General features: G+C 72.5%; 99 protein-coding genes, 5 tRNA genes and 1 riboswitch (1 of these 105 only partly in view). Of the genes, 47 read left to right on the top strand and 57 right to left on the bottom strand.

What is annotated here, in order from left to right; translation table 11 throughout:
- Positions 1–11 precede the first annotated feature (11 nt).
- Positions 12–227 (top strand): hypothetical protein, encoded by a 216-nt coding sequence (locus ABZ783_RS09510; RefSeq protein ID WP_357435731.1) that lies wholly within the window; start codon positions 12–14, stop codon positions 225–227.
- An 18-nt stretch (positions 228–245) separates the two neighbouring features.
- Here ABZ783_RS09510 and nhaA read toward each other — a convergent pair whose 3' ends face one another.
- Both nhaA and ABZ783_RS09500 read right to left on the bottom strand, forming a co-directional pair.
- Positions 246–1,556, bottom strand: a complete 1,311-nt coding sequence (nhaA, locus tag ABZ783_RS09505; RefSeq protein WP_357435729.1) for a Na+/H+ antiporter NhaA — start codon at positions 1,554–1,556, stop codon at positions 246–248.
- 157 nt (positions 1,557–1,713) lie between these two features.
- Positions 1,714–3,567, bottom strand: coding sequence for a polysaccharide biosynthesis protein (locus tag ABZ783_RS09500; RefSeq protein ID WP_357435727.1), 1,854 nt, complete (start codon positions 3,565–3,567; stop codon positions 1,714–1,716).
- 187 nt (positions 3,568–3,754) lie between these two features.
- On the opposite strand from ABZ783_RS09500, the gene ABZ783_RS09495 reads away from it, so the two are divergent.
- A complete protein-coding gene (locus ABZ783_RS09495; protein WP_357435725.1) occupies positions 3,755–5,212 on the top strand; it encodes a polysaccharide biosynthesis tyrosine autokinase in 1,458 nt (485 codons plus the stop codon).
- Here ABZ783_RS09495 and ABZ783_RS09490 read toward each other — a convergent pair.
- Positions 5,193–5,768 carry a low molecular weight phosphatase family protein gene (locus ABZ783_RS09490; protein WP_357435724.1) on the bottom strand — a complete coding sequence of 192 codons (576 nt, stop codon included), beginning with the start codon at positions 5,766–5,768 and terminating at the stop codon, positions 5,193–5,195. The genes ABZ783_RS09495 and ABZ783_RS09490 overlap by 20 nt on opposite strands.
- Positions 5,769–5,891: 123 nt before the next feature.
- On the opposite strand from ABZ783_RS09490, the gene ABZ783_RS09485 reads away from it, so the two are divergent.
- The 4 genes from ABZ783_RS09485 (at position 5,892) to ABZ783_RS09470 (ending at position 10,220) form a co-directional block, all read left to right on the top strand.
- Complete coding sequence (locus tag ABZ783_RS09485) at positions 5,892–7,118, top strand: glycosyltransferase family 4 protein (RefSeq protein WP_357435722.1); 1,227 nt, start codon at positions 5,892–5,894, stop codon at positions 7,116–7,118.
- 143 nt (positions 7,119–7,261) lie between these two features.
- A complete protein-coding gene (locus tag ABZ783_RS09480; protein WP_357435720.1) occupies positions 7,262–9,031 on the top strand; it encodes a DUF4012 domain-containing protein in 1,770 nt (589 codons plus the stop codon).
- A gap of 12 nt (positions 9,032–9,043) precedes the next feature.
- Positions 9,044–9,676: a hypothetical protein gene (locus ABZ783_RS09475; protein WP_357435718.1), complete on the top strand. Its 633-nt coding sequence runs from the start codon at positions 9,044–9,046 to the stop codon at positions 9,674–9,676.
- 124 nt (positions 9,677–9,800) lie between these two features.
- On the top strand, positions 9,801–10,220 hold the full coding sequence (locus ABZ783_RS09470; RefSeq protein WP_357435716.1) for a protein-tyrosine phosphatase family protein: 420 nt from the start codon (positions 9,801–9,803) through the stop codon (positions 10,218–10,220).
- A gap of 37 nt (positions 10,221–10,257) precedes the next feature.
- On the opposite strand, the gene ABZ783_RS09465 is transcribed toward ABZ783_RS09470, so the two are convergent.
- Entirely contained in the window at positions 10,258–12,531 is a 2,274-nt protein-coding gene (locus ABZ783_RS09465; RefSeq protein WP_357435715.1) for an excinuclease ABC subunit UvrA, read from the bottom strand.
- 176 nt (positions 12,532–12,707) lie between these two features.
- On the opposite strand from ABZ783_RS09465, the gene ABZ783_RS09460 reads away from it, so the two are divergent.
- The 6 genes from ABZ783_RS09460 (at position 12,708) to ABZ783_RS09435 (ending at position 19,340) form a co-directional block, all read left to right on the top strand.
- Positions 12,708–13,430, top strand: coding sequence for a MerR family transcriptional regulator (locus ABZ783_RS09460; protein WP_357435714.1), 723 nt, complete (start codon positions 12,708–12,710; stop codon positions 13,428–13,430).
- Positions 13,431–13,604: 174 nt separating this feature from the next.
- The gene (locus tag ABZ783_RS09455; RefSeq protein WP_357435713.1) at positions 13,605–14,930 is read left to right on the top strand and encodes a D-alanyl-D-alanine carboxypeptidase; all 1,326 of its coding nucleotides are present in this window, start codon (positions 13,605–13,607) and stop codon (positions 14,928–14,930) included.
- Between the two features lie 154 nt (positions 14,931–15,084).
- Positions 15,085–16,845: a lysylphosphatidylglycerol synthase transmembrane domain-containing protein gene (locus tag ABZ783_RS09450; RefSeq protein ID WP_357435712.1), complete on the top strand. Its 1,761-nt coding sequence runs from the start codon at positions 15,085–15,087 to the stop codon at positions 16,843–16,845.
- Between the two features lie 10 nt (positions 16,846–16,855).
- The gene (locus ABZ783_RS09445; RefSeq protein WP_357435710.1) at positions 16,856–17,713 is read left to right on the top strand and encodes a UDP-N-acetylglucosamine--LPS N-acetylglucosamine transferase; all 858 of its coding nucleotides are present in this window, start codon (positions 16,856–16,858) and stop codon (positions 17,711–17,713) included.
- Positions 17,710–18,432 (top strand): polysaccharide deacetylase family protein, encoded by a 723-nt coding sequence (locus ABZ783_RS09440; protein ID WP_357435709.1) that lies wholly within the window; start codon positions 17,710–17,712, stop codon positions 18,430–18,432. The genes ABZ783_RS09445 and ABZ783_RS09440 overlap by 4 nt, the downstream gene beginning before the upstream one ends.
- Positions 18,433–18,542: 110 nt before the next feature.
- A complete protein-coding gene (locus tag ABZ783_RS09435) occupies positions 18,543–19,340 on the top strand; it encodes a M15 family metallopeptidase (protein WP_357435972.1) in 798 nt (265 codons plus the stop codon).
- A 37-nt stretch (positions 19,341–19,377) separates the two neighbouring features.
- Here ABZ783_RS09435 and ABZ783_RS09430 read toward each other — a convergent pair whose 3' ends face one another.
- Positions 19,378–20,415, bottom strand: a complete 1,038-nt coding sequence (locus ABZ783_RS09430; RefSeq protein ID WP_357435707.1) for a M36 family metallopeptidase — start codon at positions 20,413–20,415, stop codon at positions 19,378–19,380.
- 104 nt (positions 20,416–20,519) lie between these two features.
- Between ABZ783_RS09430 and ABZ783_RS09425 the strand changes: the two genes are divergently transcribed.
- The gene (locus tag ABZ783_RS09425; RefSeq protein WP_357435705.1) at positions 20,520–21,026 is read left to right on the top strand and encodes a DinB family protein; all 507 of its coding nucleotides are present in this window, start codon (positions 20,520–20,522) and stop codon (positions 21,024–21,026) included.
- Between the two features lie 48 nt (positions 21,027–21,074).
- Here the strand turns inward: ABZ783_RS09425 and ABZ783_RS09420 are convergent, their stop codons facing one another.
- Positions 21,075–21,860: an alpha/beta hydrolase family protein gene (locus tag ABZ783_RS09420; protein WP_357435703.1), complete on the bottom strand. Its 786-nt coding sequence runs from the start codon at positions 21,858–21,860 to the stop codon at positions 21,075–21,077.
- Positions 21,861–22,117: 257 nt separating this feature from the next.
- Between ABZ783_RS09420 and ABZ783_RS09415 the strand changes: the two genes are divergently transcribed.
- Positions 22,118–22,510: a hypothetical protein gene (locus tag ABZ783_RS09415; protein ID WP_357435701.1), complete on the top strand. Its 393-nt coding sequence runs from the start codon at positions 22,118–22,120 to the stop codon at positions 22,508–22,510.
- 27 nt (positions 22,511–22,537) lie between these two features.
- Here the strand turns inward: ABZ783_RS09415 and ABZ783_RS09410 are convergent, their stop codons facing one another.
- Together ABZ783_RS09410 and ABZ783_RS09405 are read right to left on the bottom strand one after the other, a co-directional pair.
- Positions 22,538–22,945 carry an SRPBCC domain-containing protein gene (locus tag ABZ783_RS09410; RefSeq protein ID WP_357435700.1) on the bottom strand — a complete coding sequence of 136 codons (408 nt, stop codon included), beginning with the start codon at positions 22,943–22,945 and terminating at the stop codon, positions 22,538–22,540.
- Positions 22,942–23,247, bottom strand: coding sequence for a metalloregulator ArsR/SmtB family transcription factor (locus ABZ783_RS09405; protein ID WP_357435699.1), 306 nt, complete (start codon positions 23,245–23,247; stop codon positions 22,942–22,944). Before ABZ783_RS09405 ends, ABZ783_RS09410 begins: the two co-directional genes overlap by 4 nt.
- A gap of 124 nt (positions 23,248–23,371) precedes the next feature.
- On the opposite strand from ABZ783_RS09405, the gene ABZ783_RS09400 reads away from it, so the two are divergent.
- From ABZ783_RS09400 to ABZ783_RS09390, 3 genes are all read left to right on the top strand, one after another.
- On the top strand, positions 23,372–23,725 hold the full coding sequence (locus tag ABZ783_RS09400; protein ID WP_357435697.1) for a hypothetical protein: 354 nt from the start codon (positions 23,372–23,374) through the stop codon (positions 23,723–23,725).
- Between the two features lie 176 nt (positions 23,726–23,901).
- Entirely contained in the window at positions 23,902–24,801 is a 900-nt protein-coding gene (locus tag ABZ783_RS09395) for a GTP-binding protein (protein WP_357435695.1), read from the top strand.
- Complete coding sequence (locus ABZ783_RS09390; RefSeq protein ID WP_357435693.1) at positions 24,798–25,907, top strand: hypothetical protein; 1,110 nt, start codon at positions 24,798–24,800, stop codon at positions 25,905–25,907. Before ABZ783_RS09395 ends, ABZ783_RS09390 begins: the two co-directional genes overlap by 4 nt.
- On the opposite strand, the gene ABZ783_RS09385 is transcribed toward ABZ783_RS09390, so the two are convergent.
- Positions 25,885–26,496: a DUF6058 family natural product biosynthesis protein gene (locus ABZ783_RS09385; protein ID WP_357435691.1), complete on the bottom strand. Its 612-nt coding sequence runs from the start codon at positions 26,494–26,496 to the stop codon at positions 25,885–25,887. The two genes, ABZ783_RS09390 and ABZ783_RS09385, sit on opposite strands and share 23 nt — an antisense overlap.
- A 266-nt stretch (positions 26,497–26,762) precedes the next feature.
- Here ABZ783_RS09385 and ABZ783_RS09380 point away from each other — a divergent pair, with 266 nt between their 5' ends.
- From ABZ783_RS09380 to ABZ783_RS09360, 5 genes are all read left to right on the top strand, one after another.
- The gene (locus tag ABZ783_RS09380; RefSeq protein ID WP_357435689.1) at positions 26,763–28,079 is read left to right on the top strand and encodes a hypothetical protein; all 1,317 of its coding nucleotides are present in this window, start codon (positions 26,763–26,765) and stop codon (positions 28,077–28,079) included.
- Positions 28,080–28,257: 178 nt separating this feature from the next.
- Positions 28,258–28,380 (top strand): hypothetical protein, encoded by a 123-nt coding sequence (locus ABZ783_RS09375; RefSeq protein WP_357435688.1) that lies wholly within the window; start codon positions 28,258–28,260, stop codon positions 28,378–28,380.
- A 73-nt stretch (positions 28,381–28,453) separates the two neighbouring features.
- A tRNA-Trp gene (locus tag ABZ783_RS09370) sits at positions 28,454–28,525 on the top strand.
- Positions 28,526–28,738: 213 nt separating this feature from the next.
- A tRNA-Glu gene (locus ABZ783_RS09365) sits at positions 28,739–28,811 on the top strand.
- 27 nt (positions 28,812–28,838) lie between these two features.
- A tRNA-Gly gene (locus ABZ783_RS09360) sits at positions 28,839–28,912 on the top strand.
- Positions 28,913–29,505: 593 nt separating this feature from the next.
- On the opposite strand, the gene ABZ783_RS09355 is transcribed toward ABZ783_RS09360, so the two are convergent.
- Positions 29,506–30,063, bottom strand: coding sequence for a dihydrofolate reductase family protein (locus ABZ783_RS09355; protein WP_357435686.1), 558 nt, complete (start codon positions 30,061–30,063; stop codon positions 29,506–29,508).
- A 445-nt stretch (positions 30,064–30,508) separates the two neighbouring features.
- Between ABZ783_RS09355 and ABZ783_RS09350 the strand changes: the two genes are divergently transcribed.
- The 3 genes from ABZ783_RS09350 (at position 30,509) to ABZ783_RS09340 (ending at position 31,916) form a co-directional block, all read left to right on the top strand.
- On the top strand, positions 30,509–31,708 hold the full coding sequence (locus ABZ783_RS09350; protein ID WP_357435684.1) for an RtcB family protein: 1,200 nt from the start codon (positions 30,509–30,511) through the stop codon (positions 31,706–31,708).
- 38 nt (positions 31,709–31,746) lie between these two features.
- Positions 31,747–31,819 (top strand) — tRNA-Arg (locus ABZ783_RS09345).
- 24 nt (positions 31,820–31,843) lie between these two features.
- Positions 31,844–31,916: transfer RNA gene (locus ABZ783_RS09340), tRNA-Gln, on the top strand.
- 70 nt (positions 31,917–31,986) lie between these two features.
- Here the strand turns inward: ABZ783_RS09340 and ABZ783_RS09335 are convergent.
- Both ABZ783_RS09335 and ABZ783_RS09330 read right to left on the bottom strand, forming a co-directional pair.
- Positions 31,987–32,355 carry a DUF3037 domain-containing protein gene (locus ABZ783_RS09335; RefSeq protein WP_357435682.1) on the bottom strand — a complete coding sequence of 123 codons (369 nt, stop codon included), beginning with the start codon at positions 32,353–32,355 and terminating at the stop codon, positions 31,987–31,989.
- The gene (locus ABZ783_RS09330) at positions 32,352–33,110 is read right to left on the bottom strand and encodes a HipA family kinase (protein WP_357435680.1); all 759 of its coding nucleotides are present in this window, start codon (positions 33,108–33,110) and stop codon (positions 32,352–32,354) included. The genes ABZ783_RS09335 and ABZ783_RS09330 overlap by 4 nt, the downstream gene beginning before the upstream one ends.
- Positions 33,111–33,272: 162 nt before the next feature.
- Here ABZ783_RS09330 and ABZ783_RS09325 point away from each other — a divergent pair, with 162 nt between their 5' ends.
- Positions 33,273–33,491, top strand: a complete 219-nt coding sequence (locus ABZ783_RS09325) for a hypothetical protein (RefSeq protein WP_357435678.1) — start codon at positions 33,273–33,275, stop codon at positions 33,489–33,491.
- 8 nt (positions 33,492–33,499) lie between these two features.
- Here the strand turns inward: ABZ783_RS09325 and ABZ783_RS09320 are convergent, their stop codons facing one another.
- The 4 genes from ABZ783_RS09320 to ABZ783_RS09305 all read right to left on the bottom strand — a co-directional run bounded on the left by ABZ783_RS09320 (position 33,500) and on the right by ABZ783_RS09305 (position 37,109).
- Positions 33,500–34,390 carry a Gmad2 immunoglobulin-like domain-containing protein gene (locus ABZ783_RS09320; protein WP_357435676.1) on the bottom strand — a complete coding sequence of 297 codons (891 nt, stop codon included), beginning with the start codon at positions 34,388–34,390 and terminating at the stop codon, positions 33,500–33,502.
- Positions 34,378–35,775, bottom strand: coding sequence for a HAMP domain-containing sensor histidine kinase (locus tag ABZ783_RS09315; protein WP_357435674.1), 1,398 nt, complete (start codon positions 35,773–35,775; stop codon positions 34,378–34,380). The genes ABZ783_RS09320 and ABZ783_RS09315 overlap by 13 nt, the downstream gene beginning before the upstream one ends.
- Positions 35,776–35,781: 6 nt before the next feature.
- On the bottom strand, positions 35,782–36,462 hold the full coding sequence (locus tag ABZ783_RS09310; protein ID WP_073833575.1) for a response regulator transcription factor: 681 nt from the start codon (positions 36,460–36,462) through the stop codon (positions 35,782–35,784).
- 92 nt (positions 36,463–36,554) lie between these two features.
- Positions 36,555–37,109 carry a hypothetical protein gene (locus ABZ783_RS09305; RefSeq protein ID WP_357435672.1) on the bottom strand — a complete coding sequence of 185 codons (555 nt, stop codon included), beginning with the start codon at positions 37,107–37,109 and terminating at the stop codon, positions 36,555–36,557.
- 239 nt (positions 37,110–37,348) lie between these two features.
- On the opposite strand from ABZ783_RS09305, the gene ABZ783_RS09300 reads away from it, so the two are divergent.
- Together ABZ783_RS09300 and ABZ783_RS09295 are read left to right on the top strand one after the other, a co-directional pair.
- Positions 37,349–37,768, top strand: coding sequence for an NUDIX domain-containing protein (locus ABZ783_RS09300; protein ID WP_357435670.1), 420 nt, complete (start codon positions 37,349–37,351; stop codon positions 37,766–37,768).
- Positions 37,769–37,791: 23 nt separating this feature from the next.
- Positions 37,792–37,965 carry a hypothetical protein gene (locus ABZ783_RS09295; RefSeq protein ID WP_357435669.1) on the top strand — a complete coding sequence of 58 codons (174 nt, stop codon included), beginning with the start codon at positions 37,792–37,794 and terminating at the stop codon, positions 37,963–37,965.
- Here ABZ783_RS09295 and ABZ783_RS09290 read toward each other — a convergent pair whose 3' ends face one another.
- The 3 genes from ABZ783_RS09290 to ABZ783_RS09280 form a co-directional block, all read right to left on the bottom strand.
- Complete coding sequence (locus ABZ783_RS09290; protein WP_357435667.1) at positions 37,966–38,538, bottom strand: hypothetical protein; 573 nt, start codon at positions 38,536–38,538, stop codon at positions 37,966–37,968. It lies immediately after the preceding gene.
- 98 nt (positions 38,539–38,636) lie between these two features.
- The gene (locus ABZ783_RS09285; RefSeq protein WP_357435665.1) at positions 38,637–38,957 is read right to left on the bottom strand and encodes a TraR/DksA family transcriptional regulator; all 321 of its coding nucleotides are present in this window, start codon (positions 38,955–38,957) and stop codon (positions 38,637–38,639) included.
- Between the two features lie 72 nt (positions 38,958–39,029).
- A complete protein-coding gene (locus ABZ783_RS09280; RefSeq protein WP_357435662.1) occupies positions 39,030–39,845 on the bottom strand; it encodes a rod shape-determining protein in 816 nt (271 codons plus the stop codon).
- Between the two features lie 540 nt (positions 39,846–40,385).
- On the opposite strand from ABZ783_RS09280, the gene ABZ783_RS09275 reads away from it, so the two are divergent.
- Entirely contained in the window at positions 40,386–40,589 is a 204-nt protein-coding gene (locus ABZ783_RS09275; RefSeq protein ID WP_357435660.1) for a hypothetical protein, read from the top strand.
- 142 nt (positions 40,590–40,731) lie between these two features.
- Positions 40,732–40,980, top strand: a complete 249-nt coding sequence (locus ABZ783_RS09270) for a potassium transporter TrkA (RefSeq protein ID WP_357435659.1) — start codon at positions 40,732–40,734, stop codon at positions 40,978–40,980.
- A gap of 9 nt (positions 40,981–40,989) precedes the next feature.
- Here the strand turns inward: ABZ783_RS09270 and ABZ783_RS09265 are convergent, their stop codons facing one another.
- A complete protein-coding gene (locus ABZ783_RS09265; RefSeq protein ID WP_357435658.1) occupies positions 40,990–42,234 on the bottom strand; it encodes a helix-turn-helix domain-containing protein in 1,245 nt (414 codons plus the stop codon).
- Positions 42,235–42,425: 191 nt separating this feature from the next.
- Between ABZ783_RS09265 and ABZ783_RS09260 the strand changes: the two genes are divergently transcribed.
- Complete coding sequence (locus ABZ783_RS09260; RefSeq protein WP_357435656.1) at positions 42,426–44,666, top strand: hypothetical protein; 2,241 nt, start codon at positions 42,426–42,428, stop codon at positions 44,664–44,666.
- A 149-nt stretch (positions 44,667–44,815) separates the two neighbouring features.
- Here ABZ783_RS09260 and ABZ783_RS09255 read toward each other — a convergent pair whose 3' ends face one another.
- The 10 genes from ABZ783_RS09255 to ABZ783_RS09210 all read right to left on the bottom strand — a co-directional run bounded on the left by ABZ783_RS09255 (position 44,816) and on the right by ABZ783_RS09210 (position 55,977).
- Entirely contained in the window at positions 44,816–45,964 is a 1,149-nt protein-coding gene (locus tag ABZ783_RS09255) for a glycosyltransferase family 4 protein (RefSeq protein ID WP_357435655.1), read from the bottom strand.
- On the bottom strand, positions 45,961–47,202 hold the full coding sequence (locus ABZ783_RS09250; protein WP_357435654.1) for an endonuclease/exonuclease/phosphatase family protein: 1,242 nt from the start codon (positions 47,200–47,202) through the stop codon (positions 45,961–45,963). Before ABZ783_RS09250 ends, ABZ783_RS09255 begins: the two co-directional genes overlap by 4 nt.
- The gene (locus ABZ783_RS09245; protein WP_357435653.1) at positions 47,199–48,152 is read right to left on the bottom strand and encodes a UbiA prenyltransferase family protein; all 954 of its coding nucleotides are present in this window, start codon (positions 48,150–48,152) and stop codon (positions 47,199–47,201) included. Before ABZ783_RS09245 ends, ABZ783_RS09250 begins: the two co-directional genes overlap by 4 nt.
- Entirely contained in the window at positions 48,152–49,195 is a 1,044-nt protein-coding gene (locus ABZ783_RS09240; protein WP_357435651.1) for an NAD(P)-dependent oxidoreductase, read from the bottom strand. Before ABZ783_RS09240 ends, ABZ783_RS09245 begins: the two co-directional genes overlap by 1 nt.
- Positions 49,189–50,511, bottom strand: a complete 1,323-nt coding sequence (locus ABZ783_RS09235) for an aminotransferase class III-fold pyridoxal phosphate-dependent enzyme (RefSeq protein ID WP_357435649.1) — start codon at positions 50,509–50,511, stop codon at positions 49,189–49,191. The genes ABZ783_RS09240 and ABZ783_RS09235 overlap by 7 nt, the downstream gene beginning before the upstream one ends.
- A 76-nt stretch (positions 50,512–50,587) precedes the next feature.
- Complete coding sequence (locus tag ABZ783_RS09230; RefSeq protein WP_357435648.1) at positions 50,588–51,625, bottom strand: lysylphosphatidylglycerol synthase domain-containing protein; 1,038 nt, start codon at positions 51,623–51,625, stop codon at positions 50,588–50,590.
- The gene (locus tag ABZ783_RS09225) at positions 51,622–52,746 is read right to left on the bottom strand and encodes a glycosyltransferase family A protein (protein WP_357435646.1); all 1,125 of its coding nucleotides are present in this window, start codon (positions 52,744–52,746) and stop codon (positions 51,622–51,624) included. Before ABZ783_RS09225 ends, ABZ783_RS09230 begins: the two co-directional genes overlap by 4 nt.
- Positions 52,743–53,747, bottom strand: a complete 1,005-nt coding sequence (locus ABZ783_RS09220; protein WP_357435644.1) for a glycosyltransferase family A protein — start codon at positions 53,745–53,747, stop codon at positions 52,743–52,745. The genes ABZ783_RS09225 and ABZ783_RS09220 overlap by 4 nt, the downstream gene beginning before the upstream one ends.
- Positions 53,747–54,982 carry a glycosyltransferase 87 family protein gene (locus ABZ783_RS09215; RefSeq protein WP_357435642.1) on the bottom strand — a complete coding sequence of 412 codons (1,236 nt, stop codon included), beginning with the start codon at positions 54,980–54,982 and terminating at the stop codon, positions 53,747–53,749. Before ABZ783_RS09215 ends, ABZ783_RS09220 begins: the two co-directional genes overlap by 1 nt.
- A complete protein-coding gene (locus tag ABZ783_RS09210) occupies positions 54,979–55,977 on the bottom strand; it encodes a glycosyltransferase family A protein (protein ID WP_357435640.1) in 999 nt (332 codons plus the stop codon). The genes ABZ783_RS09215 and ABZ783_RS09210 overlap by 4 nt, the downstream gene beginning before the upstream one ends.
- A gap of 322 nt (positions 55,978–56,299) precedes the next feature.
- Between ABZ783_RS09210 and ABZ783_RS09205 the strand changes: the two genes are divergently transcribed.
- Both ABZ783_RS09205 and ABZ783_RS09200 read left to right on the top strand, forming a co-directional pair.
- Positions 56,300–56,506, top strand: a complete 207-nt coding sequence (locus ABZ783_RS09205) for a hypothetical protein (RefSeq protein WP_357435638.1) — start codon at positions 56,300–56,302, stop codon at positions 56,504–56,506.
- 617 nt (positions 56,507–57,123) lie between these two features.
- Positions 57,124–57,954: a polysaccharide deacetylase family protein gene (locus ABZ783_RS09200; RefSeq protein WP_357435637.1), complete on the top strand. Its 831-nt coding sequence runs from the start codon at positions 57,124–57,126 to the stop codon at positions 57,952–57,954.
- A gap of 37 nt (positions 57,955–57,991) precedes the next feature.
- On the opposite strand, the gene ABZ783_RS09195 is transcribed toward ABZ783_RS09200, so the two are convergent.
- Together ABZ783_RS09195 and ABZ783_RS09190 are read right to left on the bottom strand one after the other, a co-directional pair.
- Entirely contained in the window at positions 57,992–58,681 is a 690-nt protein-coding gene (locus ABZ783_RS09195; RefSeq protein WP_357435635.1) for a class I SAM-dependent methyltransferase, read from the bottom strand.
- Positions 58,678–59,289: an XRE family transcriptional regulator gene (locus tag ABZ783_RS09190; RefSeq protein WP_357435633.1), complete on the bottom strand. Its 612-nt coding sequence runs from the start codon at positions 59,287–59,289 to the stop codon at positions 58,678–58,680. Before ABZ783_RS09190 ends, ABZ783_RS09195 begins: the two co-directional genes overlap by 4 nt.
- Positions 59,290–59,368: 79 nt before the next feature.
- On the opposite strand from ABZ783_RS09190, the gene ABZ783_RS09185 reads away from it, so the two are divergent.
- On the top strand, positions 59,369–60,388 hold the full coding sequence (locus ABZ783_RS09185) for an NAD(P)/FAD-dependent oxidoreductase (protein ID WP_357435632.1): 1,020 nt from the start codon (positions 59,369–59,371) through the stop codon (positions 60,386–60,388).
- A gap of 42 nt (positions 60,389–60,430) precedes the next feature.
- Here the strand turns inward: ABZ783_RS09185 and ABZ783_RS09180 are convergent, their stop codons facing one another.
- From ABZ783_RS09180 to ABZ783_RS09110, 15 genes are all read right to left on the bottom strand, one after another.
- On the bottom strand, positions 60,431–60,643 hold the full coding sequence (locus ABZ783_RS09180; protein ID WP_357435630.1) for a hypothetical protein: 213 nt from the start codon (positions 60,641–60,643) through the stop codon (positions 60,431–60,433).
- Complete coding sequence (locus tag ABZ783_RS09175; RefSeq protein ID WP_357435629.1) at positions 60,640–60,978, bottom strand: hypothetical protein; 339 nt, start codon at positions 60,976–60,978, stop codon at positions 60,640–60,642. The genes ABZ783_RS09180 and ABZ783_RS09175 overlap by 4 nt, the downstream gene beginning before the upstream one ends.
- A gap of 104 nt (positions 60,979–61,082) precedes the next feature.
- Positions 61,083–62,924, bottom strand: coding sequence for a hypothetical protein (locus tag ABZ783_RS09170; RefSeq protein WP_357435628.1), 1,842 nt, complete (start codon positions 62,922–62,924; stop codon positions 61,083–61,085).
- The gene (locus ABZ783_RS09165) at positions 62,921–64,264 is read right to left on the bottom strand and encodes a hypothetical protein (RefSeq protein WP_357435627.1); all 1,344 of its coding nucleotides are present in this window, start codon (positions 64,262–64,264) and stop codon (positions 62,921–62,923) included. Before ABZ783_RS09165 ends, ABZ783_RS09170 begins: the two co-directional genes overlap by 4 nt.
- 41 nt (positions 64,265–64,305) lie before the next feature.
- Positions 64,306–65,121 carry a polysaccharide deacetylase family protein gene (locus tag ABZ783_RS09160; RefSeq protein ID WP_357435625.1) on the bottom strand — a complete coding sequence of 272 codons (816 nt, stop codon included), beginning with the start codon at positions 65,119–65,121 and terminating at the stop codon, positions 64,306–64,308.
- A complete protein-coding gene (locus tag ABZ783_RS09155) occupies positions 65,118–67,481 on the bottom strand; it encodes a glycosyltransferase (protein ID WP_357435623.1) in 2,364 nt (787 codons plus the stop codon). The genes ABZ783_RS09160 and ABZ783_RS09155 overlap by 4 nt, the downstream gene beginning before the upstream one ends.
- Complete coding sequence (locus ABZ783_RS09150) at positions 67,426–68,469, bottom strand: aminoglycoside phosphotransferase family protein (RefSeq protein WP_357435621.1); 1,044 nt, start codon at positions 68,467–68,469, stop codon at positions 67,426–67,428. Before ABZ783_RS09150 ends, ABZ783_RS09155 begins: the two co-directional genes overlap by 56 nt.
- Entirely contained in the window at positions 68,466–69,785 is a 1,320-nt protein-coding gene (locus ABZ783_RS09145; protein ID WP_357435619.1) for a hypothetical protein, read from the bottom strand. Before ABZ783_RS09145 ends, ABZ783_RS09150 begins: the two co-directional genes overlap by 4 nt.
- Positions 69,782–70,831 (bottom strand): GNAT family N-acetyltransferase, encoded by a 1,050-nt coding sequence (locus tag ABZ783_RS09140; RefSeq protein ID WP_357435617.1) that lies wholly within the window; start codon positions 70,829–70,831, stop codon positions 69,782–69,784. The genes ABZ783_RS09145 and ABZ783_RS09140 overlap by 4 nt, the downstream gene beginning before the upstream one ends.
- Before the next feature lie 62 nt (positions 70,832–70,893).
- Positions 70,894–72,213 carry a hypothetical protein gene (locus ABZ783_RS09135; protein WP_357435616.1) on the bottom strand — a complete coding sequence of 440 codons (1,320 nt, stop codon included), beginning with the start codon at positions 72,211–72,213 and terminating at the stop codon, positions 70,894–70,896.
- Complete coding sequence (locus tag ABZ783_RS09130; RefSeq protein WP_357435614.1) at positions 72,210–73,142, bottom strand: glycosyltransferase family 2 protein; 933 nt, start codon at positions 73,140–73,142, stop codon at positions 72,210–72,212. Before ABZ783_RS09130 ends, ABZ783_RS09135 begins: the two co-directional genes overlap by 4 nt.
- A gap of 806 nt (positions 73,143–73,948) precedes the next feature.
- Positions 73,949–75,253 carry a M14 family zinc carboxypeptidase gene (locus tag ABZ783_RS09125; RefSeq protein WP_357435612.1) on the bottom strand — a complete coding sequence of 435 codons (1,305 nt, stop codon included), beginning with the start codon at positions 75,251–75,253 and terminating at the stop codon, positions 73,949–73,951.
- A 259-nt stretch (positions 75,254–75,512) separates the two neighbouring features.
- Positions 75,513–76,745 carry an SLC13 family permease gene (locus tag ABZ783_RS09120; RefSeq protein WP_357435611.1) on the bottom strand — a complete coding sequence of 411 codons (1,233 nt, stop codon included), beginning with the start codon at positions 76,743–76,745 and terminating at the stop codon, positions 75,513–75,515.
- 49 nt (positions 76,746–76,794) lie between these two features.
- Positions 76,795–78,027, bottom strand: a complete 1,233-nt coding sequence (locus ABZ783_RS09115) for a lectin (protein ID WP_357435609.1) — start codon at positions 78,025–78,027, stop codon at positions 76,795–76,797.
- A 408-nt stretch (positions 78,028–78,435) separates the two neighbouring features.
- On the bottom strand, positions 78,436–80,397 hold the full coding sequence (locus ABZ783_RS09110) for a M14 family zinc carboxypeptidase (RefSeq protein WP_357435607.1): 1,962 nt from the start codon (positions 80,395–80,397) through the stop codon (positions 78,436–78,438).
- A 223-nt stretch (positions 80,398–80,620) separates the two neighbouring features.
- Here ABZ783_RS09110 and ABZ783_RS09105 point away from each other — a divergent pair, with 223 nt between their 5' ends.
- Positions 80,621–90,286 (top strand): calcium-binding protein, encoded by a 9,666-nt coding sequence (locus tag ABZ783_RS09105; RefSeq protein ID WP_357435606.1) that lies wholly within the window; start codon positions 80,621–80,623, stop codon positions 90,284–90,286.
- 223 nt (positions 90,287–90,509) lie between these two features.
- Here ABZ783_RS09105 and smpB read toward each other — a convergent pair whose 3' ends face one another.
- The 3 genes from smpB to ABZ783_RS09090 form a co-directional block, all read right to left on the bottom strand.
- Positions 90,510–90,995 carry an SsrA-binding protein SmpB gene (gene smpB, locus ABZ783_RS09100; protein ID WP_357435605.1) on the bottom strand — a complete coding sequence of 162 codons (486 nt, stop codon included), beginning with the start codon at positions 90,993–90,995 and terminating at the stop codon, positions 90,510–90,512.
- Between the two features lie 129 nt (positions 90,996–91,124).
- Positions 91,125–91,802: a hypothetical protein gene (locus tag ABZ783_RS09095; RefSeq protein WP_357435603.1), complete on the bottom strand. Its 678-nt coding sequence runs from the start codon at positions 91,800–91,802 to the stop codon at positions 91,125–91,127.
- On the bottom strand, positions 91,799–92,167 hold the full coding sequence (locus ABZ783_RS09090; protein WP_357435601.1) for a hypothetical protein: 369 nt from the start codon (positions 92,165–92,167) through the stop codon (positions 91,799–91,801). Before ABZ783_RS09090 ends, ABZ783_RS09095 begins: the two co-directional genes overlap by 4 nt.
- Positions 92,168–92,327: 160 nt before the next feature.
- Between ABZ783_RS09090 and ABZ783_RS09085 the strand changes: the two genes are divergently transcribed.
- Both ABZ783_RS09085 and ABZ783_RS09080 read left to right on the top strand, forming a co-directional pair.
- Complete coding sequence (locus ABZ783_RS09085; protein WP_357435599.1) at positions 92,328–94,307, top strand: histidine kinase; 1,980 nt, start codon at positions 92,328–92,330, stop codon at positions 94,305–94,307.
- Positions 94,295–94,942 (top strand): response regulator transcription factor, encoded by a 648-nt coding sequence (locus ABZ783_RS09080; RefSeq protein ID WP_357435597.1) that lies wholly within the window; start codon positions 94,295–94,297, stop codon positions 94,940–94,942. Before ABZ783_RS09085 ends, ABZ783_RS09080 begins: the two co-directional genes overlap by 13 nt.
- Before the next feature lie 29 nt (positions 94,943–94,971).
- Here the strand turns inward: ABZ783_RS09080 and ABZ783_RS09075 are convergent, their stop codons facing one another.
- On the bottom strand, positions 94,972–95,505 hold the full coding sequence (locus ABZ783_RS09075) for a hypothetical protein (protein ID WP_357435595.1): 534 nt from the start codon (positions 95,503–95,505) through the stop codon (positions 94,972–94,974).
- 65 nt (positions 95,506–95,570) lie between these two features.
- On the opposite strand from ABZ783_RS09075, the gene ABZ783_RS09070 reads away from it, so the two are divergent.
- Together ABZ783_RS09070 and ABZ783_RS09065 are read left to right on the top strand one after the other, a co-directional pair.
- Positions 95,571–96,173: a TetR family transcriptional regulator C-terminal domain-containing protein gene (locus ABZ783_RS09070; protein WP_357435593.1), complete on the top strand. Its 603-nt coding sequence runs from the start codon at positions 95,571–95,573 to the stop codon at positions 96,171–96,173.
- Between the two features lie 97 nt (positions 96,174–96,270).
- The gene (locus ABZ783_RS09065) at positions 96,271–97,074 is read left to right on the top strand and encodes a DUF4253 domain-containing protein (RefSeq protein WP_357435591.1); all 804 of its coding nucleotides are present in this window, start codon (positions 96,271–96,273) and stop codon (positions 97,072–97,074) included.
- A gap of 99 nt (positions 97,075–97,173) precedes the next feature.
- On the opposite strand, the gene ABZ783_RS09060 is transcribed toward ABZ783_RS09065, so the two are convergent.
- The 3 genes from ABZ783_RS09060 to ABZ783_RS09050 are packed head-to-tail and all read right to left on the bottom strand — an operon-like array spanning position 97,174 to position 99,364.
- Positions 97,174–97,803, bottom strand: a complete 630-nt coding sequence (locus ABZ783_RS09060) for a lysoplasmalogenase family protein (protein ID WP_357435589.1) — start codon at positions 97,801–97,803, stop codon at positions 97,174–97,176.
- Positions 97,804–97,814: 11 nt separating this feature from the next.
- A complete protein-coding gene (locus ABZ783_RS09055) occupies positions 97,815–98,642 on the bottom strand; it encodes a sterol desaturase family protein (RefSeq protein WP_357435587.1) in 828 nt (275 codons plus the stop codon).
- Complete coding sequence (locus tag ABZ783_RS09050; protein ID WP_357435585.1) at positions 98,639–99,364, bottom strand: GntR family transcriptional regulator; 726 nt, start codon at positions 99,362–99,364, stop codon at positions 98,639–98,641. Before ABZ783_RS09050 ends, ABZ783_RS09055 begins: the two co-directional genes overlap by 4 nt.
- Positions 99,365–99,455: 91 nt before the next feature.
- On the opposite strand from ABZ783_RS09050, the gene ABZ783_RS09045 reads away from it, so the two are divergent.
- Positions 99,456–100,676, top strand: coding sequence for a DUF6236 family protein (locus tag ABZ783_RS09045; protein ID WP_357435583.1), 1,221 nt, complete (start codon positions 99,456–99,458; stop codon positions 100,674–100,676).
- 92 nt (positions 100,677–100,768) lie between these two features.
- Positions 100,769–102,661, top strand: a complete 1,893-nt coding sequence (htpG, locus tag ABZ783_RS09040; RefSeq protein ID WP_357435581.1) for a molecular chaperone HtpG — start codon at positions 100,769–100,771, stop codon at positions 102,659–102,661.
- A gap of 48 nt (positions 102,662–102,709) precedes the next feature.
- On the opposite strand, the gene ABZ783_RS09035 is transcribed toward htpG, so the two are convergent.
- The 3 genes from ABZ783_RS09035 to ABZ783_RS09025 all read right to left on the bottom strand — a co-directional run bounded on the left by ABZ783_RS09035 (position 102,710) and on the right by ABZ783_RS09025 (position 105,809).
- Positions 102,710–103,069, bottom strand: coding sequence for a hypothetical protein (locus ABZ783_RS09035; RefSeq protein WP_357435579.1), 360 nt, complete (start codon positions 103,067–103,069; stop codon positions 102,710–102,712).
- A 40-nt stretch (positions 103,070–103,109) separates the two neighbouring features.
- Positions 103,110–104,129: a hypothetical protein gene (locus ABZ783_RS09030; RefSeq protein ID WP_357435578.1), complete on the bottom strand. Its 1,020-nt coding sequence runs from the start codon at positions 104,127–104,129 to the stop codon at positions 103,110–103,112.
- Positions 104,130–104,240: 111 nt separating this feature from the next.
- Positions 104,241–105,809, bottom strand: a complete 1,569-nt coding sequence (locus tag ABZ783_RS09025) for an LLM class flavin-dependent oxidoreductase (RefSeq protein ID WP_357435576.1) — start codon at positions 105,807–105,809, stop codon at positions 104,241–104,243.
- 58 nt (positions 105,810–105,867) lie between these two features.
- Between ABZ783_RS09025 and ABZ783_RS09020 the strand changes: the two genes are divergently transcribed.
- Positions 105,868–106,245, top strand: a complete 378-nt coding sequence (locus ABZ783_RS09020) for a glycoside hydrolase family 3 C-terminal domain-containing protein (protein WP_357435575.1) — start codon at positions 105,868–105,870, stop codon at positions 106,243–106,245.
- A 142-nt stretch (positions 106,246–106,387) separates the two neighbouring features.
- Positions 106,388–106,562: riboswitch (cyclic di-AMP (ydaO/yuaA leader) on the top strand.
- Positions 106,561–107,214: a transglycosylase family protein gene (locus ABZ783_RS09015; protein ID WP_357435573.1), complete on the top strand. Its 654-nt coding sequence runs from the start codon at positions 106,561–106,563 to the stop codon at positions 107,212–107,214. Its footprint overlaps the riboswitch before it by 2 nt.
- 173 nt (positions 107,215–107,387) lie before the next feature.
- The gene (locus tag ABZ783_RS09010) at positions 107,388–107,849 is read left to right on the top strand and encodes a YbaB/EbfC family DNA-binding protein (RefSeq protein ID WP_357435572.1); all 462 of its coding nucleotides are present in this window, start codon (positions 107,388–107,390) and stop codon (positions 107,847–107,849) included.
- 1,095 nt (positions 107,850–108,944) lie between these two features.
- Positions 108,945–113,159, top strand: a complete 4,215-nt coding sequence (locus ABZ783_RS09005; RefSeq protein ID WP_357435571.1) for a family 16 glycoside hydrolase — start codon at positions 108,945–108,947, stop codon at positions 113,157–113,159.
- A 20-nt stretch (positions 113,160–113,179) separates the two neighbouring features.
- The gene (locus tag ABZ783_RS09000) at positions 113,180–114,145 is read left to right on the top strand and encodes a sugar phosphate isomerase/epimerase (protein WP_357435570.1); all 966 of its coding nucleotides are present in this window, start codon (positions 113,180–113,182) and stop codon (positions 114,143–114,145) included.
- On the top strand, positions 114,142–114,145 hold the beginning of the coding sequence (locus ABZ783_RS08995) for a multicopper oxidase domain-containing protein (protein WP_357435568.1). It continues 1,256 nt past the right edge of the window; the window shows 4 of its 1,260 coding nt (coding positions 1–4); its start codon is at positions 114,142–114,144; the stop codon falls past the right edge of the window. The genes ABZ783_RS09000 and ABZ783_RS08995 overlap by 4 nt, the downstream gene beginning before the upstream one ends.

Below are 114,145 nucleotides of genomic sequence, written 5' to 3'. Positions count from 1 at the left end.
GAGGTCAGCGCATGGCCAGGCACGACGAGCCCAACGAGTACGGCTTCGCCGGGGAGACCACCGCTCCCGAGCCGCCGCCCGGCGCGCGCCCCGACGAGCAGGACCTGGCCGAGGAGGTCGCGGTGCCGGCCGACGACCTCATGGAGCCGTACGCCGAGGCGGTCGAGGAGGAGACCGAGGAACGGGAGGAGCCGGAGGAGGAGCGCACGGCCGACCGCCGGCGCTGATCGGCCACGCCGCCCGCGCTACGTGGTCCGCTTCTGGTAGACGTCTGGGATGCCGTCGCCGTCGGCGTCCCGGCTTTCCCGCTCCGAGATCCGCCGGTACACCCGGTTGCGGCGCAGCAGCACGGTCGAGGCCAGCGTGGCCGCGATCAGCGAGCCGAGCAGCACGGCCGTCTTCACCCGGTCGTCCTCCGGGCTGCCGGCGCCGAAGGCCAGCTCACCGATGAGCAGCGAGACGGTGAAGCCGATGCCGGCCAGCAGCGCCAGCCCGAGCAGGTCCGCCCAGGTGATCTCCTCGTCGAGTTCGGCCCGAGTGAACCGCGCGAGCAGGAACGTCGAGCCGAATACGCCGACCGTCTTGCCGAGCACCAGACCGGCGGCGACCCCGAGCACGACCGGGTCGGTGAGCACCGCGCCCAGGTCGACGTCGACCAGCGACACGCCGGCGGCGAAGAACGCGAAGACCGGCACCGCCAAGCCCGCCGACACCGGCCGCCACCTGTGCTCCAGCCGCTCCGCCAGTCCCGGTCCGCCGGCCCGGGACGGCAGCACGGGCACGGTGAAGCCGAGCAGCACCCCGGCGACCGTGGCGTGCACCCCGGAGGCGTGCACCAGGGTCCAGGCGAGCCCGGCGAGCGGGATGAGCGCCCACCACCAGGTCCGCCGCCGCTGCACCAGCAGCGCGAAGACGGCGATCGGTGCCAGCGCCGCGAGCAGCGGCAACGGGCGGAAGTCGGCGGTGTAGAAGACGGCGATGATGATGATCGCGAAGAGGTCGTCGACCACCGCGAGGGTGAGCAGGAAGGCGCGCAGCCCCTGCGGCAGGTGTGAGCTGACCACTGCCAGCACGGCGAGGGCGAAGGCGATGTCGGTGGCGGTGGGGATGGCCCAGCCGCGCAGTCCCGCCCCGCCGGTGGAGAGGACCACCGCGACGTAGCAGAGGGCGGGCACCAGCATGCCCCCGATCGCGGCGACCACCGGCACGGTCGCCCGCCGCGGGTCCCGCAGGTCCCCGGCCACGAACTCGCGTTTGAGCTCCAGGCCCACCACGAAGAAGAAGATCGCCAACAGGCCGTCCGCGGCCCACGCGGCGAGGCCGAGGTCCAGGTGCAGCGCCCCGCCGCCGGGCCACGGCACCCAGCGGCCCAGTTCCGCGTACGCGGACCGCCAGGGGGAGTTGGCCCAGGCCAGCGCGATCACCGCACCGAGCAGCAGCAGCGCGCCGCCCACCGTCTCGGTACGCAGCACGTCGGCCAGGAAGCGTGCCTCCGGCCAGGAACGGCGGGAGAGGAGGCGTTCGGGCAGGCGGGTGCGCGGGGTGCGGTTGGTCATGCGGTGTCCAACTCCGGCTCGTCGACGGCAAGGAACTCGCCGACCAGACTTCCCGGCACACCGGTTTCGACCCTATCCCGGCGACGGCGGCAGTGCCGATCCGGGCCGGTGGGAAGCTTCGCTCAGCCGCCGGGCGGAAGCGCCCACCACGCCCGGCTCAGCGCTGCCCGGGCAGCACGGGCAGCGACGCGTGGACGTGGTCGCAGAGCGCCGCCAGCCGTTTGACCAACTCGTCCGGGTCGGCGTACGGGTCCAGCCCGCGTACCTCCTCCGGGGCGAGCGACGGCACCGCCACGTGCGAGATGAGCGGGTGCAGCGGCCGGCTGTCCGCCTCGTCGGCGCCGAACAGGTGCTCGTGCAGCTTCTCGCCCGGCCGCAGCCCGGTGTAGACGATGTCGACCGGGTGGTCCGCCTCGGCGGCGAGCCGGCGGGCGACGTCGGCGATGCGTACCGGCTCGCCCATGTCGAGCACCAGCGCCTCACCGCCGCGGCCGATGGTGGCCGCCTGGAGCACGAGGTGCACCGCCTCCTGCACGGTCATGAAGTAGCGGGTCACCTCCGGGTGCGTGACGGTGATCGGCACCCCGGCCCGGATCTGCGCCTGGAACGCGGTCAGCACGGAGCCGCGGCTGCTGAGCACGTTGCCGAAGCGGACGCTCAGGTACGCCCGGCCGAGCTGGTCGGCGAAGTGGGCGGTGAGCCGCTCGGTGATCCGCTTCGAGTAGCCGAGCACGCTTGTCGGGTTGGCCGCCTTGTCCGTGGAGATGTTGACGAACTCGGCGACGTCCCGGCACGCCTCCAGGACGTTGAGGGTGCCCAAGACGTTGGTCTTGATCGCCTCGCCGGGGTGCCGCTGGAGCATGGTGAGGTGCTTGAGGGCCGCCGCGTGGAAGACCACGTCCGGCTGCCGGTCGGCGATGATCCGGGCGATGCCCTCGGCGTCGCGGATGTCGGCCAGGATCAGCTCCGGGCCGTCGAGCAGCGCCCGGCCGTGCAGGGACATCTGCAGGGCGTGCAGGGCCGACTCGTCCCGGTCGAGCATCATCAGCTCACCCGGCTCGCAGCGGGCGATCTGCCGGCACAGCTCGGAGCCGATGGAGCCGCCGGCGCCGGTGACCAGGACCCGCCGCCCGGCCAGGCCGCTGCGTTCCACGGTCAGTTCGGCCACCCGCTGCGCCCGCCCGAGCAGGTCGGTGAGCTGCATGTCCCGGACGTCGGTGACCGCGACCGGACGGTCGAGCAGCTCGCGGACCGGGGGGAGCACCTTGAACGCGGCGCCGGCCTGGAGCGTGCCAGCGCGCACGTCCCGCAGCAGCGCCGCGTCCGAGCCGCTCATCGAGAAGATCACGGTGCCGGCCCGGGTCGCCCGCACCGCCGAGCCGATCTGCTCCCGACCGCCCAGCACTCGCAGCCCCTCCAGGCGCAGCCGCCGGTTGGCGGGGTCGTCGTCGAGCAGGCCCACCGGTTGGTACCGGCCCTGCGGATCGCCGAGGAGCACCCGGACCAGGCGCTCGCTGGCCGCGTCCACGCCGTAGACCAGGCACCGCTCCGCGGCGCGGACCGGCCGGCGGTGTCGTTCCTGCCGGGTCCGCCAGGCGGCGCGGCCGGCGGCCATCAGCACCAGGGCGACCGCGCCGCCGAGCAGCGGGGTGGTGGCCGGTGTCGGCCGTTCGGTCCACGGCAGCAGCAGCAGGCAGGCCAGGGTGGCCAGCGCGGCGGTCGCGGCCCGGCCGGCCAGCCCGCGGGCCTCGCCGGCGCTGCCGATCGGGTGCCGCCCGTACATCCGGAAGCGAAGCAGGGTGAGCACCGCGTACAGCGCGGCGCAGCCGAGCGCCACGGTCAGCACCCGGACGCCGCGGACGGCGGTCAGCTCGAACTCGTAACGGGTCCACGCCGCGCCGAGAAATCCGCCGCACCACGCGGCGGTGTCCAGCGTTAACAGAGACAGGGTGGCCGTGCGGCGGGTGACCCAGTCGCGGGGCCGGGCGGCGGCGGTTGCTTCGCGATCCATGGATGTCCTCTGCGTCCGAACCGGGAATGGAAGGATTTAGACCGTATGAGCGCTTCTAATCGTTTACATTCGTCCGGTCGCTTACTGTGATGTATATGCGCTTTCGATCCTGGCATGGCAACTGGGCGTTTTAGGGGGCTTTCGTGCAGTTTCATCGGCTGATCGGCGTGTCGCGAGGGGGAGCGTGATGGACGTTCTCAGCTACCTGCGGCTGGTCCGACGCCACTGGTGGATCGTTCTGGTCACCGTGATGGTCGCCGTGGGGGCGGCCGCTCTGATCACGGTCCGCACGCCACCCAGCTATCAGGGCTCGGTGACCTTCTTCGTCACCACGCCCAGCCAGGGGGTCACCGACGCCTACCAGGGCGGCCTCTTCCTCCAGCAGCGGGTGAAGTCCTACGCCGACCTGCTGACCAGCGACCGGCTGGCGCAGAGCGTGGTGACGGAGAGCCCGCTCGGCCTCACCGCCGACCAGGTGCAGCGCCGGATCAGCACCTCCACCGAGGCCGGCACGGTGCTGCTGAAGGCCACCTTCACCGACACCGACCAGACCCGGACGCTGCAGACCACCGAGGCGCTCTCCGCCAAGTTCGTGGAGCTGGTGCGCAAGGTGGAGACGCCCGCGGACGGCAAGTCGCCACCGGTCAAGATCGAGATCGTGAGCGGCCCCCGGGTCACCTCCAGCCCGGTGGCGCCGCAGCCGGTGCGCAACCTGGTCATCGGTGGACTGCTGGGCCTGCTGCTCGGCGCGGGGCTGGCCGTGCTGCGGGGCGTCGCCGACGTCCGGATGCGGGACGCGGCCGCGCTCCAGCGGGTGACCGGCAGCCCGCTGCTGGGCGAGATCCCGTTCGACTCCGGGGCCAAGGCGGCTCCGCTGATCGTGGGCGACGCGGCCAACTCGCCCCGCGCCGAGGCGGTCCGCAAGCTCCGCACCAACCTGCGCTTTGTGGACGTACACGAGCCGGCCCGGGTCATCGCGGTCACCAGCGCCCTGCAGGGCGAGGGAAAGACCACCATGGCCTGCAACACGGCGATCGCGCTGGCCGAGGCGGGCTGGCGGGTGCTGCTCATCGACGCCGACCTGCGCCGTCCCAAGGTCGCCGACTACCTCGGGGTCGACGGTGGGGTGGGCCTCACCGACGTGCTGGTGGGTGACGTCCAGGTGGGCGACGTGGTGCAGCGGTGGGGCGACAAGTCGTTGCTCGTGCTCCCCAGCGGCGCCACCCCGCCCAACCCGAGTGAGCTGCTCGGCTCCAAGGCGATGGCGGACCTGCTGGTCGCCCTGCGGGAGTCGGCGGACATCGTGGTCATCGACACCGCTCCGCTGCTCGCCGTCACCGACGGCGTGGTGGTGGCCGTGCAGGCGGACGGCGCGCTGCTGGTCACCCAGCAGGGGCGGACCTCGCGCAGCCAGGTGGCCGCGGCGTCCCGGGCACTGCACTCGGTGTCGGTGCGCCTGCTCGGCTGTGTGCTGAACATGGCCAAGGTGGCCCGGGCGGACGCCTACCAGTACGAGGCGTACAAGGTGGTCGTTCCGCCGGCCGCGTCGTCCGTACCCACCGACCGGGCGGGTGTCGCCCGGCGCGGCGAGCCCGGGGCGCCGCTGGGCGACCGCACCCAGGAACTCACCCGGCTGTCGCGATGAGTGCCAGCACGGGTCGGATCGACCGCTCGATCTCCTCCGCGCAGCGCCGGAAGTCGGCGGGTGAGCCACCGATCGGGTCGCCCAGGTCGTCCGCGTCGAGGGTGGCGGGTTGCAGCCGCCCCCGGGCGCGGGCGGCCGCCGCCACCGCCGCGCGGAGCGGGGTCCCGCTGGCCCCGGTGGAGGCCTCGGCCGCGGCGGCCAGCCGGGCGAACTGGCGAAGGGTGAAGGTCCGGTGCAGCGCGGCCGGGGCCAGCGCGGTGCAGACGGAACGCTGTCGCCGGGTGGCGGTCAGCACCAGCGTGGCCCGGGTCAGATGCTCCGGGCGTAGCCGCCGGGTGCGGAACGCCGCCGGATCCACGCCGGTCCCGGCCGCGACCGCGACCGCGTACGGGTGCATGGTCCCGCCGTCGACGGCGTCGGTGCCCGCACTGGTCACGGTGACCGGGAGATCGCGGAGCAGCCGCCGGGCGAGGAACTCGGCCATGGGGGACCGGCACAGGTTGGCGTGGCAGACGAAGAGCACCCCGTCGACCATCTGCACCCCTCTCGTCGGCACGGTGGCGCGGCTGATCGCCGCGACGGCGGAATTCCGGCGATCGCGGCCGGACGCAGAGGGGATGCGTGCATGGTACGGGGTGCGTCGGGTCGGGCGCCGGGATACCGCACCGGGAGCGCGGCCATGAAGATCGGCATTTTGTCCTACCACTTCCCGCCGGAGCCGGCGTTCATCCCGGGCAGCCTCGCCGAGGAGTTGGCCGCCCGGGGTCACGAGGTACGCGTGCTCACCGGTTTCCCGGACTACCCGGGTGGTCACGTCTATCCGGGCTGGCGGCAGCGGTGGCGGCACCAGACGCACAGCGAGCGGCTGACCGTCCGCCGGGTGCCCCGGTACGCCGGCGGCGACGGCTCGGCCGGAGCGCGGATGGCCAGTTGGCTCTCCTTCGCCGGCAGTGTGGCGCTGACCGGTCGCCGCTACCTCGGTGACGTCGACGCCCTGTACGTCTTCCAGCTGCCGGCGGCCACTTTCGCCGCGGCCGCCCTGGTCCGGCTGCTCGGCCGGGTACCGACCGTGCTGCACGTGCAGGACGTCTGGCCGGAGGAGGACTCGTCCCGGCCCGACGAGGGCCGCCGGTGGTCGGGGCGGCTCGGCGCCACCCTGCGCCGGATCTACCAGGAGGCCGGCGGCATCGCCGTCACCGCGCCGTCCATGCGGGACCTGGTCGTCTCCGCCGGCGCCGACCCGGACCGGGTGCGGGTGGTGCTCAACTGGACCGACGAACGGATCTTCCGGCCGACCGAGCCCAGCCCGGCCGCGCGGGAGCTGATCCGCCGCGACGGCCGGTGCGTGGTGATGCACGCGGGAACGATCGGCGTACGGCAGGGCCTGGAGACCGCGGTGCGCGCGGCGGCCGCGCTGGACGACCGGATGGATCTGGTCCTGGTGGGTTCCGGAGCGGAGGAGCGGCGGGTGCGGGGGCTCGCCGCCGAGCTCCGGGCGAACAATGTCCGCTTCGTGGAGCGACGCTCGCCGCTGGACATGCCGGCGCTGTACGCGGCGGCCGACTACCAGCTCGTCATGCTGCGCGACCTGCCCGAGCTGCGCGGGATGGTGCCCGGCAAGCTCCAGGCCGCCCTCTCCTGTGCCTCTCCGGTGGTGGCCTCGGCCGGTGGCGACACGGTGGCGCTCGTGGAGCGGGCCCGGGCCGGGTTGTCCTGCCCGCCGGAGGACTGGGCCGCGCTGGCGGACCGGTTCTGGCTGGCGTCGACGATCCCGCCGCCCGCCCGGGTCGACATGGGCCGCCGGGGGCGGGACGCCTACCTGCGGGAGATGTCGCTGCGGGCCGGCGTCGACCGGATCGAGCAGATGCTCCAGGACGTCTCGGCGCCGGCGCGCGCCCGCCGATAGAGGCGAGCCGATATCGCAAACCAGGACGCGAAGCAGCAAACTGTCTGATATCGGGCCGATGCTGTGCTGTTTCGTGCTAGAAAGCGATGCATCGACAAGTCTGTCCGATTCGGTCCTGGGAGAGTGGTGTGGGGGAGAGCGGTGTGTCGCGTGGTCGGCGGCCAAGGTCCCGACGGCGGACCCGGGCCCGGGTCCGGCGCGTCCTGCTCATCGGGCTGGTGGTCGTCTCGCTGCTGCTGACGCTGGGTGGTTGGGTCGGATTCCGGGGTTGGCAGGCCCGGGCCCACCTGCTCAACGCCGCCGGGTTGGCCAAGGAACTCAGCGCCCAGGTGGTGGGTGGGGATGCCGCCCGGGCCCAGCGGACCCTCGCCGCGCTCCAGGCGCAGGCGGCCGCCGCCAAGAGCGCCACCGGTGACCCGGGCTGGTGGCTCGGCCGGCAGACGCCGTACGCCGGGGACAACCTCTCCGCCGTACGCCGGATCGCGGTGGCGGTGGACGACCTCGCCCGGCTCGCCTTCCCGACCCTGCTGCGGATCGACCTCGCCTCGCTGGTGCCCAAGGAGGGGCGGCTCGACCTGGCCCGGCTGCGCGCCGTGTCCACCGAGGTGTCCGCGGCGGATCGAGCGGTGCGGGAGACGACCGAGCGGCTGCGGACGGTGCCGACCGACGACCTCGTCGGGCAGGTGCGCGACGCGTTGACCGGGCTGTGTGCCGAACTCGACCGGCTCGCCGGCCTGACCGCCGCGGCGGACCAGGGAGCCCGGCTGCTGCCGCCGTTGCTCGGCGCCGACGGCCCCCGCCGCTACCTGCTGGTGTCGCAGAACCCCGCGGAGTTGCGCGCCACCGGCGGGATGTTCGGCGCGTACGCCGTGATCAGCGCCGACGGCGGCAAGATCCGGATGACCGGGCAGGGCGCCTCCGCCAGCATGCAGTACTTCGACCCGCCGTTGCGGGTGGACGCGGAGATGCGCCGGCTCTGGTCCGACCTGCCGGGGACCTTTCCGGCGGACGTCAACCTCAGTCCCGACTTCCCGACCGCGGCGGCGCTCTACCGGGAGATGGTCCGCCGGCGTACCGGGACCACGGTGGACGGGGTGCTGGCGGTGGATCCGGTGGTGCTGTCGTACCTGCTCGGCGTCATCGGGCCGGTGGCGGTGCCCGGCCGCCCGTCCCTGGCGGCGAACACCGTGGTCCGGACGCTGCTCAGCGACTCCTACCGGGACCTGGACGTGCGCGCCCAGGACGCGTACTACGCGCAGGCGGCGTCGGCGGTGTTCGACACCCTCTTCGCCAAGGCGCCCAATCCCCGCGAAGTTTTGACCGTTTTCGCCCGGTCTGTCGCTGAGCGTCGGATATTGTTCTGGAGTGTCCATCCCGAGGAGCAGCGCGTCCTGGGCGACAGCCCGTTGACCGGGAGGCTCCCCGAGAAGGACACCGTGCCGACGGTCGGCGTCTTCCTCAACGACGGCAGCGGCGCGAAGCTCGGCTACTACCTGAGGTTCTCGGCCAACCTGACGGTCGGCGACTGCCAGTCCGACGGGCGCCGGGAGCTCCGGCTGCGCGTCACGGTGCACTCCACCGCGCCGCGGTCGGGCCTGGACAAGTCGGTCACCGGCGCCGCCCTCGCCGGCGACCCCTACACGGCCCGCACCTTCGTGTCGGTGTACAGCCCGACCGGCGGGGCCGTGCTCGGCGGCCGGCTCGACGGGCGGGACACCGCGATGGGCAGCGGGACCGACCGTCGCCGCCAGGTCACCGTGGCGAACGTCGAGGTCAAGCCCGGACAGACCCGGACCCTCGACGTCACGCTGCTCACCGGGCAGACCGGCGCCGGCAGGGCCGAACTGGTAGTCACCCCCACCGTCACCCCATGGACCACCCAAGTTGTTACCGCACCAAGCTGTGACCAGTAGGAGGGAATCCACATGCGGCTATCCCGCATCATCATGGCGCTCACGGTCGGCCTGGCCGTGGCGGCCGCGCCGACCGCGGCCGGGGCGGCGCAGCCGCAGCCACCGGTCTATCCGCCGCCCGTCACCAAGCTGACGGTCAACCCGCCCACCATCAGACTCGGCGAAACCTTCACGCTCAAAGGCACCGGCTTCGACCACAACGAGAGAGTGGACCTCCGCGTCGCCATCTCGGCGTTGCCGCAGGCCGCGCCCGCGCAGGGAACGACACGGCGCAGCGACGGCACCACCGTGGCGCTGGCGAACGTGTCCTACTCGCAGGCGCAGCCGCAGCCGGCACCGCTGGAGTTCACGGTGACCGCCGACGCCGCTGGCAACTTCACTGTCACCTACCGGCCGAACCGGCCGGGGCGGTACACCTTCACCGCCACCGGTGAGACCTCGGACCGGGTTGCCACCGCCACGGCCACGGTCCTCCCGCCGAAGCCGCATCGACCGCCGCACAAGGATGAGAACCTCCCGGTGACCGGTTCCAGCCTCAGCACACCGATGAAGCTCGGCGGCGGCATGGCCGGTGCGGGCGTCGTCCTGCTGCTGCTCTCCCTGGCCTGGCGTCGTCGCGGCCGCCTCGGAATGGGCTCGCGCTGACCGAGGCGCACCGGGCAGAGCCCGGACCTCGACTGGGTGCCCGCCGGACCACGTCCGGCGGGCACCCAGGTGTGCGGGGCCGACGGGCCGGCACGGGCCGGGCGGCGGCCGGCACAATGGCCGGATGAACGCGGGCGAGCGCTGGACCGACCGCGCCGGGCTGGTCGTGCTGCCCGGCGGCGCCACCGTACGCGGCCGTCGGATCGGCGTGCCCGCCTCGCCGGCCGACTTCGCCCTGCTGTTGGCCGACGGTCCGACGCCGGCCTGGCCGTACCGCCGGGTCCGCTGGCCCGACTTCTGGGTGCCGCTCGATGCCGCCGACGCGCGGGACGCGCTGCGGGAGGCGTGGCGCCGGGCGTACGCGGGGGAGCGGGTGGAGGTCGCCTGCCGGGGCGGCGTCGGGCGGACCGGCACCGCCCTCGCCGCGCTCGCCGTCCTCGACGGGCTCGCCCCCGCGCGGGCGGTGGCCTGGGTGCGCGCCCACCACCACCCTCGCGCCGTGGAGACCCCGTGGCAACGGTGGTGGCTGCACCGGCTGCCCTGAGCCGCCGGTCCCGAGCTGGTCCGGCCGGCCGCCCCGGTCAGCGGTTCACGTAGCCGCGCAGGTGGCGGGCGGTGAGGGTGGCGCCGTGCGCGACGAGGTCGGCGGGGGTGCCGGTGAACACCACCCGCCCGCCGTCGTGGCCGGCGCCCGGCCCCAGGTCCACGATCCAGTCGGCGTGCGCCATCACGGCTTGGTGGTGCTCGATGACGATGACCGTGTTGCCGGCGTCGACCAACCGGTCCAGCAGGGCCAGCAACTGGTCCACGTCGGCCAGGTGCAGCCCGGTGGTCGGCTCGTCCAGCACGTACGTGGCGGCGTCACCGGCGAGATGGGTGGCCAGCTTCAGCCGCTGCCGCTCGCCCCCGGACAGGGTGGTCAGCGGTTGGCCGAGACCTAGGTAGCCCAGGCCGACGTCCGTGAGGCGGTCGAGCACCGCCCGGGCGGTGCCGGTGGGAAAGAACTCGCGGGCCTCGGTGACCGACATGGCCAGCACCTCGCTGATGTTCCTGCCGCGCAGCCGGTAGGTCAGCACCTCGGCGGTGTAGCGGCGGCCCTCGCAGTCCTCGCAGACCGAGGCGACCCCGGCCATCATCGCCAGGTCCGTGTAGACCAGCCCGATCCCCTTGCAGGTGGGGCAGGCGCCCTCAGAGTTCGCGCTGAACAATGCCGCCTTCACCCCGTTGGCCTTGGCGAAGGCGGTGCGGATCGGGTCGAGCAGCCCGGTCCAGGTGGCGGGGTTGCTGCGCCGCGAGCCCCGGATGGCGGACTGGTCCACCACGATCACCCCGGCCCGCCCGGACAGCGAGCCGTGGATCAGTGAACTCTTGCCGGAGCCGGCCACGCCGGTCACCACGGTCAGCACGCCCAGCGGGAGGTCCACGTCCACGTCGCGCAGGTTGTGCAGGTCGGCACCGCGGACCGGCAGGTGGCCGGTGGGCCGGCGGACCCGCTCGCGCAGGGCGACCCGGTGGTCCAGGTGCCGGCCGGTGCGGGTGTCGGCGCGGCGCAGCCCGGCGACGTCACCGGCGTAGCAGATCCGCCCGCCGGCCGTCCCGGCGCCCGGGCCGAGATCGACCACGTGGTCCGCGATGGCGATGGTCTCCGGCTTGTGCTCGACCACCAGGACGGTGTTGCCCTTCTCCCGCAGCCGCAGCAGCAGGTCGTTCATCCGGGCGATGTCGTGCGGGTGCAGGCCGACGGTGGGCTCGTCGAAGACGTACGTGACGTCGGAGAGGCTGGAGCCGAGATGGCGCACCATCTTCACCCGTTGCGCCTCGCCGCCGGAGAGCGTGCCGGACTCCCGGTCCAGGCTGAGGTAGCCGAGCCCGATCTCGACCAGCGAGTCCACCGTCTCGCGTAGGTTGCCGACCAGCGGTGCCACCGCCGGATCGTCCAGCCCGTGAAGGAACTCGGCGAGGTCACTGATCTGCATCGCCGCGCACTCGACGATGGTCCGGCCGGCGACCCGCACCGAGCGGGCCGCGGCGTTGAGCCGGCTGCCGTCGCAGTCGCCGCAGGTGGTGAAGGCGACCGCCCGGTCGACGAAGGCCCGGATGTGCGGCTGCATCGACTCCCGGTCCTTGCTGAGGTAGAGCCGGCGCACCTTGACCGCGAGGCCCTCGTACGTCCAGTTGTTGCTGCCCATCTTGATCTTCGTGGCCGGCTTGTGCAGGAAGTCCTGCCACTGCTCCGGCGTGTAGTCCTGGAGCTTGACATCCGGGTCGAACAGGCCGGAGCCGACGATGGTCTGCCAGTACCAGGAGTCGACGGCGAAGTTGGGCACCAGGATCGCCCCGTCGTTGAGCGAGCGCTCCACGTCGACCATGGCGGACACGTCCAGGTCGGAGACCCGGCCCAGGCCCTCACAGGTGGGGCACATGCCCTCGGCCAGGTTGAAGCTGAACGCCCCCGGCCCGCCGATGTGCGGCGTGCCGAGTCGGCTGAACACGATCCGCAGCATCGCGTACGCGTCCGTCGCGGTGCCCACGGTGGAGCGGGAGTTCACCCCCATCCGCTCCTGGTCCACCACGATGGCGGGGGTGAGGTTGCGCAGCGAGTCGACGTCCGGCCGGGACAGGCTGGGCATGAACGACTGGAGGAAGGCGCTGTAGGTCTCGTTGATCAGGCGGCGGGACTCGGCGGCGATGGTGCCGAACACCAGGGAGGACTTGCCGGAGCCGGAGACCCCGGTGAAGACGGTGAGGCGTCGCTTGGGGATGTCGACCGAGACGTCGGCGAGGTTGTTCTCCCGGGCGCCGCGTACCTCGATCATGTCGTGACTGTCGGCGGTGGACGGTGCGGACGGTGGCATGGGGACCCTTCAGCGCTCGAGGGCAGGGCGGAGTCCTGCCCGGTTCCTGGGCGGCCTGGCCGTCTCAATTCTCCCATTAACGTCCTCCTGGAGGCTTTCGGCGCATGCCGGGCGCGAGCGGCGCCCGGCTTCCGCCAAAAAGTCTCAACCGAGGTGGAAGCGATAGGCTGCCGGCCGTGGCGACCCACCCGGAGCGGAGACTGCGCGCGGTCGACCTCGCGGCCGGGGCCGGCATCTCCGTGCAGCAGGTCCGCAACTACGTCGACCTCGGAGTGCTGCCGCCGGTCTCGCGTACCGAGAGCGGCTACCGGATTTTCACCGAGGCGCACGCGCGGGCGCTGGCGGTGGCGCGCCGGCTGGCCGAAGGGCACGGCTGGGCCCGTACCCGCCAGGCGATGGCCGCCGTCCACCGCGGCGACGTGCCGGCGGCGTTGGCGGCCGTGGACGCCGGGCACGCCGAGCTGGAGCGGGAGCGGGCCGAGATCGGCCGGGTCGTCGCCGCCTTCGACACGGTGGCCGGCAGCGCCGGCCCGGCGCCCCGGCGCCCGTTGCGCATCGGCGCGGTCGCCGAACTGGCCGGCGTCCGCACCTCCCGCCTGCGGCTGTGGGAGGAGCGCGGCCTGCTGCGCCCGGCGCGGCAGCGGGGCACCGGCTACCGGGTGTACGACGCCGCCGAGGTACGCGCGGCGCAGGTCGTGGCGTTGCTGCGCCGCGGCGGCTACCCCTACGAGATCGTCGAGGCGGTCCTCGGCGAGCTGCGTACCACGGGCAGCCCGCAGCGGGTCCGCGCCGAGCTGGCCCGGCGTGAGCAGGACCTGCACCGGCGCAGCCTGCGCCGGCTGCGCTCCACCGCCGCGCTCCACGGCTACCTGGCGGACCTGGGCCTGGCGTCCGGCTGACCGGGCGGCTGGATCCGACCCAACACAGGGTCGGCCGGCCGCCGCCGCGCCGGTCGGCGATGGCGGTCCGGTGGGCACGTGCGCCGGTAACCCGGCGCGACGGCGGCAGGACGTGGCGTGGCGGACCCCGACGGGTGTCACCGCGAAGCGATCTTGCGGTTAGTCTCCCTGGTCATGAGAGCTCGGGTCCTGGCCGCCCTCACCGCCTCCGTCCTCCTGGGCACCGGGACCTCCGTGCCCGCCGCGCACGCCGCGCCGCCGAGATCCGGCGGGCAGGCCGCGCCGGCCGGAGCGGCCGCGCAGCTCGGCCCCGCCGCGGCGGCCGCCCGGGCACCCGTGCCCTGCCCGAAGGCGCCCGCGCCGAAGGCGTCCCGCCCGCCCCGACCGGTGCCGCCGCCGAACGTGCCGGCGGACCGGGTGGTGGGTGGCGAGCGGTTGGACACACCCGGGCTGGTCGTGCCGGACGGGGCGGCCGCGCCCCCGGCGGTCACCGCCACCTCCTGGCTGGTCGCCGACCTGGACAGCGGCGCCGTGCTCGGCGCCTGCGGGCCGCACGAGTACGCCACCCCGGCCAGCACCCAGAAGCTGCTGCTCGCGGCCACCATGCTGCCGAAGCTCGACCCGAAGCAGGTGGTCACCGTGACCCGTGACGACCTGAAGATCGAACCGGGCAGCTCCGCCGTCGGCCTGCTCGTCGGCGGAAAGTACCTGGTCGAGACGGTGTGGCTCGGACTGCTGCTCAACTCCGGCAACGAGGCCGCCAACGTGCTCGCCCGGCTCGGCGGTGGCGACGACGGCGTACCCGGCGGGGTGCGGGCGATGAACGAGGAGGCCCACCGCCTCGGCGCCCGGCAGACCCACGCCGTCACCCCGTCCGGGCTGGACGGCAAGGGACAGTTCACCAGCGCGTACGACCTGGCACTCATCGCACGGGCCTGCTTCGCCAACCCGCTGTTCCGCCGGTACGCGCTCACCGAGCGCACCAAGATCCCAGCCCAGCCGGCCCTGAAGAAGGGCGGCTTCCAGATCCAGAACGAGAACCAGCTCATCTACCGCTACCCGGGCGCCCTCGGCGGCAAGACCGGCTTCACCCAGCTGGCCCGGCACAGCTACGTGGGCGCCGCCGAGCGCGACGGCCGGCGGCTGGTGGTCACCCTGCTCGGCGCCGAGGCCCGCCCGGTACGCGGCTGGCAGCAGGGGGCCCAGCTGCTCGACTGGGGATTCTCCCTGCCCCGGGACGCCTCGGTCGGCCGGCTGGTCGAACCCGGCGAGCTGGACGCGGCGGAGGCGGCCCCGAGCGGCTCCCCGGCCCCGTCGACCACGGTCACGCCAGCGCCCTGGCGGGGGCCGGCCGGGACCGCGCTGGCGCGGATGGCCGACGGTGACTGGCGGGTCATCGTGCCGGTCGCCGGCATCCTCGCGCTGACGATCGGCGGTCTCGTGGCCGCGCTGGTCGCCCGCCGGGGCCGGTCCCGCCGGGTCGGCCGCCGCCGCGCCTAGGACCCGGGCTTCGGGGCGGCCGGCGAGCAGGCCGAGAGCGAGCCCGACGACCTGCTGTACGAGGCTCCCCCGACCGAGCCGAGGCGCTGGCAGCCGCCGCACGGATCGGCGGCGTTGCCGCCCGACGTACGCGGCCGGGCCCTATGGTCGGAGCATGCGGGACAGCGGCGGGGCCGGCTCCGCCGCGCGGGTCCGCCAACTCCTCGCCGACCGGGGTGTCGCGGTGCGGGCCCTCGAGCCACTGCCCGGCGACCGCCGGGGCTCCCGCCCCTGGCGGGTCACCACCGACGACGGGCGCTGCCTCTTCGTGAAGCTGACCGCCGGCCGGCAGTGGGACGCGGGCCGCCTGCGTCGCTGGTACCGGCGGCTGCGGTACCGCCAGCTCCCTGACGGCCCGCCGTACAGCACCGCGGCGCAGAAGGCCGAGCACGAGGCGGAGCTGCTCCGCCGGGCTGCGCGCGCCGGGGTGCGGGTGCCGCGCCCGGTGGACGTGATCACCGGCCCGGCCGGGGAGGGCCTGCTGGTCGAGGAGTTCGCGCCGGGGCGGCCGCTGGACACGCTCCGCCCTGGCGAGCTGGGCGCGGACGCGCTCGCCGACGTCTGGCGCCAGGTGGCGCTGCTGCACCGCGCCGGGCTGGCCCACCAGGACCTGCGCGGGGGCTGCGTGCTGGTGACCGACTCCGCGGCCCGGCTGGTCGGGCTGGCCGCCGCCACCGACCGGGCCAGCCCCGAGCAGCGCGCCCGGGATCTGGTCGAGCCGCTGGTCACGCTCGCCGCCCTGGCCGGCGTACGCCCCACCGTCGCGGCCGCGACCACCCACCTGGGTGAAGCCGCGGTGGCCGACTGCCTGCCCTGGCTGCAACCCGTGCTGCTGTCCCCGGCCGGGCGACACGCGCTGGGCACGCAGCCCGGCCTGCTCGACGAACTCCGCGACGAGATCGTCCACCGCTGTGCGGGGCGCTCCCCCCGGCCGGCCCGGGTGGTCCGGTTCACCGGCCGGGGCCTGCTCCTGGTGGTCATGCTCGGCGTCCTGGGCTACCTCGTGTTCGCCCAGTCCGGCCAGGTGGCCATGGCGCTGGGGGCGCTGCGGCACGCGATCCCGTGGGCGGTGGCTAGCTCGCTGGTCGCCGCTGCCGCGACGTACCCGATCAGCGCCCTGGCGCTGCGCCTCGCCGCGCCCGGCCGGATTCCCTTCGGTGCCACCGTGGCGGTGCAGGTGGCGTCGGCGTTCGTCAACCGGGTCGCGCCGGGCGCCGTCGGCGGGGTCGCACTCAGCCTCCGCTACCTGCGGCGGCAGCGGCTGCCGCTGCCGGTCGCGGCCACCGCGATCGCCGTGGACCGGGCTGCGGGCGCGGTCGCCTTCGCGCTGATGCTGCCCGTCCTGGTGCCGTTCGTCCCGGGCTCCGCGCAGCACCTGGGCAGCGCGGCCGTCGGTCGAGGCCGGATCCTCCTGCTCGTGGTGCTCGCGCTGCTCGCGCTGGCCGTGGTGGCGTTCGGCGTACGCCGGTGGCGGGCCCGCGTGCGGCAGGCCCGGCGGCAGGCGCTCGAGGCCCTCCGCCTGCTCGTCCGCAGCGGGCGGATGCTGCGGCTACTGCCGGTCGGCGTGGCGCTCACCCTGGCCTACGGGGCCGCGCTCTGGCTCGCGTTGCTCGCCGTCGGGCTGCCCTCCGCTCCGGCGCTGATCGCGCCCGTGGTGCTGGTCTCCGCGCTCGGCGAGGGCGTGGCCTCCGTCGCGCCGACGCCCAGCGGGCTGGGCGCCACCGAGGCGGCCCTGGTCTCCGGGCTGCTGCTCTACGGGGTGCCGGTGCACACCGCGGTCGCCGGGGTGCTGATCTACCGGCTGGCCACCTTCTGGCTGCCGGTGCTGCCCGGGTACGTGGCCCTGCGCCTGTTGGTCCGGCGACGGGCCATCTGAGGGCGGACGCGTGGATGTCGTGGCCCCGGGTATGCGCGGCGACATGGAGAGCGCCGGACGGATCGTGGTGGTCTCCGCCGACATCGGCGCGGGCCACGACACGGCCGCCGTCGAGCTGACGCGGCGGCTGCGCCGCCGGGGCTTCGTGGTGGACCGGCTGAACTTCCTGGAGGCGCTGCCCCGCCCGGCGCGCTGGGTCGTCCGGGGGGCCTACCGGGGCACCCGGCGCTGGCTGCCGTGGGGTTACGACGCGCTCTTCGCCCTCACCAGCCGGTCGCGGCTGTCCGTTTCGGTGTTCCGCGGGCTGCTCCGGCCGCTCCGGGGCCGGATGCGCCGGTCGATCCCGCCGGACACCCGGGTGGTGGTGACGACCTACCCGTTCGCCAACCAGCTCCTCGGGCCGCTGCGCCGGCACGGGCGGCTGGCTGTCCCGCTCCTCACCTACGTGACCGATTTCGTTCATCCCAGTTGGCTGTGCGAGGGCGTGGACGTCTACTGCGCGGTACGGCCCGCCGAGCTGCAGCCCGCGGACGACGTCGACCTCACGCTGGTCCAGCCGCTCGTGTCGCGGGCCTTCGCCGCCTCGACCGCCGTCGGCCAGCGGCCGGCCCGGCAACGCTCCGGCCTGCCGCCGGACGACCGGCTGGCCCTGACCGTGGCGGACGCCTGGGGAGCGGGGGAGGTGGGGGGCACCAGGGCGGAGGGCGCCGCGGCCGAGCGGGACGATCCGGCGAGCCTGGTCGCCGAGGTGGCGAGCCGGGCCGGGAGCGCCGGAGTGGACGACCGCAGCCACCGGCTGGTCGACTCGGTCGGCGACGCGGTCGCCGTGGTGGCGGCGCTGCTGCAGTCCACCGGCGGTCTCCGGTGAGCGCCCGGCCCGTCGCCTGGGCCGCGGCGGCCGCGTTGCCGGCGGTGCAGGTGGCGCCGGTCGTGACCGCGCTGCCGGCCGTCCGGCGGCGGTTCCTGCCCGGCCTGCACGGGGTGGGTCCGCCGGACCGGGTGGCGCTGACCTTCGACGATGGTCCCGACCCGGAGTCGACCCCGCGGTTCCTGGAGGTGCTGGCCGCGCACGGGGTGCGGGCCACCTTCTTCCTGCTCGGCGTGATGCTCCAGCGAGCCCCCGAGCTCGGCCGGGAGATCGTCGCCGCGGGTCACGAGGTGGCGGTGCACGGGTGGGCGCACCACAACCTGCTGCTGCGCGGGCCGGCGGCGACCGTACGCGACCTGGCGCGCGCCCAGGCGCTGATTGCGGGCGTGACCGGCCGGACGCCCCGCTTCCTGCGCCCGCCGTACGGCGTGCTCACCGGCGCGACCCTGCTGGCGGCGCGCCGACTGCGGCTGGAGCCGGTGCTGTGGAGCTGCTGGGGCCGGGACTGGACCCGTAAGGCCACCGGCGACACCGTGTACGCCACCGTCCGGTCCGGACTCTCCGGCGGAGGCACGATCCTGCTGCACGACTCCTCGTGCTCCGCCGCGCCGGGTGCCTGGCGGGCCGCGCTGGCCGCCCTGCCCCGGTTACTGACGGAGTGCCACCGCCAGGGCTGGACGGTCGGGCCGCTGGGGGCACACCGGGACGGGGCGCGGTGACCCTGGCCACCCCTTCCGGGAATTCGCGCCCGGCTGCGGGCGGCGACGCTGGTAGACAGGGCGAGGTGGGGCGTGGGCGACGAGGGGGCGGCAGCGTCCGCGTGGGGGCGATCGCGGTCGTGCTGGTCGCCGCGCTCGCCGCCTGCCAGCGCCCCGCGCCGCGGCCCACCCCGGCACCCACCCCGTCGCCGACCCCGTCGGCCGGATCACGCGCGCCGGCCGACTTCGTCGACCTCGCCGCTGTAGACCCGGGCATCCGCACCGACATCCGGTACGCCACCGCGCACAACTTCGTCGGCCGGCCGATCACCGGCTATGCCGAACCGCTGTGCCTGCTCACCCGGACGGCTGCCGAGGCGCTGCACCGGGTCCAGGCCGCCGCCCTCGCCGAGGGCCGCAGCCTCAAGGTGTACGACTGCTACCGCCCGCAGCGGGCGGTGGACGACTTCGTCGCCTGGGCGAAGACCCCCGGCGAGCAGCAGATGAAGGCCGAGTTCTATCCCGACGTGCCCAAGACCAGGCTCTTCGCCGACGGCTACATCGGTGCGCCGACCGCGCACAGCCGGGGCAGCACCCTCGACCTGACCCTGGTCCCGGTGCCGACCCCGGACCAGCCGGCGTACGTGCCGGGGCAGCCGCTGCAACCCTGCACCGCGCCCGCGGGGCGCCGCTTCCCGGACAACTCGGTCGACATGGGCACCGGGTTCGACTGCTTCGACCCGCGCGCCCACACCGCCGACGCCCGGATCACCGGTCCGGCGCGGGCCGACCGGGAGCTGCTCAAGCGGCTGATGACCGCGCAGGGCTTCGAGAACTATCCCCGGGAGTGGTGGCACTACCGCTATCGCGCCGAGCCGTACCCGGACACGTACTTCGACTTCCCGGTGGCCCGGTCGTCGCTGCGGTGAGCGCCGCCCCGGCCGGAGGCGGCGCCCAACGCGGCGGTCACAGGATGCCGCGGGCGGCGAACGCGGCGCGGGTCGCGTTCGCGGCCTGGGCGCCGTAGAGCCGCTGCGCGGCGGCCACGGTCGCCACCGCCGCGTCCCGGAAGGTGGTGTCCTTGGCGAAGTCGAACTGCGCGTCCACGATCAGCGTGGTCGCCGTGCGGTCGCCGAGGGCGGTGCGGATGTCCCACAGCGCCCGCGACCAGATCTCCCCGTCGGCGTGCACCTCGCCCCGCAGGTCGGCGGGGTAGACCTTGGTGCCGTCGAGACGGCGCAGGCAGTGCGGGGCGGTCCGGGTGTACGAGACGGAGTCCCAGTCGGCCACGCAGGCCTCCGGCGTCCGGGTCGGCGCCCCGGTGGCCCAACTGGTCACCGCGACCGCCAGGTAGTCGCCGAACGCCTCGCCGATCGCGCCGGACTCGAGCGTGGTGCCGAAGCCGGGCACCTGGCCGTCCTGCACCGAGTGGCCGTACTCGTGGACGATCACCTCGGCGTCCTCGGCGTCGTCCACCCCGCCCTTGCCCAGGGTGATGTTGGCCTTGTCCTCACGGAAGAACGAGTTGTCGCCGCCGTACTGGCCGATGCGCAGCTCGATCTGCCGCTGGTTGACCGGGCGCAGCGTGCTGCCGAAACCGAGCGACTGCAGGTACGCCTGGGCGGTGTTCACCCAGTGGTAGCCCATGACCTGCTCGAACTGGTCGGCGTCGCGGTGCCACGCCGGGAACGCGCCGTCGGCCGCCCGGGCCGGCGTGCCGGTGCTGCTCTTGACCACGACGTACTGCCCGGTCAGCGTGCCGGAACCGTCCAGGTTGGTCAGCAGCACCGACCGGTACGCCCCGGCCAGCGCCGGGTAGTCCGCGTCCTTCTGGTCGGTCAGCGACTGGTCGCCGAGTTGCTGCACGGGGTTCGGGGCGAAGACCGTCGCGGTGGCGGTGTGGCCGTAGGGATCGGCGGCCGCCTGGACGGTCGTGCCGCCGGCAGCGAGCGCCGCGGTGACCGCCGAGGCGACCAGCGCGGAACGTCGGAGGTGGGGGTTCATCCCATGATCCCTTCGGAGGTGGACGGATGGGCTGAGACTAAGCTCGCCCGGTACCACTGCCAACCCTTGACGAGCAGGCCCGCCGCCTGCGCGGAAGGACCCTCGTGGAGACCGAACGGATCGGCCCGCCGCTGCTGGCCGGCGAGCGGGAGACGCTGCGCGCATTCCTCGACTTCCACCGGGCCACCCTGGCCATGAAGTGCGCGGGGCTCACCGACGAGGAGTTGCGCCGGCAGTCCTCGCCGCCGTCGACGCTGTCGCTGCTCGGTCTGGTCCGGCACATGGCCGAGGTGGAGCGCACCTGGTTCCGCCGGGTGATCAACGGCGAGGACATCCCGCTGGTCTGGTCGGAGACCGGCGACTTCCAGGAGGCGTACGACGCGAGCGCCGCCGACCGGTCGGAAGCGTTCGAGGCGTGGCAGCGGGAGGTCGAGCACGCCCGCCGCATCGAGCGGGAGGCGGAGTCCCTCGACGTCACCGCCTACAACGCACGCTGGGCAGAGGAGGTCTCGCTGCGCCTGGTGATGCTGCACATGATGCACGAGTACGCCCGGCACAACGGGCACGCAGACTTCCTCCGCGAGGCCATCGACGGCTCCGTCGGCGTCTGAGCCGCCGCCCGGCAGAGCCTCGGGTCCGACCGAGACGGTGGCTGCGGCTCAGCCGATGACCTCGCGGCGCAGCGGCAGCCAGGCCAGCACGTCCTGGATCTTCGCGTCCCAGTACGCCCAGTCGTGGTCGCCGGGGGAGAACTCCACGGTGACCGGCACCCCACGGCGCCGGGCCGCCTCGACGAAGCGGATGTTGTCCTCGTACAGGAAGTCCTCGGTGCCGCAGGCGACGTAGAGCGCGGGCAGGTCGGAGCCTACGCGCTCCAGTAGCGCCACCGTGTCGTCGTCGGTGCCCGGCACCTCCCGGTCGCCCCACACCGTGTGCCACACCGCCGGGTTGACGGGGCTGGTCGGGTGGTCCCGCCGCCGGGTGACGTCCAGCGCGCCGGAGAGGCTGGCCGCCGCCGCGAACCGGCCGGGGTCGCGCAGCGCCCACTTAATCGCACCGTAGCCGCCCATCGACAGGCCGGCGACGAAGGTGTCCGCCCGGCGGTCGGACAGGCGGAAGAACGAGTGGCAGATCTCGGGCAGTTCCTCGCTGAGGAAGGTCCAGTAGCGGTTGCCGTGCGCCTCGTCGGCGTAGAAGCTCCGCCCGGCCTGCGGCATCACCACGGCCAGCCCGAGCGGTGCCACGTACCGCTCGATCGCGGTGCGCCGGGTCCAGATGGTGTCGTCGTCGCTCAGCCCGTGCAGCAGATAGAGCACCGGCGGGTCACCGACGGCGGCGCTGCCGGCCATGCCGATCTGCGTGGCGGCCCGTTCCGGTAGCAGCACGGTCATCGACGTGCCCATGCCGAGCGCCTCGGAGAAGAAGTTACACCGGATCCGCGCCATGGGCCTGGATCGTACGCGGCGCCGCCGGCCGGCCGCCGGTGCGCGTGTCGCGGCGGCACCCGCCCTCGTCGCGCCAGGCGCTGGCCACTACGTCGGCGCGCTCGAGCCGGTGCAGCGATGTCACCCGGACAGGGGCCGAATCAACCGTTCCTATTGCCGTGGGGCCTCCAGGGGGGACAGGATGACCAAGGCACGCCGGAAACATTCCCGTAACCGCGTGCTGCTGGTCTCTGTCACGAGGAAGTGGGAGTCAGTTCATGAGCGACGTCTCGACGGCGCTGGGTGTGCGCCTCTACCCGGACCTGGTCGAGCGGGGCGGACTCGCCCCCGCGCTCGCCGACACGGCCGCCCAGCACCAGCTCGACCTCGGCCAGGTGAGCGCCCCCGACCACGGGCGGGCCCGGTTCACCTGCGCCGAGCTGACCTCCGACCGCGGCGTCGTCTGCGTCGGGCTCGGCGCCCAGGCCCGCTACTTCATGATCGACCTCCGGGTGTCCGGCGAGGTCCAGGCCCGCGGCGACGCCACCGACCTGCTCCAGGTGGCGCAGGTGGCCGACGCCTGGCGGGCCGGGACCACGCTCGCCGAACTCACCGCGCGGTTCCCCTTCATGGAGGAGATGAGGCGCCACCCGGTCGCCCAGGCCAGCTAGTGCGCCGCCGCCGGCTGCGGCAGCTCTCTAGGCGTACGCGGCTTCGGCTCTGAGAGCATGAAGGAAGCCCGCCCAGCCGGTGTAGGTGTTTTCGGCGAGGTTGTGCGGCACGCTGGTGTGGCGCAGGGTCAGCAGGGTGCCGCCGGCTTGCGCCGACAGGGTCACCTCGACCTGGGAAGAGCCGGGTGGCAGATCGGGCACGTCCGGCGTCGGCTCCCAGCCAAACGTGAAGGCGATCTTCTCGTACGGCCGAAGCTCGGTGAAGTGGCCGCGCACGACGAGTCCGGGGCCGTCGGTGAGCTGGAACGTCAGCTCGCCGCCCGGCATCGGGTCGAGATCGGCCGGGCCGAGCCAGCGGGCCATCCGCGCCGGATCGGTGAAGAAGCGCGAGACCACCTCTGGCGGGGCGTCGATCTGGATGGTGTGCTCGATCATCCTCGGTGTTCCTTCTCCACTTCATGCTTGAGGTGGTCGAGCCGGGCCGCCCACATCCTGTCAAGGAAGCCGGCCGCCTCGGCGAAGCCTTCGGCCCGCAGCCGATAGAGGCGGCGGCTGCCGTCGCGTCGCATGTGGAGCAGGCCGGCGTGGATCAGGACGCGCAGGTGCTGCGAGACGGCTGGTCGGCTGATCATCGGGAACTGCGCGGCGATCTCGCCGGCGGCGACCTCGCGGTCGCGGGTGAGCAGGAGGATGCCGCGGCGGGTGGAGTCGGCCACGGCCGTGAGTACCTCGTCCATCCACCGTCCTTCTGTTAAGCTTGTGCTTACGAGCTTACCTGAGTGCGGAAGGGCGATACCGGTGATCGAGCGGCTTGAACCCCTGGTCGGACGGTGGCGATCGAGCGGCCGCACGGTGGACGGCGTGCAGATCGCCGGCACGGACGCCTACGAGTGGTTTCCGGGTGGCGGGTTCCTGGTGCATCACGTCGACGTGCAGATGGGCGAAGACCGGGTGCAGGTGATCGAGATGATCGGCGACCCGGACCCGACTGACGGCGGCCGGCTGCGGATGCGGGCGTTCGACGACCAGGGCGGATACGGCGAGATGCGGGCAAGTGTCGACGACGCCGGCGTCTGGACGTTCGCCGGGGACACGATGCGCACGACGCTGACCATCGACCCCGACGGCAAGACGATGGCAGCGAAATGGGAGCGCTCGCCCGACGGCGCAACCTGGGTGGACTGGATGGACATGGGGTTCGCCCGCGAAGCGTGAGCGCCGGGACCCTAGCCAGTCGACCGTCACCCGTCCGGGTTAATCGCTTGCCCGCGTTGCGGCGCCGTTGTGCAATCCCACCACTACACCCGCAGAGCGAAGGAGCCACGAGATGCGAGCCGCGTCCATGTCCCACCAGAAGGGAATGACCGCCTACCCGGAGGACATGACGCTGCGTGAAAACCCTCAATCTCGGCATCCTCGCCCATGTCGACGCTGGTAAGACGAGTCTGACGGAACGGCTGCTGCACAGCGCCGGCGTCGTCGACGAACTCGGCAGCGTCGACGACGGCAGCACCCGTACCGACACCCTGACGCTGGAACGGCAGCGCGGCATCACCATCCGCTCCGCCGTCGTCTCCTTCCCCGTCGCCGGGGTCACCGTCAACCTGATCGACACCCCCGGCCACCCGGACTTCATCGCCGAGGTGGAACGCGCCCTCGGCGTGCTCGACGGGGCGGTGCTCGTCGTCTCCGCCGTGGAGGGCGTCCAGGCCCAGACCCGGGTGCTGGCCCGCACCCTGCACCGGCTCGGCATCCCCACCCTGATCTTCGTGAACAAGGTGGACCGGGCCGGCGCCGACCCGGACCGGGTGCTGCGGCAGATCGTCGACCGCCTCACCCCGGACGTGGTCGCCCTCGGCCAGGTCGACGCTCCCGGCACCCCCGCCGCACGATGGGTGCCCGTCCGGCCGGACGACCCCGGCCACACCACCCGGCTGGTCGACCTGCTCACCGCGCACGACGACGCGCTGCTCGCCGCGTACGTTGCCGACGAGCGGGCGGTGACCCCGGCCCGGCTGCGGGCGGCGCTCGCCGCCCAGACCGCGCGGGCCCGGGTGCATCCCGCGTACGCCGGCTCCGCCATCACCGGCGCCGGGGTCGACGACCTGATCGCCGGCCTCGCCGAGCTGCTGCCCGCCGCCGACGGCGACCACCAGGCCCCGCTCTCCGGCACCGTCTTCAAGGTCGAGCGCGGCCCGGCCGGCGAGAAGATCGCGTACGCCGGATCTTCGCCGGGACCGTACGGGTCCGCGACCGGATCCGCTACCGGCGGGACCGCGAAGCCAAGGTGACCGGCCTCGGGGTCTTCGCCGGTGGCGAGGCGACGCCCGCGGACTCGGTCGGCGCCGGCCGGATCGCCCGGCTGCACGGCCTGGCCGATGTCCAGGTCGGTGACCCGCTCGGTACCCCGCCCGACCGCCCGGCCGGCCGCCACCACTTCGCCCCGCCCACCCTGGAGACAGTGGTCCTACCCGTGCGGGCGGCCGACCGACCGGCCCTGCACGCCGCCCTCGCCCAGCTCGCCGAGCAGGACCCGCTGATCAACCTCCGCCAGGACGACCTGCGCCAGGAGATCGCGGTGTCCCTCTACGGCGAGGTGCAGAAGGAGGTCATCCAGGCCACCCTCGCCGACGAGTACGGCGTCCCGGTCAGTTTCCGGGAGACCACCACCGTCTGCGTGGAACAGCTGCTCGGGGTCGGCGCCGCGGTCGAGTGGATCGGCCGGGACCCGAACCCGTTCCTCGGCACCGTCGGGCTTCGGGTGGAGCCCGGCCCGCTCGACAGCGGCGTCGAGTTCCGACTCGGCATCGAACTCGGGTCGATGCCGCTGGCGTTCCTCAAGGCCATCGAGGAGACCGTCCGGGACACCCTGCGGCAGGGGCTGCACGGCTGGCAGGTGATCGACTGCGTGGTCACCCTCACCCACGGCGGCTACTGGGCCCGGCAGAGCCACTCGCACGGCGTGTTCGACAAGAGCATGTCCAGCACTGCGGGCGATTTCCGTAACCTGACGCCACTGGTGCTCATGGCCGCGCTCAGCCGCGCCGGCACCCGCGTCCACGAGCCGGTGCACCGGTTCCGCCTGGACCTGCCGGCCGACATGTTCGGCACGGTCCTGCCGGCGCTGACCGGCCTCGACGCGGTGCCCCGCACCGCCACCCCGCACGGCAGCGGATACCTCGTCGAGGGCGAGGTGCCGGCCGGGCGGGTGCACGCGCTGGAACAACGGCTGCCCGCGCTGACCCGGGGCGAGGGGACCCTCGAATCGGAGTTCGACCACTACCGACCGGTCCGCGGCCCCGCCCCCAGCCGGCCCCGCTGGGACCACGACCCCCTCCACCGCAAGGAGTACCTGCTCGCCGTGGCCCGCCGGGTCACCGCCCGCCCGGAGCGGTGACCCGGCGCGGATACCGGGCCCGCACCGCCTCGATGCAGGTGTCCCGCGAGGTCGGGCCGCCGAACCGGAGTCGGTCGTACCCGGTGAACTGCGGCTCCAGCGCGTCCAGCTCGTCGACCAACGCATGCAGTTGGTCCAGCCAGCCCGCCGACCCCGCGTCCGGCGCGGCCGGCGCCGCCTCGATCGCCGCGCACAGCTCATCCTTGCGCCGGATCTTCCCCGGCGTCACCGAGCGCAGGCACACGTACCGCCCGCTCAGGTAGGCATCCCACTCGGCCGCGCCCTGCGCCGGGTCGGTCCAGTGCCCGACGAACCACTCCGCCACCAGCTCCGTGCCGCCCGCCCGCTCCGCCAGCGCGAACAGGTCGGCCGGCACCATCTCCGCGCCGTCCGAGCGCAGATAGCCCGGCAACGGCAGCCGCCGGTCCAGCATCAACCGGCGTACGTCGTCCGGGTCCCGCCCGCTCGCCGCGCACAGCTCCGTCAGCACCACGAACTGACCGCTGACGTAGACGTCGTCCGCCGCCGTCATCGGGTGCTCCCCGTTGACCTCGCGAAACCGCTTCGCCACCCGACGCCGCAACTCCATTCCGGCCTTCCTTCCTCCGATGCCCGGCGACAGGCTAGGCGCCGCATTCTTCGGTGCCCGCCGAACCGTCTGCAGGAACACGCCGCGATGCCCCGCCGTGCAGCGGAGACCCGGGCACGGCTCAGCTAGGTCCCAGATCCCGGCGAACCCACGCTGTCGGACCCCAGCGGTAGCGTGGGCCCGCCCGGACGTGGGGAGGACGAATCATGGCAAAAGGCCGGGAGAAAGTCAGCGTCACTTGCGCCGACTGTGGCCAAACGCGATCCGTGCGTGCGGCACTCGTCCGCGGCTTCGACGCGTTGGTATGCGCCCGCCACCGCCTCCTCGACCCGCCGGCCTCACTGGTCGTGCCCGACGGCCACCTCGTGGCCGTCACCCCGAACATCGCTGGTTACTTCACCGGCTACACCGTCAGCGAACCGACCCCCGGCCAGGCACGCTCGATCTGGCGCGCCACGGCGCTCGCCGCCGCCGCGACCGGCCGCCCCGCCCCACCGCCGCCACCGGACGACGACGTGTCGGCCTGGCAGCCGGTCATCGACGCACTCACCGCCAAACTCGGCCCTGACGGCTGGGAACTCGCTGACGCCGACTCCGAGCGCGGCCGCCGCGGCCGGGTGTGGACAGTAAAGATCTACACCGACTTCGGCTGGGCCGGATTCCTCGAAGGGTCACCGCGGCAGATCGCCGCAGACCTGGCCACGATCCGCGACGACTACGCCCGACAGACCGCCGCTGCCGGACTGAACTGCCCCCGCTGCGACGCCGACCTGTCCCCAACCGCGCCCGCCAGTCGCTGCGACTGCGGCTCGATCGCCTGGCAGCCGGTCGCCTGGAGGGCCCACGACCCGGTCTCCGTGATTGCCGACGCGCTGGCCTACATCGACGACGTCCCACCGTATGAGGTCGCCGCCGAACAGGTGTTACTCACCTGCCTGCTCGAACCCCACATCGACTGGAAGCTCGGCGAGCAGCGGTGGCCAGCGGTCAATTTCGACGGCATCGCAGAGGCCCTGCGGGTGCTCGTCCCAGACGCGCGCTGGGCGACGATCGGGGAACGGTTGCGCGCCGTGCTGCCGGTCGGTGCCCGCTGGGAGGGCGGCCGAGCCGCGCAACTGCGCCAGGCAGCGAGCGCCCTGGGGTACGAGTTGGTCCGCACCCACCCGATCGACGACCTGCGCATCCCCTGCCTGGTGGCGGGCGACGACACCGCCTGCGGCCTACCGAAATGGTTCGACGTCACCGCTGCCGGCGAAGGCTGGCAGATCCAGATTGACGCTGACGCCGGGCGGCTGCGGCAGCGGTGCGTCGACGACCATCCGGACGTGGACGACGAAGACCTCGGCGAGGCCATCGACCAGGTGCTGGACGACCTCATGCTCTCCGACGGCGACGTCACGTGGGCGGTAGCCACCTATTGGTGGGAAGGCGCCCTCGCGATCGCGCGCCCGATCGACAACCCATGCGACGTCGCGGCGCTGTCCGCAGCACTGCACGAGGGCGTCGAGGCGGTAGCTGCCCTCCACGCCACCGTCACCACCCGCGTCACCGCCTTCTTGCGCGATGCCGACGAAACGCAATGAGCAGCCTGATGTTGAGGGATCTCGATGCCCCGGCTCGCCGACTCGTCGTCCTCACCCTGGCCGGCCTGCGCCGGCACCGGCTGACGGCGGGTGTACGAATATCCATTGCGGTCGGCCCGCCGGCACGCCTACCGTGAGCGGGCAACGTCAACCGGTACCACCACGCAGGGAGCACACCGTGTCGCAGCAGAACCGCACCCAGGCCGAGCGGCCCACGCCGCGTGGCGGTGCCCTGCTGGTCGAACTCGGCCTGGGCCCCTGCCGACGGCAGCGGTGGCAACCAGGGTGGTGGCGCGCCTAGCGCCAGCGCGAAAACCGCGCAGCCGCCCGCCCCACGACCAGGGACCGGGCGGCTTTTTCGTCACCCCGCTCCGAGGGGCGTAGCTCAACGGAAGAGCACCGGATTCCAAACCCGACGGTTGCAGGTTCGAATCCTGTCGCCCCTGCTTCACCCCGTCCCGGCTGCCCGCCGGCGACGTCGCATCTTCTCAACTCCACAGTGGACGAAATGAGTACTGTCCCGGCCCGGCGTCCCTCCCGACGCCGGCCGGGCCTCCGGGACGAGGGAGCTGGCTGACCCGCTCGCCTTGGGCGCGAGAGACACGCGGTTCGATTCCGCGGTCCCGGACTTTCGCGGACGGCAACCCGCCGTCCCGCACGGGCCGTTGGAGCAATTGGCAGCTCACCCGGTTCTCACCCGGGAGGTCACGGGTTCGAGTCCCGTACGGCCTACGCCGGTCCCACCTCCGGGACCACCTCGCGGTTGTAGCGCAGTCAGGCAGCGCGTCACCTTGCCATGGTGAAGATCGCCGGTTCGAATCCGGCCAGCCGCGACCCGCCTAAGTTCACGGGAACTGAAGTTGCTTCAAACGAACTTAGAACCCCTCCAACGCCTGGACCAGCACCTCGCCTTTATGTTCCGGATGAAGTTCAGCAGGCCTAGACCGGAGCGTCGTCAGACGGCGGCCTTTTCGGGCGTCCTGCGTAGTTCCCGGAGGAGTCCAGTCGTCGATGCCGTCGGGCCAGGGTGCGGGGCGTCCCTGGTCATCCCAGAAGCCGGTTTCGACGCCAGCGTCGACCAAGTCAGCGTTGAGGGCCGCCCGTTTGGCTTCGGTCGTGGAAACGGGGCCCAGATGGGCGTCCTTTCTGGGCCAAGGTCGGAGTATTTCTCGATGGGCAGTGTGCGCGAGTTTGGGTCCCGCGCTGGAGGCACCGGCGGGTGGGCGCAAGCATGTCGCTCACCCGCCGGGGCCGCCGGTGATGCTGGGCATGATGGACGGGCCATGATCCTCTGTCGCTGGCGACATCCACGGAGCCTCCGACCGGCTCTTCGGAGACGTACTCGCTTTCGAGAAGTCGTTCGGCGCGGCGAACGCGAGGAGGACGCCGCGCTGCCGGTGAGCTGGCGGCGATCGACTCCTGCGATTCAGCGCACGCGGCGGTAGTGCATGGCCACCACGCCGTTGCGGAGCGGCTCCGCCGAGACCAGCTCGAGCTGGCGCGTGCCGGGCAGCCCGCCCTGGTACAGCGTCGGGCCGTGGCCGGCGATCCTGGGATGGACGAGCAGCTTGTACTCGTCGATCAGGTCCAGCCGGTCGAGCTCGGTCGCGAGCTTGCCGCTTCCGAGGAGGACCCCGGACGGGGTCGCGTCCTTGAGCTTCTGCACGCCCTCGCGCAGATCGCCGGCGATGTGGTAGCTGTTGGTCCACGGGAAGTCCTTGCGCGTCGACGACACCACGTACTTGGGTTTGGCCTCCAGCTTGACCGCCCAATCGCGCATGGCCGGCGGCGCCGCCTCGTCGCCGCGGGCGACGGCCGGCCAGTAGCTCTCCATCATCTCGTAGGTGACGCGACCCCACAGCATGGCTCCGGCTTCGTCCATGAGGCGGGTGAAGAGGGCGTGCGTCTCGTCGTCGGCGATCCCCTCCTGATGGTCGACGCAACCGTCCAGGGTGAGGTTAAGGTTGAAGGTAAGGAGTCCCATGCCCGGCGACTCTAACGCCACTACGGCGTCGCATCAGCGAGCTCGAGTACAACACGCCCCGTCTCGTTGACGTCGTCGGTCTGACGAGCCTGCGCTCGCCTCCTCCATGCGGAGATCATGGCTCGCTCGCTGCCGACTGTTGCACGACCCATGGCGATAAGGCCAAGCACCCACGACCAGGGCGGGTCCTAGACTCACGCGCCATGAAACCCGCCAGAGGGCGCCGGGACCCAAACTTGCGCCCAGTCGGGACCGCTACTCGCGCTCAGAACCACCTGGTCATCCCAGATTTCAGAAATCCTGAAACTTTGTCAAGATCTCCTGCGTCTCGCATGTGGCCGGCGAGGTGCTGGTCAAGGCGTTGGAGGGGTTCTAAGCCCGTCCTGAAGCAACTTGAACCTGGGCGACATCCCACAATCCGACATCCCTCGACCAAGGAGACACGATGGGTTACACCCCACTGGCCGGCACCCGGGCGCCGGTCCGGGTCTGGACCGACCCCTACAGCATCGAGGCGCAGGCGGCCAAGCAGCTGCGCAACATCGGCGCACTGCCCTGGGTACAGGGTGTCGCCGTCATGCCGGACGTGCACTTCGGCAAGGGCGCCACCGTCGGCTCGGTCATCGCGATGCGCCAGGCCGTCTCGCCGGCGGCAGTCGGCGTCGACATCGGCTGCGGCATGTCGGCGGTACGTACCTCGCTCACCGCGGCCGACCTGCCCGACGACCTCGCCCCGCTGCGTGCGGCGATCGAGGCGGCCATCCCGGTCGGCTTCGCCATGCGGGACGACGCGGTCGACCCGCGCCGGGTTCGCGGCCTGGAGCAGGGCGGCTGGGACGACTTCTGGCGGCGCTTCGGCACCCTCGACCGGAAGGTGGCGCAGCTGGAGACCCGGGCCCAGCGCCAGCTGGGCACCCTCGGCGGCGGCAACCACTTCATCGAGGTCTGCCTGGAGCAGGGCGGCCCCGACGACGGCCAGGTCTGGCTGATGCTGCACTCCGGGTCCCGCAACATCGGCAAGGAACTCGCCGAGCGGCACATTTCGGTGGCCCGCGGGCTGCCGCACAACGTCGACCTGCCCGACCGCGACCTCGCGGTGTTCCTCGCCGGCACGCCGGAGATGGACGCCTACCGGCGGGACCTCTGGTGGGCGCAGGAGTACGCGCGCCGCAACCGGGCCGTCATGCTCGCCCTGCTCTGCGGGGTGGTGCGCGACGCGTTTCCGCACGTGACGTTCGGCGAGCCGACCAGCTGTCACCACAACTACGTGGCGGAGGAGACGTACGACGGGGTGGACGTGCTGGTGACCCGCAAGGGCGCCATCCGGGCCGGCAAGGGCGACCTCGGCATCATCCCGGGGTCGATGGGCACCGGCTCGTACATTGTGCGTGGCAAGGGCAACCTGGACGCGTACTGCTCGGCGTCGCACGGCGCCGGGCGCCGGATGTCGCGCGGTCAGGCGAAGCGGACCTACAGCACCGCGGACCTGGCGGCGCAGACGGCCGGTGTGGAGTGCCGCAAGGACGCCGGGGTGGTGGACGAGATCCCCGGCGCGTACAAGGACATCACCCAGGTGATGGCGCAGCAGGAGGACCTGGTCGAGGTGGTGGCGCACCTCAAGCAGGTGGTCTGCGTGAAGGGTTGACCAGACCGGCGTCCCTCGGGGGAGGGCGCCGGTCGCCCGCCCCGGTGGCGCAGCGGAGAGCGCGCCGAACTACGAATTCGGAGGGCCCAGGTTCGAATCCTGGTCGGGGCACGGTACGCCGCTCGGCGGACACCATGCGAGCTGGTGCAAGTCGGCAGCACATCCCTCTCTGGAAGGGAAGGTGGAGGTTCGAGTCCTCCGCTCGCAGCGCACATGGGTTCGAATCCCACCCGGGTCTCGACCTGCCGTCCACTGTGAAAGTGCGCTGCGCCGCCGGCTCAGCGCACCAGCGTCTCCAGCAGCCGGTCCAGCTCCGCCGCCGGGTCGGCGGTGAGGCCGGTGTGCACCGGCCCAGCCTGGATCATCGTGCTGCGCGGCGCGACCAGCCAGCGGAACCGCTCGCCGTGCCGCATCCCCGCCGACGGGCCGGCCCCCACGCAGGTCCGGTCCCACGAGTCCAGCGCCGCCGCGACCTCGGCCAGGTCCACGTCGGGCGCGAGCGCCCGGGCCCGGTCGGCGTCGAGGTGGGTACGCGCGCCGAGGAAGTCGAGGGCCTGGCAGTAGAGGATCACCCCGACGTTGATCTGCTCGCCGCGCTCGATCCGGGGCACCAGCCGGATCACCGCGTACTCGAAGGGCTGCCTCATGCGACGCTCTCCTGCGGCAACCAGTCGGCGGTGCGGGTGAGCCGCCGGGTGAGGTGGTTGGTGTACGCGGCCCGGGCCGCGTCGGCGGAGTCGAAGTCGGGGCCGGTCAGCCATTCGTCGGGGACCAGGGCCAGCACCTCGGTCAGCAGTGGGGGGGTGACCCGTGGTGCCAGGTCGGCGTCCGCCTCGGCGAGCCGGGTGGCGTACGGGGCGAGCACGTGGTCGTCGGCCCGGTACGGCCGGTGCACTGCCGCCTCGGCGCGCGGCCAGTTGTGGTGGAAGTAAAGGCAGGCACCGTGGTCGATCAGCCAGAGCTGCCGGTGCCAGATCAGCAGGTTGGGGTTGCGCCAGCTGCGGTCGACGTTCTCGGTGAACGCGTCGAACCAGAGCACCCGGGAGGCGAGGACCGGGTCGACGGGGTGCGCCATGGGGTCGTAGCCGAGCGCGCCGGGCAGGAAGTCCATCCCCAGGTTGGCGCCGCCGCTGCCGCGCAGCAGTTCCTGCACCTCCTCGTCCGGTTCGGCCCGGCCGATCACCGGGTCGATGTCGAGCACGACCAGGCGGGGCACCGCCAGCCCGAGCCGGCGGGCCAGTTCCCCGCAGATCACCTCGGCGACGAGGGCCTTCGGGCCCTGTCCCGCGCCGCGGAACTTCGCCACGTAGGTGCCGAGGTCGTCGGCCTCGACCACGCCGGGCAGCGAGCCGCCCTCGCGCAGCGGGGTGACGTATCGGATTCCGGTGACCTGGCGGAGCACGAGCCCACCCTAGCGCCGCGGCCTTCGGCGTTCGGCGGGTGTCCGGTGGGACGCGGCACGGTCCACCGTGCGTGATCGCCCGTCCCCGGGCGGTGGGCGGCGACCTGGGTCTCAGGCCGCTAACGCGCCCGCACGGCCCTCGGCTTCGCTACGGTGAGTAGCGTGGCGATCGTGAAGCTGCGCCTGCGGGGCGGGCCGTACGACGGGATGAGCGTGGACTGGGACGTGCCGGATGCGGATGATCCGCCGACGACGTACCAGCTCAAGCTGCACGGACCCCATGAAACGACGGAGACCGTCGAGTATCGCCGAGTGGAGCGGGTGCCGGAGGCCGCGGCCGAGTCGTGGATCTACGAGACGCCTGCGGCCGCCACCGGGTAGGACGAGCTCTACCCGCCGGCGGTCAGGACGACGGGAACCGTCACGACGTTGATCCGGGAACCGTCCCGGGCCGACACCTCGTACACCTCGATGGTGCCTGGTCCGGTGCGGTCGAGCCGGTAGCCGACCCGTACCCGGTAGTCGCCCCGGCAGCCGGAACCGCACGTCGCGGTGGTGAACGCGGTGCCCACCTCCCGGCCGGTGGCGTCCAGGACCCGGGCGCTCACCGTCGCCTCGAAGACGTCGGCGGTCCCGGTCACCGTCACGGGGCTGGTGATTCGGTCGCCGATCGCCGGTCCGGTCACCACGATCGGCGGCAGCAGGTCGGCGAAGTCGCCGCGGGCGCCCGGCGCGGTGTCGTTCGGGGCGAAAGCCACCCGGCGCACGGTGGGGAACTGGGTCAGCGTCCAGACCACCTGGGCCCGGCGTAGCCGGACGCTCGCCGCGTCGTCGCCGTCGAAGCCGGCCGACGGGACCAGTGTGGCCACCCCGCCGGCGATGCGGCTCACCTGCGTGCCGGCCGGGACCAGGGTGGTCATGCCGGTGGCCGTCTCGGCGAGGGACGGGCCGGCGGCCAGTTCGGTGAGTGCCAACCGGGAGGTGGCCGGGGTGGCGGGCAGCGTACGCCGAGTCGGCACGAGCTTGCCGCCTCGGGTGAACCAGAGCTGCAGGGTGACCGTCCCGTCTGGGCTGGGCTCCTCGACGCCGGTCGGGGCGGCGGGCGTCGACGGGCGGGTGGTGGGGGAGACGGTGGCGGGTGTGCGTCCCGCGCCCGTCGGCGTGGTGCCGGCGGTCCGGGAGGCTCCGGCGGGGGCCGGGCCGAGGGTGCCGGTGTTGGCCGGCGCGCAGCCGGCGGTGAGCAGGAGCAGCGCCGTGAGCGGGGCGATCAGGCGTCGCACGAGTCACCTCCTCCGGTGAGGGGCAGTTCGAGGCGGAAACGGGCGCCGTGGCCGATGTCGCTGTGTGCCGTCAGCTGTCCGCCGAGCAGTCGGGTGTTCTCCTGGGCGATGGCCAGGCCGAGGCCGCTGCCGGGTCCGGTGCGGGCCGGGTCGACCTTGTAGAAGCGGTCGAACAGGTGTGGCAGGTGCTCGGCGGGGATGCCGGGGCCCTGGTCGGTGACCTCGACGACGATCGTCTCGCCGGTGTGCCGTACCTCGGCCCGGACCTCGCCGCCGCCGTGCTCGACCGCGTTGGACACCAGGTTGGCCAGCACCCGTTCCAGCCGGCGCGGGTCGGTGCCGGTGGGGGGTGCCTCCCCGGCGACGGTCACCCGGTCTGTCCAGCCCCGCGCGTCGACGATCCCGCGGAGCACCGCGACGGTGTCCACCGGCCGGATCGACACGGGTTCCCGGCCGCCGTCGAGGCGGGAGATCTCCATCAGTTCCTCGACGAGCCGGCGGAGCCGGACCACGTCGGTGACGAGGAGTTCGGCGGCGCGCCGGGCGTCGGCGGGGAGCGCGTCGAGCTGGTCGGCGAGCAGCGACGCCGCGGCCACCAGGGCGGTGACCGGGGTACGCAGTTCGTGCGCCACGTCGGCGGTGAACCGCCGCTCCCGGGTCTGGGCCCGGGATAGCGCCTCGATCTTCGACTCCAGCGCCTCGGCCATCTCGTTGAACGACGCGGCCCACGCGGAGAACTCGTCGCGGCCGCGTACCGGCAGCCGGGTGTCCAGCAGCCCTTCGGCCACGGCGCGGGCGGCCCGGCTGGCCCGGCCCACCGGTTCCAGGGTGCGCCGGGCGAGGGTGTTGCCGACTGCGGCGGCGAGCAGCACCACCGCGATCCAGCCGACCGCCAGCGCGGTGCGGAGTTGGTTGAGGCCGTCGGCGAGGTCGTCCTCGACGGTCACCACGTACAGCTCGGCGGTGGAGCCGGGGATCCGGCCGCCAACCACGAGCAGGTGCGGCCGGGCGCTGCCGGGGGAGCGTTGGAAGCCGAGTTGCCCGGCGGCGACCGCGTCCCGCAGGGCCGGGCCGGGCGTCGGCGCGTACCGGGGGTTCGACGCCTGGGTGTCGCCGGCGACCAGCAGCACGTGCCGTCCGTTCTGCTCGAAGCTGGCCAGCAGGTCCGCCCGGCGGGTGTCGGTCAGCGGCAGGAACTGGGCGGCGAGGACGAGCTGGTAGCGGGCGTCGGCGGCGGCGCGTTGCAGCGAGCCGTCGAACCGGGCCTGCCGCAGCATCAGGTACGACCCGCCGGCGAGCGCGCCGGCGGAGACCCCGGCGACGAGCACGAACGCGATGACGAGCCGGCGCCGTAAGCGCCCGGGGGTGACCCTGCCCGCCGTCATCGCCCGTCACCCCGTCGACAGTTTGTAGCCAGCGCCGCGGACCGTCCTGATCAGCGTCGGGGCGCCGGGGTCGTCCTCCACCTTGGCGCGCAGCCGTTGCACCGCCACGTCCACGAGCCGGGAGTCACCGAGGTAGCTGTGCCCCCACACCCGGTCGAGCAGCAGTTCGCGGGTGAACACCTGCCCGGGCCGGCGGGCCAGCTCCAGCAGCAGCCGGAACTCGGTCGCGGTGAGGGTCAGTTCGCGGCCGGCCTTGCGGGCCACAAACCGGGCCGGGTCGATCTCCAGCGGCCCGGCCGTCACCGTGGTGTCGGTGACCGGGGCGACGGTGCGGCGCAGCACGGCGCGAACCCGGGCGACCAGTTCCGGGAGGTCGAACGGTTTGCGCAGGTAGTCGTCGGCGCCGCATTCCAGCCCGACCACCACGTCGATGGTGTCGGTGCGGGCGGTGAGCATCAGGATCGGCACCTGGCTGGTCCGCCGGATCTCCCGGCAGACCTCGAAGCCGTCGAGGCCGGGGAGCATCACGTCGAGCACGATCAGGTCCGCCGGCCGGGCCCGCCACGCGGCGAGGGCCGCCCGTCCGTCCGCTGCGGTCTCCACCCGGAATCCGGCCCGCCGCAGACCGAGGGCGGTGACCTCCCGGATGGAGGCATCGTCCTCGACGACCAGCACGCGGCCCTCCATGGCCACCGAGGGTAGCCGGGTGCGACGTTGTGGGGTGCTGGCGCAACGGTCGGTGATGGGGACCCGGTCGGCCCCCATCACCGCCGACGGGCTCAGGCCTGCCACCGGTGGGCCACGTCGAGGACGATCCGGCTGTGCGTACCGGGGCCGTCGAGCACGAAGACCCGGTACGGCAGCCGGGCGCGGACGCCCACGGCGAAGGTGGTGTAGCCCTCGAAGCTGCCGCCGAAGACCACGTCCCGCAGGGTTCGGTAGCCGAGCGGGTTCGCGGCGTGCTCACCGGTGCGGTACGGCACGGTGGCCACGCGGTTCCCGTCGTACGCCGGGGCCCGCAGCGAAACCCGCAGCAGCGCGCCACCCGCGGTGTACGGGGACAGCGCCAGCCCCTGCCCCTCGGTGTAGGTCTCCCCGTACGCGACCGACCAGCCGTCGGCCGGGCCGGCGAACTCGAAGACCACCCGGTCCCAGCAGCCGTGCTGGCCGGTGCGGACCTCGACCAGCGGGGCGGTGCTCAGCTTGCCGCCCGCCTTGGCCGTGCTGCCCCAGGTGATGCCGCAGTACGGCGTGGCCGCCGCGGCGCCGCCGACGCCGGCGACCAGCCCGCCGAGCACGACGACCAGGGCCAGAAGTGCACTCCTGAGTCTCATCGCTGTCCTCCTGTCGATGCCCGGGACGAGCACCGGACCGTCTCCGGTGGTCCCGTGCGCTCGACGGTCGACCCGCCGTGCCACGGTGGCTTCGCAGCGGCGTAACCACCAGGTAACAGCGCCGGCCGCCTGACCAGGGCGGGCCGTGCGGTTCCTGCGCTACGCCCGGACCAGCTCCGCCGAGGCGTTACTGGCCGGGGCCGGGCCGGCCGGGCAGACCGGTCGCGCAGAATGAGTTGATGTCCGCGCGTACCCCATCGGTGTCCTGCGTCTTCGTCTGCCACGACCGCGCCGGCCGGCTGCTGCTCGCCCGGCGCGGTGCCGGTGCCCGCGACGAGCCGGGCACCTGGGACACCGGCGCTGGCGCGCTCGAGTTCGGTGAGACGTTCGAGGCGGCCGTCACCCGCGAGGTCGGCGAGGAGTACGCCACGTCACCGCTGGCGATCACCCTGCTCGGGGTGCGCAACGTGCTGCGCGACGACCCGCGCTCGCACTGGGTGGCGGTGGTCTTCGCGGTCCTGGTGGACCCGGCCACGGTCGCCATCGGCGAGCCGCACAAGTTCGACCGGCTCGGCTGGTACACCCGCGACGCGCTGCCCACGCCGCTGCACTCGCAGCTCGCGCCCACCCTGGCGCTGCTGCCGGACCCCCTGACCTGACCTCGGGCGTCCAGGGTGGCCGCATGCCGGTCACCCGACGTCGACTGCTCCAGGCCCTCGGCGCCACCGCCGGCCTCGCCGGCTCCGGCGCGGGCGGCGTGGCTCTGCTCGACTCCGAGGTGCTGCCGGGTCGATCGGTGCTCAACCGCGCGCTGGGCCGCTCCACCGCCGCCGGCCCAGCTGACTGCACCCGCTGATCACGGCTTCGGGCAGGTCGGGTCGGCGTAGATGGTGAGATAGATGAGAGCCGGTGCGACGACGGACCACTGCGGGGATGCCGGCCGGTCCGCCGTGCTCGGTCGGACGTCCATGCGCTGTGCCGCCTGGGACCGGATGAGCAGCCGGCTGGGTACACCCCGGACCTCTCGGCAATAGGTGAGGGTCGACTCGCCGGGCACGTATGGCGGGACGTCGAGGTCCACCACGGGACGCCATCCGTCGCCGCTGGCCACGGGGTCGAAGGTGCGGTGCAGCGTCGCGTCGTCGTTGTCGCGCTCGGGCCGCCAGGTCAGGGTGACCGAGGTGTTCGACACGTCCTCCTTGTTCAGCTGGCGGCACCCTGTGCTGCGGACGACGTCGCCGCCGCGCTGGGCGCCCTCCGGCCGCACGGCGAGGACCGGGTCGTCCGCGTACGCGTCGAGCAGTTCGTCCTCGTCGTTCGGGACCGTGCAGCCCGGCACTCGGGCCCCGCCGGTCACGTCCGCCCACTCACACCCGCTCAGCGCCACCGTCAGCAGCATCACGACCGGCCAGAACCCCCGAGGTCTCATCGATCCAGGTTAGAGCCCTCAGGGTTGTCCGGCGGTCCCCTGGAGTACCGCCGCGGGCGCCGTCCTCCGGCGACGGCGCCCGCGGTGGAGGAGAATGCTCAGACCCGCTGTCGTTGCTGGCAGGGGACGCAGTGGCGGGCCCATGGCAGGATCTCCAGCCGGGCGACCGGAATCTCACCGCCGCAGCTCTCGCAGCTGCCGTAGCTGCCCTCCGCCATGCGCTTCAGCGCCGCCGCGGTGTCCGCAATGCCCTGACGCGCGGTGTCCATGAGCCCGCGCAGGGTGTCGGGGTCGTAACCACCGTGGTTGGGCTCCCGAGCGTGTGCGGTGAGCGCGGTGAGTTGACCGGTGTGCTCCTCGAACTGCCGCTCGAGAATGTCGCGCAGAGACTTCGCGCGGTCGCTCAGCGTGTCGGTCATGGCGTCGGTACCTTTCACTGGACGCACTGGCCAGGGACCAGCGCGAGGTTGGGGAGGGTGGGCGGACCAGGCTCAGTCCGCGGCCGGATGGCGGGCCGCAGCCGCCGCGGCCAGGCTCGCGCCGGTCAGCGCGGCCGTGCGGGGTCCCGCGGCGCGGTGCACCGGGATCCCGGTCAGCGCGGCGAGGCGGTCTCTCAGGTTGGGCCGGGTGGCGCCGTCCCCGACGATGACCATCCCGCGGGACAGCGCGGTGGCGGCCGACGGCACGGCCTTCGTACCCAGAGTCAGCTCCCGCACGAGGCGGGCGAGCGTGTCGGCGAGCATCTCGACCGTGGTGCCGTGGGCGAGGTCGCCGGTGCCGAGGTTCAGCCGCCGGCCGGCGACGACCTGGCTGTCCCGCAGGACCGCGACTTCGGTGAGCTGGGCGCCGATGTCGGCGACGAGCAGTGCGCCGGCGCCGGCTCCGGCGCCGATGGCGGCCGCACGCACGGTGTCGATGAACAGCAGCCGCGCGGGCGCGAACACCGCGTCGAGGACCCGCCGGGTGGTGTCGTGGTCGGCGGCGGTCGCGAGCAAGGGGCGACAGGCGACGATCAGCGGCCGGGCCGGCACCGTGACGTGGTGCTGTCGCAGCAGCTGGGTCAGCGCGGTGGCGCAGCCGGGACCGTCGACGATCTGGCCCCGCCGCACCAGCGGCCGGATCCGCCGGTCGCCGACCAGAGTGGTGAGCGTCGCGTGGCTGCCCACCCGGATGCGCAGCTGCCCGCTGCCGAGGTCGACGGCGATGGGGCTGGGGCGGGTGGTGGCGGGCCCGACGATGCCGCTGAGCACGGATCCGGCGCCAACGGTGTCCGGCTGGCGACCGGTGGGGGCTTGGACGACAGGCATGCCGACCTCTTTTTCAACGGTGGATGTGACGATGCCGCCGCCCGGCGTGGGCAGCGGCGGGAAAGCCAACGGAAGGGGCTGACCTCAGCGGTCGCGGCGGGTCGCGGCGATCAGCCGCTGACCGTGCCCGGAATCCCCAGCGCCCCCGCTCGGCGGAGCGCGGATCGGCGGCGGGGACGGCAGCGCCAGGGTGTCGCGGCGCCGTCGCGGCGGCCGGGAGACGTCGGCGGGGCAGCCGAGGCTCGACCGGCAGGCACGAATGGCAGCGCCACCATGCTGGTCGTCATCACCCACCTCCTCGCCGGTCAGGACCTGTCGGACCTCCAGCGTCGGCCGGAAGCGGCGGACTGACATGGCCTACGGCCGGCCAACATCCAGCGGCTTGCTTGCCGGCCACCGGCGAGGTACCGCCGGTGGCCGCGCAACCGATGCGCCAGTCGGCGAGTGTCGCGCCCGGAGCGGGTGGCGGGGTCCGCCCGCCGCCGCAGGCCCGCAACCGGGCGACACCGGCGGTGTGTTCCGGAGGGCTATGGTGACCGCATGCCACCCCACCGGCACCGGTCCGACGTCGCCCAGCGCAGCGCCTTGGCGATGCTCGTGCTGGTCGCTGTGCTCACCGCGTTCCGGCACGCCCGCCCGGCTGTGGGCCTGTGCATCGTGGTCAGGCTGGCGAAGGCGATCCCGGGATGCGTGCCCGCCTGGTCGGCCGACCGGGCGCCGCCGGGCCGGCTCGCCGTCAGCTGACGCCACCCGAACCTCACCCGCAGTCCCGGCCCGTACCCCCGCCCCTCGGCGGCGCGGCCACGCCGCGCGCCCCGCTCGTCGGCGTCGGCCGGCCACGGGATCGCGGTCACCCCCACCAGCCCTTCCCAGTACGGAGCACCCCATGAAGATCGAACGTACGCCGTTGCCGGGCATCGGAGTGCGGCACACATTCACGACCGAGCAGGGTCGCCGAATCGGTGTGGTCGAGTACCGGGGGCAGGATCGCCGGGACGTCATCCACGACGACCTGAACGATCCGGACAGCACCTGCGGCTTCCGCCTCACCCGCTCCGAGGCGGTGGCGCTGGCCGGCCTGCTGGGCCTGCTGGAGGTGGTCGAGGTGGCCGCCGGCGGCGACCGGTGCGGGTGAGGCCGCCGGCTACGCGGCGGGGCCGGGCAGCGGGTGACGTGGCCAGTCCAGCGCCCGCGCGCCGTACACGGCGGCCTGCAGGGTGAACCGGTCGCTGGGGTCGTTCGGGTCGTACCCGCTGAGCGTCCTGATCCGGCTCAGCCGGTAGGTGACCGTGCGGACCGACACGTGCAGCCGGCGGGCGGCCTCGGTGGCGACGCCGCCGGTGGCGAAGTACGCGTTGAGGGTGTCCAGCAACGGCTGGGCGCCACCGCGGGCGTGCCGCAGCGGGCTGAGCACCGCCTGCACCAGATCGACGATGGCCGGCTGGTCACGCAGCAGGACACGGTAGATGAGCAGGTCGTGGGCGTCGATGACGGGCGTGTCGGCGTTCAGCCGCTGCGCCATCGTCAGCGCCTCCCGGGCCTCCTCGTAGGAACGGGCGATGCCGTACAGGCCGGGGTGCGGGCGGCCGACCGCCACCTGCCACGGGCCGCCGCGCGGCAGCCGGTCGAGCTCGGCGTGCATCAGCCGCCCGAGGTCGCCGACCGCGCCCCGTCCGCGGCCACCCCGGTCGGGGGCCACCGCGTCGGCGGGGGCGATCACCACCAGCAGCCCCTCCTTGGTGGCCACCAGCACGTCACGGTCCCCGAGACGATCGAAGATGACCGCCTCCAGGGCACTGATCGCCGCGTCGGTGTCCGGCAGGCGCCGGCTCGGTGCGGCCAGCGCCACCTGGTGCACCCGGGCCAGGTCCAACCCGAACGGCTCGGCCCGCTCCACCAGGCCGCCCAGGTCGGAGTCGCCGCGCAGCAGGTCGTCCACGAGTTCCCGGCGCAGCGTCTCCTCCCGCCGGACCAGCTCCCGGCGGGCCGCGGCGTAGCCCTCGGCCAGGGTCGCCACCGCGCTGTCGACGACGTGCAGCACAGCCTCGGCGGACGCGCGTACCCCCGTGCTGTCGGTGGGCGTCGTCAGCTGCGGCAGCTGCTGCCACAGCCGGCGGGCCGCCGACAGGTACAGCTGGACCGCGCGCCCGGCCGACACGCCCTGCTCGGCGGCGCGCCGCCCGAGCACACCGACGGCGTCGAGCTCGGCCCGCCGTGGCCGGCGCCCGGTCACCGCGGCCTCCGCGAGCAGCCACAGGTAGTCGCCGAGCAGGTCCACGGGCACCCCACCGGCGTCGGCGCTGGCGGCCCGGGCCACCGCCGCCAGGCACGCGTCCCGGTCGGTCTCGACCGCGGGGCCCTGGCCGGACCGCCGGACGCCACCGGTCATCGCCGCCGCTCCTCCTGGCACGTTGCCGGTTCCCCACCGATCCGGACCCGGCCAGCTTAGCGAGGGGACGGCGGCGATCGCCGGAGCCGGCTTTGCCGGGCATAGCGCTTCCGGTCCGGGGTATGCGCGCGCGGCAGACTCGAGCGGGCCCGCGGCGGCCCGGGGCGACCCGACGGCGTGGTCAGGGGCAGATGTCGCGAGATGTGGTGGAGCTGCGCATACACGGGGTCACCGGGGTGCGGGCGGAGGAGTTGCTGGACCACCCGGTGGTGGTCCGGGTCGCCGGTGACCGCAACGCCGGCTTCTACCGCCCGCGCCCGGGCTTCGGCGACACGTCCGGGCCGGGCGGGGTGGTCATCGAGGCGTACCAGTGGCGGAACCTGACCGTGAGCACGGTGGCCCGGACGCTGTCGCTGATCTTCCTGCTGCCCTTCATGTTCAGCAACCTGGCGGCGTGGCTGCGGCCCCCGGGCGGCAACGGCGACACGGTGAAGGCCCTCTGCCGCGTGCTGGGCGCCACCATCACCGCCATCTTCGTGCTGTCGATCATTGGCGTCACCCTGGACCTTGTCGGCTGGCAGTGCGTGCAGTACCGGCCGTGCACCGCCGGGCGGGGGTACCTGGCCTGGCTCGACGAGTTACCGATCGGGCCGCGAATGGTCGTCCTCGCCGTGTTCCCGGCCGCCACCATCCGCGTCATCTGGTGGGTCGGTAAGCGCTCCGCGCGCTCCTACGAGGCGTTCCGGTCCAGCTACGGCAGCTCGGGCGCCCCGCCCGGGGACCGGCTCGACGCGCCCGGCTTCTGGAGCGGGGAGACCGTCGTCGGGCGGCTCCGGTCGATCCACGTGGCGATCGCCTACGGCACGCTCGACGTCAGCGCCCTCTTCGCCCTCATCACCCTGGACCACCGGCCGGTCGGCATGGCGCTGCTCGCTGCGGCGGCGCTGCTCGTGGCCGCCTGCGTGGTGCTGCTCTGCCTGCCCACGTTGAGCGCTCCGCACACCGGCTGGGACTGGACCAGGGTGGTCATCCGGCCGCTGCGGGTGGCGGTCATCGCGATCACCGTCCTCACCGCCGGGTACGCCCTCCTGCCGCGTCCTCCCGTACCCCGCGGAGGGGCGCTGCCCGGTTTCGCCCTCAGCGTCAATCTGGTGATCCTCGGACAGGCCGCGCTGCTGCTGGCGCTCGCGGTGATCACCGTGTGGCAGCAGCGGGCGGCCCCGCCCTCGGCCCGGGCGTTCTTCCGGGGCCTGGGGGCCCCGGTGTTCGGCGCGGTCGCGGCCGGTCTCGCGGCCACCATGACGGCGGGACTCGTCTACCGGGTGGCCGACATCCTCGACCGGGGTGACATCCCAGGTCCCGGGCATCCCCCGCCGCCCGGCTCCCCGCCGTTGGACCCGCCGATCGCCTACCGGTGGGAGGCGCTGGGTGCTCTGTTCACCGTGCTGCTGGTCACCGTGGTGGGCCTGTACGCGGGCCGGTTCAGCCGGCGCCGGCGGGACCGGCTGGCGGAGCGGATCAGCCGGGAGGACTTTCCCGATGCGCCCCCGCAGGCCGCCGGGCAGGTGCAGATGGTGCGTCGCGCGATCAGCCGGTCACGCCTCGCCGAGCAGTTCAGCCCGCTGCTCATTGTGTACTTCGTGCTTTCCCTGCTCAGCCTCGTGTTCACCGCGCTTGACCTGATCGAGATCGGGCCGACCCAGCTGGCGCAAAAGGTCAGCGGCAACCAGGGGACGTTCGTGGGGCTCGCGGCCTATCTCACCGACGCGGGGACGATCTCGCTCGGTCTGATCATCATCGGGCTCGTGCTGATCGGCCTCCTGGCGTACGTCTCGCCGGAGGTCCGGCGGGCGGCCGGGGTGCTGTGGGACCTGGGTACCTTCTTCCCCCGGACGACGCATCCGTTCGCGCCGCCCTGTTATGCCGAGCGGGCGGTGCCGGAGCTCGCCAGGCGGGTGAGCGCCCTGACCCGGGAGCACAAGGTGGTGCTGTCCGGGCACAGCCACGGCTCCGCGCTGGCGGCGGCGGCCATCCTGCAACTGCCGCCGGAGACCCTGCACCGGGTCGCCCTGCTCACCTACGGCTCACCGCTGCGCCGGCTCTACGGCCACCTGATGCCGGCCTACTTCGGCGCGGACGTCCTGCAGGAGGTCGGCGAACGGGTCGGGTGGCGGTGGCGCAACCTCTGGCGCAACACCGACCCGATCAGCGGGGCCATCTTCTCCACGCACCACCCGGGCCAGGCACCCGCCGTCGGCGGGCCGGCCGGGCAGGTGGACGTGCGCCTGCGCGACCCGCGCGCGGTCACCGTCCCACCCATGGACACCGTCCCGCCGCCGATCGAGGCACACTGGCCGTACCACACCGACCCGCGTTACACGGACGTCGTCATCGAACTCGCCGACTACCTCGACCGGGAGGAGCGCCTCTAGCGGCTGCCGGCCGGTCAGGGCCGGTCTGCCGTAGGACCGCGTCCACCGACGCGCCGGCAACCCGATACACTGCGGCCACCGCGGCGATCGGCAGGGATGCGGGAACAGCGGGGCCGGGCAGTGCCGCCGCCGCGCCGGCTCGCCGCCGGTCACCGTACCCGTCTGGCGGCCCGCTCCCGCACCAGCGTGAACAGCTCCTCGTGCTCGTCCAGGCTCCGTTCGGCCGCGAAGAGCTTCCGCGCCTCGCGGGCCTTCGTCTCCCGCCAGTCGGGCGGGGTGGCCGCCAGCTCCAGGATCGCCCGGTGCAGCGCCACAGGGTCCCGGGGCGGCACCAGCGTGCCGAACTGCGTTGCCAGCACGGGATAACGCCCGCCGGGCAGGTCGGTGGTCACCGACGGCACGCCGCACATCATCGCCTCGGCCTGCACGATGCCGAACGACTCCGCCACGGATGGCAGCGCGAACACGTCGATCGAGGCGTAGAAGTCGGCGATCTCCTGGCCGCGCAGCTCGCCGAGGAGCTCGATGCGGCTGTCCGCCCCAATCTCCGCGCGGATGTCCGCCAGGTTGTCGCCGCCCATCACGGTCCGGTAGTTGCCGCCGATGAGCAGCCGGGCGTCGGGGTCGGCGATCCGCCGGAAGGCCCGGACGAGGTAGGGGATCCCCTTGTCCTCGACGATGCGGCCCAGGAAGCCGACGTGCAGCCCGTTCGTTCGGCGGTAGTGTGGCCGGCCGCCGCGATGGTCGAGGCACGGCGCGGGAATGGGGCGGAACTCCCGTTTCTCCACGAGCGGCCAGAATTTCGACGCGTGGGCCTGGTCCTCGCTGTTGGTGACCACGGCCGCGGAGCGGCGCAGCGCGGCCCGGGACGTGACGTCGGACGCGGCGACCGCGATCCGGTTGAGCAGGCCGGGCGGCAGGTAGAGGTCGATGTGCAGCATGCTGACGATCGGGGTGGGCCGGGCGAGCCGGGCCAGCAGCGCCGCCTCGGCCATCGGCAGGTTGAGGTAGAGCAGGTCCGACCGGCGGGCGATCCGGGCCGCCTCGATCGGGTAGGCCGGGCTGATCTGCGCCCGGGTGATCTGGCCGAGCACGGGCGACCGGTAGACCTCCACCCCGTTGAGGGTCTCGCGGCGCGGGGTGGACCGGTCGTGCTGGCTGGCCACCACCGCCACCCGCCAGCCGCGTGCCGCCATCCCCTCGGCGACGGTACGGGCCGTGTGGGTCACCCCGCTCATGTACGGGGTGTAGTAGGTCAGGGCGACGGTGAGGTCGTACCGCTGGTCCGGGTGGTTCATCGACACGACGTCCTTTCTCGACAGTCTTGGAGCGACACGACGACGAGCTGCCCGCTGTGGTCCGACAGGCCGCCCGCCGGCACCATCCGGTAGCGGTGCACGTCGACGTCGGCAGTCGTGAACACCCAGTCGAGCCGCCAGAGCGGCAGCCCGTAGCGGGCCCACGAGGTCGGATAGAGCGAGTCGAGTGCGGGGGTGGCGTCGACCAGCCGGTCCGGCAGCGTACGCAGCTGCCGCATGGCCGGCGAGGTGTTGAGGTCGCCGGCCAGCACGACCGGGTGCGGGTTGTCGGCGACGTCGGCGGCCACCGCCAGGTAGTTGGCCTCCCGCAGGTCCTGGCGGGCCAGGCCGTCCTCGGCGGTGCCGCCGCCGCGCGTGGGCAGCCCGACGACCGGTACGTAGAGGTGGGCGTTGTAGAAGGAGAGCACACTGCCGAACACCAGCAGGTCCGTGCGCAGTGTCTTGACCGTGTGGTAGTCGGGCAGCCGGGAGTCGGCCGGCGGGAGGGCGGGCCAATGCCGGGCCAGCCAGGGGCGCAGGTCGACCGGGCGGTCCAGGACGATCGGGAAGCGGGACAGCGTCACGAGCTCCCCGGAGACGGCGACGTGGAAGCCGGGGAACTCCCGGCGTACCCGCTCCGGGTCGGCCACCGGCAGCGGGGACCAGTCTTGCCCGTCGAGGTAAAGGTGCTCCTGCAGAAGGTAGACGTCGGCGGCCTGGGCTCGCAGGAAGCGGTAGAAGCGGTCCGGATCGCGGATCGGTTCGCCCCGGGGACCGGTCCGGACCAGCTGATCCCAGTACCAGGTGTTCCAGGAGAAGACGGTGATCGCGTCCGCCGGTGCCGGCGGGGGCCGGTGCCACAGGGCGGCGATGTTCACCCCCGCGCACGGCCAGCCAAGCACGAGCGCCGCGACGGCCGGCATCGCGCCGACCCGCCGCGCCGGTCGGGCCAGCGGCAGCGCGGCGAGCAGCAGGACCGGGACGGCGAGGAAAAGCAGCGGTGGCGCCAGGTCCGGCAGGTTCCACCACCAGACCCGGCCGGACAGGCCCCGGTGCGCCGCCACGAACACCAGCCACGACCCGGACGCGCCCAGCATCACCCAGGTGATCCACCGCCGTCGCCGCGACCCGGGAGCGCCCCCGCCCTCGGCCGTACGCGTCGGAGCCTCGACGGCGCCGGAGTTGTGCACCACCTCCGGCGGGGTGCCATCGGCCACCGCCGACCGGTCGGCCGTCACCACTGCCCCCGCGCGGCGAGCAGGAGCCCGCCGGACAGGGCGGCCCACAGGATGGTGTTGGCCACCAGGGCGGGGTCACGGACGAGCACCCGGACCGGGTGCCCGCCGGCGTTGTGCACCAGCACGAGTTGCAGGTAGCGGAACAGCCCGAAGACGGCCATCGGGGTCAGCAGGACCACCGCGGTCGATGCGTAGGCGCCAAGCGGCGCCTCGTCCCGTAGGTAGAGCAGGTAGCTGCCGGCCGTGAGGGTGGCGGAGAGCTGCATGAGTTGGTCGGCGAGGGCGACGGTGTAGCCGCGCAGGGCGGGCCGGTGGTCGGCGCCGGTGCTGTGCAGTTCCTGGCGGCGTTTGCCGAGGGTGAGCAGCAGGCACAGGGTGAACACGGCGGTGAGCAGCCAGCCGGGGATCGCGGCCCCGGTGGCGAGGTAGCCGTGGACGAGCCGGAGCACGAAGCCGGTGGCGACGAGGAAGACGTCCAGCAGCGGCACGTGCTTGAGGCCCAGCGAGTAGGCGACGTTGAGCAGGAGATACCCGGCTATCGGCCACACGGTGGCCGCCGGTTGGAGGGTGAGCACGCCGACGAGCAGCACCGCCAGGGCGGAGGCGAACAGGACGGCGGTCCGCGGGGAGAGCCGTCCGGAGGCGAGCGGACGGTGCCACCGGTCCGGGTTGTGGGCGTCGCGGCGCCGGTCGACGAGGTCGTTGAGGACGTAGACGAGCACGGACGCGAGGGTGAACGCGACGACCGCCCCAACCAGGTTGACCAGCGCGCCGCGGTTCCAGGACAGCGGGTCGAGCAACGGTAGGCAGATGACCAGGACGTTCTTCGGCCACTGCCCGGGGCGGGCCAGCCGCAGCAGGGTGCCGGCCAGCGTGCCGACCCGGCTGGCGTCGGTGGACTGCGGGCCGGCGGTCCGGACCGCAGGGCTGGTGTGAAGGGCCGGGTTCATCAGAAGAACACCTTCGCGACGCGGAGCGCGCCCTGCGACCACGGTTCGCGGCTGGTGCGGCCGGCCTGGTGGGCCTCGCCGCGGGACCGCTGGGCCTGCCACCACCGGAACGTGCGCAGGAGGGCGTCCTGGTTGGAGTGCCGGGGGGTGAACCCGAGCCGTTGCCGTGCCTTGTCGGTGCTGACGTAGGAGTCGGCGAGGAGTTTGTGCAGGAGCCGGTCGTAGACGGGGGACAGCCGAGCGCGGCCGAGCAACTGGAGGGCGAGCAGGGCGGGCTGGGCCGGGACGGAGATGACCCGCCGGCCGTGGCCGGCGGCGTCGAGGACCGACTGGAAGTCCTCGCGTAGGGTGCCGAACCGGGTGGCGGCCACGTTGAAGGTGTCGTTGGCCCGTTCCGGGTCGGCCCGCAGGGCGATGAGCACGCACTCGGTGAGGTCCTCGACGGCGCACATCTGGATGCGGACGTCGCCCCGGCCGAGGATGGGGAAGTGGCGCCCCTCGTGCGCCCACTCGAACAGCATGGCGAAAAGGCCCATGCGCCCGGGGCCCAGGAACGTCTTCGGCCGCAGCATCGGTACGCAGAGTCCGCGCTCACGGAACTCCTCGGCGACCTGTTCCGCGGCGGCCTTGGCCCGGCCGTAGCTGTCCACCGGCTCGCGGGGGTGGGTTTCGGGGGTGGGCACCACCGGGGGCAGCCCGTACACGGCGGTCGTCGAGATGTGCACCACTCGGGGCACGTCCGCGTCCCGGGCGGCGGCCAGCACGCTGCGGGTGCCGTCCACGATCACCGAGTGGATCTCGTCCGGCGCGTAGCTGGGCAGCGCGGCGGCGCAGTGCACGACCGCGCCGGCCCCGGCGAAGGCGGCCGTCATGGCGACCCGGTCCCGCACGTCGGCCACCGTGGCGTCCAGCCCGGCCTCGACCGGGGCGCGCAGGTCCACCCCGTGCACGGGTACGCCCTCGTCGCGCAACCGGCGGACGACGAAGCCGCCGAGCATGCCGCTTGCTCCGGTCACCACGATCCGGCGGCCGTCGCCTACCACGCGGCACCGACCTTCTCCCGGACGAACCCGGTGAGCAGTCGGCGCAGCCCGAGCGCCAGCGTGGCGTCCAGCGCCCGCAGGAAGTGCTCCAGGTCGGTCGGTTCGACCATCAGGGTGGGGGCGACCATGAGCGGGTTCTCGACGTTCGGGCTGTAGTAGGTCATGATCTTGTGTTCGCGGTAGAGGTGCGCGATCACCGACAGGGTGATCAGCTTCGTGCCGAACTGGGGGTCGTGGGTGAACCCGGGCACCAGCTTGCCGGCCAGTTCGAGCAGCTTCGGGCCGCTGTTGAGGAACACGCCGTACAGTGATCCCACCCCCGCGACCCGGTCCACCGCGTCCGGATGATTCGCGCGGACGCGCTCCAGGCCCGGGCCGAGGATCGCCTCCACCTGCCGGGCCCGGCCGGGGAAGTCCTCGTCCACCACCACGTTCACCGCCTCGATGGCGGTGGCGGTCTCCTCCCCGAACCCGTAGTAGGTGGTGCTGTGCAGGATCACGTCGGAGAGCCGGTCGTACGCCTTGCGGAACAACCGCTCCCGCGCCGTGTACCCGGAGATCGACGCCTTGCCGCCGCCCAGCGATTTCGAATAGGTGAGGATGTCGGGCAGCAGGCCGTCGTGGCGCATGAAGTAGAACAGGCTGCCGGTCTTGCCCCAGCCGGTGTAGACCTCATCGAAGATCAACACGATGTCCTCGTCGGTGCACAGTTGCCGCAGCTCGCGCAGCGCCGACTCGGACCAGCAGCGCAGGCTCGATGCGCTGAACGGCTCCACCATCAGCGCGTACACGTCGCAACCGCCGTCCGGCCGGCGGGTGGCCTCCACCGCCGCTCGCACCGCCGCCACGTCGCCGTACGGGTACACCACCGCGTTGGGCAGGCCCGGAAACCGGAAGTGGTTCTCCGCCGACCCGGTCAGGCTGCCCGCCCCGAGCGTCTTGCCGTGGAAGCTGATGTCGGCCCGCAGAATGGTCCCGCGCCGGCCACCGTGGTACTTGTACGCCATCTTGATGGCGCCCTCGTTCGCCTCCGCACCCGAGTTGGGGAAGTAGGAGATCGACAGGTCTCCGGGCAGCAGTTCGGCCACGTTGTGGCTCAGCGCCGCCAGGTACGGCGAGAAGAATGCCTTGTGCACCTCCATCCGCCGCTGCTCGGCGAACCGGGCCCGCGCCGCGAGAACGCGCGGGTGGTTGTGGCCGTGGTTGAGCACGCCGACGCCGCCGGAGAGGTCCAGCACCCGGCTGCCGTCGCGCATGTGGACCCAGGCGCCCTCTGCCCGGTCCACCAGCTCCCGACCGAAGCCGAAGGTCGTCATCAAGGACACCTGCGACCGGCTGACGTACCGGCGGTAGAGATCATGCACCTCCCGCGTCGTCAGCTGTTCGCACTCCTCAAGCCCGATCAACCTGCGCATCACCGCTCATCTCCCTCACGAACGCCGCATCCGATGCGGACGACCTTCGATGGACCACCTCCACCGCCCCCAGCGCGGCCCCGCCGAGCACCACCTCGCCCACCGTGGTCACCAACCGGCTCGCCACGGCCACCGCCACCGCCGAGGGCACCGGCAGCACCAGTGCCAGGGCTCCGGAGAGCACGGCCTCGCGCACCCCGAGCCCGTCCGGTACGACGACGGCCAGCACGCCGACGACGGTCGCCAGTCCGAACGCCCCGACGCACAGCGGCAGCGCGCGCCCGGGGGCGGCTCCCATCGCCACCGCCAGCAGCCACAAATGCAGGCCGCTGACCAGCCACGAGAGGGTCTGCCACGCCACCGCTACCCGTACCGCCCGGCCGGACACCGCCGCCGCCGGCTCGGGCCGGCGCAGCAGCCGTAGCACCAGGCGGGTGACGTGGCCGAGCACGTCCGGCCAGCACACCACCACCAGCACCGGCAGGGCAGGCAGCACCAGCCACACCGCCCGGCCGCCGAGCACCTGTGCGCCGGTGAGCAGCCCGACGGTCAGCCCGGTCGAGTGCACCAGGAGCATGCTGAGCGTCCCCGCCACCAGCGTCCGGGACAGCGTCACCCCGTTGGCCGTGGCCACCTTGACGGCGGCGACCACGCCCGGCACCTTGCCGGGGACGTACTTGGCGAGGAACCCGACGAAGAAGATTCGTACGACGCGCGTCAGGCTGACCGGCGGACCGAGTTCCAGCAGGACGGTCCGCCAGGAGAGCATTCCCAGCAACGGCCCCACCGTCGCCGCCAGCAGGGCGGCGGCCAGCAGCAGGCCGATCTGGACGCCGTCGCGCCGGCTCAGCAGGACGGCCACGACCGACCAGTCCTGGTCGGCCAACGCCCGCCCGACGGCGACTGTGACGACCAGGCCGAACACCGCCGTGACCAGCCGCCACAGCCGGGGCCGCCACCGCCTCCCGGATCGCTCGGCGGCGGGTTCCGGGCCGAGCGGGGGGTCCAGGATCATCGCCGCGCCCCCGCCCCCGCCCCCGCCCCCGCCCCCGCCCCCGCCCCCGCCCCCGCCCCCGCCTCCGCCGGGCGCGACCGCGCCCCGCGGGTCCGCTCCCGCAGCAGCAGGTACGCGGCCCGCGGCACTCCGGCGGCGAGCCCGGCGACGAGCGTGGCGTGGGCCAGCAGGTGCATCCCGGCCGCGAACACGGTGAACCGGGGCCCCCGCAACCGGTAGGCGAACCGTAAAAACCCGTGGTTGGCCGCGACGACGACCACGCCGAACGCCGGCCAGGTCAGCGGCAGCCAGGGCACGGCCACGGTCAACGGCACCGTCAACAACGCCAGCCCCGACGCGACCAGGGTGATCCGCGCGGACCAGTCGAGGTGCCGGAACCGGTCCGGTGACATCATCCCCACCCGGACGCCCGTCGCACCGGCCCGCTGCCGCCGCCACGTCCGCACCATCAGCAGGGGCTTTGTGGCGGCCCGCACGAACTGCTCGCGCAGCAGCGGAAGCAGCCGGTCGACGTCGTCGTGCCGGGTGACCACGGTATCGGTCGCCACCAGCCGGTACCGGTCGGGCGGCCGGGTGCCGAACTCGTCGTCCTCGCCGTCGCGTAGCCGCTCGTCGAACCCGCCGGCCTCGGTGAACACCGCGCGGGGGAGGAGAGCCGCGGCCAGCAGCGCCCCGGTGTCTCGTCCGACGCTGCGTTTGCGCCAGTGGTGTTCGAAGGCGACGCGGTATGCCTCGATGGGGCCGTCGTCGTAGAGGGGGTGGGGGGCGTAGATGCCTTGGACCATGCCGGCGTGGGGGGTGGTGTGGAGGGTGTGGATGGCGTTGGCGATGGCGTCGGGGGCGAGGGCGGTGTCGGAGTCGACGAAGAAGAGGAGGGGGGCGGTGCTGGCGGCTGCGCCGGTGTTGCGGGCGGCGGCTGGTCCTTGGTTGGTGGGGGTGTGGATGAGGGTGCAGGGGAAGTCGCGGGCGATGGTGGGGGAGTTGTCGGTGCTGTGGTCGTCGACGACGATGACTTCGGTGGGTTGGTGGGTTTGGGCGTAGATGGATTCGAGGCAGGCGCGCAGGGTCTTGGCCTTGTTGAAGTTCGGCACGATCACCGCGACCGCGTCGGGCCCGGTCACCGCGCCCACCCCCGGGCCAGGACGTAGGCGACCCGCAGGGCGCCCACCCCGGTGCCGACCACCGCCAGGGCGTAGAACAGCGTGTGCATGCCCGTCGCGTACGCGGCGAAGCCGGCGCCGCGCAGCCGGTAGGTGAAGCGGAGGAAGTCGTGGCTCATCGCGGTGGACGCCACCAGCAGGGCGAGCCACAGCGGCAGCAGCCACGGCAGGACGAGCAGGAACGGCAGCGTCAGCAGGCTCAGCCCGGACAGCACCAGCCCCGTCGGCGACACCGCGTTCACCCGCATCCCGGTGCCGGCGTTGCGGCGCCGTCCGGCACGGAGCATGACCAGCGGGGTGGCGGTCGCGAAGCTGAACTGCTCCCGCACGAACGGTAGGAAGCGATCCACGTCGTCGTGCCGGGTCACCACCGTGTCGGTGACCACCAGCCGGTACCGGTCGGGCATCCGGGTGCCGAACTCGGCGTCCTCCCCGGTGCGTAGCCGCTCGTCGAACCCACCGACCTCGGTGAACACCGTACGGGGGATCAGGCTGGCCGCGAAGAGCGTCGCCGCCCGGGCCCGTCCGACGCTGCGTTTGCGCCAGTGGTGTTCGAAGGCGACGCGGTATGCCTCGATGGGGCCGTCGTCGTAGAGGGGGTGGGGGGCGTAGATGCCTTGGACCATGCCGGCGTGGGGGGTGGTGTGGAGGGTGTGGATGGCGTTGGCGATGGCGTCGGGGGCGAGGGCGGTGTCGGAGTCGACGAAGAAGAGGAGGGGGGCGGTGCTGGCGGCTGCGCCGGTGTTGCGGGCGGCGGCTGGTCCTTGGTTGGTGGGGGTGTGGATGAGGGTGCAGGGGAAGTCGCGGGCGATGGTGGGGGAGTTGTCGGTGCTGTGGTCGTCGACGACGATGACTTCGGTGGGTTGGTGGGTTTGGGCGTAGATGGATTCGAGGCAGGCGCGCAGGGTCTTGGCCTTGTTGAAGTTCGGCACGATCACCGCGACCGCGTCGGGCGCCCGCATCAGCGCCTCCCGCCAACCGTCGCATGGCCCGGCCGCTCCGGGTCGGTGCGGCGCAGCCACGCCACGGCCAGGACCAGCAGCCCCGCGCCGGTGAGGGTGTAGAGCAGCTCGACCGGCGCCACCCAGGCCCGTTCCGGGACCGGCGCCCAGCCGACGACGTACGCGACCCACCACGGCAGCGGCAGGGCGAACACGAGCCACAGGCCACCGACGAGCAGCCGCGCGCGGCGAGGCCGGTGCCAGGTACGCGCGGCCAGCAGCGCCAGCAGCGGCACGCACCAGACCCAGTGGGCGTACCAGGTGACCGGCGAGATGAGCAGGCCCGTCACCGCGCACGCCAGGATCCCGGTCAGTTCCTCGCCCCGCCGGCTCGCCCACACCGCGACGGTCAACCCCACCACGCCCACCATGACGCTCGCCGGTAGCCAGGCAGGCTGTGTGGGCCCCGGCAGGAGGGTCAGCACGGCACCCCGGACGGAGCTGCCGAACGCCTCCTCGCCCGGCGGTCTGGTCCGCGAACTGTCCAGGAAGGCGCCGCCCCAGTAGGTGGCGGAGGCGGCGGGCAGGAGCAGGAAGCCGATCGCCGCGGTGCCGAGGAAGCTGGCCAGGGCGGTCACGCCGGCCCGGGTGCGGCCGGTCAGCAGGAGGTAGCCGACGAAGACGAGCGGCGTCAGCTTGATCCCGGCGGCGACCCCGAGCAGGATCCCCTGGTGCCGTCCCGTGATCAGCAGCAGGTCGACCAGGACCAGCGCCAGCAGGATGGTGTTGACGTTGCCCAGCAGCAGCGTTCCCGCGATCGGTGAGAGCGGCAGCACGGCCAGGGTGCCGACCGCCAGCAGGGTCGGCCGCCGCCGGTCCCCGACGGGGGTGAGGTGGGCGACCAGGAGCCACACCACGGCCGGCACGGCGAGTGCCGACAGCACAGTCCAGCCCCAGAACCCGGCCGTCGGGCTGAGCCAGGCCAGCGGAGTCAGGGCCAGCGCGGCGAACGGCGGGTAGACGAACCCGTATCCGGCGCGGCTGACCTCGTACGGCGAACGGCGCGCGAGGATCGCCTCGGCGGCGTCCCGGTAGACCGCCAGGTCGCCACCGGGCGACCAGGCGCTCCCGGTCCGCGCCGCGACCCAGTGCACGACCGCGATGGCCGCGACCGTCGTGCCGACGGTGGCCAGGAGTACGGTGCCCGCGACCGTGGCCCGCGCGGAGCACGTGCGATCCCGGAGGAGAACGGTCACCGGGGGACCTCGACCGAGGGGGTGGCCCGCCAAGTGGCGCGGCGCAGCAGTCGCTCTGCCGTCCCGATCGCCGCTCCGGCCGCCGAGGTGAGCTGGTAGAGCAGGTGGACCGCGGCGAACCGCAGTCCGAAGCGGAATCCCCGGCTGGCAACCACCCGGCGGTAGGTGTCTGCCTCCAGCGCGCTGGCCACGGCGACGAGCACCAGCGGCACCGCCACGCCGCCGGGCCAGCCGACCAGCGGTACGGGCAGCGTGAGCGCGGCGGCAAGGACCAGGCCGCTGGCCAGCACGCGTGACGCGGCGCCGCCGAGCACCTCGCCGCGCCGCACCTCGGCCGCGCTGGCGCGGGCCCGCAGGAACACCTTCGGGAGCAGCACCCGCAGGGTGGTGTCGTGGTCGTGGACGCCGGCGATCGCGGCGGTGCTGTGCACGTCGTAGCGCTGGCGGATCCGGTGCCCGTACTCCGGCGCCTCGGTGTGCCGCAGGTCGGGATTGAACGGTCCGATCTCGCGGAACACCTCGGCACGCATCGCGCACAGGGCCGTGTGCAGCCCTTCCATGGGGCCTTCCCGGGCCAGCCACCAGTGGTACATCTGCAGGGCCCGGTACTCGGCGACGAGGTTGTCGGACAGCAGCGACTCCGGTCGCAGTACCCCGCAGATCGCACCCAGCCGCGGCGTGGACCGCAGCTTCGCGACCGCCGCGGCGACACTTCCCGGTTCGAGTGCGACGTCCGCGTCGAGGAAGAACAGGATCTCGCCGCGAGCCCGCTCGGCGCCCAGATTCCGGGCGGCCCCGGGGCCGCTGTTGGTCGGCAGGCGCAGGACGGTGGCACCGGCCGACTCGGCCACGCCGGCGGAGCCGTCGCTGCTCGCGTCGTCGACCACGATGATCTCAATGGCCGGATACGTCTGCTGCCGCACCGACCGTACGCACAACTCGACCGTGCGCGCCCGGTTGTAGCAGGGTATGACGACTGAGACCAGCGGGTTCACTGCGTCTCTCCTTCACGCGTCAGGCGGCCCATGTGCCGGCCGTCCCGGCACATTTCCTTGCCCCCCGTGAACAATTGCGTCAGGTGTTGCCGCAAGCTTTCGATGGCGAGCGTAAGAAGCGTCCTTGCCTCTTTCCCCGTGCTCGCAGGTCGGGCGAATGGATAGCCGTGGGGCCATCCATCAAGCGATGACCGCCTATATCTTGCGGGCGGGTGGAGAGTCCGTCAAGGACTTGACGGACATCGATTGAACTTGCCGGATGAATGTCGGACGCTCGGGTGGAATGCCCGAAAGATTGGTTGTGCGGCAAAGATGCTCATCGATGTACTCGATAACGGTCAATATGGGCGCATTGGGGTCGGGTGCGCGTATCCCGATCGTCGGGATCATCGGTCTGACCTGCTGTTTCGTGTGCTCCGAGGTCGGCTCGGCGTCGGCGGGCGCGGCGGGGCGTGTCGCCGGGGCGCTGCGCCGCGCCGAGGTCGGTCGTTGGGTTTCCGGACGGTCGATGGTCGGCAGTCCCGGATGAATCAGCGTGGAGCGTGAAGGATCGGGAGGTGTCGAACGCTGCGCGTGGAGGGATTCGATCGGCTGCCGATTTCTTTTCTTCGGCGGCGGTACCTGGCGCCTCGACCCGGGCTGGGCCGATGGTGCGGAAAACGGTTTCAGGAGCCTGGGAATTTTGGTCGGCGAACGCGGCTGGCTGGTGTTTCGTCCCGACCGGACGCAATCACGACCGCCGGCGGCGGCGGAACCTGCGAACTGCTGCCGGGCGGCGAAGTCGCGCCGTCGTGCGCACGAGGTCGACCTGTGCCCGGCTGCGGCGTGTCCACCTGCGCGGCGGACCAGCCCCCGGCTGCGTCCACTGGCGAATATCGTCCGGCCCGACCGATCCGGGTTCGGTGTCGAGAAGGGGCTCAAGGTCGGGTCGTGCCCGGACTCCGGCCAGAGTCGCATTCGTATTTCGCCTCGCCGGCCGTGCTCACGTAGCTGGGTGCCGAAATTCCAGGAATGAGGTGATTTTGTTCGTATAAGCGACCCGGGATTGTTTGGCGGCTAACGTGGCGACTGTCGGATCGGGAGAGAGAGGGCGACAGTGACCAGCCATGACATGCCTGCGGCGGCAGACAGCCGAAGGACAACCTGATGCGCCGGTCTCCGGCGCTGCGCGCCGCCGTCCTGACCCTGGTGCTGGCGGTGCTGGTCGGCGGCGTCTATCTGATCAGCCGGTCCCTGCTGCCGCACGCGTCATCGTCGGCCGAAGCGCCGTCCGCCACCGAATCGCCCGTTCCCACCGGTGTCCAGCTGACCACCGGCACGGCGCAGGTGGCGCTGACCTTCAATGACGGGCCCGATCCCACCTGGACACCGCTCGTCCTGAAGACACTGCGCCAGTACCACGTCAAGGCGACGTTCTGCCTGCTGGGCAAGAACGCGGCGGCGTATCCGGCACTCGTGCGGGCCATCGTGGCCGACGGTCACACCTTGTGCAACCACACCTGGAACGAGGATCTCGACCTCGGCAGCCGGCCACGTCTGGACATTGAGGGCAATCTGCTCCGGACCAGCCAGGCCATCCACGCCGCCGCACCGCAGGCCCCGATCAAGTACTTCCGGCAGCCGGGCGGGAACTGGACCCCACAGCTTGTCGACGTCGCCGAGGACCTGGGCATGACCGGTCTGCACTGGGCGGTGGACCCCCGCGACTGGGAGGAACCGGCAGCAGCCGCCATCATCGCCACCGTCACAGAGGGCACCAGGGCCGGCTCCATCGTGCTCCTGCACGACGGCGGCGGCGACCGGCAGAACACCGCCACCGCCCTCGCGACGTTCCTGCCCGACCTGCTGAGCCGCTTCCAGCTCGAGGCGTTGCCCGTCGACGCACCTGGGGCCGGCCAGTCCAGGTTGCCGTCACCATCTCGGCAACCAGGCGGGCGACCGCAGGGTGCCGCCGCCGGATCAGCCAAGGGCAGCTGACCGCCACCCGGCTACCCCGTGCGGCAGCGGGGTCTGGTTATGGGGTGACCAGCTCCGCCGGGCGTCGCCAGATGGCCTCCCACTGCGTCCACTGCCCGGTGCCGGGGGTGTCCCGCTCGGTGCGCTGCGGCCGGGCCGGAAGTACCGGTGTCCACCCCGCGAAGAGCTGGTCCAGCTCCGCCGCACTGAAGAAGTGGATTTCCAGCCCGCGCTTCGGCCCCGCCGTGTAGCGCACGGTGAATCCGCCGTCGGGTGCCCGCTCGACCACGTCGTGCGCCGGCCACACGTCCGTGCCGACCGCGTTGACGCGTACGCAGATCAAACCGCCCGCAGCGACCCGCCGCTGTGCCGCGCGGACCTGCCGGTGTGCCTGCCCGCGGTCGCCGTGCTGGAAGACCTGGATGCCGATCACCAACGGCCAGGTCGCCCCGGGCGGCAACGAGTCCAGGTCGCCGTGGCGCAGCCGCCCGGCCCGGTCCGGTCGCCGGTCGGCGAGCTGGCACACCGCCTCGGCGGAGATGTCCAGGCCGAGCAGGTCGAGCCCGCCGTCCACCAACGGCAGCAGATTGCGGCCGTTGCCGCAGCCGACGTAGAGCCCGTCGGTCGCGCCCTTTCGACGGGCGGCGGCCAGGATGTCGGCGACGAACGCGACCGGCGGTTCGTCCTGGTACCTGCCGCGCCGGTACTCCTCGTCCCAGGCCTGGGCGGCGGACCGGGTTGCGCTCATCCGGCAACTCGGTCGGAGCGCGGGGAGCCGGTGGTGGGGCGGGCACGCAGGTGCAGGCGTTCGCCCTGCCGGCCGAAGAGGCTGAGGAACTCGACCGGTTCGGCGTCGGCGGCTCCGAACCAGTGCGGTACGCGGGTGTCGAACTCGGCCGCCTCGCCGGGGGAGAGCACCAGGTCGTGGTCGCCGAGGACGAGCCGCAGCCGCCCGTTGAGGACGTAGAGCCATTCGTAGCCCTCGTGGGTCTGCGGGTCGGGTTCGTTCCGCCGGCCGTTGGCGGGGATCACCAGCTTGTACGCCTGGATGCCGCCGGCCCGGCGGGTCAGCGGCAGCATGGTCATGCCGTGGCGGGTGACCGGGCGCAGGTGGATGCGCGGGTCTCCGGTGGGCGGGGCGCCGACGAGTTCGTCGAGCGTGACGTCGTGGGCCCGGGCCAGGGGGAGCAGGAGTTCCAGGGTGGGCCGGCGGGTGCCGGACTCCAGCCGGGACAGGGTGCTCACCGAGATGCCGGTGGCGGCCGACAGTTCGGCGAGCGTGGTGTCGCGCTGCCGCCGCAGCGCGCGCAGCCGGGGGCCGACCGCGTCGAGCGCCTGGTCGAGGTCATCGTCCATGCCATCAGCTTGCCATAACAGCAACAAAGCTTGCCACTTTCGCAGGCGGCCCGGATGGTTGCCCTGGGAGGTGGTCAGGATGACCGAGCAGCTCAGGGAGAGCTATGACGTGGTGGTGATCGGCGGGGGTGCCGCGGGGTTGAGCGGGGCGCTGATGCTGGCCCGGGCACGCCGATCGGTACTGGTGATCGACTCGGGTGCCCCGCGCAACGCCCCGGCCGACGGGGTGCACGGGCTGCTGGCCCGCGACGGGATGTCCCCGGCCGAGCTGCTGGAGCGCGGCCGGGCGGAGGTCCGTGACTACGGCGGCCAGGTGGTGCCCGGCGAGGTCGGCGCCGCGACGCGCGCGGACGACGGGTTCGGGGTGGCGCTGACCGACGGCCGGGCCGTCCGGGCGCGCCGGTTGCTGGTGGCCACCGGGCTGGTGGACGAGCTGCCGGAGCTGCCGGGACTGCGGGCCCGGTGGGGCCGGGACGTGATCCACTGCCCGTACTGCCACGGCTGGGAGGTCCGGGACCGGGCGATCGGGGTGCTGGCCACCGGGCCGCTGTCGGTGCACCAGGCGTTGCTGTTCCGCCAGTGGAGCGCCGATGTCACGTTCTTCCCCCACACCATGCCGCCGCCCACGGATGAGCAGGCGGAGCAGTTGGCCGCCCGCGGCGTCCGTGTGGTGGCCGGCGAGGTGGCGTCCCTGGAGGTCATCCAGGACCGTCTCGTGGGCGTGCGCCTCGGCGACGGCCGGCTGGTCCACCGCGACGCCCTGGTGGTCGCGCCGCGGATGGTGGCCCGGGCCGGGTTCCTGGCGGCGCTCGGGCTGCGGCCGGCGGCGCACCCCGCCGGGGTCGGGGAGCACATCCCGGCCGACGCGACCGGCCGTACCGAGGTGTCCGGAGTGTGGGTCGCGGGCAACGTCACCGACCCGGCCGCCCAGGTCGGCGCCGCCGCTGCGGCCGGCGCGGGCGCGGGCGCCCAGATCAACGCCGATCTGGTGGCCGAGGAGACCCGGCAGGCGGTCGCCGCCCACCGGGATCCGTTCTCGGCCCGGTCCGAGGCACGGATCACCGAGCTGGTGGCGGGCGACCGCCGCCACGGCCTGTGAAGGCGCGACGGGCGGGGGTGAGCTGGGCTGCACCGGCCACGGTCAGCTCAGCTCAGCGAACCGCTGCAGGATGATGACGACGAACGCGACGAGCAGCGGTGCGGCCACCATGTCGAGGGTCCGGAGGACCTCCAGCCGCGCCGGTCGCGCGGCGAGCTGCGCCACGATTCGGGCGATGAGCGCCACCACGAGCAGGGTGAGCACGGTCACCTGGACGGGCCCGGAACGTGCCACGCTGAGGACGATGTCAGTCATGCCGGCTCCATCCGTCGCCTCCGGTGGTGGTGCAGCACGTCCCGGGCCAGCTCGATCAGGGCGGCCAGCGACGCGATTACGGTGAGGGTGACGATCCCGAGCAGCGGCGACCACAGGTGCAGCTGGAGCATCCCCTGCGCGACCAGGACGCCGAGGGCGAGGCTGAGCGCGACGCCGACGACGAACCGGGTGAGGCCGTCCGGGATCCGGATCAGCCTCGCGCAGGCCAGCCCCGGCGCCACGGCGAGGTAGGCGAGGACGCTGACGGTCCGCAGGATGCCCGGCACGTCCCAGAGGACGAGGGCGAGCACGGCGTCACCGGCGACCAGCGTCACCAACGCTGACCACGGGACACCCGACGGGAGGTCCGTCAGCGAGGGCGGGGCCGGCTGGCTCGGAGAACCTGGACTGGCATCGATGCCGGGATCGGCGATCTGGGTCACCGGCCGCCCCCTTCGCTGCTGCCGAGGACGTAGACCCTCGCCTCGGGATTCTGGTAGACGAGCCGGAACCGTCCTGAGTCGACGACCTGGCGTTCCAGGTCCTCGCCCCAGCCTCGCGGCTTGCCCAGGAACGACTGCGCGAAAACGAACTGGCCCTTCGTCATGACCAGGTAGGCGCCCTTCGGGTTGGCCCGCATCTCCTCCTCGATGGCGGGCACCGTTGTCGGCCCGAGATCCTGGCCGAGGGGTCGGTACTGGTACCGTTCGACGCCCTTCGCCCGCCAGGGGACGTTCGAGGTCACCGAGACGAACGTGGCGTCCGCCGGGGCGTGCGCGTAGAGCCATTCCACGGCCCGGTGGTCACCCGGGCGGACCTGCTCGAAGGCGTCGTTGCCGCATCGGGCGACGAAGAACGCGCCGATGAGGACGGCGCTCAGCGCGCCCGCCGCGAGGGCCGCGGGGACGCGACGCCGCGCCGGCCACGCCGGGACCAGCAGCGCGGCCAGCAGGATCGCCATGAACGGCAGGGCGAAGGCGTATACCCGGAGGAAGATCTCCCCGCCGTAGCTCTGCATCCCCAGCAGGAGGAACGGTGCACCGGAGAGCGCCAGCAGGCCCAGGACAGCCTGGCCCCGGCGCATTCGTCGCCACGCGCCGATGGCCGCCAGCCCCCAGACCGCCATCGCGAGAAGGACCCGCAGCAGCACCACCATCTGGTGCCCCGCGTCGCCGCGTACCCGTTGGACCGCCCCGTCGTTGATGGTGCCGCCGACATTGCCGAAGGAGCCGAACATGTCGTCCAGGTGCCCCACCCAGTACGCGACGGCGCCGTAGCTGATGTAGGCAATCAGCATGACGGCCAGCAGGACCGGCAGCGTACGGAGCGTGCAACGGCGGACCAGCACCAGCGCACCGACACTGACCACGATCGCGATCGGGGTGAGCTGGTGGCTCACCGTGCTGGCCGCGAAGATCACGAGGACCACCGCGACCAGCCCGACCAGCGACGCCGGGCTGGCCCGATCGCCCCCCGGTTCGAGCAGCAGCGGCCGCGGCGGGATCCGGAGCAGGCGTCGCAGCAACGCCGTCGGGCTCCGCCAGGTCCGCTCGCCCTGCCGGCTGTCGTGCGGGACCGGGCGGAACCAGCGGAGCAGCACCATCAGCAGGACCAGGTAGAAGAGGTAGTTCATCGCCTGGGGGCCGAAGTAGTCCTGCCCCACCCAGTTGGCGGGGAAGAACAGCCAGAGGGCGAGCCACGCCGTCCGCGCGTCCGTCGACAGCAACCGGGCGAGCCGGAACACCGCGACGCCGTAGAGCAGGTTGAACACCACCGGCGCCCAGGCGAGCAGCGGCATGGCGTCCGGCAGCCCGCCCAGCCGCGTCGCCATGGCCGTCAGCGCGAAGAATCCGGGCCAGCTGAAGCGGGCGTCCATCTCCGGCAGGGTCTCCCCGGTACGGGCGATGTAGTCGGCGAAGCCGACGTGCAGCCAACCCGAGATCACCCGCGGCAGGGGCTCGATGATCGGCGCCGCGCCGAAGAGCAGGATGACGAGCACCACCACGTGCGCGGCGAGCAGGGCATCGGAAGCCGGGCGGGGGCGGAAGACGCCGCGGAGGAAGCTCGCGGTCAGCAGCGCCAGTGCGACGTACAGTTCGGGGCGGAGCGCGGTGACCAGGCCGAGCGACCCGATGTCGGCGGCGTCCCCCCGCTGCAGGGCCCAGACCCCGAGCGCGAGCGCCACCGTCGGTGCAGCCCACTCGGCACCGGCGAGCAGGCCGTGTCGGATCCGCCGGCCGGCTGAGGCCGGGGCGGCCAGCAGGGCCGCGGCGCCGCTCACGACGCGGCCCGCAGCAGCCGCACCAGCGACGGCAGCACGGCCGCCGCCACCACGAGCTGTCCGGCGAGATAGGCGACGCCGACCCCGGCGACCCCGATCTCCGCCATCGCGACCACCGCCAGCGAGACGACCAGGACACTCGTGGATGCGTGCACGGCGATGATGCGCCCCACCCGGCGCTGCACCCGCGACGCCGCGACGAAGACGGTCAGCAGCAACTTGGGCAGCACCGCGACGGCGAAGAGCCGCAGGGTGTCCGAGCCGGGCTCGGCGTAGTCGCTGCCGAACAGGGCCAGCAGCAGCGGCGCCGACGCGCAGAGCAGGACGACCGCCGGTACGAAGAGGAGCAGGCCCCGGCGCAGCACCTGCCGCGCGTACGCCGCGAGCCGCGATTCGTCGGCGGCGGCCTCCACGGTCAGCGAGGTGCCGAAGTGGTACGCCACCAGCTCCAGCGAGCCGCCGAGCAGCCAGGCCACGTAGAAGACGCCGTTGGCCTCCGCGCCCAACCGGGCGGTCACGAGCAGCGGCAGAGCATTCGTACCGGCCTGCATGAACAGGTATCCGACGTAGTCCAGCGCCACGAACCGGGCGAGACCCCGACGGCCCGGCAGCGCCGATTCGGTGCGCAGTGCCCGCTGTCGGGGCAGCAGCCGGCGGAAGACCAGCATGTTGACGGGGATGAGCGCCGCGACGACCGCCAGGTTCCACGAGACGAAGATGCCCAGGCTCGGCACGACGCCGGCGAACAGCACCAGCAGCCCGATCTTGGCGAGCCCGAAGGCGGTGTTCTCGATCGGGACCCAGACGACACCGCGCAGGGCGGTCAGCACGCTGTCCTGCAGGGTGAAGACGCCCCAGCAGGCGACGGCGACGGCGAACGCCACGGCGAACAGGGGGGTGCGGTGCAGGAAATCGAGCCGGTCGGTGACCAGGGGAGCGAGCAGCAGGAAACCGCCGCTCAGGGCGAGCGCCGCGAGACAGGTGACCGCGTACGCGTACCCGACGAGCCGGCCGCTCTGCCCCGCCGCGGCCGGCAGGAAGCGGGCGAGGGCCCCGTTCAGGTTGAGCTGGGCGAGGTTGCTGAGAAACGTCATCGTGGACACCGTCGCCGCCCCGATGCCGAGCTCGGTCGGCGAGTAGAGGCGCGCGGCGAGAGCCCAGTACGCGATGCCGAGCAGCGAGCTCACCACCGTGTTGAGCATCAGCGCGTAGACGTTGCCGTTCAGCGGGTCGCGCAGGTGCTGCCGCAGGCGTAACGCGATCGGCGCGGCGACGATGCTGCCACCGGGAGCCGTGCGGCCGACCGGCGCGTCCGCGGTCCCGGCACGTTGGGCGCTCACGACGCCATCCCTCCTCCCGTTCCTGGTGCTCTCCGCTGCCGTCACGAGGTCGGCTGGTGCAGTCGGGGACGCGCCGTGTGCACCAGGTGGCGCGCCCGTCGGTACGCGCGCCAACCCCGGGTGCGCAGCCGCTCGCCGCGCCAGGCCAGCGGCCAGCCGGTGCCGTGCAGCAGGGCTCCGATTCCGGCGACGCCGGTGTCCCGCTCGATCAGCACCCGGGCGATGGCGAAGACGTCGTCATCCGGGTGGCTCAGGGCGTTCTTGACTGCGCAGGCGGAGGAGTAGCCGGCGGCGCGCACCGCGCTCCGGACGGCACTGCTGTGGTAGCCGTACGGATAGGCGAACGACCGGACCGACGTCCCCGTACCGTCCTCCAGCACCTGCCGACTCCCCGCGATCTCCTGGTGCAGCTCGGTCGGGCGTAGACAGTCGAGCGCGGGGTGGCTCCGGCTGTGCGACCCGATCTCCACCCCGTGAGCGTGCAGTTCGCGGAGCTGGTCCCAGTCGAGTGACGGATCCCGGTCCGGTGCCGGCGCCGTGCCCACCCGCGCGGCGATGACGTACGCGGTGGCGGTGAGCCGGTGCCGGCGCAGCACCGGCAGTGCGGTGTCGGCGAGGTCGGGGAAGCCGTCGTCGAAGGTGATCAGCACTGGTCGCGGCGGCAGCGGAGCCAGCCCGCGCAGCACGGCCGCGTAGCCGCTCACCGTCATCGGCGTACGCCCTCGTTCCCGGATCAGCGCCATCTGCTCGTCGAAGTCGCCCGGTGACACCGACCAGCGCAGCGTGCTGTCTCGGGGTACGTCGCCGATGCTGTGGTAGCAGAGGACGGGGACGACCGTCTTCGGTTGACGGTTCACATGCGGCTCCTTCCTGATCGGGCCGCGGCGGCGGCGTAGTAGACCGGCCCGAGCGCCAGCCCGCAGAGCTCGAGAACGGTCAGCGAGGCGGGATAGCCCTCCTGCTTCCGGTTGTTCTTCGCCGACCCCGGCCGCAGGGCGTAGGCGATGCCGCGGGGTAGCCGCCGCAGCAGCTCGCGTCGGGCGGTGGGGTCGCTCGTCAGGCACTTCGTCAGTACGGTGCCGAGGCCGACCCCGTACTGGTACATGGTCCGGCGCAGCGCCCGCAGCTCACGTCGGTGCGTGTGCCAGGTGATGGCGCCCGGCTCGTAGGTCAGCGCGTGTCCGGCGAGCACCGTACGCAGCAGCAGGTCGATGTCCTCCCCGCTGCGCAGCCGCGGATCGAAGGCGCCCAACCGGCGCAGGGCATCGGTGCGGAACGCCATGTTGGCGCCGGAGCCGTACGATCCGGGCAGGTACGGGTGGAGCGAGCGCGGTGGCAGGTCGACGCGGCGTGCGTCTCCCGCATCGAGCGTGGTGACCCCGGACCGGTCGAACCTCCGCCGCTGGCAGCCCTTGCCGTAACCGCCGTACTGCTCCAGCCAGATCTGTGCCGGCGTGTCGAGTTCCCGGGCGAGGATGTGACCGGTCACCCCGACCACGTCGTCGTCGGTGAAGCCGTCGACGAGGTTGCGCAGCCACCCTCGGTCGATGACGAGGTCATCGTCGGCGAAGGCCACGATCTCGCCCCGCGCCTCGGCCAGCCCCCGGTTACGGGCCTGCGCGACGCCGGGTCGCCGTTCACTCGTGTAGCGGAATCGCGGATCGGCGGCGGAGCGGCTGGCGATGGTCCGCGCCGTGTCGCTCACCTGCGGCGCGTTGTCCACCACGACGATCTCGAAGTGGGGGTAGTCGAGCGCGGCGAGCGAGTCCAGGGTGGATTCGAAGAGCGGCGTGCGTCCACACGTCGGCAGGATCACGGTGACGAACGGGGCGTGCGCCGCCGCAGGCCGGCGGGACGGACACGACCCGGTGCCGACGGTTTCTCCGACCGGGCGGGTGTCGAGCCGGTCGAGCGTGGGCAGGCCGTCGTGGTGCAGGTGCCCGTCGATCGCCGTGGCGAGGCGGTCCCGGATCGTGGCGGTGAGCGCCGGCGCGGTCAGCCCGCCGGCCGGCAGCGCGACGTCCACCAGCCCGAGCGGCTCCCCGTGCAGCCGGACCAGTACCTGCGCCGCGGCGTACCGGGCGCCGTCCGGGCCGCCCGTGTCGGGGATGTCGGGCACGCCCTCGGAGAGCTCGACGGCGAGCACCCGTACCGGCGCCGGGCCCGCCCGCCGGGGGTCCGGCTTGCCGACCGCCTGCGAGGCGCGCATGGCCTGGGCCGAGACATAGCCTGCGGCGGTCACCAGTAGGCCGGCGACGATCGCGCCGGATCGCAGCAGGCCGGCGCGGTCGCCGGCGCGGACCTGGCGCAGCCCGCGGCGCACCCCGGCGGGCAGGGTGTGGCGGGTGTACGTGCGCTCGGTGGCGAGCCCGGCGTCGCTACCGACCAGCCGGGCGACGACCGCTTTGGACCGTCCCTCGGAGAAGCAGCGCTGGCGGAAGTAGCGCCACGTCGTCCGATCGACGGTCACCCGGTGCCGGACCCGGGCCGCGGGCTCGTAGAGCACCACGCCGTCCGGTTCGAGCTGCCGGATCCGGATGCAGAGCTCCGTCTCCTCGCAGCCGACCGGTGTCCGGCCGACCCGGCCGAGCGCCGGGTCGAAGCCGGCGGTGCGGTTCAGCACCGACCGGCGGAAGGACATGTTGCAGCCGATGACGTTCCGCACGGGGGTGACCTCGGTGGGCTGGCCGGTGAAGCTGCACCCGACCACCCAGTCGAACTCGGGGGGCAGCCAGCGCGGCCGCTTCTCCTCCCACGCCGGTACGGCGTGGCCGCCGACCGCGAGCACCTGCTGGTCCCGGTAGTGCGGCAGCAGCCGGGCCAGCCAGTCGGGCTCCGCCTCCGCGTCGTCGTCGAGGAAGGCGACGATCTCGCCGGTCGCCCGGGCCACCCCGGTGTTGCGGGCCGCCGACAGGCCGCGCGGGCCGGCGTTCGGCACGACGGTCAGCTCGGGGAACGTGGCGCACACCCGCTCCAGCAGCGCCGGGTTGTGGTCGACGACCACGACGACCTGGTCCGCCGGTACGTCCTGCGCCAGCACCGAGTGGACCGCCCGGACGATCTGAGGCCACCGCCGCTCGGTGTAGACGCAGACGACCACGGTCACGGTCGGGGCCGAGCCGAGCCGGGCCGGTGCCGCCGGATCGAGGACGGCGACCGGCTCAGACGTTGGCGAGGACGCGTTCGACGTTTCCGCGGATCCAGCGTGGATCGTCATGGTCACCTTCCGAATCGATGAAGAGCAGGATGTGGCGTAGCCAGTAGAGGAGCAGGGCCGGTCGGGGCGGGATGCCGTCCAGCCATGCGGCCGCCTCGTCGGCGGGGACGTCGAGCGCCCGGTCGATCCCATGCCGTAGCGCCTGGACGACGATCTCGCCGAGTTCGTCGCCGCGGGCCAGCCGGCGGGCGAGGACGTGCAGGTGCAGCAGGTCGTGCAGGGGGAGTTGGTGTGCCGCGGCCCGGTCCCAGTCGACAATCCCGGTCACCTGGCCGTCCGGTGAGGTGGCCAGCAGGTTGCCGGGCCAGAAGTCGCCGTGGATCCAGGAGGTGTGCACGGTGCGGCCGACGAGGGCGACGACGAGTTCCTCGCGTAGTCGCCAGACCGTGTCCAGGAACCGGCCACGGCGCGGGTGGGTGGCGGCGAACTCCCTCAGCCGCCGGAGCGGGACGTCCACCCACTCCTCCAGGGCGGCCCGGTCGAGCAGGGTCCGTTCGCGGGTGCGCTGGTGGAGGTCGTGGATGACCCGGCCGGCGGAGGCGAGCAGCGCGGCCCGCCGGCTACGCCGCAGCATCATCCCGCTCGCCGGAGCGCCGCGCAGCGCCCCTTCCACGCAGTAGTAGCGCCCGTCGACCTCACCCCGCGCCACGCAGTACGGCAGGAGCGAGCGCAGGCCGGGCAGGCGTGGGTTCGTCCACAGCAGGTCGAGCACGTCGGCCTGGCGCCGCAGCCCCTCGGCGGCCTGATGCGTCCAGGGCACCTTGACCATGTAGCGTTCGCCCGCCCCGCGGCTGCCAACCGTGGCCACGGCGACGGACGTGCTGGTGAAGGCGACGGACTCGGTCCGCCACCGGGTATCGTCGGTGGTGGTGGCCCGGGCGACCAGGCGGGGTGCGACGGTGGCGGTCCAGCTCCGTTCGGGCCGGTGCAGCCAGCAGGCGAGCCGGTCCCGCAGGACCGGCTGCGCCCACTGTACGGCGCCCCTCACCGGGCCGTCCGCTCGACGTAGTGCCGCCAGATCCGGCCGAGCGCGTCGGCGAGCACCAGCTCCGGCGCCCGGTCGGCGTCGACCCGCTCCAGGTGCGGAACTCGCCGGCGCAGCCGCCGGTACTGCTCGCGTTCCCGCTCGAGGTGCTCGGGGTCGTACTCCCCGGAGCGGCGGTGCATGACCGGCCCCGGGACGTCCAGCAGCAGCACCACGTCGGGTGCCGGGCAGAGTCGGCTCAGCAACTGGAAGTACGGTCGCTTGAGCCAGACCAGCGGCCCGCGCGGCGGCAGCAGGGCGTCGTAGACGTAGCGGTCGAAGACCACCAGCCGGCCCAGCGCCCGGTGGCGGACCGCCGCCAGGTAGCGGCGCCACACGGTGAACGGGCGTAGCAGGATGCGTATGCCCTGTTCAGCGGTGCTGCGCGGCGCCTCGTTCGACGGCCAGAGCCCCATGTAGACGCGGCGGACCGGAAAGTAGAACGTCGACTCGATCGCCTGGGCCAGGGTGGACTTCCCCGATCCGTCGGGACCGATCAGGGCAACGCCGGCACCCCGACGGCTCCACGCCTGCAACGGCCGCTCGACGGAGTGCAGGGCGGTCGAGCCGACGAGGCGGCGGGCCGCGCTGGCCGGGTGGGCCCGCCACCAGGTGCTGAGCAGTCGCCGACGGACGGCCGGCAGCGCCGCCGGGCAATCGACCCGCCAGTAGGCCAGCAGCATCCGGGCCGCCCGGTCCGGCAGCGCCCGGGCGAGTGGACCGTCGAGCGTGGCGTGGCCCGCCAGTTGTCGAAGACGACGCAGGTGGTGCTCGGCGAACCTGCCCTTGTCGAGCACGCAGTGCAGCAGCAGCGCCCAGAACTCGTCTCCGGGCGCGAGTACCCACCCGTCGGCCTGGCGTGCCCGACGGCCCAGGCACTGGTCGGCGGCCCGGGTGCGCACCTCGAAGTGCCGGCCGTAGGCGAGCTCCGTCACCAGGTCGAGTTCGACCCACGATCCGGTGGCCGCGTCGAGCCCGAGGAAGAACCGGTGACTGGCCCGGCCGTGACTGGCCAGGCGGATCAGCCCGTGGGCCGTGATGACGGCCACGGCCCGCGCGAGATCGGCCGGCGCGACCAGGAGGTCCAGGTCCCCGGGGGCGACGAGCGCCTCCGGACCGCCGCGGAGCAGGCACCAGCGCACGCCGGCCTCGTCGAGGCCGGCCAGCACCGACCGGGCGAGCCCGGGCGCGGCCGTCGCCGCCTCCACCCGCCGTCGCGGTTCCGGATGCCCCGCCACCGCCGTCGGCGGGCCCGGCAAGCCAGGCGGTGTACGGATCATGCACTACTCCGTACCGGCCGGAGGGCCAGGATCCGCCGTACGCCGCCCCGGGCGCGCTCGACCAGCGGGGTGATCGGCAGCCGCTCGATCCGGTAGCAGGCGTAGTCCTGGCTGACAGCGCCGAAGCGGCTCTTGAACAGCTCCAACGAGGACACCCGCGCCGAGTCGCCCATGTTGTAGACCGTGCATCCGGCCTCGACCGCGTCCGCGATCGCCGTCTTGTGCAGCAGGTAGTTGGCGTAGACGGGGCCGGCGAACTGCTCCAGCATCGCGCCGCGCCAGTACATCGCCGTCGTCGCGGCGAACAGCACGACGATCGCGGCGACCGGTCGTCCCTCGTGGTGGGCGGCGTATATCCGGCACCGGGACCCGAGCATCTCCGCGACGGTGCGCAGTTTCCGGTGCGGCTCCCGTCGGGCGGCCAACCGCCGGGCGAGCGGGAGCGGGAGCCGATCCCGCCGCGCCCAGCGGTCGACGGACTCGCCGTAGAGCTGATGGAAGACCGGGACCAGGCGGCCCGTGTCGTCGCACTCGACGACGACGCCGGCCCGCTCCGCGCGGCGGATCCGGTTGCGGGTGTCGCTGCGGAACCGCTTGCGCCAGACCTCGTCGAAGCCGCCGTCGAGGAAGACCGTCTGCGTCATCCGCTTCTCGCGCAGCACGCTCGCCGGCACCACGGCCTCCCACGTCCCGGCCGCCGCCGGGTCGGGGCGGACCAGGGTGCTCAGCACGTGCCGCCGTGCCAGGTCGGCGACCACCATCCGGACGTCCTCCGGGCGGAGATCGCCGTCCTCGCAGACCAGCCCGCCCGGTCCCCAGCCGACGGGGAGTCCGAAGTCGGTCGCGAGGATCGGACCGAGCCCCGTTCGTCGGACCAGCGGCAGGATGAGACGCCTGCCGTCGACGGTCTCGTAGAGCCGCGACACGTCCTCGTAGCCTTTGACTCTGCACACGCAGCGGAGCCAGGTCGGCGTCTGGCTGGGCAGGGCGTTCGGCGCGGAGGCGAGCACCTGCTCCCACACGTCGGCCGGGGCCGGACTGGTCACGCGCAGCGGCCGCGGGTCGCCAGGTGCCGGCCCGAGGCGGGGCTCGAGGGTGGTCCCGGCGCTCACGACGAGCCCAGCGGGAGGTCGGCGTGCCAGTAGCGCTGGGTGACGTCGTTGCTGGCCAGGATCACCATGCCGGTGGCGCTGGTGACGCTCTGCTTGGTGCTCGTCACATTGTTCATGTTGGGCGAGAGGGCGTCCCTGATGACCGGGGTGCCGCGGCCGTCGGGGAAGTTGATGCTGCCCATTGGGGAGCTCTTCATGAAGATCGTTCCCGGGTAACCCGTGTAGGGGCACCCGCTGTCCGGCGCGGTCATGAAGACGTACAGCATCTGATGTTCGGAGTCGAGCAGCAGGACCGGCCGGGTGTGGCAGTCCTTGATCCGCCCGACCTTGTAGCTGGACCAGTCGTGGGTCGACGGGTCCAGGGCGAGGAGCATGATCAAGGGCGCCGAGCTCGTGGCGCCGGCGTCGTCGAGGCTGGTCTTGATGACCGCGAAGACCCGTCCGGCGGCGTCGGCCTCGAGCGCCTTGAGGTTGATGTGGTCGTCAGCGCTGTTCGGACCCTGGACCGCCGTACGCGTGACGTCCCAGGTGGAGCGCGACGCGCCGTCGACGCGCTCGGCGAAGTAGACCGCGGACTTCACCTGGTTGCTCCACATCACGCCGATCCGGGAGCCCCCGAAGCTCACCAACGACGAGATGTCGTCGCTGTCCAGGTTGCTGGCGGCGGTGACCGGAAGCACGAACGGGGTGCCCCAGACCGCGTCCCCGCCCGTCGTGTTGTTCACGTAGACCTTCGAACCCTGTGTCCAGGTCGCCCAGAGCACGCCCGTCGAGTCCTTGTCGATGGTCAGGGCCTCGCTGGAGTAGTTGCTGATCTGTGCCGGGAAGCCGGTGTCGCGGGTGTAGGTCTTCGTCGCGGCGTTGTAGCTGAACCGGTAGAGCCGGGCCGGGTTGCCGGCGGTCGCGTCCGCGGACGAACTGGCCCGGACGTGCGAGGAGATGTAGAGCCGGGTGCCGTCCCACAGCGCGTCGGAACGGGTTTTCGGCCGGTTGTCGACGACGGTTCCGGTGTCGATCCACTGCTGGGTGGAGCGGTTCAGCCGGAAGATGTGGTGGGTCTGGCTGCCGGTGTGGAAGAGCACCGCCCACCAGGCGCCGTCGTTCCACCACAGTTTGCTCTCCGGCTTCTCACCGGTCGCCGCCGAGCCGTCGCCCGAGGTGGACGGACCGACGTAGCCGATGTCACCGGCGGCCGCCCTGGCCGGTGTGGCGAGCCCGCCGGGCAGGGGCGCGGCGCCGACCAGCACGCCCAGCAGCAGGGCGAGGGCGAAGCCGCCGCGCGCCACCCGGACACGCCGGAGGGAATGCGTCCTCATCGGGGCACCTCGCTCAGGGTCGGGCTGGTCGACTCGGCGGGCGGGGGCTGCCACCGTTGCAGCACGCGGTGGTCGATCGGGTCCACCACCGGTCGAGGGCGCCGTACGAACCGCTCCCGGAGCAGGGTCCGGAGCACCCGCTGACCGTCCCGGAAGGTGCGCAGGTTGGAGATGCCGCAGCGGCGGGGGAGTTCGTTGCTCGGCACCTCGGCGATACGCAGGTTCGCCTTCAGCGCGTGGACCACGAGCTCGGTCTCGATCTCGAAACCGTGCGCGGTCAGGGCGAGCGCCGGCAGGCAGGCGCGGCGGAATGACACGAAGCCGTAGCAGAGGTCGGTGAAGTGGACGAGGAAGAAGCTGTTCGTCAGTCGCACCAGCACCTGGTTGCCGCTCCGGCGCAGCGCAGTCAGGTCGGTCGATCCGCCGCCGGTCAGGAAGCGCGAGCCCTTGACGAAGTCGTAGCCGTTCATGAGCGGGGTGACGTAGCGGTGGATCTCGCGGGGATCCATGCTGCCGTCGGCGTCGATCATCACGATCAGGTCGCCGGTGGCCGCGGCGAACGCCACCCGGGCCGCGTCACCCTTCCCGCGGCAGTTCTGCGTCAGCACCACGATGTCCGGCCGGATGGCGCGGGCGACCTCGACCGTACGGTCCGACGAGTGCCCGTCGACGAGGACCACCTCGTCGACGATCGGCGGCATGCGCTCGAGCACCCACGCGATGTTCTTCTCCTCGTTGAGCGTCGGGATGACCACGCTCACGGTCTGCCGCTCGGGACCAGCGTCGACCGCTCCGGCCTCGTCCGCGGGCCGTTCCCGCATCCGCAGGATGCTCAGTGCCCGGTCACCCTGCCCGGACGATGCGGTGAGCGGTGGTTCCTCGGTCAGCTGACTGGGGACGTGCGTGTCGATGTCCCGGTTCAAGGTCACCGGATCCCCTCCCTGACGGACGCCGTGCGGCCGGTCCGCCGTGCAAAGCCGGCCTCCCCCGCGCTGCCGCCGGCGGCGGCAGTCCACGTACCTTTCATCAGCTCTTTCCCCCGTCATTTGCGGGCACAATCCACCCTTTTGTGCCTGATGTCCGAATTGTCCTGATTCGGCCCGGTTTGGGCCGAGGTGAATTGGAGGAAAAGCTAACACGACGCAAAGGGGAACACGCCGGAACTATGTGATGGATCAGGTCGATTCTGCACAACGCGTCAGGAGGGCTGTCCGCCCGGCCGACCCGTTCGGACAGTCGGCTGATGTCCGCTCATGTTGTTGCCGACACGAGCCGCGGTCGTGCACGCGAGGCTGCCAACGGGAATGCTGTGCGATGCGACACCCGTGAAGGTGTCGGCGGCGCTGAGCCCGCGAGCGGGCGGGCGGCTGCTGGTCAACGACGTGCTGAGTGGGCAGTCGGCGCCCACCGCCAGCTTGAACTGTCCTGAATGCTGCCGCTCTGACCTGCGGTTTTACATTTTTCTGCCCAGCCGCGCTGAAGGTGTCCTTCGATTCGAGCACGCGCGGCCAGCATTCAATGGCATTCGATATTGCCTGGTGAGGCCCTATTCCCTGGGCGGCGAGGTAATGGGCTTGCGGCGGTGGCAGCCCTTCTCGGCAGCGTGCCGAGCGGCGGGACCGGGTGGGGCTGCGGGATCCCGCCGAGGGTCGGCGACCCGCTGCCGTTCTTGTCCAGCGCGTGCCGGCCGGCTACGACGGAGGTCGGAGCCGGCCGGCACCGCGTCCAGCGGGTGTTACTTCAGGTCCTTCTTGTGGAAGTTGCGGGTGCACTGCTGCAGGTCGACCGTGACCGTCTGGCCCAGGTCGACGTTCACGGGCGTCCGCTGCAGGACCGTGCCGTCCGGTCGCTCGCACGTCAGGATCCACGGCTCGGTGTGGAATCCGGTCTGGTTCGGGTGCACGCCGTCGGCCTGATACGGCGGCACCGGCCGGTACGACGGGTTGACCGACCAGTGGAACTTGCCGTTCGGCTGGGTGATGTCCAGGTCGGACGTCAGCGTCGTGGGGAACCCGCTCGGTCGCGTCGTACCGTCCGGCTGCGGGTAGGGCTGGGTGTACATGTCGAAGGACTTGCTGATCCGCAGCACCGCGTCCTTGGGTGCCTTGCCTTCGATGACCGCGTGCTGTGCCGGGTCGGCGGTGTTCTCCAACGCCTCGAACATGGCGAGGCGGTGGGCCGGGTAGGTGTCCGTCACCTGGGTCTGGAAGGTCCGCGGGACGCCGCGGTCGGGGCAGGTCTCGGCCGTGAAGGCCAGCCCCCGCGTCGCGAAGTAGGCCCAGTCGATCGCCTCACCGGTGGTCTCGTAGTCGTGGGCGGAGTCGCGCGGGATGTAGTTCGCGCCGTAGCGCTTGGCCATCCTGGTCGCCAGATCCTCGTACCGCGCCACGTCCTGGGTCGGCCCGACCGCCAGCTGCAGGGGCGGGTAGAGGACCACCTGGATGCACGTGTGCTGGGTGACGAAGGTGGTGGCCTGTCGGGTGGACAGCAGCCACTCGATGTTCCTCGCCTCCGGCTCGGACCACGGCGCCGCGCCGCCCGTCGAGATCGGCAGCCAGCCGAACCCGTAGTTGCGGTTCATGTCGACGTTGGTGTCGGTCTGCCGGCGGTTGCGTACGAACCCGTCCACGTTGACGACCGGCACGACCACGAGCCGGGCGCGGTCCAGCAGGGCGGACACGTAGGGATCGCCGGCGGACGCGGCGTTCACCAGGTCGACCGCGTACTCCATGACGAGTTCCCCGCTGGGCCACTCGTTGCCGTGGTGCATCCCGACCGTGACGAAGACGGGCTTGCCGTCGTTGGCCTGCACGTTCCGGGTGATCTCGAGGCCGCGGACCAGCCGGCCCGACGAGGTCGGGTACGGAAGCGTCAGCGGCTTGACCAGATCGGCGTGCTCACGCGCCAACGTCTCCATGTCGCGCTCGTAGTCGGCCAACGTCCGGTAGGTGGTGTTGCCGCTCGGCAGCCCCGACTCGACCGTGGCGGCGGCCGCGGGTGCCGCGAGGCCGGTGATGGCGAGGCAGGCAGCGGCTGCCATCGACAGTCCTGCGCGCCAGGGGAGGCGGCTATGTCTGCTGATCCACATTCGATTCATCCCTTTGCTGTCGTTGCATGGACAGGAGCGGGCGAGCGAGAGCGGCTCACCTCCGTCCTTTCGGTGGCCGTGCTCGGTGCCGCGGCCCGGATTCCTGTCACGAGGGCAAGATCAAGCGACCGTATCGATACCCGTAACGGCTGGTCAAGGGTGTGCGGGCGGCGACCTGCCGTCCCGGCCGGTCGGCTCCGGTGATCGCCGGTCAGCCGGTCGGGGCGATCAGCAGGGCGGCGACGGTGGCGGTGGTGGCCAGCGCGGCGAGCGCGGCGCTGGTGGCCACGAACCGGCCCAGCGGGACGGCCACCCCGGCGGCCCGGCAGCGCTCGTACCAGATCAGGGTGGCCAGCGAGGCCCACGGGGTGGCCAGCGGGCCGACGTTGGTGCCCACCAGCAGGGCCAGCAGCTGGGTGTGGTGGTCGGCGGCGATGACCGCCTCACCGGCCACGTACGCGGGCAGGTTGTTGACCACGTTGGCGAAGAGCGCGCCGACGCCGCCGGCCCGCAACGCGCCCTCGGCGCCCGGGTCGCCGCCGATCAGCGCCCCCATGACGGTGTCCAGGCCGTGCCGTCCGATGGTCTGCACCACCAGGAACAGCCCGGTGACGAAGACCAGCAGCCGCCAGGGGACGAGGTGGAACGTCAGGCTGCGCCGGGCGCGTACGGCGAAGCCGGCGAACAGGATCGCCGCGGCCAACCCGGACGCGAGTCCGATCGCTACCCCGGCGAGGATCCCGGCGACGAACAGCAGGCACGCGCCCAGCGCGGTGCGGTACAGCACCGGGTCGGGCGGCACGTGCGGCGGCGGTGGGGTGAACGGATCGGCAGCGGCCCGCGCCGGCCGCCAGTACCACCACCAGAGCAGCAACATGGTGATCGCGATGGCGACCAGCTGCGGCCACCACATCCGGGCCGCCCACGGCACCGGCGCCAGCCCGATCCGGTCGCTGGCCAGGATGTTGGTCAGATTGGACACCGGCAGCAGCAGGCTTGCCGTGTTGGCCAGCCAGACCGTGGTCATCGCCAGCGGCGTCGGCGGCACGCCGAGCTTGCGGGCCAGGGCGATCATCACCGGGGTGAGCAGGACGGCGGTGGTGTCCAGGTTGAACGCGATGGTGGTGACCGAGGCGAAGCCGACGCAGAGCCAGAACAGGGCCCGGTAGCTGCCCCGTGCGGTGATCGCCACCCGGGCGGCGAGCGTGTCGAAGACCCCGGCCACCGCGGTCAGCTCGGCCAGCACCACCACGGTGCCGAGGAAGATCAGGATGGGGAGGATCCGGTGTACGGTGGCCTCGGCGTCCGCATGGGGGAGCAGTCCGGTGAGGACGCAGAGGACGCCGCCGGCGGCGAGCCCGATCGCGATCCAGTCCAGCACGTGCAGCCGGCCCCAGCGGGACCGGTCCGGTGCGGCGGACGGCGGGTCGCCGACGGTCTCCACGACCAGTGATCCTCGCAGAGTCGCCGGGCCAGGCCCGGTCCGGCTCCGCTCAGCGTCGCCACTTCTGGTTGGCCCCACCCGTGCAGGCCCAGATCTGCAGCGGAGTGCCGTCGGCGGAGCTGACCCCGGTGGCGTCCAGGCACTTGTTCGACTGGGGGTTGACGATGTCCCCGGCGGAGCTGAACACCCACCGCTGCGCGCCGGTGCCGTTGCAGTCGTAGAGCTGCACCCGGGCGCCGTTGGCGGTCGACCCGCCGGCGACGTCGAGGCACTTGCCCAGGGCGCGTACCGAGCCGTCGGCGTTCCAGGTCCAGCGCTGGGCGGCGGTGCCGTTGCAGGTCCAGAGCTGGACGGCGGTGCCGTTGGCGGAGTTCGCGCCGGCGACGTCCACGCACTTGTTGCCGTAGCCGATGATCGGGCCGCCGGTGCCGCCGCCGCTGTCCCAGGCCTGGACTCGGACGTAGTCGACGACCATCGTCTGCGGGAAGACGGTGCTGCCGTCCGGGTAGCCGGGCCAGTTGCCGCCGACCGCCACGTTCATGATCATGAAGAACGGGTGGTCGAAGACCCACCGGTTGCCGCCCGCGTCCGCCGGGGTCTTCCGGGAGTACGCCACGCCGTCGAGGTACCACGTGATGGAGTCGGGCGCCCAGTCGACGGTGTAGGTGTGGAAGGCGTCGGCGAGCGCCTGGCCGCCGGGCAGCGAGGTCTGGCCGGTCAGCGCGTTGCCGGCGGAGTAGCCCGGCCCGTGCAGGCTGCCGTGCACGGTCGACGGCTCGCGCCCGATGTTCTCCATGATGTCGATCTCGCCGTTGTTCGGCCATGGGTTGGTGGCGATGTCGTTGCCCAGCATCCAGAACGCGGGCCAGATCCCCTGCCCCCGGGGGATCTTGATCCGCGCCTCGAACCGGCCGTACGTCTGGGTGAACGTGGCGGCGGTGAGCAGCCGGGCCGAGGTGTACTGGCAGCTGCCGTACCAGCACGAGTAGCCGGCCGGATTCTCCCGGCGGGCGGTGATCACCAGGTTCCCGTTGCCGTCGAGGGCGGCGTTGCGGGTGCTCGAGGTGTAGTACTGCAGCTCGCTGTTGCCCCAGCCGCCGCCGCCGATGTCGTAGCGCCACTTGCTGGCGTCCGGCGGCGCGCCGGCCGCCCCGTTGAACTCGTCGGACCAGGTGATCGCGCCGGGTGCCGCCGCGGCGGGTGCGCTCGTGGTCGCCGTGAGGGCGACCGTGAGGCCCGCGACGGCGAGGGCGACGGCGGCGACGGTGCGGATGCTGCGCACGGATGCCTCCCCTCGGTCGGTCAGCTGTGGCCGGGTCGGCCGGCCGAACAGTTAACAAACCTATAAATAGACATCGTTAAACCTATGAATGAAGGGGGGAAGTGTCAAGAGAGCGCTCCCCAGGGCGGTTCCGGAACCTGTCCGACATATTGACGCCAGACGAAGCGATTTGGAAGGATCCCGCTCCGGGACACGCACGGCGTCAGCGCCGGTGACGCGACCACCGGCCTCGTTCGGCCCGGGCCCGCGCACCGACCAGGCGCGGGACCGGCTGGTACCGGTCGCCGCGGACCGATCGCCGGTACGGTGGCGGCCGACTGGCCCGGGGGCGCCCACCCGGCGGCTGCGCCCGCCTGCGTCCCGGTCGGACCGCCCGCCGTCGTCACCGACGAAGGTGGCTCGCCCGGGTCAGAGCGCGAGCCGCCAACCGGTGAGGGTGCCGGTGTCGGTGACCGCGGCGTCGTACACCTTCAGCTGCCAGGTGCCGTTGGCGACCTCGCCGGACAGATCGACCGGGAAGGTCTGGTCGATGTTGTCCGCGCTCCCGCCCACCCGGTCCCGGAGCACGTACTCGCTGCCGTCCGGCGCGATCAGGGTCAGCATCAGGTCACCGACGTACGGGTGGGTCACGTGCACCTCGACGCTGCTGGCCGCGCCGGCGTTGCCGGGGCAGGTGCCGATCGTGATCGGGCTCTGCACCGGGGTCAGGTCGGGAATCGCCACGTCCGTGTCGTTGCTGCCCGTGCAGCCGGCCCGCCCGTCGACCCCGAGACCGTAGGAGGTCGACCGGGTGACGCCGGTGCCGGTGCCGGTGACGGTCACCGCGTAGCTCGCCGGCAGGGTGCCGGCCGGCACGGTGACGGTCATGGTCGCCGAGCCGCCGGAGGCCACCGTGGGCGGGAGGAAGACCGCGCTCGCCCCCGCCGGCAGGCCGCTGGCGCTCAGCGTGACCTGCTGCGGGTTGCCGGCCGTGGTCGTGGTGGTGACCGTGGTGGTGACCGAGCCGCCCGAGCTCACCGTGCCGCCGGCCGGGCTGGTGCTCATGGCGAAGTCGTCGGCCGCCGCGCAGTAGGTCGCCGCCTTGCCGATCGCCCGGTACGGGCAGTCGGCGTACTCGCCGAACATCAGGACAGCCTCGCGGTTGCGCGCGGTCGCGGTCGCGATGTCCGAGGCGGGCAGGTAGAAGCCGGGGTCCGGGTCGACCGGGGACAGCTCGAAGGTGTACGTGAAGATCCGCTCCTGGCCCCACAGCCAGTCGTCGACCGAGCCGTCGGTGATGTAGAGGTCGCTCGCCTGCTCCGGCGTGTACCCGTTCGTGGCCGCCATCTGCTGGCCGATGGCCTGGTACGTCGCGTACTCGTCGGCGCTCATCCCGCTCACCACCGTGGACTTGGTGTAGCCGAAGGGCCACAGCACCAGCTCACCGTACGAGTGGAAGTCGATCGCGGCTTTGATCCGCTGCTTGCCGGTGCCCGGGTCGCGCCGGCTCACCACGAAGTCGCGGACGGCAGCGGTCTCGGGCGCGGAGAAGGCCGACTTGCCGCGGTAGGTGGGCGAGGACGGCGACGTCGAGGAGCCGCCGCAGCAGCCCCACTTGTAGCCCCAGTTGCGGTTCAGGTCGGTGCCGATGGCGCTGCTGCCGGTGTTGGGCTGCCGGTTCTTGCGCCAGTCCCGGTAAACGCCGGTGGCGATGTCGTACTCGGCGCCGTCCGGATTGACCATCGGCACGATCCAGAACACCCGCCCGTCGACCAGTCGGGTGATCCGCGGGTCGGTGCCGTACTGGCCGGTGAGCAGGTCGGCGAGGTAGAGCGCCTGCTCGACGGTGAGGTGCTCGCGGGCGTGCTGGTTGGCGGTGAAGAGCACCTCCGGCTCGGCCTCGTCGGCGCCGACGTTGTCGGAGATCTTGAGCGCCACGATGTCCCGGCCCTCATAGGACTTCCCGATCACCTGCCGGCTGGCGATCGTCGGGTGGGCGGCGACGATCGCGTCCACCGCGGCCAGCGTCTCGGCATGGTCGTGGTACGCGGCGTCCGGGGCGGGGAAAGCCATCGCCGAGGCGCCCGACGTGGACACCGCCACCGTACGCAGGCCGAGGCGCTGGATGGCGCGTACCTCGGCGGGGGTGGCCGTGACGGTCAGTTCGGCGTGCTCGATGTGCTCGATCGCGGCGCCGGTGCGGGCGACCGCGTCCACGTCGGCCTTCGACTTGAGGTGGGTGACCCGGTACGGCGCGGCGTGGTCCCGGTCGGCGTGGGCACCGGCATCCACGCCCGGCCCCACGGGTGCTCCGGCCGCGGGCGCCGCCGTGGCCAGCAGCGCGACGCCGGCGAGCAGGGTGGTGCGCAGGGCACTGGTCCGTAGCGGCACGGGGCCTCCCGACGGGCTGGTGGGGCGGGGGTTGGCGCGGTGCGGCGGGCACGATCCGACCGCGAGCACAGTCTCTTCGGGCCGGCCGTATCGACGGTCTCGACCGAATGGCTTGACGCTGTGTCACCATCCCGACACAGTCGTTGTGAGCAACTTCCGCGATCGATGTGCTGTCGCCGACCAGCGCCGTCGGTGACGGCCATCGACCAGGACGAGGTGGCTCATGGTGGCTCTACGGCGGCTGCTGGCCGCGGCGATCGCGGCGGTGCTGACGGCCGCGCTGGCACTGGTGTGGACGGCTGCGCCGGCCCACGCCGACGAGGCCTGGGAGACCGCGTTCAAGTCCCTGATGTCCCGTACCGCCACGTGGGCCGACGGTGGACTCTCCCAGGTCGGGCTGCTCGGCCAGCCGCTGCCCCTGCTCGGGGTCAGCCCCGGCGCGCTGGTCGACGCGGACAAGCTCGCCAAGACGGCGTCCGACGCGCTGGCCAGCGGCCTGACCAAGGACGACGTGGACCTGGGCGGCGGGACCCGGCTCACCAGCTCGGTGACCACCAGCGGCGGCGACCACCTGCTCGACGTGCTGCTGACCACGAAGCGCGAGGTGGCCGACAAGGAGTTGACCGTCAACGGGGTCACCCTCGCCAAGGCGGTCAGCGTCACCGGCTGGGCCACCCTGCATTTGCGGGCCCGGCACACCGCCGCCGGCGAGACCTACCTGGTGCGCGACGGCGACACTCCGCGGATCGACATCGACGCGGCGGCACGGCTGCGCGCCGACCTCGACAAGGCCACCGCCTCGGTCGGCATCCTCGGCGTCACGCTCACCGCCGGCAGCACCCTCACCGCCCGCACCCACCTCAAGGTCACCGTCACCGATCCCAACGGCGACGGCCGGCTGGCCTTCGACACGCCCGCCGGGACCGGCACGGGTGAACTCGGCGCGGCCGGCTCCCTGGCCGGCCTCGCGCAGGTGGCGCTGGACGGCTCCGGGGGCGGCCGGATCTCCGACACCGAGACCGAGCCCGGCCCCGGTTCCGTGCACGGCGTGATCAAGCTCGGCGCGGCCACCGCCGGGGCGCCCTTCGCCCTGCCCGCGGTGGCGGCAACCGTGAACGTGGACTGGAACGACATCTCGGTCGGCAGCCCGACGGTGACCACCACCGGACTGGACGAGACCATCGCCAAGTTCCGCAACATGAGCCCGCTCGACCTCGCCTCCGGCCTCGCCCAGCTCGCCACCCTGCTCACTGGGGTGCAACAGAGCGGGCCGGCGGGCAACCTCAACCTGCCGTTCCTGCGCGGCACCTTCGCCGACGCGGTCAAGGTCAACGAGAAGCTCACCGACTTCCTCAAGAAGTACGTCCACCCGCGGCCGGACGACCCGCAGTTCGACCCCGCCACCGACGACCCGGCCCTGGCCGGGCAGCCGAAGTTCAGCTCCCTCCAGGAACTTCTCGCGCTGCTCGCCGCCGAGGGACTGCCCGTGGACAACCTCTCCTTCGCCGGCGACAAGCTGGTGTTCCGGGTCAAGCTGGAACGGGAGTCCACGGTGGAGGTGCCGCTCGACCCGGGTGCGGCCTCGCTCTCCGGCCGCGGCGCCACGTACACCGCGAACGGCTTCAGCGTCAGCGGCAACCGCTTCACGCCCGGTGAGCTGATCGGGCAGCGGGTGGTGGCCGGCACCTCCGCCGGCACCATCTCGGCCAACACCGCCAACTCCGTCACCCTGGCGCAGAACTGGATCGGCGGCCAACCGGCCAACGACAGCGTCTGGGTGATCAGCGGATCCAGCCCGAACATCGGCGCCGTCGAGCTGGCCGGCACGCTCACCGACCCGGTCGACGACGACAAGAAGGTCGGCCTGCGGGCGGCGAACGCCCAGGCCAGCTTCGCGAAGGTGAAGCCGCGCTACAGCGCCGCCATCACCCTCGTCCTCGACCTGCGCGACGACCTGGGCAGCCCGACGGCCAACGCGGACCGGGTGCTGCTGCGTACCGACCCGGCGGTGCCGCTGTTCAGCGCGGACTTCCCGATCACCACCGGCGTCGACTTCTACGCCACCGCGGGCTTCCTCAAGGTCAAGCTCGGCGGCGACCTCTCCGTCGGACCGGCCGCCGCCGGCCAGCGGATGCTGGAGGTGAAGTTCAAGCAGGCCCAGGACATCAGCCTGGGCACCTTCTTCCACCGGCTGCAGTCCGAGCCGGCCACGCTGCTCGCCGCGTCCGCGTCGGTGAAGACCACCGGCCGGGTCAAGGTCAGCGTTCCGGGCGACACCGGTGCCCTCGGGCAGGGCATCGGCGTGGACGTGAGCTGGAAGGCCGGGGAGGAGCCGGTGGTGAACACCTCCGGGCTGACCGGGCTCTTCGCCGTGGACTTCGACCCGAACGATCCCAAGGCGCTGTTCGCGGTCGTCGTCGAGGCACTCCGGCTGGTCAACGCCGCGCTCTCCCAGGCGGACGCCGGCAGCGGACCGCTGGACAAGAAGATCCCGCTGCTCGGCCGCTCCGCCCGGCAACTCCTTGGCGCCGACGAGAGCGGCGTCGGCAAGGACGTCACCTTCGCCGCCGACGGGGCGAACTTCCTGCTCAAGGACGGCAGCCGGAAGGATGACGCCGGTTTCGACGCCCGGCTCGAGGGCCGGACCGTGGTGATCGGCAGCCAGGCGTACCGGGTGCTGAAGCAGGTGGACGCGCAGACGCTGCGGATCGACGCGGCGGGCACCCCGAAGCCGGCGGACGGCACCGCGTACGCGCTGCGACCGGAACTCGCCGACGCGCTGGACCGGCTCCTCGCCGCGCCCCCGGACAACCTCCAGGACGCCCTCGACGTGCTCAACAACGCCATCGGCGCGGGCAGCGGGGTCAGCTTCACCGTGGATCAGCGCGAGGGCGGCCCGTTCCTGCGGATCGGGCTGGACTGGAAGCGGAACTTCCACACCGGCGGGCCGCTCGCCTTCGGCTGGGGCGGCGGCAAGGACCTGATCAGCCTGGACAGCTCCGGCACCTTCGCCCTCGACGTCTCGGCGAACGCCAAGCTCGGGCTGCTGCTGCCGCTGCGCCTGGACGCCGCGCCGATCCTCGACCACACCTCCTCGGCCAGCGTCACCGTCTCCGGCGGGATCACCAAGGGTGCCATCGCCGCCCGGGTCGGCCCGCTCGCCCTCGACCTCGGCAAGGATCCCGACTTCGCCACCGTCAAGGCCAACCTCAGCGTCGGCCTCGGCGGGTTGACCGAGGACGGACCGATCAGCGGCCTGCTCGGGCTGACCCCGCAGTTCAGCACCGCGGGCGTCGACTGCGGCGGTGGGGTCGGCGGCGCCACCGTGCCGATCTGCGCCCGCACCCCGCTCTTCGTCAACAACTGCGAGCCGGCCGACGCCACCAACCTGCTCACCTTCACCATGGGCCTGGATCTCACGCCCACGGCGAACACCCCGAACCTGGACTCCTGCTTCGCCAACCTGACCATGAAGCTCACCGACTTCAACGTCGGCATCGACGGCTACCTGGCGAAGGTGGAGGAGGCGCTCAGGCTGGCCAGCTTCGACGGCAAGCTGCCCCTGGTCGGCGACGACCTGCAGCAGGGCCAGCGGTTCGTGGCGCAACTCCGCGAGCAGATCAAGGCGGCGATCGGCCCGGTGCTGGCCAACGCCACGCTGGACAGCGCCGGCCTGAACGCCGCGCTCAAGGAGGCGCTCAAGCCGGTCGACGAGAACGTCACCGCCGAGGTCAGCTGCCGCACCGGGGTGGCCACTCCCTGCCAGCCGGAAGACTTCCAGGCGGTCCGGATCAAGCTCACCTCGGCCAAGGGCGACCCGTCCGCCAGCGGCGGCTGCCAGACCGGCTGCGCCGAGGCCAACGTGCCGCTCGACCTGGGCATCCCCGGCCTGTCGCTGAAGGCGAAGAAGGGCGCCGCTGACGGCATCAAGGCCAAGCTGGGCTGGAAGCTGCACCTGGACCTGGTCCTCGACCGGGACGAGGGCTTCTACATCCCCACCCACGACGGGGACGCGACGCCCGAGGTGCAGATCGGCGGCAGCTTCGACACCACCGGCGACCTGGCCGCGCAACTCGCGTTCATCCAGGTCAACGCCACCAAGCAGGGCACCGACCCGCTGGTGCGGGCGTACTTCGGCATCGACCTCAAGGGCTCGCCGGGGGAGAAGAGCTGCTTCGACCCGACGGTCACCGCAGACTGCACGGCGGACCCGGACGCCAAGCTGACCCTCGCCGAGTTCGGTGACCTGAGCTCGCTGCTCGCGACCGACCTCACCGCCAAGGTCGACATCGACTGGAAGCTGGCGGCGGTGGTGAACACCGGCGACGAGGTCGGCTCCGCCCTGCCCGGCATCAGCGCCCGCTTCGGCCTGAAGTGGGGCCTGGAGCACAAGCAGGGCTCGCTCACCGCCACCGGCGACGGCGTCACCACGCCGCTGAAGGTGACCTTCACCGACATCGCGCTGGACGCGGGTGCCTTCTTCGACAAGATCCTCAAGCCGGTGGTGGCGAAGCTCAAGGCGGTCACCGGCCCGCTCCAGCCGGTCATCGACACCCTCTACGCGCCCATCCCGGTGCTGTCAGACCTGTCCAAGGCCACCGGCGGACCGGACATCACCCTGGTCTGGCTCGCCAAGACGTTCAGCACCCTCAACGGCGGCCCGAAGCTGGACTTCGTGGACACCGTGCGGGCGGTGATCACCTTCGTGAACCGGATACCGGATTGCGACTCCGGCTGCTCCATTCCGCTCGGCCAGTTCCTGGTCGACCCGACGAAGGCGCTCACCACCGAGGTGTCGCCCGCCGCCGCGGAGAGCCTGATCAAGCGGGACGACCCGTTCACGCAGGCGAAGTCCGCCAGCGAGGTGAAGGCGAAGATCGACGACGCCGCCGGCGACGACGGGGAGAAGCTGTTCACCCCGAAGAACCCGGGGGAGAAGTCCAACGCGGAGAAGACCGGCTTCAGCTTCCCGATCTTCGACAACCCCGGCTCGCTGTTCGGGCTGCTGCTCGGCCAGGACGTCGAGCTGGTCAGCTTCGACTCCGGTCCGCTGGCGCTCGGCTTCAGTTGGCGGCAGTCCTTCGGCCCGGTCTACGCCCCGCCGCCGGTGCTGGTCACCCTCTCCGGCAGCGCCTCGGTCACCGCCCGGTTCATTGCCGGACTGGACACCGCGGGCATCCGGCACGCCGTCGAGGCGGCGACCGACGGTACGAAGCTGGACGCGGTCAGCCTGCTCGACGGGCTGTACTTCAAGACCGCCGACAGCACCGGCAAGCCGGTCCCGGTGGTCACCCTGCGCGGCGAGATCGGCGCCGGGGCCGAGGTCAGCGTGCTGATCGTCAAGGTCGGCATCCAGGGCGGCATCCGACTCACGGTCGGCTTCAGCTGGAACGACCCGAACAACGACGGCAAGTTCCGCACCAGCGAGTTCCTGCAGGCGCTGCTGGTGAATCCGATCTGCCTGTTCACCACCAGCGGGCAGCTCTCCGTCTTCCTCAAGGTCTACGTCACCATCGACCTGTTCCTGTTCTCCAAGACCTTCGACTTCACCCTGGTCGACGCGACCCTGCTCGACTTCCGGGCGCAGCCCGACTGCACCCCGCCACCACCGGAACTCGGCGGCACCGTCGGGGACACCCTGGTGGTCTTCGCCGGCAAGTTCGGCAAGAAGGAACAGCGCGGCGACAAGGCCTGGGACAACACCGCCGGCACCTACGCCGGTGACGTGGTCAAGGTGTATGCGCTGCACTACGCCGACGCCGGTACCGAGGGCGCCAGCGACGACTTCGACGGCTTCGCGGTCGAGGCCCTCGGCCGCAAGCAGGAGTTCCTCGACCCGTCCCTGACCCGCGTGGTGGTCGACGGGCGCGGCTACGAGGTCGCCGACGCCAGCAAGGTCTCGCTGTCGGTGCTGCTGCTCGGCGACGGCGACACCAGCGGCGACGGCACGAAGACCTCGTCCTTCGACAAGACCGCCGTGGTGCTCGGCTCCGACGGAAGGGACCAGATCCGCACCGGCACCGGACCGGCGTACGTGGACGGGCGCGGCGGCGACGACCTGATCGTCACCGCCGAGGCGCCCGGCGCGGCCAGCCGGGTCGCCGGCGGGCCCGGAAAGGACTCCATCACCACCGGCGACGGCAACGACGTGGTGGCCGGCGACAGCGGCCTCGGCGGCACCGACCGGGCCGCCACCACGGTGCACACCTCCGTCGGCGACAAGACCCTCACCGGGCTGATCGACTGGACGACCCTGACCGACCCCACCGCCGCGAGCGGCGGCGAGGACGACCACGTCACCGTCGGGCACGGCGCCAGCCGGGTCTACGGCAACGGCGGCGACGACGTGCTCGGCGTGGTGGTCGACGACCGGCCCAACGGGAAGAACACCTTGGTCGGCGGCCCGGGCGGCGACACGATCAACGGTGGCCGGGGCGACGACACCATCCACACGTACGACACCACGATTCCCGCCGACGTCGACCAGGCCGGCAGCGGCGACATCGGCCTGACCAACCAGGTGGACACCGGCGCCGGCCAGGACACCGTGTACGGCAGCGCCGGCGTCGACCTAGTCGTCTCCCACTCCGCCAACGGCCAGACCGGCCGCGTCTACGGCTACGGCGGCGACGACGTGCTGGTCGGCGGCTACGGCACCGACGAGCTGTTCGGCGGCCCCGGCCAGGACTACCTGATCGCCGAGCCGTCGCAGGTGGGTGAGCCGGGTGCCACCGACGGGTACGGCCCGTTCCGCCAGGTCACCCACCAGCCGCTACCGGCCGGCACCCAGTCGCAGAACAAGCTGCTCGTCGGCGGTCTCGGCAGCGACCACCTGATCGGCGGCGACGGCGGGGCGACGATCTTCGGTGACCGGCACCTGCCCGCCGAGACGTGCGTCGACGCCTCCCTCGCCGACGCGCAGCCGGCCCCCGCCGACCAGGGCGCGGCCGACCTTATCCTCGGCGGCGCCGGGGTTGAGGTGGTCTCCGCCGGCAGCGGCGACGACCGGGCCGACCTCGGCGGCGGCGACGACCGCGCCTGCGGCCAGCTCGGCGACGACACCCTGCACCTGGGCGGCGGCAACGACCGGGCCTGGGGCGGCGCCGGCGTCGACCAGCTGCACGGCGACGACGGTGACGACCTGCTCTTCGGCAACGCCGGCGACGACGGCCTCTACGGCGACGCCGGGCAGGACACCGCCGAGGGCAACGAGGGCGGCGACCAGGTCTTCGGTGGCCCGGACGCCGACGTCCTCTACGGCGGTTCGCGCGTCGCCGGCGCGAGCGACGGCCGGGACTTCCTCTACGGCGAGGAGGGCGCCGACCGGATCGTCGGCGACAACGGCACCCCGCGGATCGGGGACGTCGGACCGTACCCGCTGGACCTGGCCGGTGACGTGGCCGGAGCCGGCGCCGGGGACGTGATCTCCGGCGGCGGGGACGCCGACGTGGCGTACGGCGGGCTCGGCGGCGACCGGATCAACGGCGACGCCGGGGACGACCAGCTCGAGGGCAACAACGGCGCCGACCTGATCCACGGTGACCTCGGCCGGGACGAGATCGTCGGTGGCTCCTCGCAGGAGCCGGCCGCCGGCACCGGCCGGCCGGACAGCGGCGACGAGCTGTACGGCGACGCGGACGCCGACCTGATCGCCGGGGACAACGCCCGGTTCACGCCGGCCGGCACCGACGCGACCCGGGTCACCCAGGGCCGGTCCGGCCCGGTGCGCAAGGTCACCCTGCTCGACCTCGGGTTCAGCCCGGCGGCCGGCACCAGCGGCGGCGACCTGATCTCCGGTGGGGACGCCGACGACGTGATCTTCGGCCAGGGCGGTCCGGACCGGGTGCACGCCGACGCCGGGAACGACTACGCCGAGGGCGGCCCGGGCTCCGACTGGGTCGAGGGCAACGCCGGCGACGACGACCTGGTTGGTGGCTCCAGCACCGCGTACGACGGATCCGGGGCGGCCACCACGGGCCAGCCGGACACCGCGGACGCCGTCTTCGGCGGACCCGGTTCCGACGCGGTCATCGGCGACAACGGCGCGGTGCTGCGCCCGCTGCCGGGTGAGCAGCCGACCGCGGTGACCGTGCGGCTCGGCGCCGACGGCAACCCGTTCGGGCCGCGGATCGTGGTGCTGCTGGACCGGGCGGCGGCCACCGCCAACCGGTACGGTGACGACCGGCTCAGCGGCGGCGACGGCGTGGACGCCCTCTGGGGCCAGGACGGCGACGACGCGCTCACCGGTGACGGCGACGGCGACTACCTGGAGGGCAACGGCGGCGCGGACAACCTCCGCGGTGACAGCGCTCTCGACGGGGCGGGCCGCCGGGCGGTCACCCCGCTGGCCGACCCGGGCTGGCCGGGCCAACCGTCGCCGCCGGCCGAGCTGGTCGGCGCCGGCGCCCCGGCCGGGCAGGACGACCTGATCGGCGGCAGCGCGGCGGCGGGCTTCCGGGACACCGGGGACGTGGTCGAGGGCAACGGCGCCGACGACGTCATCCTCGGCGACAACGGCTCGCTGCTGCGGACGGTGACCACGGTCAACGGCAAGCAGACCGAGCGGGTCTACACCGAGCGGTACCCGACCGGCGCCGTGCCGGCCGACGCCACGGTGGCCCGCACCCACGACCCGGCGTTGCCGGGCCCTTCCACCCGGTTCTGCACCACCGCCCAGGCCACCTGCGAGCCGGCCGGCGCCTTCGGCAACGACCAGCTCTACGGTGACGCCGGCAACGACGGGATCTGGGGCCAGGACGGCGACGACCTGATCCGGGGTGGCGCCGGCGACGACGACCTCTTCGGTGAGCTCGGCGCCGACACCCTGTACGGCGACGACGGCGCCGACGCCATCCTCGGCGACCGGGGCGGCGTGGTGAACCAGTACCTCAACGCCGACGACGTGGCGGCGCTGGGCTTCACCGTCACCCTGTCGTCGGTGCCGCAGGAGACGTTCACCGGGTTCCGGGCCGGGGACTACGACCGGCGGGTGGACCTGCTGCACGACACCGACGGCGACGCCTGGATCGGCAGTGCCACCTCGGCGCCGATGCCGCACGCCGGGCTGACCGCCGGCGCGGGTGACGTCATCCGCGGCGGGGCCGGGGCGGACAACATCCACGGCGGCTTCGGCGACGACGTCGCCAACGGCGACAGCGGCGGTGACCAGGTGTTCGGTGGGGAGGGCTCGGACGTTCTCTGGGGCGGCAAGGGCTGCGACCCGGTGCTCGACGCGACCAACCCGCAGTGCCTGGTCGGCGGCGTGTTCAGTGCCGCCGCCCGGGGCGACCACGACCAGTACGTGGACCACCTGTTCGGCGGTGCCGGGGCGACCACCGGCCCGGCGGTGACCGCCGTGCTCAGCTCCGACCTGCTGGACTTCCGACCGCGCGGCTCCTACCCGGACAACTGCGCGGCCGGGGCCTGGCCGGTCGACCTCACCTCGGGGACAGTCGACCCGTGCCGCTGGTTCGAGGCGACGAACATGGACAACGACGACGTGGCCGACAACCAGCACCACCACGGCACCGACTGGATCTACGGCGGCTGGGACCGGGACGTGCTCCAGGGCGACGTCACCGCCAACGGTCCGAACAACGGCGACCGGCTGTTCGACTGGAACGGCGCCTACAACCTGTTCACCCACTGCAACTCGGCGTACGGCGGGTTCAACGACGTCCGCCAGCACAGCCCGGCGATGCAGGACTTCCTCACCCGGCTGGCCTGGGCCACCGGCGCGGGTCGCAGCGCCTCCGACGTGACCACGGCGGGCACCTCGGCCTTCCTGGAGTTGTCCTACGTCTACCCGCGGGACAACAAGGAACAGGGAGCCGGGGCGGCATTCCCGGGCACCCCGGGGCACTTCGACCAGCCCTCCTGCACCGACTGACCGACGGCCGGGCCCGGCTCCCCTGCGGGGGCGCCGGGCCCCGGCGCGTCCGTCCCCTGCGGGCCTCGGAGCGTCGCTCAAGATCCGGCGCGGGTTCCCGGAAAGTGTCCCTTCGGAGGCGCGGGAGGGCCCACTTTCGGGGAAATTGTGCGGATCTTAGTCGGGCTCACGGGAGAGCGCCGGTCGAGGTGGATTGGGCAGACCTCGACCGGTGGATTCCGGGTCAGCGGGTGGGGCGGGCGCCCTTGAGGCGGCGGCCCAGCTCCCGGGCGATCTCCCGGTTGGCGTCCCGTTCGGCGATGGCCTGCCGCTTGTCGTACGACTTCTTTCCGCGGGCCAGGCCCAGTTCCACCTTGGCCCAGCCGTTGGAGAAGTACATCGACAGTGGCACCAGGGTCACTCCGCCCTCGCGCAGCTTCTCCAGGATCCGGCCGATCTCGATCCGGTGCAGCAGCAGTTTGCGGGTGCGCCGTGGCTGGTGGTTGGTCCAGGTGCCGTAGCCGTACTCGGCGATGTGCAGGCCGTACAGCATGATCTCGCCGTCGCGCTCCTGGGCGAACGCGTCGACCAGCGACGCCCGCCCCTCGCGCAGCGACTTCACCTCGGTGCCGGCCAGCACGATCCCGGCCTCGTACGTCTTGAGGATGGTGTAGTCGTGCCGCGCCTTCTTGTTGGAGGCGATGAGCTTCCGCCCGTTCTCCCTGGCCACGCCCCACCCCCCGTGCTGTCGACCCGGAGCAGGATACCCGCCGGCGAAGTGCCGGGCGGCGCAGCCAGCCGGAAACCCCCGCGCCCGGGGCCAGGAATCCTGGCCCCGCCCCGGGCGCGGGGAGACCGGTCAGCCGCGCCGTGCCAGCCGTACGGCGAGGGCGGCGAAGCCGACGGCCTGGAGCGTGGCGCCGGCGACCTCGAACCACTCGGTGCCGGCGATCAGGCCGGTCACGTGCAGCACCGGCCAGCAGCAGATCGCGGCCGCGGCCCAGGCCGGTGCGGTCCGGGCGCGCAGCAGGGCGATACCGAGCAGCAGCGTGCCGAGGATGTTCCCGGCCACGAAGATCAGGAGCCACGGGATCGCGGCTTCGCCGGCGGCGTCCAGCACGGCGGCGTAGTCGCCGGTGGGGCCGCCCCGCTCGGCCATGGCCAGGTCGACGAAACCTCTCATCACGGCGCCGAAGTACGCCACGTACCCGGCGATCATGAGTGACCCGCCGACGAGGCCGAGCCGGTTCGCCCGGTGCCGGGTGAACCCGATGGCGCCGAGCGCGGCCGGGATGATGAGCAGGCAGCCGAGCAGGGCCGCGATGGTGCTCACCCGCAGTGGCGTCGGATGCGCGGCGGCGAGCGCGAGGGCGTCCGCGCCGGTCTCGTCGCTGCCGCCGTCGCGGGTGGCCCAGGCGTAGGCGGCGTTGGCGACCACGAACCCCCACGGGGCGAGCAGCATGGCGGCGGCGGTGCCGACGCGGCGCAGCGCGTCGGTCGGGGCGACTGCGACCTCGCGGTCGAGGGTGGCGGTCATGACGCGGCCACCGCCGGCCGGCGCAGGCCCGGCCAGATCAGCGCCAAGGCGGCCACCGTGACGGCGAGACCGACGCCGAGGAGAACCTCGTTGGCGGCGGAGATGCTGTCGTCGCCGAACGCCGGCAGCACGGCGAGCCCGGACAGGATCCGGGTGACGATCACCGTGACGAGGCCGCCGCGCCGTCCGCGCCAGGCGAACCAGGCACCGGCGAGGGTGATCGCGCCGAGCAGCGTGATGACCACCGCCGCGGCGAGCGGCGGCTGGCCCTCCCCGCCCACGCCGAAGAATCCGGTGGCCAGGTCGCCGAGGCCGAGCAGGCCGGCGAGTGCGAGACCGATGGTGAAGGTACGGGTGTGTCTCACGATTGCCCTCCTTGAGCGGATGTCCTGGCCAGCAGTCTTGGCCCGGACCGCACCGCCGGGCATCGGGGCGGACTCGGGAATCGGGGTGCGGGGAGGTACGGAAGCGATCTCCGTGCTGGCACGCATCCGCACCGGTTGCCGGAGGGCTTACCGTGAGGCCATGACCCTGCCGCGGCTGGTTTCGTACGGCTTGGCGGCGCTCGCCGCCGCGCTCGTCGGCGCGGGTGGCTGGCTGCTGTCCATTGCCGCCGATCCCGGTCAGGTCGCCTACTTCGCGACCGCCTGCCTCCTCGCCACCGCCTCGGTGGGCCTGGGCGTGCTGATCGCGACGAAGCGCCCGACCAACGTGATTGGTGCGCTGCTCACGTTCTTCGGACTGCTCGCGATCTGGGTCGCCTGGACCGACGTCTACGCGTACGTCGTCGCGCACCGGCCGGGAATGCTGCCGGTGTCGTCGCTCCTGGCCACCGTGAGCCAGGGCGCCTGGATGCTCAACTACGTGCCGGCGGCGCTGCTCATGCTGCTCTTCCCGGACGGGCGGCTGCTGCCCGGGCGGCGCTGGCAGGTGACGGCGGTCGGCCTCCTGGTGGTGCCGGCAGCGTTCATCGTGCTCACCGGTCTCGACCCCGCCCCGTTCCCGGAGCCGTTCGCGGGTGCGGACCATGCGTTCGGCATCCCGCCGCCGGCGCTGGCGCGGGTGCTGAAACCGATCGCGTTCGTGCTGCTGCCCGGGCTGCTCGCCCTGCTCGTCGCGTCCGCCACGGCGATGGTGGTGCGCTACCGGCGGGCCGCCGACCCGATCCGCCGCGCTCAGCTGAAGTGGTTCGCGCTCGGCGCGTTGTTCCTGCCCGCGACACTGCTGCTGTGCTGGCTGAGCTACCTGCTGCTCGACGGGCCGGACCTCGCCGTGGCCGGGCTCGCCGCCACGTTGATCGCGATCCCGGCGGCCACCGCGGTCGGCATCCTCCGCCACGACCTGTACGACGTGGACAAGGCGCTGAGCGCCACCGTCACCTATGGTCTGGTCACCGCGGCGCTGCTGGCGTTCTACACGGTCGCCGCCTTCGTCGTCGGCGTCGTGGCGGGGCGCTCGTCGCCGGCGGCGGCGGCCGGGGCCACCGCGGTCTGCGCGCTGGTGCTGTCCCCGTTGCGCGTCCGGTTGCAGGATCGCGTGGACCGCCGGCTCTATCCCGCCCGCCAGGCGGCCCTCGCGGCGATCGAGGACCTCCGGGTCCGGATGCACGCCGGCGAGGCGGCACCGGAGCGACTCGAGGAAACCCTGCGGCAGGCGCTGCGCGATCCGAAGCTGCGTATCGGGTACCGAATGCCCGGCACCGACGAGGTGGTCAGCGCGACCGGGGCGCGGTTCGAGGCGGCCGGCGAGCCGACCCCGATCCGGCTGGGCGGACAACAGATCGGCGTGCTCGTGCGCGGCGAGACCACCCGCGAGCTGATGCGCGAGCTTGCCGACGCCTGCGCGCTGCTCGTCGAGGTGGTCCGGCTGCGGTTGCAGCTACGCCGGGCGCTGGGCGACGTGGAGTCCAGCCGGGCACGGCTGCTGCGTGCCGGGTACGCCGAGCGGGTGCGGCTGGAACGCGATCTGCACGACGGTGCCCAGCAGCGCCTCGTGTCGCTCGGCATGGCGCTGCGGCTCGCCCAGCGGCATCTGCCCGAGACCGACGTCGCCGGCCTGCTCGACCAGGCGGTCGCCGAGCTGGGCACCGCGGTCGCGGAGCTGCGGCAGATCGCGCACGGGCTGCGCCCGTCCAGCCTGGACGAGGGGTTGGCCAACGCGCTGGCGATGCTGGCCCGCGGCGTGCCGCTGCCGGTCACGCTCGACATCGGCGCCGAGCCGGTGCCCGAGGAGCTGGCCACCACCGCCTACTACGTGGCCAGCGAGGCGCTGGCGAACGTGGTCAAGCACTCCGCCGCCACCAGCGTGCACCTTCGGGTGTCGCGAACCGACGACCAGCTGAGGGTGACCATCCGGGACGACGGCGTGGGCGGGGCGTGCGTGCGGCCGGGCGGTGGGCTGGCGGGCATCACCGACCGGGTGGCCGCCGCCGGGGGCGCACTGACCGTGGCCGGCCGACCTGGCGACGGGACGCTCGTCGAGGCGGTGCTGCCGTGCGGATCGTGATCGGTGAGGACTCCGCGCTGTTCCGGGAGGGGCTGGCCCGGTTGCTCGCCGACGCCGGTCACGAGGTGGTCGGCAAGGCGGTCGACGCGCCGAGTCTGCTCGTCGCCGTCGAGGAAGCCGAGCCGGACCTGGCCGTCATCGACGTACGAATGCCGCCCGACCACACCGACGACGGCGCCCGCGCGGCACGCCAGATCCGCACCCGCCACCCGCAGCTCGGCATCGTGCTGCTCTCCCAGCACGTGGAGACCCGGCACTCGGTGGACCTGGTCACGGGCGGGCGCTTCGGCTATCTGCTCAAGGACCGGGTGCTCGACGTCGACGACTTCCTCGACGCCCTGCGGCGGGTGGCCGCAGGCGGGTCGGCGCTCGATCCGGAGGTGGTCACCCGGCTCATCGGCCGCCGCCCGCCCGACGACCCGCTCAGCACCCTGACCGCCAGGGAGCGGGAGGTTCTCGCGTTGATGGCCGAGGGGCGCACGAACGTCGGGATCGCTCGCCGGCTGTGGCTCACCGAGCGGACGGTGGAGGCGCACGTCAGCTCCATCATGGCCAAGCTCGACCTGGCCGCGTCCGACGAGGACCACCGACGCGTCCTGGCTGTGCTGGTCCACCTCCGCCGGGCCACGGCCTGACCGTTCGTCGCCAGCCAGCCCGATCAAGGTCAGGATTTCGCTTTGCGGGGCGCGAGCGTGTAGCTGAACGAGATTAAGAAGTCGATGATCAGCACGATGCCCCACCCGCCCATCGGCCCCCACATCGCCGCTACCCGCGTGTCGTCCCCGACGAGCAGGGTGAAGAGCCCCATGACGGCTGCGGCGATCGCGTACGCCAGGAGATGGCGTAGCCACTGCCGCCGCTCATGGGCGGCGTGCTCGAGTCCGGTCTTCCGTGACCGCTTCGGGTTGGGTCCGCCCGCGAACCGGTGCGCGAACCGCTCGTCGGCCCAGCGGAGCATCTGGCCGCCGAAGGCGACCGAGACTCCGAGGTAGATCGCGGCGAGGCCGTGTGCGGTGTCGGCTTCCGCGCCGCCGCGCAGGTCGAGGACGGAGGCGGCCAGCAGCAGCACGTCAACGAGGGGTACGCAGATCAGCAGAACGGTGCTGAGCTTCCGGGCGCGCAGCAGATAGCGAGCGGCGAGGCCGAGCAGGAGCAGGACCCAGAACGCGATCTCGCAGGCGATGATCAACGCCAGCATGGAACCCCCGTTTATCGCACGGTCGTGTGATTTCGTTTTTTACACGATCGTGCGAGAATCAGCAAGTGCCGAAGATCGTCAACCACGCCCAGCGCCGCCGCGAGCTGGCCGCCGCCGTCTGGCAGGTCATCGCCCGCGACGGGGTGGAGGGGATCTCCATCCGATCGGTGGCTGCCGCCTCGGGGTGGTCCTCCGGCGCGCTGCGTCACTACTTCTCCACCCGCGCCGAGCTGCTCGCCTTCGCCTGCGAGCAGGTCATCGATCAGGTGACCGAGCGGATCCAGGGACTGCGGCACACCGGCGGCCCGGTCGAGGCGGTCCGCGCCATCCTGTTGGAGACCATGCCGGTCGACGAGACGCGCCGCACCGAGGGCTCGATCGCCTTCGCCTTTCTCGCCCTCGGCCTCGGCGACCCCGAGCTCGCCCGGGTCCAGCGCCGCCATTTCACCGGCGTGTACGAGCTGTGCCTGCGGCTCGTCCAGGACCTCGCCGAGCGCGACGCGCTGGCGCAGACCAGGCAGGACGCCGAGACGCTGGCCCGCCGCATGCACGCGGTCGTCGACGGGCTAACTGTGCACGCCCTCGCCGGCCACCTCACCGTCGAGGAGATGGTCGCGCAGCTCGACGCGTACCTCGCCGACCTCACAGGAGCCGAATTAACCGGATAGGCCGGCGAGCCGATGACGCCCCTGCGCGATCGTGAACTCCGGTTGGAGCAGTGATACTCGCTCGGCCCAGGGTGGCAATCTCCGTACGCTCCTGCGTGTGAAGACGCTGCTCCGCTCGCTGGACGGGATCGAGCTCGCCGAGACGGCCGCCGGTGTGCCGCTAGTCAGCGGAACCTTTCCGGAGGGCGAACACGACCGGGTCTGGCGGGCGTTGCGGGCCGAGCATCCCCGCACGGGTCTCTGGCCGGTGCTGGGCTGGACGGCCGGCACCGCGGCCGAGGGGACGTACGACTGGTGCCGGCGGCACCAGGGGCCCACCTGGCTGGATGCCCTCTGCGAGGTCGACCCGGCGGAGCGGATGGCGCTGATCATCCGGTCCAAGCGGGAGTGGATCGTCGAGGACGACGAATCCGCCGACCCGCAGACGGCGGCATGGCAGGAGGAGCGCCGGGCCGAGTTCGACCCCGCGCGGGTTGCCGAGGCGATCGGACCGCTGACGGAGATTCCGCCTGGGATCCGGCGCCAGACCGGTTCGTACCCGCCCACCGACGTGCTGCTGGTGCCGGCGGCGGCCGGACACGAGGTGCTCGCCCTGGTGCCGGGACTCATGGCGATCATGAACAACTGGATGGGCGGCCCGTCGCACCCTGACCTGCACTACGCGGACCACGTCTTCGTGCTCCGGCACTGGGAGAAGGCATGGGGCGCCGAGCTGTACCAGCCCGGCGTCGACAACCTGGAACTGGCCGTCGCTCGCCCGCCGCGCGACCCGCTCACCGCCGCGACCTGCGCGATCGAGCAGTGGTCCTACTGCGACGACCTGTCCCAGATCCTCGGGGAGGTGTACGACGTGGCGCGCCGACAGGCGCCCGCCGATCACTGGTCCTTCTGGTGGGACTGACCGGCGGTGGCTGCTGGTTGATCCGAGACCGACACCCGGTCCGGGAGGTGGCGGTATCGGGTCGGCGCGGATACCGCCACCTGCACGACGTGGAGTGGATCAAGCCAAGGCGGGCCCGACCGGCGACGGGTGGCGGTCGCCGGTGGTCAGAGCCGCCGCCCAGCCGGTGGTGATGAGCAGCAGCGCGGCGATGTAGGTCGCCATGACCAGGAGCCCGTGCCCGGCCAGGTGGACGCCGGTCGCGTCCAGCCCGATCAGCAGGTCCGAGCCGAGGAACAGCGCTCCGCCGATCGCCACCCGCCGGGACACCCCCTTCGCGGCGGCGGCCATCAGGGACAGCGCCAGGCTGTAGCCGAGCACCGGCAGCCGCAACGGCCCCAGCGTGCCCCAGAGCAGGGCGTTGGCGACCGCCCAGAGCGCCACGTACGCCAGGACCGCCGGGGCCGGCGGCCGGCGGTGCCGGACGAACGAGGTGAGGAAGGCCAGTTGGGTGACCAGGAAGCAGCCCATGCCCACCAGGAACGCGGCCGGTCCCGCGACGAGCAGGGCCACGTTGCCGGCGGTGGCAAAGACCAGGCCAACTGCGACGCCGTCGATCCGCCGCCGGACAGACCAGAGGTACGCCAGCAGCAGCGGGGCCAGCAGCGGTTTGGCCAGCCACTGGGTCGCGGTGGAGTCGAGCGCGACGCCGACCAGCTCGACCGCGGCGATGGCCCCGAACAGGGGCAACCAGCGGCGCCTCACCGGGTCGGCTGCCAGCCGGGCCGGCCGAAGACGTAGCCGAGGCGGTCCCGCCAGGTACGGGCGGCCCGGGCATCGGCCCAGATCGCGGCGAACTCGTGGGTGGCCACCCGCAGCGGGTTGTACGTGTTGATGTTCTTGGTGAGCCCGTAGCGGACGGCGGCCCGTTCCGGCTCGAAGGTGCCGAAGAGCCGGTCCCAGACGATCAGGATGCCGGCGTAGTTGCGGTCCAGGTACTCGGCGTTGGCACCGTGGTGGACCCGGTGGTGTGACGGGGTGTTGAGGACCAGCTCGATCGGCCGGGGCAGCACGTTGATCCGCTCGGTGTGCAGGAAGAACTGGTAGAGCAGGCTGATCGACTGCTGCAGGAAGATCATCCAGGGCGGGATGCCGAGCAGCGCCAGGGGCAGCCAGAACGGCAGCGAGGTCATCGGCGTCCAGCTCTGCCGCAGCGCGGTGGAGAGGTTGAAGTAGACGCTGGAGTGGTGGATCACGTGGCTGGCCCAGAACACGCGTACCTCGTGGTGAAGCCGATGGAACCAGTAGTAGGCCAGGTCGTCGGCGAAGAACAGCAGCACCCAGGTCCACCAGTTGGCGGGGGAGAGGTGGATCGGCGCGACCAGCCACAGCGCCGCGTAGACGCCGGCGGTGACCAGCTTCCACGGCACGCCGATGAGCACGCTGCCCAGGCCCATTGACAGGCTGGTGGTGGTGTCGCGCAGCTCGTAGCCGCGTTCGTCGTCGTCGGGCAGGAACCGGTAGGAGACCGCCTCGATGATGATCAGCAGCAGGAACGCCGGGACGGCGTAGAGCACGGCGGGGATCATGCTCGGGCTTCCCTTCCGGACGGGGTGGTGGGGGTGGTGACCGGGGCGGTCAGCAGGGCCCGGGCGTGCCGGGCGGCGGCCGCGCCCTGGCCGGCCGCGATGGCGGCGGCGAGCCGGCGGTGGCCGGCGACGTCGAGCAGTTCGGCGGCCCGCCCGTCCGGCGGCACGTCGTCCACCGCGAGTGCGCCGGCCACCAGGCTGTTGAAGGCCAGCAGGTAGGCGGTGTTGCCGGAGCCGGTGACGATCAGCCGCCACATGGCGATGTCGGCGTCGTGCATCCGGGGCAGGTCGGGGGCGAGTGCCGCGTACTCCTCGGCGGCCCGGACCACTGCGGCGGTGACCGCTGGATCGCCGCGCTCGGCGCAGAGCCGGGCCGCGTCGATTCCGACGCAGGCCCGCATCTCCAGCATGTCGCGGACCAGCGTCTCGACCGGGAGTACGTCGCCCGACCGGGCCAGCGAGAGCGCCAGGTCCAGCCCGGCGTGCACCCGCCAGTCGAGCACCCGGGTCGCGCCGCCCTGGCTGACCCGGAGCAGGCCGAGCTGCTGGAGCCGGCGCAGCGCCTCCCGGACGGCGTGCCGGTTGACTTCGAACGCGGCGGCCAGCTCGCGCTCGCCGGGCAGGGTCTCCCCGGGCTGGTAGCGGCCGCTGACGATGGCGTCGCGGAGCTGACCGAAGACGTGGTCGGAGACCGAGGCGCGGGGTACGGGGGCGAAGGCCATGGCGGCAGTGTGATCCCCGACGCCTCAACCCGTCAACTGGTTGGACCAGATGGTCTTCGCCATGCCGGCATCGTTGTTCGACAATGGAGCGGTGAGCGACATCGCCCTCTACCACCCGTACGTCGACTTCCGGGACGAGGCGTGGCTGAAGGGCGCCGTCCTGTACTGGCCGAGGATCGCCCGGATGCTCCCCGACACCATCCGGAACTGGTCCGACTCTGACCTGGTGCGACAGCTCCGGGACGAGCTTGGCTGCATCGTCGACGTACGTCTTCGGCAGCGCGACTACGGCGGACCGCTCGAGCGGGCCGAACAACTCTTCTTCCGGTTCCTCGATCGGCACGAGGAGGAACTGCTTCCCCGATATGGCGTCCGACGCCTCGGGATCGATCCGATCGTCCAGGACCGAGCCGACACCGGGCGCTTGGCGCCGCGCGATCTCCGCCTGGCGCCGGTGATGCCCGGCAAGATGCTGTGGTCCCTGGCGGACCGGTTGGCCGACAGCGGCCTACTGGTCCCGCTCGAGGACGTGCGCGCGGACGGCCGACGCCAGTCGCTGCCTTACCTGTGCCTGCACCGTGACCTCGCGACGCTCTATCTCGCGGTGCTCGCCGACGCCGTGGCCTCGGACAACCGGATGGCGATGGTGACCGACCTGCCGGTGACCCTGGCGACGAGCGGCGGATGGACCACCGACTCGATGGCCGCCGTCCTGCTGGACGATGCGGCACGGGCCACGTTCGCCCGCCCTGAACCCGCCCAGGCCTTCGCCGTCCTCGCGCTGGCGGTCGCCGTGCCGAAAGACCTGCGAGACGTGCCGATCCGTCGAATCATCAAGGCCCGCCGAAAACTTCAGCCGCAGCTGCTCGCCTACCGCGCCTACCTCGACTCGCTGGCACCCGCCCTCGCCGAGCTGAGCGCGGTGCCGGACCCGGCCGTCCGGGCCGCCCACCTCGAGATGATGGTCGAACGGGAGATCGGCGGCCGGATCAACGCCACCGCCCGGCAGCTGTCGAAGCTCGGCCTGCAGCCGGTCCGCGCCCTGCTCACCACGCAGACGCTGGTCCCGCCGGCGGCCCTCGCCGCACTCGGCAGCGCGTTGGACCTGCCGCCCGTGGTGACCGGATCGGGGGCGGTCGCGGCCACGGTCGTCAGTGCGACGGCCACCATGATGGGCGGTCGGGAGCAGCTCCGGGAGGCCCACCCGACCGGCTACCTGCTGGGGCTGCGCCGGGAGCTCGGGGCCAGCCACACGGTGGCCGCGGTGCGGGCCGCGTACCGCCGGGCGGCGGGGACGGGCCGCCGCGGGTGACGGTCGGTGCGTCGACGCGACCCGACGGTGCCCCGGCCGTCACACCTCGTATCCTGTCCGCCGGAAGGCCCGCGACATGGAAGGGAGTCGGTGTGAGCGACCGGGTCGAGACGTTGGAGTTCCAGGCCGAGGCCCGTCAGCTGCTCCAGCTGATGGTGCACTCGATCTACTCGAACAAGGACGTCTTCCTGCGCGAACTTATCTCGAACGCCTCTGACGCGCTGGACAAGCTGCGGCTGGAGTCGCTGGTCGACAAGGACCTGGCGGTCGACACCGCCGACCTGCACATCGAGCTCGAGGTCGACCGGGAAGCCCGTACGCTGACCGTGCGGGACAACGGCGTCGGCATGTCCCGCGACGAGGTGATCGGGCTGATCGGCACCATCGCCAAGTCCGGCACCGCCGAGCTGCTGCGCAAGCTGCGCGAGTCCCAGGACGCCGCCGCCTCCCAGGAGCTGATCGGCCAGTTCGGGGTCGGCTTCTACGCCACCTTCATGGTGGCCGACAAGGTCACCCTGGTGACCCGGCGGGCCGGGCAGAGCGGGGGTACCCGCTGGGAGTCGACCGGCGAGGGCACCTACTCGGTCGAGTCGGTCGACGACGCGCCGCAGGGCACCTCGGTCACGCTGCACCTCAAGCCCGCCGACGCCGAGGACAACCTGCACGACTACACCGCCGAGTGGACCATCCGGGAGATCGTCAAGCGATACTCGGACTTCATCGCCTGGCCGATCCGGATGACCGTCGAGCGGTCGGGTGAGGACGGCGCCACCACCCGCGAGGAGCAGACCCTCAACTCGATGAAGGCGCTCTGGGCCCGCTCCCGGGACGAGGTGGACGAGGCCGAGTACAAGGAGTTCTACCGGCACGTCGCCCACGACTGGGCCGACCCCCTCGAAACCATCCACATGCGCGGCGAGGGCACCTTCGAGTACGAGGCGCTGCTCTTCCTGCCCTCGCACGCCCCGCTCGACCTGTTCTCCCCGCAGGTCCGCCGAGGTGTGCAGCTCTACGTCAAGCGTGTCTTCATCATGGACGACTGCGACGCGCTGATGCCCAACTACCTGCGCTTCGTCAAGGGCGTGGTGGACGCGCACGACCTGTCGCTCAACATCTCCCGGGAGATCCTCCAGCAGGATCGGCAGATCCGGGCCGTCCGCCGCCGCCTGGTCAAGAAGGTCCTCGCCACCCTCAAGGAGCTCTCCGCCGAGTCCTACCGCACCTTCTGGACCGAGTTCGGCGCGGTGGTCAAGGAGGGGCTGCTCGAGGATCCGCACAACACCGAGGCGCTGCTCGACCTGGTCCGGGCCGCCAGCACCAACGATCCGGCCGAACTGACCACGCTGCGCGACTACGTCGAGCGGATGAAGGACGGCCAGACCGAGATCTACTACGCCACCGGTGAGTCTCGGGTCACCATCGAGAACTCGCCGCACCTGGAGGCGTTCCGCGCCAAGGGCTTCGAGGTGCTGATCCTCACCGACCCGGTCGACGAGGTGTGGGTCGAGCGGGTCGGCCAGTACGACGGGAAGACCCTGCGCTCGGTCGCCAAGGGCCAGGTCGACCTGGAGACCGACGAGGAGAAGGAGCAGGCCGAGGCGGAGCGGCAGGAGTACGCCGACCTGCTCACCTGGATGAGCGGCGCGCTGGCCGACAGCGTCAAGGAGGTCCGGCTCTCCTCGCGGCTGACCACCTCGCCCGCCTGCGTCGTCGGCGACGCTCACGACATGACGCCGACGCTGGAGAAGATGTACCGGGCGATGGGGCAGGAGGTGCCCCGGGTCAAGCGGATCCTGGAGCTCAACCCGACCCACCCGCTGGTCACCGGGCTGCGCAAGGCCCACGAGCAGGGCGGCGACCAGAGCGCCCTGACCGACACCGCCGAGCTGCTCCACGGGATGGCGCTGCTCGCCGAGGGCGGAGAGCTGGCCGACCCGGCCCGGTTCACCCGGATCCTTGCCGACCGGCTGGCCCGTACCCTTTAGGGCCGCCGTCTCCGTCGGCCGCGGCAGCCACGCCGCGGCCGACGGCGGTTACGCCCGGGTGAGCCGTGCCAGGTGCTCCGTCTCCTGCTCCGACGGCTCAACCGGTCGGCTCCCGAGCAGCCGCCAGCGGGACGTCCTCCCGTCCGGGCCGACCAGTTCGCCGCGCGCCAGCGCCCGGTCGATGTCCTGCCGTACCCGCTCCTCGAGATGCGGTTCGGTGGCGAAGAGGATGCGCAGGCGTACCTCGTCGCCGGACCGCTCCGCGCTCGTGTGATGCGGCGCGACCGGGCAGGGCGGCGCGTGGTCCCAGTGACCGCACAGAACGGTGGTGATCGCCGCCCCGGGCGCGCCCGAGTCGTCGTCCGGCGCCATGTCGAGGACGGCCTGATGGGCAAACCCCTGCCGCATGACGCCATTCTGCCTCAGGGCGTCCGGGTCGTCGGCGCCCTTACGGTGTCGGCGTCTTGGTGGCCGCGGTGAGGGCCGCGGCGAGGGCCGCCGCGCGGTCCTTGCCGATCGCGGCCACGATCGCGGCGGCGGCGTCGGCCGGGGCCTGCCCGCCGAGTGCCTGTACGGTCGCCGCCGCGATCGCGGCGGCGGTCGGTGCGGCATGGGTGGTCTGGTAGAGGTCGTTGAGCACGTTGAGCGTCGACATGCCGGCGGGGATGCCGCCACCGATGTACTGCCAGGGCAGTGCGCGCATCTTCGCGGCGACAGCCGGGTCGGACAGGATCGCGGAGAATTCGGCGGGGGTCATGGTGTCGTCCTTCGTCAACAGGGCCCGCAGCTGGGCGAGCGTGCCACGGTATGCGTTGCAGTCGGTCTGTCCGGACGCGCCGGGGCAGGCGACGTTCGACCCGTACTGCCAGATCGACGGGGTCACCCCGCCGTACGCGGCCCAGCCCGGGCCGCCGTCCCCACCACCTTGCGCGTAGACGGCAGCGGGCGCGCCGGTGGGGTTGCTGCCGTAGTCGCTGGCTACCAGGGGTGCGTTGAGTGGCCGGAGGTCGGGCCGGCCGAGGTTCCCGTCCCAGTTCCACTTCGGCAGGTAGATCGCCAGCACCCGCTGATCGACGGCGTGCCAGCGGTCCACGAACCGGCGTACGTCGTCGAAGCGCGGCCACAGTCCGTTGGCGACCAGCTCCGGGTAGCGCTCGACGTCGAGCATCGCCCACACCGCCCCGATCCCGTCGAGGGTGCTCCGCAGGTAGTCGACCTGCCGGTTGGTGCTGGCCTGATCGCCTCTGATCAGGTTGTGGTAGCCACCGATCACGTCGAAGCCGGCGCCGGCCGCACCACGCGCCATGTCGGCGACGTGCGGGCTGGGCGGGTGGAAGCCCTGCGGATCGCCGTAGCTGGCGCGCAGGCACAGGACGGGAGAGGTGGCCCGGCGAACCGCCGCCCAGTCGAACTCGCCCTTGACGCGGTCCCAGTCGTGGTAAGACAGGTCGGCATAGATCACAGCCATTGCCATCACCTCTGCGGCCCACCGTAGCTCGACCCATCTGACCTGCGCTAACGCGAAAATTGGTCAGTGAGACGGGGGCGGTCGGTGGCCCGAGGAGCGGCCGCCCTGCGGTCAGATCTGGCCGGTGTAGAAGCCGTGGCGGGCCAGCGGCTCGACGATGTTCTGTTCCTCATATGCCAAATGCGACAGCAGGGTGTCGGTGAGGATGTCCACGGCCTGCTGGACCTCGGTGAAGTCCCCCGGATTGCGGATCAGGTCGACCAGGGCCCGGTCCACGCCCTCCACCACGTCGTGGATCACCACGTGCTCCGCTTCCAACCGGTCGAGCACCGGGGCCAGCCCCGGATCGGCACGCCGCAGGTGCGGGAAGATCGAATTGTCCTCCAGCCCGTGGTGCTGGGTGACCACCGTGCAGTACGCGGCGCAGTACGCCCCCAGCGTCCAGTTGTTCTGCCGCATGGTCATCTGGTTGAGCACGGCCCGGGCGGCGCCGGCGGAGACCACCCCTCGTTTGACCTGTTCGAGCAGGTCGCGCACCTGCGCCAGCTCCTGACGCAGGTGGTCGTGCACGTCGACGAGGTGCGCGCCGACGGCCTGCGCGTGCGGGGTGTAGACGTGCCCGGCCGGCGCCGGCGGGGCGACCGGGCGGGTGGACTCGTCCCAGAGCTGGTGGTCCGTCAGGCGTACGCCCGGATCGGGGGTGGGGGTGACCGCGAGCGCGGTGGCGCCCCCGGCCTCGACCGCCTCGCGCGCTTCCTCGCCGGCCCTGGGTCGGGTGCCCGGCTCGGCACGTTCGGCGGCGACCAGCTCCCGCACCGCGGGCGCGACCTCCCGCCCGAAGAGCTGGATGGCGGTGGGGTCGTCGGCGCCGAGGATGAAGGTGGCGATGCCGTGGTCCAGCACCAGCCCGGCCAGCTCCTCCACCCACTGCTCCGGCGGTCCGCTGAGGAAGCCGGTGGACGACCGGGTGAACTGGCCGTTGACGTTCAACAGCCGCCGCACCGACCGGGGATCCCGCCCGGCGGCCTCGGCACCCTCGTCGATCAGCGCGTTCATTCCCGGCAGCTCGTCCGGCCCCTTCGACAGGTACGCCAGCGACGGCAGCCAGCCGTCGGCAGCGCGCCCCACCAGCCGCAGCATCCGGGGCTTGTACGCGCCGACCCAGATCTCCACCGGGTGGGCCGGCGCCGGCCCGCGCTTCGCCCCGACCACCCGGTGGTACGTGCCCTCGACCCGGACCATGCCGCGCCGCTCGACGTCCCACACCTCGCGGATCACCCGGATCGCCTCGTCGAGCGCGTCGACCGCCTGCCCGGGGGACAGCCGCCGACCGCCGACCGCCTCGATCGCCTCCCAGAACGCGCCCGCGCCGAGGCCCAGCTCGACCCGGCCGCCGGTGAGCAGGTCCAGGCTGGCCACGCTGCGTGCCAGCACCACCGGTTGGCGCAGCGGCAGGTTGAGCACGTTGCCGGCCAGCCGGATCCGACTGGTCGCGGCCGCGAGATAGGACATCAGCGTCCAGGTGTCCAGGAAACCCGGCTGGTATGGGTGGTCCTGGAAGGTGACCAGGTCCAGGTTGACCTGCTCGCAGAGCTTGGCGAGCGCCACCACCTGCTCGAACTGGCCGGCGGCGGGGGTGAGGAAGCCGCCGAAGGCCAGCTCGTGTCCGTAGTCAGTCATGTTCCTCCGCCTGCGCACCCGGGCCCGGCGACCGTGCCGGACCTCGCCACCGTAGTCGGTGCCGGATCGGCGCGCGCCCGCTCCCGCAACCGCAGCGATAACCAGGCGGACACCCAACTCAACGAGGCGGACCTGCGGGCCGTCCACCTTCGAGCGGCCGTACGCGACCCTGCGCAACGCCGGCGTACCCGTGATCGTGGTGCTGGTGTCCGGCCGGCCGCTGGACGTCGCCGGTGAGTTGCCGAACTGGACCGCGCTGCTCGCCTCCTGGCTGCCCGGCACCGAGGGCGCCGGCGTTGCCGACGTCCTCTTCGGCGGGTACGCGCCGACCGGCAAACTGCCGATGACCTGGATGAACTCCGTCGGCCAGCAGCCCATCAACGCCGGCGACGGGCAGGTTCCGCTCTTTCCGCAGGGTTTCGGCCTGACGTACTGAAGGGGGCTTTGTAAGGCACCTGTGGACGGCGCGCAACTCGTACGGTGTGGCCTTCGCTCGGCCGGGTGAAGAACTTCACAAGAAGTGGGCGATCATCCGAAACCATCCCTAATGTCGACTGCGTTCGCGATCGCGGACACCCGGGCCGGTAACGCCTAATCCCGCCGCCGGCCCGTCGGTACCTGGACCTCAGGCGGGAGCGGGGGACCCACATGTTCCTCGGTGCTCGACACCTCGGGGTGAAGCCGCCCATCCGGCGGCCGGGCTCCTCGGCCCGAACCCGACAGCTCACCTCGTCGGCGTGGAGGAACCCACATGGCAACTGAACACGTCGCACGTCACCGACGCACCACGCAGCGTCGTGTCGCCGTCGGAGCGCTCGTCGTCGGTGCCGCCACCGGCGCCGCCGCCATCCTCGGGCCGGCCGCGCCGGCCAGCGCATCCAGCGTGAACTGGGACGCCATCGCTCAGTGCGAGTCCGGCGGAAACTGGCACATCAACACCGGCAACGGCTACTACGGTGGCCTCCAGTTCTCGAAGAGCACCTGGAACGGCTACGGCGGTAAGAAGTACGCCAGCCGCGCCGACCTGGCCAGCCGCAGCGAGCAGATCGCCGTGGCCGAGAAGGTCCTCGACGGGCAGGGCATCGGCGCCTGGCCGGTCTGCGGCAAGAAGGGCGGCTCGACCAAGCACTACTCCACCAAGGACTCCGGCGCCACGAAGTCGCACAAGAAGGCGACCAAGGACCGGTCGTCCCGCGGCGACCAGCCGGCGACCCGCAGCCACCGGCGTACCGCGCCGGCGTCGAGCGGCGCGACCTACACGGTCCGGTCGGGTGACTCGCTGTCGCTGATCGCGGAGGCGAAGCACCTCGCCGGCGGCTGGCAGGCGCTCTACGAGCGCAACAAGCGCGTGGTCGGCGACAACCCGGGCCTGATCTTCCCAGGCCAGCACCTCCGCCTGCGCTGACGCTACTGGCAGGTGGGGTGCCCCACACTGCGCGCTGATGCACTGAAAAGTGGCCATCCCCGCCCGGGATGGCCACTTTTTTCGTGAACGAGGCCCCGGGTGCTCGCGGTGTCCCGGTCGGGGGCGGTTGCTATCGTCGCGGTGCTCCGGAAAGACGTGAAGAAGGCGCGGATATGACCAACGACTCGTTCTCCGCGGCCGCAAGCCTCGACGAGCTGCTCACCAGGACGCAGCAGGCGCTGTCGGCCATGCGCTCGCGGGCGGCCGAGCACCCCGACGGCGACCCGGGCGAGCTGCTCCGCGCCGAGGGCGCGGCGGCCGACGGCCGGGTCCGGGCCGTGGTGGTCCAGGGTGGCCGGCTGGAGTCCGTGACGGTGGACCCGGAGCTGGCGGGGGACGGGATGGAGGCGGTCTGCGGGCAGGTCGTGCTGGCCGTCAACGCTGCCCTCGCCGCCCTCGACGCCCAGGTCAGCGCCTCGGCCCGGGCCGACGTCGACGCCCTGGCCGTGCGGCTCGGCGGCATCGAGGAGCAGTCGGTACGGCAGATGGAGCTGTTCAGCCGGGCGGTGGACGACGTGATGGCCCGCCTCAGCCGCGGCCCTGACGCGGGGGCGCGGGCGGGCCGCCCGAGCTGAGGCGGGCCTGCCGCGGCCGCGCCGGAGAGCGCGGCGAGGCGGGGTGGGAGCTTCAAGGGGGTTAGCTCCTGTTCCGAGGCGGGCAGCATGGAGCCCGGTAGGGGCACCCGGCGCGGGGTAGCGATGAGGTGGGACGACGGTCGGTCCCGGGGCTGCCGGCGTGGCCCCGGTTCGACGGATCGACCGTCTGAGCCGCCGGGGGTCGGCGACTCGCTGGAGCACAATCACACGGCCGTGGACGCAGATCAATGGGTGACCGCGGCAACCGGTTCGGTCGATCACCGGGCCGGTCCCGGAAGTCAGGAAGCCATCACCTTCTATAGCCCCTGATCAGGGCGAACACCCTCCGGAGCGGGCGGGGCCCGCCCGACTGGCGGGGATTGCCGCTCCATGCGGATGGCGCACGTTCACCCGTCGGTCGACCCGGCGATCGAGCCCCGCCGGAACCCGGACCGCCCGGTGCACCGTCAGCGCCTCTGTCGTCGTGCGGTGAGGCCCCGGGAGGGTTGCGGTAGGAATCTACCGACCACTTTCGTTTGTCGTGAAGAAAAGTAGTCCGTGAGCCGACGAAAGCTATGGACAGCCTGAGAGGAAGTTAGTACTGTCTGGCACCATCAATATGTTTCGTCGAGATGAACTACCGGCACAGTAGTTCTCGACCGTGGCCTTCAGGCGGCGCAACCCGTCGGAGGGTCATGACCGGCCAGCGATGGCCACCCCGGGTCAACGCCGCACCACGGCGACCTGGCGCAGGCATGCGCCAAGGATCGACCGACGTCCGTCCGTACCCGACACGACCAGATCAGCTCCGACGCGCGACCCTGCCCGGCGCCGCGTGCGAACCGGCTCGCCGCTGACACCGGGATCAACCAACCATCCACATCGGACGACCGTGGCCGCCGGCCACGGCCGGGGATCCCGCGCGGCCTGGGAGGGGCCGACGGGCTGCGAGCACCCGAAGAAGCACCTCAGACGACACCTGACACCGACGGGCCGACGCACGTTCCGCCCGGTTGTTCCCGGACCGTGAAAGAGGCATCAATGAACCCATCCGCACCGCGGGATCGGCTCTCTGCGAGCCGGCTCCGGAGATCGGTGGCGGTCATCGCGGCGATGTTGTTGCTGCTGACCGCCGCCCTGACCGGCTCCCCGGCGAACGCGCGTCCGACCGACACCGAGCGGTCGGCGACGGCCGGGCCTCAATCCTCGTCGCAACTGCAGGCCCAGGTCCTGACCTGGACCGCCGGCGACAACTTCCTGTCGTACCTGTCGGCGCCGACCACCGCTACGGCCGGGCCGGCCACCCTGGTCTTCGAAAACAGCCGGGCTACCGGCAACACCACCGGAATGCAGCACACCCTCACGTTCGAAACGGGCGACCCGAGGTACAACAGCGACGTCGACGTCAACATCCTGGCGGATCCGACGGACAGCAAGGGGGGCCGGTGGACCGTTGACGTCGTTCTCTCGCCCGGCACCTACCGGTACTTCTGCGCCATCCCGGGCCACGGCGGAATGACCGGCCTGCTGGTGGTCACCGGCGGCGGATCGGACACCACGCCGCCCACGGTCAGCGCCACGGTTTCCGGGGAGAAGGACCCAACCGGGGCGTACGTGGGCAGCGCGACGGTCACCCTGTCGGCGACCGACAGCGGCTCCGGTGTAGAGCGAGTCGAGTACTCCCTGGACGGCGGCCCATATGGCACCTACTCGGCGCCGGTGACGGTGAACCAGCTGGGTCAGCACACGGTGAGCTACCGGGCCACTGACAAGGCGGGCAACACCTCGACGCCGCAGTCGGTGTCGTTCCGGGTCGTCGAACCGCCGCCGACGGACACCACCCCGCCCATCGTGACGGCGGCGGTGACCGGTCAGCGGGACGCCAACGGCGCGTACGTGGGCAGTGCCACGGTGACCCTGTCGGCCACGGACACCGAGTCGGGGGTGGATCGGGTCGAGTACTCCCTCGACGGCGGTGCCTACGCCAGGTACTCCGCGCCGGTGACGGTGAACCAGGTGGGGCAGCACACGGTGACCTATCGGGCCACGGACAAGGCGGGTAACACGTCGTCGCCGCAGTCGGTGGCGTTCACGGTCGTGGAGACGCCTCCGGCGGACACCACGCCGCCGACGGTGACGGCGGCGGTGACGGGGGAGAAGGACCCCACCGGTGCGTACATCGGCGGCGCGACGGTGACGCTGTCCGCCACCGACAGCCAGTCCGGCGTGGACCGGGTCGAGTTCTCCCTCGACGGGCAGCCCTATGCCATCTACTCGGCGCCGGTGGCGGTGAATCAGCCGGGTCAGCACACGGTGAGCTATCGGGCCACTGACAAGGCGGGCAACACGTCGTCGCCGCAGTCGGTGTCGTTCCGGGTGGTGGAAACGCCGCCAGCGGACACCACGCCGCCCACGGTGACGGCTGCGGTGACCGGTCAGCGGGACGCCAACGGCGCCTATGTGGGCAGTGCCACCGTGACCCTGTCGGCCACCGACACTCAGTCGGGTGTCGACCGGGTCGAGTACACCCTGGACGGCGGCGCATATGGAACCTACTCGGCGCCGGTGACAGTGAACCAGGTAGGGCAGCACACGGTGACCTATCGGGCCACGGACAAGGCGGGCAACACGTCGTCGCCGCAGTCTGTGTCGTTCACGGTGGTCGAGACGCCTCCGGCCGACACCACGCCGCCCACCGTGACGGCTGCGGTGACGGGGGAGAAGGACCCCAGCGGGGCATACGTGGGCAGCGCGACGGTGACGCTTTCCGCCACGGACAGCCAGTCGGGCGTGGATCGGGTTGAGTTCTCTCTCGACGGGCAGCCCTACGCGATCTACTCGGCGCCGGTGGCGGTGAACCAGCCGGGTCAGCACACGGTGAGCTACCGGGCCACCGACAAGGCCGGTAACACCTCGACGCCGCAGTCGGTGTCGTTCCGGGTGGTGGAAACGCCGCCGACGGACACCACGCCGCCCACGGTGACGGCGGCGGTGACCGGTCAGCGGGACGCCAACGGCGCGTACGTGGGCAGCGCGACGGTGACCCTGTCGGCCACGGACACCGAGTCGGGGGTGGATCGGGTCGAGTACTCCCTCGACGGCGGTGCCTACGCCAGGTACTCCGCGCCGGTGACGGTGAACCAGGTGGGGCAGCACACGGTGACCTATCGGGCCACGGACAAGGCGGGTAACACGTCGTCGCCGCAGTCGGTGGCGTTCACGGTCGTGGAGACGCCTCCGGCGGATACCACTCCGCCGACGGTGACGGCGGCGGTGACGGGGGAGAAGGACGCCAACGGTGCGTACATCGGCGGCGCCACGGTGACTCTCACCGCCACCGACACCCAGTCCGGCGTGGACCGGGTTGAGTTCTCCCTCGACGGGCAGCCCTACGCCGCCTACTCCGCCCCGGTCACGGTCAACCAGCCGGGGCAGCACACGGTGAGCTACCGGGCCACGGACAAGGCGGGCAACACCTCGACGCCGCAGTCGGTGTCGTTCCGGGTGGTGGAAACGCCGCCAGCGGACACCACGCCACCCACGGTGACGGCTGCGGTGACCGGTCAGCGGGACGCCAACGGCGCCTACGTGGGCAGCGCCACCGTGACCCTGTCGGCCACCGACACCCAGTCGGGTGTCGACCGGGTCGAGTACTCTCTCGACGGCGGCGCCTACACCGCGTATTCGGCGCCGGTGACGGTGAACCGGCCGGGGCAGCACACGGTGAGCTACCGGGCCACGGACAAGGCGGGCAACACGTCGTCGCCGCAGTCGGTGGCGTTCACGGTGGTCGAGACGCCTCCGGCCGACACCACGCCGCCCACCGTGACGTCCGCGGTGACCGGCCAGCGGGACGCCAACGGCGCGTACGTCGGCGGCGCCACCGTCACCCTCACCGCCACCGACACCCAGTCGGGCGTGGATCGGGTCGAGTTCTCCCTCGACGGGCAGCCCTACGCCGCCTACTCCGCCCCGGTCACGGTCAACCAGGTGGGGCAGCACACGGTGAACTACCGGGCCACCGACAAGGCCGGCAACACCTCGACGCCGCAGTCGGTGTCGTTCACGGTGGTCGACCCGCCGGCCCCGGACACCACCCCGCCGACCGTCACTGCCGCCGTCTCCGGGCAGCTCGACGACAACGGGGCGTACGTGGGCAGCGCCACGGTGATCATCTCCGCGAGCGACAGCGGTTCGGGCGTGGACCGGGTCGAGTACTCCCTCGACGGCGGCGCGTACGCCAGGTACTCCGCGCCGGTCACGGTCAACCAGGCGGGCCAGCACACGGTCAGCTACCGGGCCACCGACAAGGCTGGCAACACCTCCGGTACCGCCTCGGTCACCTTCACGGTGGTCGCCAGCGGGCCGCAGCCGGAGTGCGTGAAGGACACCCGACCCACCGTCTGGCTCGGCACCGTCGACAGCGGCGTGCCCAACCGGGTGGTCGCGGGCGACTGCACCATCAACAACGTCATCGAGGACGAGCGCTCCTGGCCGAACCACGGCCAGTTCGTCTCCTACGTGAACTCGGTCGCCGAGCACCTGCACCACCTCGGCGTCATCAGCCACCAGGAGCACGGCAAACTGGCCAGCGCCGCCGGCCGCTCCGGCGTCGGCAAGCCGGACACGAAGAACGGCTACCAGCCGATCCTCGACGACAACGCCGCGTCTTTCGGCAAGTGGCAGCAGGTCGGTGCGGGCGGCTTCACCCGCAACGCCGACGGGTCCATCACCAGCAAGCCGGTGCCTGGGCTCGGCATGCTCTGGTACCCGGTCGCCCAGTACGGCGACTTCTCGCTGAAGTTCCAGTGGCGCGATGACGCGCCGGGCGACGGCCGGGCCAACAGCGGTGTCTTCGTCCGCTTCCCGGACGTGCGCCGCCACCCGGCGGAGTCCCGGCCCGAGTGGGTCGCCATCAAGTACGGCCACGAGCTGCAGATCCTCGACCGGACCGACGGTGACCAGTACAAGAGCGGCTCGGTGTACGGCTTCGACCGGGTCGACCTGGCCGGCGCGGGGGTCACCCCCAAGGGCACCTGGAACGACTACGAGATTCGGGTGGTCGGCCAGCACTACTCCGTGTTCCGCAACGGGAAGCTGATCAACGAGTACGTCAACCGGCCCGATGCCGTGTTCAGCCCGCCCCGAGCGGACGACCCGGGCGGCGCCGGCCGGCAGCACGCCACCGGCTACGTCGGGCTGCAGAACCACGGGACGAACGACGTCATCAGCTTCCGCAACGTCCGGATCGCCCCATTGACCCCGTGCTGCCCGGGCGGCCCGGCGGGCGGCCCGAACTCCTGCTGCTGACCGAACGGAAGGGAACCACCATGGCAAGGAACAGAATCGACAGACGTACCCTGCTGCGGGGCCTCGCCGGCTCCACGGTGGCGGTCAGCGCGGCCAGTCTCGCCGGCGCCGTGCCGGCCGGGGCTGACCAGGGGGGCCAGGGCAAGCTCATCCCGCAAGGGCACCTGGGCATCCAGCTCTACAGCGTCCGCGACAAGGTCGCCCAGGTCGGCTTCGCGGCCGTCTTCGAGGAGCTGTCCCGCATCGGCTACCGGGAGGTGGAGTTCGCCGGCTACACCCAGGGCTCACTGGGCGCCATCACCCCGGAGCAGATCCGGCAGCTGCTCGACGACAACGGGCTGAAGGCGGCCGGCAGCCACCGCGGGCTGCGAGACTTCCGCACCAACCTGGAGTGGGAGCTGGACGTCGCCGAGATCCTCGGCATGCCGGCGATCGGCACGGCGGAGGCGCCCACCGGCAACCGGACCATCGCCGGCTACCAGGCCGCCGCCGCCGAGTTCAACGCGTGGGGCGAGGCCGCCGCGGCCCGCGGCATCAAGCTCTACCAGCACAACCACACCATCGAGTTCAGCTTCGCGACGGACCGACCCGACGTGCGGCTGTACGACCTCTTCCTGGACCTGACCGACCCCCGGTACGTGTTCCTGGAGATGGACATCCTGTGGGCGTACGGCGGGGCACGGAAGTACCCGGGCTTCCGCCCGGTCGACTACGTCAACGCCCACCCGCACCGCTTCCCGTTGTTCCACGTCAAGGACGGCGTGCCGCTGCCCAACCCGCAGCAGGGCAACTCCTACCTGGACGTGGAGTTCGGGGCCGGGGTCATCCCGTTCCACGAGTTCTTCGGCGAGCTCAAGGGCCGGGGCCGCTTCGAGTTCCTGTGGGAGCAGGACACCGCGCCGAGCGCGCAGCCGAACCCGCCGGGGTCGCTGGGCGCCGCCGAGCGTAGCTACCAGCGCTTGGTCGAGCTGCGGGGTGCCCGATGA

The sequence above is a fragment of the Micromonospora sp. NPDC047738 genome (genome assembly GCF_040642675.1).
Lineage (GTDB): Bacteria > Actinomycetota > Actinomycetes > Mycobacteriales > Micromonosporaceae > Micromonospora.
Note: the sequence above shows the minus strand (reverse complement) of the source record. Positions and strands in the feature narration are given on the sequence as shown.

What these genes read in the sequence shown, in the direction of transcription:
- ABZ783_RS09510 (WP_357435731.1), top strand. Translation starts at nt 12, where the DNA reads ATGGCCAGGCACGACGAGCCCAACGAGTACGGCTTCGCCGGGGAGACC.
- nhaA (WP_357435729.1), bottom strand. Translation starts at nt 1,556, where the DNA reads ATGACCAACCGCACCCCGCGCACCCGCCTGCCCGAACGCCTCCTCTCC.
- ABZ783_RS09500 (WP_357435727.1), bottom strand. Translation starts at nt 3,567, where the DNA reads ATGGATCGCGAAGCAACCGCCGCCGCCCGGCCCCGCGACTGGGTCACC.
- ABZ783_RS09495 (WP_357435725.1), top strand. Translation starts at nt 3,755, where the DNA reads ATGGACGTTCTCAGCTACCTGCGGCTGGTCCGACGCCACTGGTGGATC.
- ABZ783_RS09485 (WP_357435722.1), top strand. Translation starts at nt 5,892, where the DNA reads ATGAAGATCGGCATTTTGTCCTACCACTTCCCGCCGGAGCCGGCGTTC.
- ABZ783_RS09475 (WP_357435718.1), top strand. Translation starts at nt 9,044, where the DNA reads ATGCGGCTATCCCGCATCATCATGGCGCTCACGGTCGGCCTGGCCGTG.
- ABZ783_RS09470 (WP_357435716.1), top strand. Translation starts at nt 9,801, where the DNA reads ATGAACGCGGGCGAGCGCTGGACCGACCGCGCCGGGCTGGTCGTGCTG.
- ABZ783_RS09465 (WP_357435715.1), bottom strand. Translation starts at nt 12,531, where the DNA reads ATGCCACCGTCCGCACCGTCCACCGCCGACAGTCACGACATGATCGAG.
- ABZ783_RS09455 (WP_357435713.1), top strand. Translation starts at nt 13,605, where the DNA reads ATGAGAGCTCGGGTCCTGGCCGCCCTCACCGCCTCCGTCCTCCTGGGC.
- ABZ783_RS09450 (WP_357435712.1), top strand. Translation starts at nt 15,085, where the DNA reads ATGCGGGACAGCGGCGGGGCCGGCTCCGCCGCGCGGGTCCGCCAACTC.
- ABZ783_RS09430 (WP_357435707.1), bottom strand. Translation starts at nt 20,415, where the DNA reads ATGAACCCCCACCTCCGACGTTCCGCGCTGGTCGCCTCGGCGGTCACC.
- ABZ783_RS09420 (WP_357435703.1), bottom strand. Translation starts at nt 21,860, where the DNA reads ATGGCGCGGATCCGGTGTAACTTCTTCTCCGAGGCGCTCGGCATGGGC.
- ABZ783_RS09415 (WP_357435701.1), top strand. Translation starts at nt 22,118, where the DNA reads ATGAGCGACGTCTCGACGGCGCTGGGTGTGCGCCTCTACCCGGACCTG.
- ABZ783_RS09410 (WP_357435700.1), bottom strand. Translation starts at nt 22,945, where the DNA reads ATGATCGAGCACACCATCCAGATCGACGCCCCGCCAGAGGTGGTCTCG.
- ABZ783_RS09405 (WP_357435699.1), bottom strand. Translation starts at nt 23,247, where the DNA reads ATGGACGAGGTACTCACGGCCGTGGCCGACTCCACCCGCCGCGGCATC.
- ABZ783_RS09385 (WP_357435691.1), bottom strand. Translation starts at nt 26,496, where the DNA reads ATGGAGTTGCGGCGTCGGGTGGCGAAGCGGTTTCGCGAGGTCAACGGG.
- ABZ783_RS09355 (WP_357435686.1), bottom strand. Translation starts at nt 30,063, where the DNA reads ATGGGACTCCTTACCTTCAACCTTAACCTCACCCTGGACGGTTGCGTC.
- ABZ783_RS09350 (WP_357435684.1), top strand. Translation starts at nt 30,509, where the DNA reads ATGGGTTACACCCCACTGGCCGGCACCCGGGCGCCGGTCCGGGTCTGG.
- ABZ783_RS09335 (WP_357435682.1), bottom strand. Translation starts at nt 32,355, where the DNA reads ATGAGGCAGCCCTTCGAGTACGCGGTGATCCGGCTGGTGCCCCGGATC.
- ABZ783_RS09315 (WP_357435674.1), bottom strand. Translation starts at nt 35,775, where the DNA reads ATGACGGCGGGCAGGGTCACCCCCGGGCGCTTACGGCGCCGGCTCGTC.
- ABZ783_RS09310 (WP_073833575.1), bottom strand. Translation starts at nt 36,462, where the DNA reads ATGGAGGGCCGCGTGCTGGTCGTCGAGGACGATGCCTCCATCCGGGAG.
- ABZ783_RS09305 (WP_357435672.1), bottom strand. Translation starts at nt 37,109, where the DNA reads ATGAGACTCAGGAGTGCACTTCTGGCCCTGGTCGTCGTGCTCGGCGGG.
- ABZ783_RS09300 (WP_357435670.1), top strand. Translation starts at nt 37,349, where the DNA reads ATGTCCGCGCGTACCCCATCGGTGTCCTGCGTCTTCGTCTGCCACGAC.
- ABZ783_RS09295 (WP_357435669.1), top strand. Translation starts at nt 37,792, where the DNA reads ATGCCGGTCACCCGACGTCGACTGCTCCAGGCCCTCGGCGCCACCGCC.
- ABZ783_RS09290 (WP_357435667.1), bottom strand. Translation starts at nt 38,538, where the DNA reads ATGAGACCTCGGGGGTTCTGGCCGGTCGTGATGCTGCTGACGGTGGCG.
- ABZ783_RS09285 (WP_357435665.1), bottom strand. Translation starts at nt 38,957, where the DNA reads ATGACCGACACGCTGAGCGACCGCGCGAAGTCTCTGCGCGACATTCTC.
- ABZ783_RS09280 (WP_357435662.1), bottom strand. Translation starts at nt 39,845, where the DNA reads ATGCCTGTCGTCCAAGCCCCCACCGGTCGCCAGCCGGACACCGTTGGC.
- ABZ783_RS09275 (WP_357435660.1), top strand. Translation starts at nt 40,386, where the DNA reads ATGCCACCCCACCGGCACCGGTCCGACGTCGCCCAGCGCAGCGCCTTG.
- ABZ783_RS09270 (WP_357435659.1), top strand. Translation starts at nt 40,732, where the DNA reads ATGAAGATCGAACGTACGCCGTTGCCGGGCATCGGAGTGCGGCACACA.
- ABZ783_RS09265 (WP_357435658.1), bottom strand. Translation starts at nt 42,234, where the DNA reads ATGACCGGTGGCGTCCGGCGGTCCGGCCAGGGCCCCGCGGTCGAGACC.
- ABZ783_RS09260 (WP_357435656.1), top strand. Translation starts at nt 42,426, where the DNA reads ATGTCGCGAGATGTGGTGGAGCTGCGCATACACGGGGTCACCGGGGTG.
- ABZ783_RS09255 (WP_357435655.1), bottom strand. Translation starts at nt 45,964, where the DNA reads ATGAACCACCCGGACCAGCGGTACGACCTCACCGTCGCCCTGACCTAC.
- ABZ783_RS09245 (WP_357435653.1), bottom strand. Translation starts at nt 48,152, where the DNA reads ATGAACCCGGCCCTTCACACCAGCCCTGCGGTCCGGACCGCCGGCCCG.
- ABZ783_RS09235 (WP_357435649.1), bottom strand. Translation starts at nt 50,511, where the DNA reads ATGACGACCTTCGGCTTCGGTCGGGAGCTGGTGGACCGGGCAGAGGGC.
- ABZ783_RS09230 (WP_357435648.1), bottom strand. Translation starts at nt 51,625, where the DNA reads ATGATCCTGGACCCCCCGCTCGGCCCGGAACCCGCCGCCGAGCGATCC.
- ABZ783_RS09220 (WP_357435644.1), bottom strand. Translation starts at nt 53,747, where the DNA reads ATGCGGGCGCCCGACGCGGTCGCGGTGATCGTGCCGAACTTCAACAAG.
- ABZ783_RS09205 (WP_357435638.1), top strand. Translation starts at nt 56,300, where the DNA reads ATGTACTCGATAACGGTCAATATGGGCGCATTGGGGTCGGGTGCGCGT.
- ABZ783_RS09200 (WP_357435637.1), top strand. Translation starts at nt 57,124, where the DNA reads ATGCGCCGGTCTCCGGCGCTGCGCGCCGCCGTCCTGACCCTGGTGCTG.
- ABZ783_RS09195 (WP_357435635.1), bottom strand. Translation starts at nt 58,681, where the DNA reads ATGAGCGCAACCCGGTCCGCCGCCCAGGCCTGGGACGAGGAGTACCGG.
- ABZ783_RS09190 (WP_357435633.1), bottom strand. Translation starts at nt 59,289, where the DNA reads ATGGACGATGACCTCGACCAGGCGCTCGACGCGGTCGGCCCCCGGCTG.
- ABZ783_RS09185 (WP_357435632.1), top strand. Translation starts at nt 59,369, where the DNA reads ATGACCGAGCAGCTCAGGGAGAGCTATGACGTGGTGGTGATCGGCGGG.
- ABZ783_RS09180 (WP_357435630.1), bottom strand. Translation starts at nt 60,643, where the DNA reads ATGACTGACATCGTCCTCAGCGTGGCACGTTCCGGGCCCGTCCAGGTG.
- ABZ783_RS09155 (WP_357435623.1), bottom strand. Translation starts at nt 67,481, where the DNA reads ATGACGATCCACGCTGGATCCGCGGAAACGTCGAACGCGTCCTCGCCA.
- ABZ783_RS09145 (WP_357435619.1), bottom strand. Translation starts at nt 69,785, where the DNA reads ATGATCCGTACACCGCCTGGCTTGCCGGGCCCGCCGACGGCGGTGGCG.
- ABZ783_RS09135 (WP_357435616.1), bottom strand. Translation starts at nt 72,213, where the DNA reads ATGAGGACGCATTCCCTCCGGCGTGTCCGGGTGGCGCGCGGCGGCTTC.
- ABZ783_RS09125 (WP_357435612.1), bottom strand. Translation starts at nt 75,253, where the DNA reads ATGGCAGCCGCTGCCTGCCTCGCCATCACCGGCCTCGCGGCACCCGCG.
- ABZ783_RS09105 (WP_357435606.1), top strand. Translation starts at nt 80,621, where the DNA reads ATGGTGGCTCTACGGCGGCTGCTGGCCGCGGCGATCGCGGCGGTGCTG.
- ABZ783_RS09095 (WP_357435603.1), bottom strand. Translation starts at nt 91,802, where the DNA reads ATGACCGCCACCCTCGACCGCGAGGTCGCAGTCGCCCCGACCGACGCG.
- ABZ783_RS09085 (WP_357435599.1), top strand. Translation starts at nt 92,328, where the DNA reads ATGACCCTGCCGCGGCTGGTTTCGTACGGCTTGGCGGCGCTCGCCGCC.
- ABZ783_RS09075 (WP_357435595.1), bottom strand. Translation starts at nt 95,505, where the DNA reads ATGCTGGCGTTGATCATCGCCTGCGAGATCGCGTTCTGGGTCCTGCTC.
- ABZ783_RS09055 (WP_357435587.1), bottom strand. Translation starts at nt 98,642, where the DNA reads ATGATCCCCGCCGTGCTCTACGCCGTCCCGGCGTTCCTGCTGCTGATC.
- ABZ783_RS09050 (WP_357435585.1), bottom strand. Translation starts at nt 99,364, where the DNA reads ATGGCCTTCGCCCCCGTACCCCGCGCCTCGGTCTCCGACCACGTCTTC.
- ABZ783_RS09035 (WP_357435579.1), bottom strand. Translation starts at nt 103,069, where the DNA reads ATGCGGCAGGGGTTTGCCCATCAGGCCGTCCTCGACATGGCGCCGGAC.
- ABZ783_RS09030 (WP_357435578.1), bottom strand. Translation starts at nt 104,129, where the DNA reads ATGGCTGTGATCTATGCCGACCTGTCTTACCACGACTGGGACCGCGTC.
- ABZ783_RS09025 (WP_357435576.1), bottom strand. Translation starts at nt 105,809, where the DNA reads ATGACTGACTACGGACACGAGCTGGCCTTCGGCGGCTTCCTCACCCCC.
- ABZ783_RS09015 (WP_357435573.1), top strand. Translation starts at nt 106,561, where the DNA reads ATGGCAACTGAACACGTCGCACGTCACCGACGCACCACGCAGCGTCGT.
- ABZ783_RS09010 (WP_357435572.1), top strand. Translation starts at nt 107,388, where the DNA reads ATGACCAACGACTCGTTCTCCGCGGCCGCAAGCCTCGACGAGCTGCTC.
- ABZ783_RS09000 (WP_357435570.1), top strand. Translation starts at nt 113,180, where the DNA reads ATGGCAAGGAACAGAATCGACAGACGTACCCTGCTGCGGGGCCTCGCC.